General features: G+C 69.9%; 106 protein-coding genes, 1 tRNA gene and 1 pseudogene (2 of these 108 only partly in view). 40 read left to right on the top strand and 68 right to left on the bottom strand.

Going from position 1 to position 110,454, the window contains the following annotated elements; all coding sequences use genetic code 11:
* A protein-coding gene (locus tag ACGGCP_RS18510; protein ID WP_392967667.1) for a P-loop domain-containing protein crosses the window boundary here: on the top strand, nt 1–1,573 show its 3' portion. It extends 164 nt beyond the left edge of the window; the window shows 1,573 of its 1,737 coding nt (coding positions 165–1,737); its start codon lies off the left edge, out of view; it ends in the stop codon at nt 1,571–1,573.
* Between the two features lie 294 nt (nt 1,574–1,867).
* Here ACGGCP_RS18510 and groL read toward each other — a convergent pair whose 3' ends face one another.
* Both groL and groES read right to left on the bottom strand, forming a co-directional pair.
* Nucleotides 1,868–3,505, bottom strand: a complete 1,638-nt coding sequence (gene groL / locus ACGGCP_RS18505) for a chaperonin GroEL (protein ID WP_392967665.1) — start codon at nt 3,503–3,505, stop codon at nt 1,868–1,870.
* 54 nt (nt 3,506–3,559) lie between these two features.
* A complete protein-coding gene (gene groES / locus ACGGCP_RS18500) occupies nt 3,560–3,859 on the bottom strand; it encodes a co-chaperone GroES (RefSeq protein ID WP_270118789.1) in 300 nt (99 codons plus the stop codon).
* A 228-nt stretch (nt 3,860–4,087) separates the two neighbouring features.
* Here groES and ACGGCP_RS18495 point away from each other — a divergent pair, with 228 nt between their 5' ends.
* Nucleotides 4,088–5,242, top strand: coding sequence for a methyltransferase domain-containing protein (locus ACGGCP_RS18495; protein ID WP_392967663.1), 1,155 nt, complete (start codon nt 4,088–4,090; stop codon nt 5,240–5,242).
* On the opposite strand, the gene ACGGCP_RS18490 is transcribed toward ACGGCP_RS18495, so the two are convergent.
* From ACGGCP_RS18490 to ACGGCP_RS18475, 4 genes are read right to left on the bottom strand one after another with little or no spacing between them, the layout of a single operon-like run.
* Entirely contained in the window at nt 5,239–5,523 is a 285-nt protein-coding gene (locus tag ACGGCP_RS18490; RefSeq protein WP_392967662.1) for a HigA family addiction module antitoxin, read from the bottom strand. The two genes, ACGGCP_RS18495 and ACGGCP_RS18490, sit on opposite strands and share 4 nt — an antisense overlap.
* A gap of 1 nt (nt 5,524) precedes the next feature.
* Nucleotides 5,525–5,728 carry a type II toxin-antitoxin system HicB family antitoxin gene (locus ACGGCP_RS18485; protein WP_392967660.1) on the bottom strand — a complete coding sequence of 68 codons (204 nt, stop codon included), beginning with the start codon at nt 5,726–5,728 and terminating at the stop codon, nt 5,525–5,527.
* 1 nt (nt 5,729) lies between these two features.
* Nucleotides 5,730–5,978 carry a type II toxin-antitoxin system HicA family toxin gene (locus ACGGCP_RS18480; RefSeq protein WP_392967658.1) on the bottom strand — a complete coding sequence of 83 codons (249 nt, stop codon included), beginning with the start codon at nt 5,976–5,978 and terminating at the stop codon, nt 5,730–5,732.
* 39 nt (nt 5,979–6,017) lie between these two features.
* A complete protein-coding gene (locus ACGGCP_RS18475; RefSeq protein WP_392967656.1) occupies nt 6,018–6,539 on the bottom strand; it encodes a CGNR zinc finger domain-containing protein in 522 nt (173 codons plus the stop codon).
* A 108-nt stretch (nt 6,540–6,647) separates the two neighbouring features.
* On the opposite strand from ACGGCP_RS18475, the gene ACGGCP_RS18470 reads away from it, so the two are divergent.
* Both ACGGCP_RS18470 and ACGGCP_RS18465 read left to right on the top strand, forming a co-directional pair.
* A complete protein-coding gene (locus ACGGCP_RS18470) occupies nt 6,648–7,145 on the top strand; it encodes an HPP family protein (RefSeq protein ID WP_392967654.1) in 498 nt (165 codons plus the stop codon).
* 42 nt (nt 7,146–7,187) lie between these two features.
* Complete coding sequence (locus ACGGCP_RS18465; RefSeq protein WP_392967652.1) at nt 7,188–7,628, top strand: DUF1348 family protein; 441 nt, start codon at nt 7,188–7,190, stop codon at nt 7,626–7,628.
* 44 nt (nt 7,629–7,672) lie between these two features.
* On the opposite strand, the gene ACGGCP_RS18460 is transcribed toward ACGGCP_RS18465, so the two are convergent.
* The 3 genes from ACGGCP_RS18460 to ACGGCP_RS18450 are packed head-to-tail and all read right to left on the bottom strand — an operon-like array spanning nt 7,673 to nt 9,758.
* Nucleotides 7,673–8,062, bottom strand: coding sequence for a RidA family protein (locus ACGGCP_RS18460; protein WP_392967650.1), 390 nt, complete (start codon nt 8,060–8,062; stop codon nt 7,673–7,675).
* Nucleotides 8,063–8,112: 50 nt separating this feature from the next.
* On the bottom strand, nt 8,113–8,625 hold the full coding sequence (gene purE, locus ACGGCP_RS18455; RefSeq protein ID WP_392967648.1) for a 5-(carboxyamino)imidazole ribonucleotide mutase: 513 nt from the start codon (nt 8,623–8,625) through the stop codon (nt 8,113–8,115).
* Nucleotides 8,625–9,758, bottom strand: a complete 1,134-nt coding sequence (locus tag ACGGCP_RS18450) for a 5-(carboxyamino)imidazole ribonucleotide synthase (protein WP_392967647.1) — start codon at nt 9,756–9,758, stop codon at nt 8,625–8,627. Before ACGGCP_RS18450 ends, purE begins: the two co-directional genes overlap by 1 nt.
* 182 nt (nt 9,759–9,940) lie before the next feature.
* Between ACGGCP_RS18450 and map the strand changes: the two genes are divergently transcribed.
* A complete protein-coding gene (map, locus tag ACGGCP_RS18445) occupies nt 9,941–10,708 on the top strand; it encodes a type I methionyl aminopeptidase (protein WP_392967645.1) in 768 nt (255 codons plus the stop codon).
* Here the strand turns inward: map and ACGGCP_RS18440 are convergent.
* From ACGGCP_RS18440 to ACGGCP_RS18425, 4 genes are read right to left on the bottom strand one after another with little or no spacing between them, the layout of a single operon-like run.
* On the bottom strand, nt 10,705–11,334 hold the full coding sequence (locus ACGGCP_RS18440) for a GNAT family N-acetyltransferase (RefSeq protein ID WP_392967643.1): 630 nt from the start codon (nt 11,332–11,334) through the stop codon (nt 10,705–10,707). The genes map and ACGGCP_RS18440 overlap by 4 nt on opposite strands.
* 19 nt (nt 11,335–11,353) lie before the next feature.
* Nucleotides 11,354–12,589 carry a gephyrin-like molybdotransferase Glp gene (gene glp / locus ACGGCP_RS18435; protein WP_392967641.1) on the bottom strand — a complete coding sequence of 412 codons (1,236 nt, stop codon included), beginning with the start codon at nt 12,587–12,589 and terminating at the stop codon, nt 11,354–11,356.
* A gap of 54 nt (nt 12,590–12,643) precedes the next feature.
* Nucleotides 12,644–13,573 (bottom strand): UTP--glucose-1-phosphate uridylyltransferase, encoded by a 930-nt coding sequence (locus ACGGCP_RS18430; protein ID WP_392968039.1) that lies wholly within the window; start codon nt 13,571–13,573, stop codon nt 12,644–12,646.
* 48 nt (nt 13,574–13,621) lie between these two features.
* Nucleotides 13,622–15,655: a diguanylate cyclase gene (locus ACGGCP_RS18425; protein WP_392967639.1), complete on the bottom strand. Its 2,034-nt coding sequence runs from the start codon at nt 15,653–15,655 to the stop codon at nt 13,622–13,624.
* A 158-nt stretch (nt 15,656–15,813) separates the two neighbouring features.
* Here ACGGCP_RS18425 and ACGGCP_RS18420 point away from each other — a divergent pair, with 158 nt between their 5' ends.
* The 4 genes from ACGGCP_RS18420 to ACGGCP_RS18405 all read left to right on the top strand — a co-directional run bounded on the left by ACGGCP_RS18420 (nt 15,814) and on the right by ACGGCP_RS18405 (nt 17,623).
* On the top strand, nt 15,814–16,416 hold the full coding sequence (locus tag ACGGCP_RS18420) for a 5-formyltetrahydrofolate cyclo-ligase (RefSeq protein ID WP_392967637.1): 603 nt from the start codon (nt 15,814–15,816) through the stop codon (nt 16,414–16,416).
* Between the two features lie 91 nt (nt 16,417–16,507).
* Nucleotides 16,508–16,828, top strand: a complete 321-nt coding sequence (locus ACGGCP_RS18415; RefSeq protein WP_392967635.1) for an FmdB family zinc ribbon protein — start codon at nt 16,508–16,510, stop codon at nt 16,826–16,828.
* A gap of 97 nt (nt 16,829–16,925) precedes the next feature.
* Nucleotides 16,926–17,189, top strand: coding sequence for a CopG family transcriptional regulator (locus ACGGCP_RS18410; protein ID WP_392967633.1), 264 nt, complete (start codon nt 16,926–16,928; stop codon nt 17,187–17,189).
* Complete coding sequence (locus ACGGCP_RS18405; RefSeq protein ID WP_392967632.1) at nt 17,186–17,623, top strand: PIN domain-containing protein; 438 nt, start codon at nt 17,186–17,188, stop codon at nt 17,621–17,623. Before ACGGCP_RS18410 ends, ACGGCP_RS18405 begins: the two co-directional genes overlap by 4 nt.
* 78 nt (nt 17,624–17,701) lie before the next feature.
* Here the strand turns inward: ACGGCP_RS18405 and ACGGCP_RS18400 are convergent, their stop codons facing one another.
* The 5 genes and pseudogenes from ACGGCP_RS18400 to ACGGCP_RS18380 form a co-directional block, all read right to left on the bottom strand.
* Entirely contained in the window at nt 17,702–19,903 is a 2,202-nt protein-coding gene (locus ACGGCP_RS18400; RefSeq protein WP_392967630.1) for a transglycosylase domain-containing protein, read from the bottom strand.
* Nucleotides 19,904–19,965: 62 nt separating this feature from the next.
* Complete coding sequence (locus ACGGCP_RS18395; protein ID WP_392967628.1) at nt 19,966–20,919, bottom strand: NADH-quinone oxidoreductase subunit H; 954 nt, start codon at nt 20,917–20,919, stop codon at nt 19,966–19,968.
* Nucleotides 20,909–21,505 (bottom strand): NADH-quinone oxidoreductase subunit C, encoded by a 597-nt coding sequence (locus ACGGCP_RS18390; protein ID WP_392967626.1) that lies wholly within the window; start codon nt 21,503–21,505, stop codon nt 20,909–20,911. The genes ACGGCP_RS18395 and ACGGCP_RS18390 overlap by 11 nt, the downstream gene beginning before the upstream one ends.
* Nucleotides 21,445–22,001, bottom strand: a pseudogene (locus ACGGCP_RS18385) (NADH-quinone oxidoreductase subunit B); the annotation flags it as partial. The gene ACGGCP_RS18390 and the pseudogene ACGGCP_RS18385, both read right to left, overlap by 61 nt.
* Nucleotides 22,002–22,036: 35 nt before the next feature.
* Nucleotides 22,037–22,405, bottom strand: a complete 369-nt coding sequence (locus ACGGCP_RS18380; RefSeq protein ID WP_392967624.1) for an NADH-quinone oxidoreductase subunit A — start codon at nt 22,403–22,405, stop codon at nt 22,037–22,039.
* A gap of 464 nt (nt 22,406–22,869) precedes the next feature.
* Here ACGGCP_RS18380 and ACGGCP_RS18375 point away from each other — a divergent pair, with 464 nt between their 5' ends.
* The 4 genes from ACGGCP_RS18375 to ACGGCP_RS18360 all read left to right on the top strand — a co-directional run bounded on the left by ACGGCP_RS18375 (nt 22,870) and on the right by ACGGCP_RS18360 (nt 27,633).
* The gene (locus ACGGCP_RS18375; RefSeq protein WP_392967622.1) at nt 22,870–23,490 is read left to right on the top strand and encodes an RNA polymerase sigma factor; all 621 of its coding nucleotides are present in this window, start codon (nt 22,870–22,872) and stop codon (nt 23,488–23,490) included.
* On the top strand, nt 23,487–24,437 hold the full coding sequence (locus ACGGCP_RS18370; RefSeq protein ID WP_392967620.1) for a hypothetical protein: 951 nt from the start codon (nt 23,487–23,489) through the stop codon (nt 24,435–24,437). Before ACGGCP_RS18375 ends, ACGGCP_RS18370 begins: the two co-directional genes overlap by 4 nt.
* Nucleotides 24,438–24,827: 390 nt before the next feature.
* The gene (locus ACGGCP_RS18365; RefSeq protein ID WP_392968037.1) at nt 24,828–26,621 is read left to right on the top strand and encodes a 2-oxoacid:acceptor oxidoreductase subunit alpha; all 1,794 of its coding nucleotides are present in this window, start codon (nt 24,828–24,830) and stop codon (nt 26,619–26,621) included.
* Nucleotides 26,614–27,633, top strand: a complete 1,020-nt coding sequence (locus tag ACGGCP_RS18360; RefSeq protein WP_392967618.1) for a 2-oxoacid:ferredoxin oxidoreductase subunit beta — start codon at nt 26,614–26,616, stop codon at nt 27,631–27,633. The genes ACGGCP_RS18365 and ACGGCP_RS18360 overlap by 8 nt, the downstream gene beginning before the upstream one ends.
* A 61-nt stretch (nt 27,634–27,694) precedes the next feature.
* On the opposite strand, the gene ACGGCP_RS18355 is transcribed toward ACGGCP_RS18360, so the two are convergent.
* Nucleotides 27,695–28,603, bottom strand: coding sequence for an IclR family transcriptional regulator (locus ACGGCP_RS18355; protein ID WP_392967616.1), 909 nt, complete (start codon nt 28,601–28,603; stop codon nt 27,695–27,697).
* A gap of 465 nt (nt 28,604–29,068) precedes the next feature.
* On the opposite strand from ACGGCP_RS18355, the gene ACGGCP_RS18350 reads away from it, so the two are divergent.
* Nucleotides 29,069–30,235 (top strand): MFS transporter, encoded by a 1,167-nt coding sequence (locus ACGGCP_RS18350; protein WP_392967614.1) that lies wholly within the window; start codon nt 29,069–29,071, stop codon nt 30,233–30,235.
* Between the two features lie 80 nt (nt 30,236–30,315).
* Nucleotides 30,316–31,308 carry a polyprenyl synthetase family protein gene (locus ACGGCP_RS18345; protein ID WP_392967612.1) on the top strand — a complete coding sequence of 331 codons (993 nt, stop codon included), beginning with the start codon at nt 30,316–30,318 and terminating at the stop codon, nt 31,306–31,308.
* Here the strand turns inward: ACGGCP_RS18345 and ACGGCP_RS18340 are convergent.
* Genes ACGGCP_RS18340 through ACGGCP_RS18325 form a run of 4 tightly spaced genes read right to left on the bottom strand, consistent with a single transcriptional unit; the run spans nt 31,305 to nt 34,109 of the window.
* Entirely contained in the window at nt 31,305–31,709 is a 405-nt protein-coding gene (locus ACGGCP_RS18340; protein ID WP_392967610.1) for a type II toxin-antitoxin system VapC family toxin, read from the bottom strand. The genes ACGGCP_RS18345 and ACGGCP_RS18340 overlap by 4 nt on opposite strands.
* Entirely contained in the window at nt 31,702–31,977 is a 276-nt protein-coding gene (locus ACGGCP_RS18335; protein ID WP_392967608.1) for a type II toxin-antitoxin system Phd/YefM family antitoxin, read from the bottom strand. Before ACGGCP_RS18335 ends, ACGGCP_RS18340 begins: the two co-directional genes overlap by 8 nt.
* A gap of 37 nt (nt 31,978–32,014) precedes the next feature.
* Nucleotides 32,015–32,605, bottom strand: coding sequence for a TetR/AcrR family transcriptional regulator (locus tag ACGGCP_RS18330; RefSeq protein WP_392967606.1), 591 nt, complete (start codon nt 32,603–32,605; stop codon nt 32,015–32,017).
* Entirely contained in the window at nt 32,583–34,109 is a 1,527-nt protein-coding gene (locus ACGGCP_RS18325) for a DHA2 family efflux MFS transporter permease subunit (protein WP_392967604.1), read from the bottom strand. The genes ACGGCP_RS18330 and ACGGCP_RS18325 overlap by 23 nt, the downstream gene beginning before the upstream one ends.
* A 281-nt stretch (nt 34,110–34,390) precedes the next feature.
* On the opposite strand from ACGGCP_RS18325, the gene ACGGCP_RS18320 reads away from it, so the two are divergent.
* Complete coding sequence (locus ACGGCP_RS18320; RefSeq protein ID WP_392967602.1) at nt 34,391–34,936, top strand: hypothetical protein; 546 nt, start codon at nt 34,391–34,393, stop codon at nt 34,934–34,936.
* A gap of 55 nt (nt 34,937–34,991) precedes the next feature.
* Here the strand turns inward: ACGGCP_RS18320 and ACGGCP_RS18315 are convergent, their stop codons facing one another.
* Nucleotides 34,992–35,903, bottom strand: coding sequence for a peptidase inhibitor family I36 protein (locus ACGGCP_RS18315; protein ID WP_392967601.1), 912 nt, complete (start codon nt 35,901–35,903; stop codon nt 34,992–34,994).
* A 114-nt stretch (nt 35,904–36,017) separates the two neighbouring features.
* Nucleotides 36,018–36,605, bottom strand: coding sequence for a TetR family transcriptional regulator (locus ACGGCP_RS18310; protein WP_392967599.1), 588 nt, complete (start codon nt 36,603–36,605; stop codon nt 36,018–36,020).
* Between the two features lie 88 nt (nt 36,606–36,693).
* On the opposite strand from ACGGCP_RS18310, the gene ACGGCP_RS18305 reads away from it, so the two are divergent.
* Nucleotides 36,694–37,407, top strand: coding sequence for a hypothetical protein (locus tag ACGGCP_RS18305; RefSeq protein WP_392967597.1), 714 nt, complete (start codon nt 36,694–36,696; stop codon nt 37,405–37,407).
* 228 nt (nt 37,408–37,635) lie between these two features.
* On the opposite strand, the gene nuoN is transcribed toward ACGGCP_RS18305, so the two are convergent.
* The 15 genes from nuoN to ACGGCP_RS18230 form a co-directional block, all read right to left on the bottom strand.
* Nucleotides 37,636–39,189 (bottom strand): NADH-quinone oxidoreductase subunit NuoN, encoded by a 1,554-nt coding sequence (gene nuoN / locus ACGGCP_RS18300; protein ID WP_392967595.1) that lies wholly within the window; start codon nt 39,187–39,189, stop codon nt 37,636–37,638.
* A complete protein-coding gene (locus ACGGCP_RS18295) occupies nt 39,182–40,726 on the bottom strand; it encodes an NADH-quinone oxidoreductase subunit M (protein ID WP_392967593.1) in 1,545 nt (514 codons plus the stop codon). The genes nuoN and ACGGCP_RS18295 overlap by 8 nt, the downstream gene beginning before the upstream one ends.
* Nucleotides 40,723–42,624 (bottom strand): NADH-quinone oxidoreductase subunit L, encoded by a 1,902-nt coding sequence (gene nuoL / locus ACGGCP_RS18290; RefSeq protein WP_392967591.1) that lies wholly within the window; start codon nt 42,622–42,624, stop codon nt 40,723–40,725. Before nuoL ends, ACGGCP_RS18295 begins: the two co-directional genes overlap by 4 nt.
* 10 nt (nt 42,625–42,634) lie before the next feature.
* Nucleotides 42,635–42,934, bottom strand: a complete 300-nt coding sequence (gene nuoK / locus ACGGCP_RS18285; protein ID WP_392967589.1) for an NADH-quinone oxidoreductase subunit NuoK — start codon at nt 42,932–42,934, stop codon at nt 42,635–42,637.
* A complete protein-coding gene (locus ACGGCP_RS18280) occupies nt 42,934–43,710 on the bottom strand; it encodes an NADH-quinone oxidoreductase subunit J (RefSeq protein ID WP_392967587.1) in 777 nt (258 codons plus the stop codon). The genes nuoK and ACGGCP_RS18280 overlap by 1 nt, the downstream gene beginning before the upstream one ends.
* The gene (gene nuoI / locus ACGGCP_RS18275) at nt 43,707–44,273 is read right to left on the bottom strand and encodes an NADH-quinone oxidoreductase subunit NuoI (RefSeq protein ID WP_392967585.1); all 567 of its coding nucleotides are present in this window, start codon (nt 44,271–44,273) and stop codon (nt 43,707–43,709) included. The genes ACGGCP_RS18280 and nuoI overlap by 4 nt, the downstream gene beginning before the upstream one ends.
* Nucleotides 44,274–45,557, bottom strand: coding sequence for an NADH-quinone oxidoreductase subunit NuoH (gene nuoH / locus ACGGCP_RS18270; RefSeq protein ID WP_392967583.1), 1,284 nt, complete (start codon nt 45,555–45,557; stop codon nt 44,274–44,276).
* Complete coding sequence (locus ACGGCP_RS18265; protein ID WP_392967581.1) at nt 45,557–48,001, bottom strand: NADH-quinone oxidoreductase subunit G; 2,445 nt, start codon at nt 47,999–48,001, stop codon at nt 45,557–45,559. Before ACGGCP_RS18265 ends, nuoH begins: the two co-directional genes overlap by 1 nt.
* A 2-nt stretch (nt 48,002–48,003) precedes the next feature.
* The gene (gene nuoF / locus ACGGCP_RS18260) at nt 48,004–49,254 is read right to left on the bottom strand and encodes an NADH-quinone oxidoreductase subunit NuoF (protein WP_392968035.1); all 1,251 of its coding nucleotides are present in this window, start codon (nt 49,252–49,254) and stop codon (nt 48,004–48,006) included.
* Between the two features lie 77 nt (nt 49,255–49,331).
* Complete coding sequence (gene nuoE, locus ACGGCP_RS18255) at nt 49,332–50,030, bottom strand: NADH-quinone oxidoreductase subunit NuoE (protein ID WP_392967579.1); 699 nt, start codon at nt 50,028–50,030, stop codon at nt 49,332–49,334.
* Nucleotides 50,027–51,361: an NADH-quinone oxidoreductase subunit D gene (locus ACGGCP_RS18250; RefSeq protein WP_392967577.1), complete on the bottom strand. Its 1,335-nt coding sequence runs from the start codon at nt 51,359–51,361 to the stop codon at nt 50,027–50,029. The genes nuoE and ACGGCP_RS18250 overlap by 4 nt, the downstream gene beginning before the upstream one ends.
* Nucleotides 51,358–52,053: an NADH-quinone oxidoreductase subunit C gene (locus ACGGCP_RS18245; protein WP_392967575.1), complete on the bottom strand. Its 696-nt coding sequence runs from the start codon at nt 52,051–52,053 to the stop codon at nt 51,358–51,360. Before ACGGCP_RS18245 ends, ACGGCP_RS18250 begins: the two co-directional genes overlap by 4 nt.
* The gene (locus ACGGCP_RS18240; protein ID WP_392967573.1) at nt 52,050–52,685 is read right to left on the bottom strand and encodes a NuoB/complex I 20 kDa subunit family protein; all 636 of its coding nucleotides are present in this window, start codon (nt 52,683–52,685) and stop codon (nt 52,050–52,052) included. Before ACGGCP_RS18240 ends, ACGGCP_RS18245 begins: the two co-directional genes overlap by 4 nt.
* A gap of 10 nt (nt 52,686–52,695) precedes the next feature.
* Nucleotides 52,696–53,055: an NADH-quinone oxidoreductase subunit A gene (locus ACGGCP_RS18235; RefSeq protein ID WP_270117280.1), complete on the bottom strand. Its 360-nt coding sequence runs from the start codon at nt 53,053–53,055 to the stop codon at nt 52,696–52,698.
* 5 nt (nt 53,056–53,060) lie between these two features.
* Complete coding sequence (locus ACGGCP_RS18230) at nt 53,061–54,347, bottom strand: geranylgeranyl reductase family protein (RefSeq protein WP_392967571.1); 1,287 nt, start codon at nt 54,345–54,347, stop codon at nt 53,061–53,063.
* 450 nt (nt 54,348–54,797) lie between these two features.
* On the opposite strand from ACGGCP_RS18230, the gene wrbA reads away from it, so the two are divergent.
* Nucleotides 54,798–55,421 (top strand): NAD(P)H:quinone oxidoreductase, encoded by a 624-nt coding sequence (gene wrbA / locus ACGGCP_RS18225; RefSeq protein WP_392967569.1) that lies wholly within the window; start codon nt 54,798–54,800, stop codon nt 55,419–55,421.
* 547 nt (nt 55,422–55,968) lie between these two features.
* Here the strand turns inward: wrbA and ACGGCP_RS18220 are convergent.
* The 5 genes from ACGGCP_RS18220 to ACGGCP_RS18200 form a co-directional block, all read right to left on the bottom strand.
* Nucleotides 55,969–56,580 (bottom strand): hypothetical protein, encoded by a 612-nt coding sequence (locus ACGGCP_RS18220; protein ID WP_392967567.1) that lies wholly within the window; start codon nt 56,578–56,580, stop codon nt 55,969–55,971.
* Nucleotides 56,577–57,176 carry a hypothetical protein gene (locus ACGGCP_RS18215; protein WP_392967565.1) on the bottom strand — a complete coding sequence of 200 codons (600 nt, stop codon included), beginning with the start codon at nt 57,174–57,176 and terminating at the stop codon, nt 56,577–56,579. Before ACGGCP_RS18215 ends, ACGGCP_RS18220 begins: the two co-directional genes overlap by 4 nt.
* On the bottom strand, nt 57,173–59,014 hold the full coding sequence (locus ACGGCP_RS18210) for an alpha/beta hydrolase (protein WP_392967564.1): 1,842 nt from the start codon (nt 59,012–59,014) through the stop codon (nt 57,173–57,175). Before ACGGCP_RS18210 ends, ACGGCP_RS18215 begins: the two co-directional genes overlap by 4 nt.
* A 6-nt stretch (nt 59,015–59,020) precedes the next feature.
* A complete protein-coding gene (locus tag ACGGCP_RS18205) occupies nt 59,021–59,392 on the bottom strand; it encodes a hypothetical protein (RefSeq protein ID WP_392967562.1) in 372 nt (123 codons plus the stop codon).
* A gap of 129 nt (nt 59,393–59,521) precedes the next feature.
* Nucleotides 59,522–59,980 carry a MarR family winged helix-turn-helix transcriptional regulator gene (locus tag ACGGCP_RS18200; RefSeq protein ID WP_392967560.1) on the bottom strand — a complete coding sequence of 153 codons (459 nt, stop codon included), beginning with the start codon at nt 59,978–59,980 and terminating at the stop codon, nt 59,522–59,524.
* 82 nt (nt 59,981–60,062) lie between these two features.
* Between ACGGCP_RS18200 and ACGGCP_RS18195 the strand changes: the two genes are divergently transcribed.
* Nucleotides 60,063–60,923 carry a dioxygenase gene (locus tag ACGGCP_RS18195; protein WP_392967558.1) on the top strand — a complete coding sequence of 287 codons (861 nt, stop codon included), beginning with the start codon at nt 60,063–60,065 and terminating at the stop codon, nt 60,921–60,923.
* A 167-nt stretch (nt 60,924–61,090) separates the two neighbouring features.
* Here the strand turns inward: ACGGCP_RS18195 and ACGGCP_RS18190 are convergent, their stop codons facing one another.
* The 4 genes from ACGGCP_RS18190 to ACGGCP_RS18175 all read right to left on the bottom strand — a co-directional run bounded on the left by ACGGCP_RS18190 (nt 61,091) and on the right by ACGGCP_RS18175 (nt 65,461).
* Nucleotides 61,091–61,729, bottom strand: a complete 639-nt coding sequence (locus ACGGCP_RS18190; protein ID WP_392968033.1) for a class I SAM-dependent methyltransferase — start codon at nt 61,727–61,729, stop codon at nt 61,091–61,093.
* Nucleotides 61,730–62,457: 728 nt separating this feature from the next.
* On the bottom strand, nt 62,458–63,696 hold the full coding sequence (locus ACGGCP_RS18185) for an amidohydrolase family protein (protein WP_392967556.1): 1,239 nt from the start codon (nt 63,694–63,696) through the stop codon (nt 62,458–62,460).
* A 10-nt stretch (nt 63,697–63,706) separates the two neighbouring features.
* Nucleotides 63,707–64,804 carry an adenosine deaminase gene (locus ACGGCP_RS18180; RefSeq protein ID WP_392967555.1) on the bottom strand — a complete coding sequence of 366 codons (1,098 nt, stop codon included), beginning with the start codon at nt 64,802–64,804 and terminating at the stop codon, nt 63,707–63,709.
* A gap of 36 nt (nt 64,805–64,840) precedes the next feature.
* Nucleotides 64,841–65,461: a DUF4272 domain-containing protein gene (locus tag ACGGCP_RS18175; protein ID WP_392967553.1), complete on the bottom strand. Its 621-nt coding sequence runs from the start codon at nt 65,459–65,461 to the stop codon at nt 64,841–64,843.
* A gap of 411 nt (nt 65,462–65,872) precedes the next feature.
* Here ACGGCP_RS18175 and ACGGCP_RS18170 point away from each other — a divergent pair, with 411 nt between their 5' ends.
* Nucleotides 65,873–67,333: a protein kinase gene (locus tag ACGGCP_RS18170; protein ID WP_392967551.1), complete on the top strand. Its 1,461-nt coding sequence runs from the start codon at nt 65,873–65,875 to the stop codon at nt 67,331–67,333.
* Nucleotides 67,330–68,040, top strand: coding sequence for a helix-hairpin-helix domain-containing protein (locus tag ACGGCP_RS18165; protein ID WP_392967550.1), 711 nt, complete (start codon nt 67,330–67,332; stop codon nt 68,038–68,040). The genes ACGGCP_RS18170 and ACGGCP_RS18165 overlap by 4 nt, the downstream gene beginning before the upstream one ends.
* A 98-nt stretch (nt 68,041–68,138) precedes the next feature.
* Here ACGGCP_RS18165 and ACGGCP_RS18160 read toward each other — a convergent pair whose 3' ends face one another.
* Nucleotides 68,139–68,858: a hypothetical protein gene (locus tag ACGGCP_RS18160; protein ID WP_392967548.1), complete on the bottom strand. Its 720-nt coding sequence runs from the start codon at nt 68,856–68,858 to the stop codon at nt 68,139–68,141.
* 298 nt (nt 68,859–69,156) lie between these two features.
* Nucleotides 69,157–69,765: a hypothetical protein gene (locus tag ACGGCP_RS18155; protein ID WP_392967546.1), complete on the bottom strand. Its 609-nt coding sequence runs from the start codon at nt 69,763–69,765 to the stop codon at nt 69,157–69,159.
* A gap of 130 nt (nt 69,766–69,895) precedes the next feature.
* Here ACGGCP_RS18155 and ACGGCP_RS18150 point away from each other — a divergent pair, with 130 nt between their 5' ends.
* Together ACGGCP_RS18150 and ACGGCP_RS18145 are read left to right on the top strand one after the other, a co-directional pair.
* Nucleotides 69,896–71,632 carry an N-6 DNA methylase gene (locus ACGGCP_RS18150; RefSeq protein WP_392967544.1) on the top strand — a complete coding sequence of 579 codons (1,737 nt, stop codon included), beginning with the start codon at nt 69,896–69,898 and terminating at the stop codon, nt 71,630–71,632.
* Nucleotides 71,633–71,869: 237 nt separating this feature from the next.
* Nucleotides 71,870–72,751, top strand: coding sequence for a hypothetical protein (locus tag ACGGCP_RS18145; protein WP_392967542.1), 882 nt, complete (start codon nt 71,870–71,872; stop codon nt 72,749–72,751).
* A gap of 1 nt (nt 72,752) precedes the next feature.
* Here the strand turns inward: ACGGCP_RS18145 and ACGGCP_RS18140 are convergent.
* From ACGGCP_RS18140 to cysS, 4 genes are all read right to left on the bottom strand, one after another.
* Nucleotides 72,753–72,829 (bottom strand) — tRNA-Thr (locus tag ACGGCP_RS18140).
* Between the two features lie 269 nt (nt 72,830–73,098).
* Nucleotides 73,099–75,687, bottom strand: coding sequence for an Hsp70 family protein (locus ACGGCP_RS18135; RefSeq protein WP_392967540.1), 2,589 nt, complete (start codon nt 75,685–75,687; stop codon nt 73,099–73,101).
* 615 nt (nt 75,688–76,302) lie between these two features.
* Nucleotides 76,303–77,316 carry a 23S rRNA (guanosine(2251)-2'-O)-methyltransferase RlmB gene (gene rlmB / locus ACGGCP_RS18130; RefSeq protein ID WP_392967538.1) on the bottom strand — a complete coding sequence of 338 codons (1,014 nt, stop codon included), beginning with the start codon at nt 77,314–77,316 and terminating at the stop codon, nt 76,303–76,305.
* Nucleotides 77,317–77,374: 58 nt separating this feature from the next.
* Entirely contained in the window at nt 77,375–78,772 is a 1,398-nt protein-coding gene (gene cysS / locus ACGGCP_RS18125) for a cysteine--tRNA ligase (RefSeq protein WP_392967536.1), read from the bottom strand.
* Between the two features lie 229 nt (nt 78,773–79,001).
* Between cysS and ACGGCP_RS18120 the strand changes: the two genes are divergently transcribed.
* Together ACGGCP_RS18120 and ACGGCP_RS18115 are read left to right on the top strand one after the other, a co-directional pair.
* Nucleotides 79,002–79,961, top strand: a complete 960-nt coding sequence (locus ACGGCP_RS18120; protein ID WP_392967534.1) for an ATP-binding cassette domain-containing protein — start codon at nt 79,002–79,004, stop codon at nt 79,959–79,961.
* Entirely contained in the window at nt 79,954–80,742 is a 789-nt protein-coding gene (locus tag ACGGCP_RS18115) for a hypothetical protein (RefSeq protein ID WP_392967532.1), read from the top strand. The genes ACGGCP_RS18120 and ACGGCP_RS18115 overlap by 8 nt, the downstream gene beginning before the upstream one ends.
* A 56-nt stretch (nt 80,743–80,798) precedes the next feature.
* Here the strand turns inward: ACGGCP_RS18115 and ACGGCP_RS18110 are convergent, their stop codons facing one another.
* Nucleotides 80,799–81,866 carry an aspartate-semialdehyde dehydrogenase gene (locus ACGGCP_RS18110; RefSeq protein ID WP_392967530.1) on the bottom strand — a complete coding sequence of 356 codons (1,068 nt, stop codon included), beginning with the start codon at nt 81,864–81,866 and terminating at the stop codon, nt 80,799–80,801.
* A gap of 2 nt (nt 81,867–81,868) precedes the next feature.
* Entirely contained in the window at nt 81,869–83,134 is a 1,266-nt protein-coding gene (locus ACGGCP_RS18105; RefSeq protein ID WP_392967528.1) for an aspartate kinase, read from the bottom strand.
* A 129-nt stretch (nt 83,135–83,263) separates the two neighbouring features.
* Between ACGGCP_RS18105 and ACGGCP_RS18100 the strand changes: the two genes are divergently transcribed.
* The 3 genes from ACGGCP_RS18100 to leuA all read left to right on the top strand — a co-directional run bounded on the left by ACGGCP_RS18100 (nt 83,264) and on the right by leuA (nt 86,674).
* Nucleotides 83,264–84,007 carry a hypothetical protein gene (locus ACGGCP_RS18100; protein WP_392967526.1) on the top strand — a complete coding sequence of 248 codons (744 nt, stop codon included), beginning with the start codon at nt 83,264–83,266 and terminating at the stop codon, nt 84,005–84,007.
* 155 nt (nt 84,008–84,162) lie between these two features.
* Entirely contained in the window at nt 84,163–84,741 is a 579-nt protein-coding gene (locus ACGGCP_RS18095; RefSeq protein ID WP_392967524.1) for a nitroreductase family protein, read from the top strand.
* Nucleotides 84,742–84,970: 229 nt separating this feature from the next.
* Complete coding sequence (gene leuA, locus ACGGCP_RS18090) at nt 84,971–86,674, top strand: 2-isopropylmalate synthase (protein WP_392967522.1); 1,704 nt, start codon at nt 84,971–84,973, stop codon at nt 86,672–86,674.
* A 47-nt stretch (nt 86,675–86,721) separates the two neighbouring features.
* On the opposite strand, the gene ACGGCP_RS18085 is transcribed toward leuA, so the two are convergent.
* Entirely contained in the window at nt 86,722–87,678 is a 957-nt protein-coding gene (locus tag ACGGCP_RS18085; RefSeq protein WP_392967520.1) for a hypothetical protein, read from the bottom strand.
* A gap of 146 nt (nt 87,679–87,824) precedes the next feature.
* On the opposite strand from ACGGCP_RS18085, the gene ACGGCP_RS18080 reads away from it, so the two are divergent.
* Nucleotides 87,825–89,003 (top strand): pentapeptide repeat-containing protein, encoded by a 1,179-nt coding sequence (locus ACGGCP_RS18080; protein ID WP_392967518.1) that lies wholly within the window; start codon nt 87,825–87,827, stop codon nt 89,001–89,003.
* Between the two features lie 178 nt (nt 89,004–89,181).
* On the opposite strand, the gene ACGGCP_RS18075 is transcribed toward ACGGCP_RS18080, so the two are convergent.
* The 5 genes from ACGGCP_RS18075 to ACGGCP_RS18055 form a co-directional block, all read right to left on the bottom strand.
* Nucleotides 89,182–89,571, bottom strand: coding sequence for a VOC family protein (locus tag ACGGCP_RS18075; protein WP_392967516.1), 390 nt, complete (start codon nt 89,569–89,571; stop codon nt 89,182–89,184).
* A 53-nt stretch (nt 89,572–89,624) separates the two neighbouring features.
* Nucleotides 89,625–90,266, bottom strand: coding sequence for a hypothetical protein (locus ACGGCP_RS18070; RefSeq protein ID WP_392967514.1), 642 nt, complete (start codon nt 90,264–90,266; stop codon nt 89,625–89,627).
* A gap of 123 nt (nt 90,267–90,389) precedes the next feature.
* Nucleotides 90,390–91,544, bottom strand: coding sequence for a hypothetical protein (locus ACGGCP_RS18065; protein ID WP_392967512.1), 1,155 nt, complete (start codon nt 91,542–91,544; stop codon nt 90,390–90,392).
* Nucleotides 91,545–91,630: 86 nt separating this feature from the next.
* Nucleotides 91,631–93,424, bottom strand: a complete 1,794-nt coding sequence (locus ACGGCP_RS18060) for an ABC transporter ATP-binding protein (protein ID WP_392967510.1) — start codon at nt 93,422–93,424, stop codon at nt 91,631–91,633.
* 8 nt (nt 93,425–93,432) lie between these two features.
* Nucleotides 93,433–95,274 carry an ABC transporter ATP-binding protein gene (locus ACGGCP_RS18055; RefSeq protein WP_392967508.1) on the bottom strand — a complete coding sequence of 614 codons (1,842 nt, stop codon included), beginning with the start codon at nt 95,272–95,274 and terminating at the stop codon, nt 93,433–93,435.
* Between the two features lie 135 nt (nt 95,275–95,409).
* Between ACGGCP_RS18055 and ACGGCP_RS18050 the strand changes: the two genes are divergently transcribed.
* From ACGGCP_RS18050 to ACGGCP_RS18030, 5 genes are all read left to right on the top strand, one after another.
* Nucleotides 95,410–97,194, top strand: a complete 1,785-nt coding sequence (locus ACGGCP_RS18050; RefSeq protein WP_392967506.1) for an ABC-F family ATP-binding cassette domain-containing protein — start codon at nt 95,410–95,412, stop codon at nt 97,192–97,194.
* A 333-nt stretch (nt 97,195–97,527) separates the two neighbouring features.
* Complete coding sequence (locus ACGGCP_RS18045) at nt 97,528–99,078, top strand: S8 family serine peptidase (RefSeq protein ID WP_392967504.1); 1,551 nt, start codon at nt 97,528–97,530, stop codon at nt 99,076–99,078.
* 221 nt (nt 99,079–99,299) lie between these two features.
* Nucleotides 99,300–100,475, top strand: coding sequence for a S8 family peptidase (locus ACGGCP_RS18040; RefSeq protein ID WP_392967502.1), 1,176 nt, complete (start codon nt 99,300–99,302; stop codon nt 100,473–100,475).
* 307 nt (nt 100,476–100,782) lie between these two features.
* Complete coding sequence (locus ACGGCP_RS18035; protein WP_392967500.1) at nt 100,783–102,018, top strand: S8 family serine peptidase; 1,236 nt, start codon at nt 100,783–100,785, stop codon at nt 102,016–102,018.
* Between the two features lie 530 nt (nt 102,019–102,548).
* Nucleotides 102,549–102,926 (top strand): lactococcin 972 family bacteriocin, encoded by a 378-nt coding sequence (locus tag ACGGCP_RS18030; protein ID WP_392967498.1) that lies wholly within the window; start codon nt 102,549–102,551, stop codon nt 102,924–102,926.
* Between the two features lie 49 nt (nt 102,927–102,975).
* Here ACGGCP_RS18030 and ACGGCP_RS18025 read toward each other — a convergent pair whose 3' ends face one another.
* Nucleotides 102,976–103,581 (bottom strand): TetR/AcrR family transcriptional regulator, encoded by a 606-nt coding sequence (locus tag ACGGCP_RS18025; RefSeq protein WP_392967496.1) that lies wholly within the window; start codon nt 103,579–103,581, stop codon nt 102,976–102,978.
* Between the two features lie 89 nt (nt 103,582–103,670).
* Between ACGGCP_RS18025 and ACGGCP_RS18020 the strand changes: the two genes are divergently transcribed.
* Both ACGGCP_RS18020 and ACGGCP_RS18015 read left to right on the top strand, forming a co-directional pair.
* A complete protein-coding gene (locus ACGGCP_RS18020) occupies nt 103,671–105,047 on the top strand; it encodes an MFS transporter (RefSeq protein ID WP_392967494.1) in 1,377 nt (458 codons plus the stop codon).
* Between the two features lie 103 nt (nt 105,048–105,150).
* A complete protein-coding gene (locus ACGGCP_RS18015; protein WP_392967492.1) occupies nt 105,151–105,879 on the top strand; it encodes a hypothetical protein in 729 nt (242 codons plus the stop codon).
* A 166-nt stretch (nt 105,880–106,045) separates the two neighbouring features.
* Here the strand turns inward: ACGGCP_RS18015 and ACGGCP_RS18010 are convergent, their stop codons facing one another.
* Nucleotides 106,046–106,390: a hypothetical protein gene (locus tag ACGGCP_RS18010; RefSeq protein ID WP_392967490.1), complete on the bottom strand. Its 345-nt coding sequence runs from the start codon at nt 106,388–106,390 to the stop codon at nt 106,046–106,048.
* Complete coding sequence (locus ACGGCP_RS18005; RefSeq protein WP_392967488.1) at nt 106,383–106,709, bottom strand: hypothetical protein; 327 nt, start codon at nt 106,707–106,709, stop codon at nt 106,383–106,385. Before ACGGCP_RS18005 ends, ACGGCP_RS18010 begins: the two co-directional genes overlap by 8 nt.
* Before the next feature lie 331 nt (nt 106,710–107,040).
* On the opposite strand from ACGGCP_RS18005, the gene ACGGCP_RS18000 reads away from it, so the two are divergent.
* Together ACGGCP_RS18000 and ACGGCP_RS17995 are read left to right on the top strand one after the other, a co-directional pair.
* Nucleotides 107,041–107,877: a Scr1 family TA system antitoxin-like transcriptional regulator gene (locus ACGGCP_RS18000; RefSeq protein WP_392967486.1), complete on the top strand. Its 837-nt coding sequence runs from the start codon at nt 107,041–107,043 to the stop codon at nt 107,875–107,877.
* Complete coding sequence (locus tag ACGGCP_RS17995) at nt 107,861–108,103, top strand: DUF397 domain-containing protein (protein ID WP_392967484.1); 243 nt, start codon at nt 107,861–107,863, stop codon at nt 108,101–108,103. The genes ACGGCP_RS18000 and ACGGCP_RS17995 overlap by 17 nt, the downstream gene beginning before the upstream one ends.
* Nucleotides 108,104–108,169: 66 nt before the next feature.
* Here the strand turns inward: ACGGCP_RS17995 and ACGGCP_RS17990 are convergent, their stop codons facing one another.
* Nucleotides 108,170–108,976, bottom strand: a complete 807-nt coding sequence (locus ACGGCP_RS17990; protein WP_392967482.1) for a type II CAAX prenyl endopeptidase Rce1 family protein — start codon at nt 108,974–108,976, stop codon at nt 108,170–108,172.
* Nucleotides 108,977–109,346: 370 nt separating this feature from the next.
* On the opposite strand from ACGGCP_RS17990, the gene ACGGCP_RS17985 reads away from it, so the two are divergent.
* Both ACGGCP_RS17985 and ACGGCP_RS17980 read left to right on the top strand, forming a co-directional pair.
* Entirely contained in the window at nt 109,347–109,841 is a 495-nt protein-coding gene (locus ACGGCP_RS17985; RefSeq protein ID WP_392967480.1) for a GNAT family N-acetyltransferase, read from the top strand.
* Entirely contained in the window at nt 109,825–110,010 is a 186-nt protein-coding gene (locus ACGGCP_RS17980; protein ID WP_392967479.1) for a DUF1737 domain-containing protein, read from the top strand. Before ACGGCP_RS17985 ends, ACGGCP_RS17980 begins: the two co-directional genes overlap by 17 nt.
* Nucleotides 110,011–110,069: 59 nt before the next feature.
* On the opposite strand, the gene ACGGCP_RS17975 is transcribed toward ACGGCP_RS17980, so the two are convergent.
* Nucleotides 110,070–110,454 carry the 3' portion of an NADPH-dependent F420 reductase gene (locus ACGGCP_RS17975; protein WP_392967477.1) on the bottom strand. Its footprint extends 311 nt past the window's final position, so the window shows 385 of its 696 coding nt (coding positions 312–696); its start codon lies beyond the right edge, outside the window; the stop codon is at nt 110,070–110,072.

The following is a 110,454-nucleotide window of genomic DNA, read 5'->3' as shown; positions in this document are numbered from 1 at the left end:
GGCGATTCTGGACATTTCGCGGGTCCAGTCGGACCCGTACGCGCCCCCGAGCCGCGTCGCGCTCGAGTTCGACGCCGAGGCCGCCGACCTGGTCGAAGACTGGTACGCGACCCCGGAGCGGCGGCGGGCGGTGGCGGTGCTCCTCGCGAAGCGGTTCCGGAAGGCTTGCACCACAAGGGACCTGAGGATCGACGGCGGCGGTCAGGAGATCCTGCGGCGGGCCTCGTGCACGGTGGGCGCGGACGGGTCGGTGGTGTTCCGGCTCGGCGCGCAGTTCCCGGGGCACGGGCGGCGCATCGCGGGGCGCCAGGCGGCGCGGCTGCTGTGCGAGGTCCTGCCCGATGCGGGCGACGACGCGCTGTCGGTGAGCGAGGAGGACGTCCTGGTGTGGACGCGCCACGCCGACGATGTCAAGGCGCTCAGGGAGTCCGTGAAGGCCGCGGGGCTCGTGGCGTTCGTGGCGGACGGCTCGATGCTCGCCAGGCGATCGGGGGTGGACGACAGGCCGCTGGAGCAGGGCGTGCCGTTCGCGTCGCCGGAGTCGATGGCGGTGGAGTTCGAACTGCCGCACGCGGGCACCGTGCGGGGTATGGGGATCGGTCCGGGCGTGACGTTGATCGTCGGCGGCGGGTTCCACGGGAAGTCGACCCTGTTGCGGGCCTTGGAGGCCGGGGTGTGGGACCACGTGCCCGGGGACGGGCGGGACTTCGTGGTCGCGGACCCGTCGGCGGTGAAGATCCGGGCCGAGGACGGGCGCGCGGTCACGGGCGTGGACGTGCACGCGTTCGTGGACCATCTGCCGAGCGGGGACGACACGCGGCATTTCACGACCGAGAACGCGTCGGGCTCGACCTCGCAGGCCGCCGCGATCGTCGAAGCCCTTGAGGCGGGCGCGAAGGCGCTGCTCATCGACGAGGACACGGCCGCGACGAACCTGATGATCCGGGACGCGCGGATGCAGGAGCTCGTGGCGAAGGACCGGGAGCCGCTGACGCCGCTGGTGGACCTGGTGCGGTCGATGGCCGACGAGCACGCGGTGGCGACGATCCTCGTCATGGGCGGCTCGGGCGACTACATGGACGTCGCGGACCGGGTGATCCTGATGGACGCGTACCGGCCCGAGGACGTGACGGAGCGGGCGAAGGCGTTGGCGGCCAAGCCGACCGGGCGTCAGGTGGAGGCCGAGGGGTTCCGGATGCCGCGGGCGCGGGTGATCGATCCGCGGTCGGTGTCGTCGGAGTCGCGGGGGAAGCAGAAGATCAAGGCCGGGGGCACGGACGGGCTGCGCTTCGGTGAGTCTGATGTGGACGTCCGATCGGTGGAGCAGATCACGGACCCTGCGATGACCACCGGGATCGGGCTCGCGATCGAGGCGGCCGTGCAGCACGGCTGGATCGACGGCGCGGCCACGGTCGCGGAGGCGTTGGACCGCATGGACGAGGCGTTGGAGGCCGAGGGCGAGTCGGCGCTGCTGCGGATCAGGGACATCGACCTGGCGGTGCCGCGGCGCTACGAGGTGGCCGCGACGCTCAACCGGATGCGGGAGCTGCGGGTGCGGCAGAGCGGCGAGTGAGGTTGGGGCCCTTGTGGAACCGGCCGGGGAAGGCGGGTCCGGGCGGAGGCGCGGAACGCCTGTTCAGGGGTTGGCGAACCACCTGAATCTCGGCAAAAAAGCGCCTTCGCGGCTCCGATCCCCAAAGGCCGCGAAGGCACTTGAACTCTATCGGTTTCCCGACAGTAGTGCGACTAACTGTCGGGATGTTGACACTTGCGGTTCCGACCCCCCGCGCGACCAGCGGTTAAACCAAGGGCCGGAAACGTGGCAGGGCCGCCGACGCGGAGTCGGCGGCCCTGCTGTCGCTCAGTGCTAGTGCGAGTGGCCGTGCCCGCCGTGGGAGTGCGAGTGGCCGTGACCGGCCTCCTCTTCCTCTTCCTCGGGCTTGTCCACGATCGTCACCTCGGTCGTCAGCAGCATGCCGACGATCGAACCGGCGTTGAGCAGCGCGTTGCGGGTGACCTTCACCGGGTCGAGGATGCCGGCCGCGACCAGGTCCTCGTACTCGCCGGTGGCGGCGTTCCAGCCCTCGCGCCAGCCCTTGCCCTGGACCGAGTTCACGATCACGTCGCCCGACTCGCCCGCGTTGACCGCGATGCGGCGCAGCGGCTCGGACAGCGCCTCCTCGACGATCTTGAGGCCCACGCGGGCCTCGGCGTCGTCGAGCTCGATCTTCTCGAGCACGGAGATCGCGTGCACCAGGGCCGCGCCGCCGCCGGCGACGATGCCCTCCTCGACCGCGGCCTTGGTCGCGTTGACCGCGTCCTCGATCCGGTGCTTGCGCTCCTTCAGCTCGACCTCGGTGGCCGCGCCGACCTGGATCACGGCCACGCCGCCCGAGAGCTTCGCGAGGCGCTCCTCGAGCTTCTCGCGGTCCCAGGACGACTCGGTCGTGGAGGCCTGCTGCTTGATCTGCGCGATGCGGGCGTCGACGGTCTCCTTCTCCCCGGCGCCGTCCACGATCGTGGTGGCGTCCTTGGAGACGGTGACGCGGCGGGCCCGGCCCAGGTGCGACAGGTCGGCGGCCTTGAGCTCGAGGCCCACCTCGGAGGAGATGACCTCGGCGCCCGTGAGGGCCGCGATGTCGCCCAGGATGGCCTTGCGGCGGTCGCCGAAGGCCGGGGCCTTGACGGCGCACACGCGCAGGGTGCCGCGCAGGGCGTTCACCGTCAGGGTCGCGAGGGCCTGGCCCTCGACGTCCTCGGCGATGATCAGCAGCGGCTTCGAGGTCTCGACGACCCGCTCCAGCACCGGCAGCAGCTCCTCGATGGAGCCGACCTTGGCGTTGGTGATGAGGATGTACGGGTCCTCGAAGACCGTCTGGCGCGAGTCCTGGTCGGTGATGAAGTTCGGCGAGATGAAGCCCTTGTCGAACTGCATGCCCTCGGTGACCTCGAGGACCGTCTCCAGGCTGGAGCCGTCCTCGACCGAGATGACGCCCTCGGCGCCGACCACGTCCATCGCCTTCGCGATGAGCTCGCCGATCTCCGGGTCCTGCGCCGAGACGGCCGCGACCTGCGCGATGTGCTCGTGCGAGTCGATCTGGATGGCCTGGGCCAGCAGCTCGTCGGACACGGCGTTCGCCGCGGCCTCGATGCCCCTGCGGATCGCGATCGGGTTCGCCCCGGCCGTGACGGCCTTGATGCCCGCGCGGCTCATCTTCTGCGCCAGCACCGTGGCGGTGGTGGTGCCGTCGCCCGCGACGTCGTTCGTCTTGGTCGCGACTTCCTTGACCAGCTGCGCGCCGAGGTTGGCGTACGGGTCGGCGAGCTCGATCTCCTTGGCGATCGTCACGCCGTCGTTGGTGATCAGCGGCGCGCCAAAGGAGCGCTGGAGGACCACGTTGCGGCCCTTCGGGCCCAGCGTGACCTTGACGGTGTCGGCGAGGTGGTCGATGCCGTGCAGCAGGTTGTGCCGCGCGTCCTCGGCGAAGTTGAGAATCTTCGGCATGGTTTCCCTTCCTAAGACACGAAAGGGCCCTTCAGGTGAAGGGCCCGATGCGTGCTAGTTCTCGACGACCGCGAGGACGTCGCGCGAGGACAGGACCAGGTACTCCTCGCCGTTGTACTTGACCTCGGTGCCGCCGTACTTGGAGTAGATGACCACGTCGCCGACCTTGACGTCGATCGGGAGGCGGTTGCCCTTGTCGTCGAAGGCGCCCGGGCCGACGGCCAGGACGGTGCCCTCCTGGGGCTTCTCCTTGGCGGTGTCCGGGATGACCAGACCGGAGGCGGTGGTGGTCTCGGCCTCGTTGGCCTGGACAACGATGCGGTCGCCCAGCGGCTTGATGGCAGCCTTGCTCACTTGGTTTCTCCAAACCTTCGTGTTCAATACGGATGTGCGCCACGACGGCGCGGGTCTCGTCGTCGCGGGTGCCGAGGCACCGGCCCGTGGCTGTTGGCACTCTCGCATCGAGAGTGCCAAGCCGATCATAGCGCTTAGCAATCTCGCCCTGCGAGTGCTAAGACGTAAGTTAGTTCGCCCAGGTGGGGACCGTCAACACCGGGTTCCGAAGGTCATACCATGAGGCACGTGGACACCAGCCTGCTCGCCGCCCTCAGGGCCCGCCCCGAGCTCCAGACCCAGGCCGCCGACGCCCTGCGCAGCGACGGCGACCGGGCGCCGCTGACGCTGCGGAAAGCGGGCGTGGAACCCGGTCTCGCGGCGGCGGCGCTCACGCTCGCCGATCTGCGGGAGAAGGCCCGGGGAAAGTTCGGCGAACGCGCGGCGAACCTGTACTTCACGCGGGCGGGACTGGAGCAGGCCACGCGGTGGGTCGTCGCAGAGCGGCGGGCGGCCCGGTTCGCGCGGCACGCCGGGGCGGTGACGGACCTGTGCTGCGGGCTCGGGACGGAGGCCCTGGCGTTCGCCGAGGCGGGCCTGCGCGTCGAGGCGGTGGACATGAGCGAGACGACGGCTGAGTACGCGCGGGCGAACGCCGAGGCTGCGGGCGTTCAGGTCGCGGTCGAGGTTGGCGACGCCCTGAAGACGCCTTTGGCCGAGTCGGCTTTCGCCGACCCTGCGCGGCGATCCGGCTCGACCAGGAACTTCAACCCGGCCGACTACTCCCCGCCGCTCGGCGCGCTCCTGAAGCACATGGCCGGGGCCCGGTACGCGGCCGTCAAGCTCGGACCGGGCATCGACCACGCGTGGATCCCCGAAGGGGCCGAAGCGGAGTGGGTCTCGGTCGACCGGGACGTGGTCGAGGCGTGCCTGTGGCTGGGCGAGGCGGCCGAGGTGACTCGTCGAGCGAGCCTGTGCAAGGCGGGCGAGTGGCACGAGCTGACCGGCAGCGGCGAGGAGAAAGCACCGGTCGGCGAAGTAGCGGCGTACCTCTACGAGCCGGACGGCGCGGTGATCCGGGCCGGTCTGGTGGCCGAACTGGCGGAGCAGTTGGAAGCCCACACCGCGAACGAGACGATCGCCTACCTCTACAGCGACCGGCTCATCGAGACCCCGTTCGCCAGGGCCTGGAAGGTCGAGGAGGTCTGGCCGCTGCACCCGAAGAAGCTCAAGGCGCTGCTAGCGGAGCGAGGCATCGGCCGCCTCACGATCAAGCAGCGCGGAACGGGCATCGACCCGGCTGCGCTGAGAAAGCAACTGAAGCTGAAGGGCCCCAACGAAGCAACCCTGGTAGCGACCCGCATAGGCGAATCCCACACGGCGCTGCTCTGCCAAGAGGCCTAAGCGGCCGCGTACGGCTTGATCTGGAGTAGGTCGTTAGCCACGCGGTCGCGCTCGATCTCAAGGTCGTAGCGGTTCTGGAGGTTCATCCAGAACCAGTCCGAGGTGCCGAAGTACCGCGCGAGCCGCAGCGCGGTGTCGGCACTGATGCGCCGTTTGCCGTGCACGATCTCGTTGATCCTGCGCGGCGGGACCGCGATCGCCTGCGCGAGCCGGTACTGCGAGATACCCAAGGGCTCAAGGAACTCGTCGGCCAGGATCTCGCCTGGATGGAGCCCGGTCAACCTATGCGGCCTGGTAGCGGTGGTCTTCGATGCGGATCGCGATGTCACCGACCGGGATGTCGATCATGAGCGAGATCGCCTCCCGCGCCATCTCCTCGACTTCCACGAGGTCGCGACCCTGCGTGAACACGCCGGGCACTTCGGGTACCTCGACGGGGAACCATTCGCCGTCCTTCGGCCCGACAATCGCGGTGTAAGCCCTCACCTCAGGCTCCCTTCGCCGTTCGAATGATGCCCCGAGCGGTGTACTCCGGTATCTCCCGATGTCTCGGCACGATCAGCCTGGTCCCAAGGATCTCGTAGTGATCGTGGCCGCCACCGTGCCTCACGAAGTCCAGCGTAGCGCCCTTTTCCTTGGCGATCGCCCGTAGCTCGTCCAGCAGATGCCCCTGCTTCATGTTCTTTGCTTCCCGGTCGGCGGCGGTGTCACCCGATAGAACGAGGTGAGGACTCATCAGTCGCGGGGGTGTTGCGGAGACAATAGCGCCCGTCCATCAGGCGTGGCGGTCTTGGAAGCGTTTGGCTTTGGCGCGGTTGCCGCAGGTCTCCATGGAGTGCCAGCGGCGGGAGCCGTTGCGGGTGGTGTCGAGGTACCAGAGGATGCAGTTCGGGTTGGCGCACTTGCGGATGCGGTCGGGGCGGGTGTCGAGGAGGTCGAGGAGCGTGGCGGCGGCGCGCCAGCCGGGGAAGCGGGCGGGGTCGTCGACTTCGTAGGTGATGGTGGGGCGGCCGTCGACCAGGCGGAGACGGCGGACGCCGTGGGCGAGGACCGCATTGATCGCCGCCTCGGCGCCCTCGGCCCCCGACACCACGGCCCGGATGGCTTCTCGGGCTTCCACGAGGAAGGCCGTGGTCTCGGCATCCGGAGCGTCCTGCGGGAGGTCGTGGGCCGCGAGCCAGTCGCCTAGGGCGCCTGGGGTGTCGAACATGTCGCGGCGCGCGCCCTGCTCCATCCAGGTGGTGTTGAGGAGGTCGAGCGGGAGCGGTTCGCCGGTGAGCGGTCGCGTGATGGCCATCTCCGAAGTATAACCGGTAAAAGTCTTGTAGTCGGTTAGGAAGGAGCGCTAGAGTTCTCGACATGAACCGGCTAAATGAAGTTAGCTGGTTAGGAAACGGAGAACCCCATGACCACGCTCCAACACCCCGAGACCAAGCAGCAGCCCGCCTGGGCCAGAGTCGCCGTCCCCACCGTCGCGGGCCTGGCCGGACTCCTCGCGCTCGCCGCGCTCCAGCAGACCACCGGTGCCGCGCTGTTCGCGCTGCCGTGGGTCGCCGCAGTCGGCATCATCGCCGTCGCCCCGCAGGCCCCGTTCGCGCAGCCCAGGAACATGTTCATCGGCCAGATCAGCGCCGGAGTCGTCGGCCTCGCGGTAGTCGCGGCCATGGGCGGCCCGTCGATCTGGGCCGCCGCCGTCGCGGCAGGCCTCGCCACCGCGCCGATGGTCGCCCTGAAGGCGCCGCACCCGCCCGCGACCGCCACCGCAGCGGTCATCGGCGCGACCGGCCCCTCGTTGCTGTTCCTCGTCGACCCGATCCTGCTCGCCAGCGCCGCGACGGTGCTCGTCGGGTGGCTGATCGGCAAGGTCCTGCCGGGGCACAAGTACCCGGCCCGCTGGTGGTAGTCCACCGATCCCGAAAGCCTGAACTCCCGAAAGGAACCCGTCATGTCTGCGTCCCGTCCCCCTTTGCCCCCGTTCACCGCCGAGTCCGCCGCCGCCAAGGTGCAGGCCGCCGAGGACGGCTGGAACACCCGTGATCCTGAGCGCGTGGCGCTGGCGTACACGCCGGATTCGGTGTGGCGCAACCGTTCGGAGTTCTTGACCGGCCGCGAGGAGATCAAGCGGTTCCTGGCGGCGAAGTGGGCCAGGGAGCACGAGTACGCGCTGCGGAAGCAGCTGTGGTCGTTCACGGAGAACCGGATCGCCGTGAAGTTCCAGTACGAGTGGCACGACGACGAGGGCCAGTGGTGGCGCTCGTACGGCAACGAGCTGTGGGAGTTCGACGAGCACGGGCTGATGCGCCGACGCGAGGCGAGCATCAACGACGTGGAGATCGAGGAGGCGGACCGGTCGATCTTCGGGCCGCGTCCTGACAGCGAGCGGTGACAAGGGGAGAGCCGGGCACGGACAGTGCCCGGCTTTCTGCGTTTCTACGGCAGGCGCGCGGTGAGGTCGACTTCGACGAGCTGGCCGGGGTAGCCGAGGGCGGTGACGCCGACGACGGTGCTGGCGGCCTTGAAGGCGGGGCCGAGGTCGGTCTGCTCGGAGAAGCGGTGCCAGGCGGCGCCGACGACGGCGCTGTCGGCGCTCACGACGTAGACGACGGAGCGGACGACGTCGTCGGCGGCCGCGCCGACCGAGGCGAGGGCGGCGAGGCTGTTCGCTGCGGTCTGGTCGATCTGGGCGTCGAGGTCGCCGATGCCGACGACCTGCTGGTCGGCGTCGACGGGGCACTGCCCGGCGAGCATCGCCAGGCGTCCGGCCTCGACCACGGTCACGTGCTCATAGCCCCCGGTGGGGTGCAGCTCGGTGTCAGACACACCGCGAGTCTATGGCCGGAGCCCCCCGGCCGAAATCGGTTTTCCGGGACCTACTCGGGGTGGGCGAGGCGGTAGCGGAGGTTGGCGTCCTTCTCGGTGACCATGCGTTCGAGGTCGACCTGGTAGTTCGCGAGCTTGTCGCGCAGGGGCTCGTCGCTCGCGCCGAGGATGCGGAGGGCGAGGAGGCCGGCGTTCTTGGCTCCGGCGATGGAGACGGTGGCGACCGGGATCCCGGCGGGCATCTGGACGATGGACATGAGGGAGTCCATGCCGTCGAGGTACTTGAGGGGGACGGGGACGCCGATGACGGGCAGGGGCGTCGCGGAGGCGACCATGCCGGGCAGGTGGGCGGCGCCGCCCGCTCCGGCGATGATGACCTGGAGGCCGCGGGAGGCGGCGGAGTCGGCGTAGCTGAGCATGCCGTGGGGGGTGCGGTGGGCGGAGACGACGCGGACCTCGAAGGGGACGCCGAAGTCGGTGAGGACTTCGGTGGCCGGTTCCATTGTGGGCCAGTCCGAGTCGGAGCCCATGATGACGCCGACGCGGGGTTTCTGCTCTGCCATTACTCGCCTTCCTGGAGCCATTTGGCGGCCCGCAGGGCGCGGCGCCTGAGTACGTCGGGGTCGTCGCCGCAGACGGTGACGTGGCCGATCTTGCGGCCGGGGCGCACGGCCTTGCCGTAGAGGTGGACGTGGGCGCCGGGGTCTTCGGCGAGGAGGTGCTGGAGGCGTTCGTCGAGGCGCTTGCCGCCGGGCGCGCCGCCGAGGACGTTCGCCATGACGGTGTAGGGCGCGGCGGTCTCGGTGGAGCCGAGGGGGTAGTCGAGGACGGCGCGCAGGTGCTGCTCGAACTGGCTGGTGCGGGCGCCCTCGATGGTCCAGTGGCCGGAGTTGTGGGCGCGCATGGCGAGTTCGTTGACGAAGAGGCCCTTGGAGGTCTGGAAGAGTTCGACGGCGAGCATGCCGCAGACGCCGAGTTCGGCCGCGACGGTCTCGACGATGCGGCGGGCTTCGGCGGCGGTCGCGTCGGTGAGGCGGGGCGCGGGGGCGATGACCTCGGTGCAGATGCCGCCGGTCTGGACGGTCTCGACGACGGGGTAGACGGCGGTCTCGCCGCGCGGGGAGCGGGCGATCTGGATCGCGAGTTCGCGCTGGAGGGGCATGCGTTCTTCGGCGATGAGGCGGATGCCGGAGGCGAGGACGGCCTGGGCGTCGGCGGGCGTGTCGATCATCCAGACGCCTTTGCCGTCGTAGCCGCCGGTGGCGGCCTTGAGGACGCAGGGGAGGCCGAAGGCCTCGACGTCGGAGATGGAGTCGACGGGGGCCCAGCGGGGCTGGGGGAGGCCGAGCTCGGTGAGGCGGGCGCGCATGGCCTGCTTGTCCTGGGCGTACAGGAGCGCTTCGGGGCGGGGCTGGACTTCGACGCCTTCGGCGACGAGGGCCTTGAGGGCGTCCTGGGGGACGTGCTCGTGGTCGAAGGTGAGCACGGTGCAGCCCTTGGCAAAGGAGCGGAGGTCGTCGGTGCTGCGGTAGTCGCCGAGGGTCGTCGCCGGGGTGACGACGGCGGCGCTCTCGGCGGGGTCGCCCGCGAGCACTTTGAGGCTCTGGCCGAGGGCGATGGCGGCCTGGTGGGTCATGCGGGCGAGCTGACCGGCGCCGATCATGCCCACCGTCGGAAGTTGCGTCGCGGCGTCCACGGCCAGAGCTTAACGTGGGCTCCGACCTCGGGTTCGGCGTTCGGGACGTGGCGTGACCTGCGTCGTTACGGGATGATGGGATGTCTCGGCGGTCGCAGTTTGCGGGGCCTGCGGGCGGCGGCGGCCGGGAGCGGTGATGATGGAGGGGTCACCGCTTTGCCGAGTTCCGAAGGGCCGCCGCCATGATCGAGTACTACTCCCCCGCCGAGATCGAGGCGATGCGCCCGGCAGGGCGGTTCGTCGCGGGCATCCTCAAGGAGCTGTCGGAGACAGCCGAGGTGGGCATGAACCTGCTTGAGCTGGACGACCTCGTGGCGCGGCGCATCAAGGAGGCCGGGGCGGTCTCCTGCTATGTGGACTACCACCCGTCGTTCGGCGGGAGCCCGTTCGGGAAGGTGCTGTGCACGTCGGTGAACGACGCGGTGCTGCACGGCCTGCCGTTCGACTACAAGCTCAAGGACGGCGACCTGGTGAGCTTCGACTTCGCGGCCGAAGTGGACGGCTGGGTCGCGGACTCGGCGCTGTCGGTCGTGGTCGGGAACGCGAGCGAGCAGGACCTGCACCTCATCGACACGACGGCGCGGGCGCTGGAGGCGGGCATCGCGGCGGCGACCGTGGGGAACAAGCTCGGCGACATCGGGCACGCGATCGCGACGGTGGCGCGCGGCGACGGGCTCGGCGTGAACACGCAGTTCGGCGGGCACGGCGTGGGCCGGACGATGCACGGCGACCCGCACGTCCCCAACGACGGGCGCCCGGGCCGGGGTATGAAGCTCAAGCCGGGCCTGGTGATCGCGATCGAGCCGTGGTTCCTGCAGACGACCGACGAGATCGTCTACGACCCCGACGGGTGGACGCTGCGCAGCGCGGACGGTTCGCGGGGGGCGCACATGGAGCACACGGTCGCGATCACGGAGGACGGGCCGATCATCCTGACCGCAAGGAGCTAGTGGTCCGCTTCGGTCCTCGCGAGGCGGGCCATGCGGTCGATCATGCGCTCGGTGGCGATCTCCTCGGCGGTGACGGCGTACCCGTAGTGGTCGCGCCAGTCGCCGTCGATGTAGAGGTAGCGCTTGTGCAGGCCCTCGCGGCGCAGGCCGAGCTTCTCGGCGACCCGGTTCGACGGGCCGTTCTCGGGCCGGATGTTCACCTCGATGCGGTGGAGGCGGCCGACGGTGAGCGCGTGGTCGACCACGAGCGCCAGCGCGGTCGCGGTGATGCCCTTCCCGGCGTGGCCCCGGTCGATCCAGTAGCCCGCGTACGCGGAGCCGAAGGCGCGGCGCACGATGTTGCCCACGGTGAGCCCGCCGCAGAGCTGGCCCTGCCAGCAGACGGCGAGCGGCCAGCTCGTGCCGTCCTTGATGGAGCGTTTGAGGCCGCGGACCATGGCGCGGAACGCGGCGGGCGAGTGCGCCTCGTGCCAGGTCGTGCCGGTGCCGGGTTCCCAAGGGGCGAGCCAGGCTTCGTTGGCGCGGCGCAGCTCGGACCAGCGGGCGGCGTCGGCCCGCCGGAAGGGGCGGACGCTGACGTCGCCGTGGTGCAGGTGCACGGGCCAACCGGGGTTGGAGAGGGTCATTCGGTGTCCAAGGTGAGGATCATCGGTTCCGGTCCAGGAGCAGCACGTCTACGGTCGAGCCGGCGGGCACCCGGGTCGCGTTCTCGCCGATCGTCATGAGGCCGGTCGCCTCGGCGAGTCCGGAGAGCGTGTAGGACGTGGCTCCCAGCGGGGCGACGGTGTAGCCGCCGCCGCGCCGCTCGGCGACGCGGACGGGCCGGAACTCGCGCAGCCCGCTCGGTGAGGATACGGGTTCAGTCAGGTTGGCGCGCACGCTGGGCCGGAAAACGGGCTCGGCCCCGGCGAGGCGCTGGATGAGCGGGCGGGCGATCACCTCGAACGCGATCGTGGCCGCGACGGGGTCGCCGGGGAGGCACACGACGGGGACCTCCTCGGGGCCGATCGTGCCGAAGCCCATGGTCTCGCAGAGGTAGACGGCGACGTGGTTGAAGTCGACGGCGCCGTCGCGGGAGAAGGTGCGGCGCACCATGTCCCCGGGGCCGAGGCCGGTGCCGCCGGTGGTGATGACGAGGTCGGCGCGGAGGATCTGGTCGTCGAGGACGGACCGGAGGGCGTCGGGCTCGTCGTCGCAGATGCCGACGCGGTACGCGTGCGCGCCCGCTTCGGAGGCGGCGGCGGTGACGAGGTGGGAGTTGACGTCGATGAGCTGGCCGGGCTGCGAGGGGCGGCCGGTGTCGACGAGCTCGTCGCCGGTGGCGATGACGACGACGCGGGGCGTGGGGCGCACGACGACGTCGGCGATCCCGGCGGCGGCGAGGAGCCCGATGAGGTTGGGGGTGACGCGGCGGCCCTCGTGGGCGAGGATCTCGCCCGAGGGGCGCTCGGATCCCATGCGGCGCACGCCGTGTCCGCGGCGCGGCACCTGCCGGACGTCGACGGTGGCCATGCCCTCGTCGGTCCACGCGAGCGGCACGACCATGTCGGCGCCCACGGGCAGGGCCGCGCCCGCGGCCACGGAGAAGCAGGTGCCCGAGACCAGGCGCACGGGGCGCCAGGAGGAGGCGGCGAGGTCGCCGAGGACTTTGAGGCCGACGCCGCGTTCGGGGCTGGCTCCGGCGATGTCGTCGCCGTTGCACGCGTAGCCGTCGATCGCGGCGTAGTCGAAGGCGGGGAGCGGACCGGGGTTGACGGCGTTCTCGGCCAGGACCGCGCCCGTCGACTGGGTCATGTCGATGTCGACCGGGGGCAGGGGTCGCACCAAGGCCAGCGCCTTCGCCAGGAAGTCGGCCAGTGGTGTCGCCTCAGTCCCCTTCACTCCTCATCCCCCCGTCGGTCAAGTTCCTCTCAGCGCCGCCTCGCGGTCGCCGGGTCAGTCAAGTGTCGCACTGAATTCGCGCAGCCAGGCGTTGAAGCCGGGCAAGTCGTCCCGCTGGGTTGCGAGCTCGACCAGGGTCTGGAGGTACGCGACGGGCTCGCCGGTGTCGTAGCGGCGGCCGCGGAAGACGACGGCGTGGACCGGGGTCCCCTTGGCGCGCATGGCCTCCATGGCGTCGGTGAGTTGGATCTCGCCGCCGCTGCCGGGCTCGGTCTGCTCCAGGACGGGGAAGATCGAGCCGGGGAGGACGTAGCGTCCGATGAGGATGAGGTTGGAGGGGGCGTCCTCGCGGGCGGGCTTCTCGACGAGGCCGGTCACTTCGACGACGTCTTCGGCGTCGGTGGGCTGGACGGCGGCGACGCCGTAGCGGGAGACCTGGTCCTCGGGGACCTCGATGAGGGCCAGGACTATGCCGCCGGTCTCGGCCTGGAGGTCGATCATGCGCGGGAGGAGCTTGTCGTCGAGGTGGCACCACTCGTCGCCGAGGAGGACCGCGAAGGGCTCGTCGCCGACGTGGCCGGAGGCGCGGCCGACGGCGTGGCCGAGGCCTTTCGCGCCGCCTTGGCGGATGGCGGTGATCTCGGCGATGTCCTCGGGGGCCTTGACCTTCGCGAGCATCGCGTCCTTGTGCTTGGCCTTCAGGGCGTTGTCGAGGTCGGCGCGGGCGTCGAAGTAGTCGATCATGGCGTCCTTGCCGGGGGCGGTGACGAGGGTGACGTCATAGGCTCCGGCGGCGGCGGCTTCCTCCACGATGTACTGGAGTACCGGCTTGTCGACGATCGGCAGGAGTTCCTTGGGGATCGCCTTGGTGACCGGCAGGAAGCGGGTGGCGAATCCGGCCGCGGGGATGACGGCTTTCGTGGCGCGGGGCGCGGTTGCTGACATACCGCGAGGGTAGCGTGCACACGCGGCGTGGGCGGTCAGCGACCCTGTCGAACAGCGGGTGAACGTTCATGTCGGGTGGTCCGCCCGCTAGGCGGCGACGCGCCAGGTGTCGCGGCCTGCTGCCTTGGCGGCGTAGAGGGCTTCGTCGGCTGCGGCGAGGACGCCTGTGGCCGTTTCGGAGTGCTCGCCGAGGACGGCGATGCCGATCGAGACGGTGATGTTGAGTTCGCGTCCGCCGGAGGCGTCGTTGACCTTGAACTTGCGGGCGTTGACGGCTCGGCCGAGGCGTTCGGCGACGACGGCCGCGCCGCTCGCGTCGGTCTCGGGCAGCAGGACCATGAACTCCTCGCCGCCGTGGCGGAACGCGAGGTCGACTTCGCGGATCTGGGCGGTGATGCGGCGGGCGAGCTCGGTGAGGACCTGGTCGCCGACGGGGTGGCCGTAGGTGTCGTTGACGGTCTTGAAGCGGTCGAGGTCGATCGCCAGGAGCGCGGAGGGCCGCTGGTAGCGGCGGGAGCGCTCGGCCTCGCGGCGCAGCGAGGTCTGCATGAACCGGTAGTTCCACAGGCCGGTGAGCGGGTCGGTGAGGCTGAGGCGTTCGGCGTGGCGGTGGAGGAGGACGTTCTCGACGGCGACGGAGGCCTGCCCGGCGAAGGTCTTGAGCGTGTCGACGTCGCCGGACTCGAACTCGCCGCCGCCGATGCGGTTGTAGAGGACGAGGACGCCGAGGACGCCGCCGTCGGTGCGGGGCGCGCCGCCGTACTCGGATTCGCGGCCGGTGCGCTCGGGGTCGGTGCTCTGGCGGCCGGTGCCGTGGTCGTGTTCGACGGGCTGGCGGCCGGTGCTGTGCTCATGTTCGACGGGCTGACGCCCGCTGAAGGGGACGGCGACGATCGTGCTCGCGTTCGGTTCCGTGGCGGCGCGGAGGCGGTCCTCGAAGCGGCCGTCGACGATGCGGCCGTGGGCGGGGACGCCGCTGGCGGCGATCGCGCCGACGATGCCCTCGCCGATGCGGATGGTCGCGGGCTCGGTGATGCCGAGGTCGCCTTCGCCGGCGCGTTCGCGGAGCTGGTCGGCGTCGTCCACGTCGACGAGCATGATCGCCCCGGCCTCGGCCCCGGCGGTGACCATGGCGGTGTCGAGGATGACCTCCAGGATGCGGTCGAGGTCGAGGGTCGCGGTGAGGGTCTGGCCGAGGCGGCCGAGCTGGCCGCGCATCTGGTCGCGGGAGGCGGTGAGGGCGTTGACGTAGGACTGGGTCTGGGCGGTCATGCGGTTGAACGCGAAGGCGAGCTGGGCGACCTCGTCGCGGCCGTGGACGGGGACGCGCACGTTCAGGTCCCCTCGGGCGACGCGTTCGGCGGCGGCCGAGAGCTCCGCGAGCGGACGCGTGGTCGAGCGGGCGAGCCAGGCCGCGAGGCCGACCGCGCAGATCGCGGAGGCGGCGACCATCGCGGCGAGGGTCCAGTACATGGGGATGACGTCGGTGGCGACCGTGCCGATGCTCAACGGCAGGAACGAGTCGGTGAAGTCCCAGCGTCCGGCGTCGGCGCTGCCGACCTCGAGGGGGGTGGGGCGGGCGTCCTGGAGGATGACGTCGGCGTCGGCGACGCGGGCGAGCCGGGCCAGGAACTCCTGGTCGACCTCGCGGAAGGCGCTGAACACGGCCTTCGTGCCGTCGGCGGTCTGGACCTCGGCCTGCGCGCCGAGCGCCACGATCGGGCCCGAGTGCTCGTAGGCGGCGGCCTCGCCGCAGTCGACCCAGGAGCCGGTCGGGGCCTCGGCGCCGATGTCGGTGCCCGTGTCGGTGCTGGCGGAGGCGAGGGAGGAGAAGACGACGCCGTCGACGACCGCCCGGTCGACGAGGAGTTGCGCCATTTCGACCGCGTTCTCCTGATCGCCGTTACGGTAGTTCAATGCCACCGCGGCGGCCGACGCCTGGATGCGCTCGCAGATGGTGCCGAGGGTCGAGTCGACCATCGTCACCGCCGAGTTCGCCAGCGCCTCCCCGCGGGAGTCCGCCAGATGGGACATGACGGCAGCGACGAAGACGGCCCCCACCAGGACCGGCCCGAGCACGACGACGAGGAACGCCGTGGTGAGCCGTGAGCGCAGCGACACCGAATCCCCCTCAAGTTCACTACTAAGAAGACTACCTAGAGCTACCGACTCGACACGACGCGGCAGGGCTATGTAAACGGGACTAACCGAAAGGGTGAGTGGGGTCGGCCATTCAGGGGAATCATCCCAGTTGAAAGCTTCGAGAGGAAGGAAACACCATGCAAGAGGCGAAGACTGCGGCGCGTCGGCAGCTGCTCGCGGCCCGGAACGCGATGCCCGGGGAGCAGCGCGGTTACGCCGATCTGGCGACATGGAAGGCCTTGCGGGACTTCTTGATCGAAGTCGTGGACGAAGGGGCCGTCGTGGCCGCGTACCGGCCGTTCGGCTCGGAACCGGGCGCGGCGCTCGAACCCGAACTGCCCGAACGGCTCGCGGTCGTCTACAAGGTCCTCGAGCCGGTGCTGCTGCCGGACAAGGACCTCGCCTGGAAGGAGGTCGGAGGCCCTGGGGGGCAGGGGGAACCGGACGCGAACTCGGCGGGCGGGGACGGGCCGAACCCGGGCGGGAAGACGCTCGGGCCGGACGCGATCAAGGGGGCCGCGGCGGTCATCGTCCCCGGCCTCGCCGTCTCAGATGACGGGATGCGGCTCGGTCGGGGCGGCGGCTCGTACGACCGGGCGCTGGCCCGGGTCGGACCGGAGGTGCCGGTCGTGGCGCTGCTGCGCGACGGCGAGGCCGGGTTCATGGTCCCGGCCGAGCCGCACGACCGGCCGGTGACGGGTGTGATCACCCCGGCCACGGGGTTCACCTCGCTGAGATAGGCCACACCCCTCAGGCGGATGGGATTAGCACTCTTCGGCGTTGACTGCTAATGTCGATCGGGATTTGTGTTGACTGCTGGAGGTCCGTGAAGTGCCTGTCTACGAATACCGCTGCAAGGAGTGCGGTTACGAGTTCGACAAACACCAGTCGTTCTCCGAAGCACGCCTCACCGACTGCCCGAACTGCGAGGCCAAGGGCGCGCTGCGCAAGGTCTTCGGCAACGTCGGGGTGACCTTCAAGGGGTCGGGCTTCTACCGGACCGACTCGCGGTCGACCGACTCCAGCTCCCTCAGCTCGAACGGCTCCAAGAACGGGGCGAAGAAGAGCGAGGCCAAGTCGGAGGCGAAGTCCGAGTCCAAGGCCGCTCCGAGCGCCAAGTCGGACTCCAAGAGCGCCGCCAAGGCCGCCTAGGCGCCCATTGATTTCAGCCGGTTCCCGCATCGCGGGGACCGGTTTTTTCGCGTCTCGAGTGAGGTTTTCCCACATATGCCGGTGGTAGCATATGCATATGGCTAAGAAGCGCACGATGGTTTACGCGAACGAGGAAGACCTCGCCCTCATCAAAGAGGCCGCGAAGCGGAACGGCGTGTCCGAGGCTGAGATCATCCGGGACGCGATCCACCGGGCGGCCATGTCGAGCCGCATCTGGGACGAGCCCTTCTTCAGGAAGACCTACAAGCGGACCCGCGACGAGAGCTACCAGGAGGCGAAGGACGCCGTCTGGGAGGAGAAGCTGGACCGCTACCACCAGTCGAAGGACGAACGCGAGTGATCGTGATCGTGGCCGATACCTCCGGCCTGCTGGCGGCGCTCGATGAGGACCACCCGGACAGCGAAGGCGCCCGCACCGTGTTGAACACGGCCGGGATGCTGGTGGTCTGCCCGGTGCTGTTCTCCGAACTCGACCACATGGTCACCAGGGACTTCGGGCGGGACGCCTCCTTCGAAGCGCTCGACGACCTGCGAGTTCGAGTCGACGAAGGACGGGCGGTGATCCCCATCGTCACCTCCCGCACGCTGAGCCTGGCTCAGGACATCCGGAGGCAGTACCGCGACCTCGACCTCGACTTGACCGATGCGGTCAATGTCGTGATCGCCGCCGAATACGAGACCGACACGATCCTGACCCTCGACCGCCGCGACTTCCGAGCGATCAAGCCACTGGCGCAGTTTCAAGCGTTCCGGCTGCTCCCCGACGACTTGTAGCCGGAACGTAGTCGGCCGCCTGATCCGAAGTCTTCCCGCGGGGCCCTGTCGCGCATCGCGACCGGGCCCCGCTGCTCGCTACCCCCAGATCCAGTCGTCGGTGGCGGGTTCGCCCTCCGGTTCGGCGCTGGTCGCGGGCTTGTCCGTCGGGGTCTGCTCGGCGGGCGCGTCTTGCGAGGCCTTGTCGTCCGCTTCTCCTTCGGCCTGGCCGCCGTCCTCGGCTCCGTCGTCCTGGGCTTCGTCGGGCGGCGGGACCTCGGAGTAGGTGTTCTCGAGGTCCTCGGCGGTCTCGTCCTTGTCGGGGTCCCAGCGGTACCGGTCGGACCGCTCCTTCATCACGTGCCACCAGACGCCCTCGGCGACCGTGCCCTCGTGGTCGCTGCCGTCGCCTTCGCGCGTCTCGTCGCCCGCCCAGACCGCGAGGGCCAGGTTCGGGGCGAACCCGGCGTGCCAGGTCGAGGAGGCGTTCACGCCCAGCTGCTCGTCGCCGTTCTCGAATCCGTTCATGTAGAGCGGGAGCGCCGCGTCGGCCGCGATGTGCGGTCCGGGCATGGTCTCCGAGCCCGGGTCGGCCTCGTAGCGCTCGCCGTCGGGGCCGTCGACGCGCTCCACGACGTAGGGCTCGACGACCTCGCCGCCGGTGGCGAGCGTCGCGTGCAGGACCGCCGCGTCGAGGACCGTGACCGGGTAGGCGCCGATGCCGACGTCCGGCTGGAAGCCCGTGGCCTCGGCGGGGTCGATCGCGGCGGCCACGCCGTGCTCGTCGAGGTCGTGCGGGTCCCACATGCGCTCGATGCCGAGCGCGGCGGCGGTACGGGCGACCGCGTCGCCGCCGACGGACTCGGCGACCTGGTAGACCGGCGTGTCGAGCTTCGCGATGACGGCGTCGTAGAGGCTGGTCTCGGCGTCCTGGGCGCCACCGATGTTCACCAGGTCGGTCTCGTTGCCTTCCTCGTCGAGGTAGGTCTTGAACCGGCGGGGCGAGGAGCCGTCGAGGATCGGCGACCAGGCGTCGAACCCGGCCTCGACGGCGGCGGCCATGACGACCGAGTTGAACATGGTGCCCGGCCGGTGGCCGACGTCCGCGGCCAGGTCGAGGCCCGCGCCGTTCTCGCCGCCGTAGTAGGCGAGGACGCGGCCGGTGCCCGGCTCGACGGCGGCGAGCGCGGCGGCCATGTGCTCGTCCTTCGCGGTGACCTCGCGGATGCCGCTGCGTTCGACGGCGAGCTCCTGGAGTTCGGGGTCGAGGGTGGTCACGATGTCGAAGCCGCCGCGCAGCACCTCGTCGGTGCCGATCCCGGCGTCGGCGAGCTCTTGGAGGACGAAGCCGTTCGTGACGAAGCCTTCCGGGCCCAGGCCCTCGGCGTCGTCCGTGGGGTCGAGGGTCTCCGGGAGGCCCGTGATCGAGTCGCGCTTGACCTGCTCGAGTCTGCCCGTGGCGACCATCTGGTCGAGCACGTACTCCCAGCGCTCGGTCGCGGCCTCGGTGTTCCCGCCCTTGCCGTAGGGGTCGCGCGGGTCGTACGGGCCGTCCGGGGACTTGATCTGCGCGACCAGCAGCGCGGACTGGGACGTGGAGAGCTCGGCGGCCGGGGCGCCGAAGAACGCCTGCGCGGCGGCCTCGACCCCGTACGCGCCGCGTCCGAAGTAGACGATGTTGAGGTAGTGGTTGAGGATCTCGTCCTTCGTGAACTCCTCCTCCATCTTCATCGCCATGGCCGCCTCGCGGGCCTTGCGGAGGTAGGAGCCGTCGCCGCGGATGTCGGCGACGTAGCCGACGTACTGCTGCGTGAGCGTCGAGGCGCCTTGCTGGTCGCCGCCTTTGAGGTTGTTGACGAGCGCGCGGAGCACGCCCTTGGCGTCGACGCCGGGGTGCTCGTAGAAGTTCGCGTCCTCGGCCGCGACCACGGCGTTCTCGACGTCGTCGGCGATCTCGTCGAGGTCCACGGAGGTGCGCTGCTCGGCGGCGAGCTCGCCCATGACCGTGGTGCCGTCGCTGTAGTAGACCGTGGAGCCCTGGCTGAGCGCGTCGTCGAGCGCCTCGGGGAGGTCGACGCTGGCGTAGAAGACCGAGCCGACCACGGAGACCGTGGTGGCGAGGACGAGGACCGCGAGCCCGAGGGCGGCGACCGTGCGCTTCTTGCGGCGGTGCTTCGGCTTGGCGCCCTTGGGCCGGCTCGGAGGTTCCTCGGGAGCGATGTGCCGTCGTCTCCTGAAGGGCCGCAAGCTGATCGTGCGGCCGGGATCTTCGGTCTCGGTTGCGTCTCGACCTGATTCCATACCGGGGAATACGCGCGAGTGCCGCCGAAGGGTTGCGCCGGTGCGAAAGGGACGTAAGTGGCTCAGAGGGCCAGTGCGACGGCTGTGGTCAGCACGAGCTGCGCCAGGGAGATCGGGACGAGGACCTTCCAGCACAGGGCCTGGATCTGGTCGACGCGCAGGCGCGGCCAGGCGACCCGGAGCCAGATGACGACGGCCGCGAGCGCGCCGGTCTTGGCGAGCGTCCAGACCGGGCCGAGGTACTCGGGCCCGGGGCCCTTCCAGCCGCCGAGGAACAGCACGGCGGTGAGGGCCGAGATGACGACGATGCCGACGTACTCGGCGAGGAGCAGCAGCGCGAACCGCAGCCCGGCGTACTCGGTGAGGTAGCCGAAGACGAGCTCGGAGTCGGCGACGGGCGCGTCGAACGGCGGGCGGCGGATCTCGGCGAGCCCGGCGGTGAAGAACACGAGCGCGGCCGGGGCCTGCCACAGGATCCACCAGGGGTTCCAGGCCTCGACGATCTGCGGGAGGCTCAGCGTCCCGGCCGCGACGGCGACCGAGGCGGCGGCGAGCACGAGCGGCAGTTCGTAGGCCATGAGCTGCGCCGCGCCGCGCAGGGCGCCGACGAGCGTGTACTTGTTCGCCGAGGACCAGCCCGCCATGAGCACCGCGAGGACGCCGACGCCGACGAGCGCGACGACGACGAACAGGCCCATGTCGAGGTCCGCGCCGACGAGGTCGCCGGGGCCGAGCGGGATGAAGAGGATGACCAGGAGGTACGGCAGGAGCGCGACGGCGGGCGCGAGCTTGAAGACCGGCTTATCCGCGTCGTCGGGGACGAGGTCCTCCTTCTGCGCGAACTTGACGCCGTCGGCGATGAGCTGGGCCCAGCCGTGGAAGCGCCCGGCGTGCATCGGGCCGAGGCGGCCCTGCATGTGGGCCATGAGCTTGTGCTCGGTCTGGCCGACCACCAAGGGCAGCACCAGGAACGCGGCGAGCACGGCGGCGAGCTTCACCGCGACCTCAAGAAGCATCGGGCCGCCTCAGGCGCGGGTCCGGCTCGATCCAGTCGTCGGGGACGCCCGGCGGCTTCTTCGGCGCGCGCTTGCGGACCGTACCGTGCCCTTCGCCGGGCTCCTTCGCTCCGGGCCAGGGCTTGACGACGCGGGACGCGAGGATGAAGTCCTTGCGGAGCGGGTGGCCCTCGAACTCGGGGGCGAGGAGCAGCGGCTGGAGGTCGGGGTGGCCGGGGAAGTCGACGCCGAACATCTCGTGGGTCTCGCGCTCGTGCCAGTCCGCGCCCGGATAGAGGTCGACGACGGAGGCGACCGCGCCTTCGGTGAGCATGGCGCGCAACAGGACGCCGCGCTTCTCGGCGACGGACCAGAGGTGGGCGATGATCCTGAAGCGGATCGCGGGGCTGTCGTCGGAGTCCTCGTCGGGGCCCTCTCCTGGGCCCTCGCCGGGGCCCTCGTCGACGGCCGAGAGCCAGTCGAAGAAGTCGCAGCCGAGGTCGTCGCGGCAGATGCGGACGGCCTCGTGCCAGTCCTTCGCGTCCACGTCGGCGACGGCGCGCGGGCCGTCCGCGCCGGTCTCGTCGAGGCCGAGGGCGGCCCGCACGCGGGCGTCCCACTCAGGCATCGGGCCTCCTCACGAGCGGGCCGAGGTTCGGCTTCCGCAGCGGTTCCTTCGCGATCTTCTTCTGGAGTTCGCCGATGCCGTAGAGGAGCGCCTCGGGACGCGGCGGGCAGCCGGGGACGTACACGTCGACCGGGATGATCTGGTCGACGCCCTTGGTGACGCAGTACGAGTCCCAGTAGGGCCCGCCGGAGTTGGAGCAGGCGCCGAAGGAGATGACGTACTTCGGCTCGGGCATCTGCTCGTAGAGGCGCTTGATCGCCGGTGCCATCTTGTCCGTCACGGTGCCCGAGACGACCATGAGGTCCGCCTGGCGCGGCGAGTGCGCGAACGGGATGACGCCCAGGCGCATGAAGTCGTGGCGGCTCATCGAGGCGGCGATGAACTCGATGGCGCAGCACGCGAGCCCGAAGTTGAAGACCCACAGCGAATAGCGCCGGCCCCAGTTCAGGACGAACCGGATCGGCTCGCCGAGCATGCTCGTCTCGGTCGGGCGCGCGGGGAACGGGAGTCTCACCGCCACCGCAGGACCCCCTTCCTCCAGGCGTAGGCGAGGCCGAGGGCGAGCACGCCCACGAACACGCCCATCTCGACCGCCGCCGCGGGCCCGAACGCCCGGAACACGGCGGCCCACGGGAACAGGAACACCGCCTCGACCGCGAAGAGCACGAACAGGAACGCGTAGACGTAGTAGCGGATCTGGACCTGCGCCCAGTCCCTGCCTACGGGATCGACGCCGCACTCGTACGTCAGGCCCTTCTCCTTCGAGGGGGCGCTGGGACGCAGCAGCCGGTTGGCGGTCATCGCGGCCGCGACGAACGCGAAGCCGGCGAGCAGGAGCACCCCGAAGACGGCGTAATCGCTCAACCGATCGGTGTCCATGACCACACCTTAGTGCCGCACAGCGGCTCGCGATACCCGTGCGCGCGCGGGAATCGGCGCGATTCCGAGCGGACTTTGAGGAAGTTCGGCGCACCGGGCGCAACCGGTCGGCACGCAGGGGCGTGTTGTTGTACGAAGAGGATTCACCGAACGCCGCGAAGTCCCAGGAAACGGACCGAGCGGACGGACGCACAGGCAACAGAATGGGATCACCGCACATGACCGCCGCCGGCGCACCGACGCTGCTCCGGGCCGACGCCGGGTACGCCACGATGCTGCTCGACCGGCCCGTGGACCTCGGCTGCGCCGACGGAAGCGCGGCCGCTCCGGTCGTTGAGAGGATTGTCGACATAACGACCCCGCCTCGCATCTCCCCCTTCGCTGACGCGACAATGGTTGCCGCCGGACACGAACTCGATGATCCGGACGATTCCCTTGTCCCACCGACCTGCGCTGGAGCGGATGTGCGAACGGAGGCGGACTTCGCCGACCTCTACGAGAAGCATTTCTCGGAGCTCGCGGCCCAGGTATGCGCCTACCTCGGGGACGCCACCGAAGCCCAGGACCTCGTGCAGGAGGCCTTTCTCCGCGCCTGGCAGCGCTGGGAGAAGGTCGGCGGCTACGAGGAGCCCGTCGCGTGGGTCCGCCGCGTCGCGTGGAACCTCGCCACGAGCAGGCACCGCCGCAACCAGGTCGCGCGCAAGTTCCTCCAGAAGTCGTCCGCGCCCGAGCTCGCCCCGGCCGCCAGCCCCGACCACGTCGCGCTCGTCGCCGCCCTGAAGCAGGTCCCGGCCAAGCGGCGCCAGGCGCTCGTCATGCACTACATGGCCGACATGACGGTGGCCGCGATCGCCGAGGCGACCGGCGCGAAAGAGGGCACCGTGAAGTCCTGGCTGCACCGCGGCCGCAAGGAACTCGCCGCGCTGCTCACCGACCCCGCCGAGGCGAGGCCCGCGAAGGCCGCCAAGGCTGCCCCCGAGTCCGACCCCGACACCATGCCGATCCGCATCAAGCGCGCCCTGCCCGGCGCGCAGCGCACCGCGCGCGCGAACCGCCGACCTTCCGTGAAGGAGGACCGCTCATGACCGTCGACCCTGAGGACGACAAGGTCGCAGCGGCGTTCGCGAGCTTCCGGGCGGAGTCCGCCGCGCAGTTCCCGCCGCCGCCGGTCAACGAGCTGCTGGGCCGCGCCCCCGCCGCGCAGCGCCGCCGCCGCCTCGTGTCGCTCGCCGCCGTCGTCGGCGCGTGCACCGCGGTGACCGCGGGCGGCTTCGCCGTGGCCTCAACGATCGGCCCGATCGCGTTCGGCCCCCAGCCCGCCGACGAGACGACCACGATCGCCGAGACCTCCGCGTCCGAGGAGGCCCCGACCCTGTCGATCGGCGACCCGGCCAGCCCGCAGTCCGCGGGCGACGAGGGCGAGACGCCGACGACCGCGCCGCTGAGCGAGTCGTTCATCGTCATCCCCGAGAACGCCGAGTGGGACGCGGCGCCCGACGAGTGGAGCCAGGACTGCGGCACCGGCCCGCAGGAGGCCGACCTCGAGACGTGGACGATCACCGCCGACACCGGTTGGCGCATCAACGACTCCGCGCAGGACCCCGGCACCGCCGCGGGCGACTACCAGTACGAGTACGGGACCCTTCTCGACCTCGACGCCGACGGCGCCCACGACGATGTGCTCCTCGAGCTCGCGTGCGGCGACACCGCCTCCGGCGTCGGCGCGTTCACCTGGGTCGAGTCGGAGTCGACGCTCGAGCTCATCGCCTGGGTGTGGGAGCCCGAGGGCTCGGACACCACGGTCGACATCCAGTCCGTCGAGGACGGCGTCATCGGGCTCGGCGGCTACGAGAGCCACCCGGAGACGTGGTCGGCCGAGTACGTGTGGGACCCGGCCGCCGAGGACTTCGTCGTCGTCGAGGACGAGGCGACCTCCGAGCCGACGCCGACCGAGAGCGCCACCAGCTCGGCCCCGTCCGAGACGCCGACCGCCGACGAGAGCACCGCCGCGGCGTCCTCCAGCGGGTCCTGATTGGAGACACGAACCGGGGTCGGATTCACGACTCCGGCGTGTCGCCGCACCCCGCCGCCGTCCAGTATCCGGGACGGAAGCGCGCTGCAGATCAGGCCTCGGAGAAGCCGAAACGAGAGGTCCAGGTCACTGCGGGCCCGTCTTCGTCTCAGCATGTGAGCCATATCGCGGAAAGTGGTGTCGCCTACATCGCGCCCGGGTCGCAGGGTTGGCATCGCGACGTGACTCCCGCGTAGCATCGCAAGTAGCAGACACGGCGGAGCCCCGCTCCCCCGACCGAAACGCCGCAGTCCTTGCGTGCCCCAGAACCCGCATGAGGAGAACTAGGTGAATACCGTCCGGCAGCTCGACCGGGTCGTCATCCGCTTCGCAGGGGACTCCGGCGACGGGATGCAGCTCACGGGTGACCGCTTCACTGCGGAGACCGCAAAGCTCGGCAACGACTTGTCGACCCTCCCGAACTACCCCGCCGAGATCCGGGCGCCCGCCGGAACGCTCCCGGGCGTGTCGAGCTTCCAGATCCACTTCGCGGACACCGACATCCTCACCCCGGGCGACCAGCCCGAGGTGCTCATCGCGATGAACCCGGCGGCGCTCAAGGCGAACCTGCGCGACCTCAAGGCGGGCGGCACCATCGTCGTCAACACCGACGAGTTCACCAAGCGCAACCTCACCAAGGTCGGCTACGACGCGAACCCGCTCGAGGACGGCACGCTCGAGGACTACCAGGTCCACGCCGTCGCCCTCGCGACCCTCACCATCGAGGCGCTGAAGGACTTCGACGTCTCGAAGAAGGACGCCGAGCGCTCGAAGAACATGTTCGCGCTCGGCCTCGTCTCGTGGATGTACTCGCGCCCGATCGAGGCCAGCGAGGAGTTCCTGCGCGGCAAGTTCAAGTCCAAGCCCGCCATCGCGGAGGCGAACATCGCCGCGCTCAAGGCCGGGTGGAACTACGGCGACACCACCGAGGCGTTCGCCGTGCGCTTCGAGATCCCGCCGGCCAAGCTCAACTCCGGGACCTACCGGAACATCACCGGCAACCAGGCCCTGGCCTGGGGCATCACCGCCGCCGGCGTGGCGTCGGGCCTGCCGGTGTTCCTCGGCGCGTACCCGATCACCCCGGCCAGCGACATCCTGCACGAGCTGTCGAAGCACAAGCGCTTCGGCGTCACCACCGTGCAGGCCGAAGACGAGATCGCGGCCGTCGGCGCGGCCCTCGGCGCCTCCTGGGGCGGGGCGCTCGGCGTCACCACCTCCTCGGGCCCGGGCATCGCGCTCAAGTCCGAGACCATCTCGCTCGCCGTCTCGCTGGAGCTGCCGCTCCTCGTCGTCGACGTGCAGCGCGCCGGACCCTCGACGGGCCTGCCGACCAAGACCGAGCAGGCCGACCTCGTGATGGCCATGTTCGGCCGCCACGGCGAGGCCCCGATCGCGGTCCTCGCGCCGCAGTCCCCTTCGGACTGCTTCGACATCATGATCGACGCCGCGCGCATCGCGCTCGCCTACCGGACCCCGGTCATGGTCCTCTCGGACGGGTACATCGCCAACGGCGCCGAGCCGTGGCGCCTGCCCGAGACCGCCGCGCTGCCCGACATCTCCGTCGCGTTCGCGACCGAGCCGAACGGCACCGACAAGGCCGGCGAGCCGGTCTTCCTGCCCTACCAGCGCGACCCGGAGACGCTCGCGCGCCCGTGGGCCGTGCCCGGCACGCCCGGCCTGCAGCACCGCATCGGCGGCATCGAGAAGGCCGACAAGACCGGCGACATCTCGTACGACCCGGCCAACCACGACTTCATGGTGCGCACCCGCGCGGCGAAGATCGCCGGGATCGACGTGCCCGACCTCGAGCTGGACGACCCGAACGGCGACGCCGACGTGCTCGTCCTCGGGTGGGGCTCGACGTGGGGCCCGATCGGCGCGGCCGTGCGCGGCCTGCGCGAGAAGGGCGTCCCGGTCGCCCGCGCGCACCTGCGCCACCTCAACCCGATGCCGAAGAACACCGCCGAGGTCCTCGCGCGCTACGACCGCGTCGTCGTCCCCGAGATGAACCTCGGGCAGCTCACCATGCTGCTGCGCGCGAACTTCCCGGGCACCGAAGTGGTCCCCTACAACCAGGTGCGCGGCCTGCCGTTCACCTCCAACGAACTCCAGGACGCCATCGAGGAGGTCATCAAGAATGGCTGACGTCAAGCTCGACGCCCCCAAGCTGAAGGCCAAGGACTTCAAGTCGAGCCAGGAGGTGCGCTGGTGCCCCGGCTGCGGCGACTACGCCATCCTCGCCGCCGTCCAGTCGTTCCTGCCCGAGCTGGGCCTCGAACGCGAGAAGATCGCGTTCATCTCCGGCATCGGCTGCTCCTCGCGGTTCCCGTACTACCTCAACACGTACGGCCTGCACTCGATCCACGGCCGCGCCCCGGCCATCGCCACGGGCCTGGCGACCTCCCGCCCCGACCTGTCGGTGTGGGTCGTCACCGGCGACGGCGACGCGCTGTCGATCGGCGGCAACCACCTCATCCACGCGCTGCGCCGCAACGTGAACCTGAAGATCCTGCTGTTCAACAACCGGATCTACGGCCTCACCAAGGGCCAGTACTCCCCCACCTCCGGGCCGGGCACGCTCACCAAGTCGAGCCCGATGGGCTCGGTCGACGCGCCGTTCAACCCGCTGTCGCTCGCGCTGGGCTCCGAGGCCACGTTCGTGGCCCGCACGCTCGACTCCGACCGCGCGCACCTGCACGAGGTGCTGCGGGCCGCCGCCGAGCACGAGGGCTCCGCGTTCGTCGAGATCTACCAGAACTGCCCGATCTTCAACGACGGCGCGTTCGAGGTCCTGAAGAACCCCGACACCCGCGACGAGTCCATCATCCGGCTCCAGGACGGCGAGCCGATCGCCTTCGGCGACAAGGTCGTCGTGCAGTCCGGTTACGGGCTCCAGGTCAAGGACGCCTCGGAGGTGGACGCCGCCGACGTGGTCGTCCACAAGTCCGACGTGGACGACCCGGCTTACGCGTTCGCGCTGTCGCGCCTGTCGGGCATCGCGCTCGACCACACCCCGATCGGCGTGTTCCGCAGCGTCAAGCGGCCCACGTACGACGCGGGCGTGCGCCAGCAGGTCGACGAGGCCGCCGCCGGAGTCGACCGCAAGGAGGCCCTCGACCGGCTCCTGCACTCGGGCGACACCTGGACCGTGCTCTAAGCAGACTGAACGAGAGCGCCGGCCGGACCTTCGGGCCCGGCCGGCGCTCTCGTCTTGTCGTCTAGAGGAGCGGTTCGAGCTCCAGGGCGGCGACGCGCAGGCGCTGGGTGAGCTCCGGCCACGAAGTGCGGATCTCCTCGAGCGGCAGCGCGACCGCGAAGACGATCCGCTCGGACGGCGTGTCCCCCACGCGCACCACGACTCCGGCGCAGCCGACGCCTTCGCGGAACTGGCCCATCTCGGCGTACACCCCGGACTCGCCGTAGACGGCCAGGTCGTATTCGAGCGCGTCCGGTTCGACGAGGGTGCGCCGCGTGAACGGGCGCATCCCGGCGGACTTGAGGAAGCGGTCGCGCTCGTGCGGCTCGAGCGTGGCCAGGAGGGCCTTGCCGAGCGCGGTCGCGTGCGCGCCGTCGTCGAAGCCGACGATGAGCTCCTCGACGTGCGGGCTGCGGTTCCCTTCGATGACGTCCGTGACGGCCGGGCGGCCCTCCACGAAGCGGGCGATGAAGGTCGAGTAGCCGGTCTCTGTGGACATGCGGCGCATGAACTCGCCGCACGTGCTCGGCCCGGCGATGGCGCGGGTCAGCTCGGAGTAGCGGTCGGAGACCTCGAGGCCGAGCGTGTAGCGGCCGTTCTCGTCGCGGCGCAGGTAGTGCTCGTAGACGAGCGTGCGCAGGAGGTTGTAGGCGGTGGCGCGGTTGAGGCCGCACTCGAACGCGATGCGCGGGGCCGTGACGCCCGCGGGGTGGTTGCCCACGAGCTCCATGATGCGCAGCGCCCGCTGGACGCTCTGGATCATCTTGGTCGGCTCGCTCTGCGCGCTCGGGAAGGCGCTGGCCGCCGATGCCTTGGCGGGCTTGTGGTCCGGCGCCGCGGGCCGGTTCCCGGCCACCCGCTTGCGGGGCGCGCCCTTGTAGTACGGGACGCCGCCTTGCGGTTCGTCCCCTGGTCGCCGCTGCTCCACCATGCCGCCGCTCCAATTTGCACCAGTTGGTCCGACTGGGGTGCCAGGGCGGCACCGGTCGGGCCGGTCGTGTTCTAACTATATAAACAAGGGCCTGTTGCGTCACAGTCACGGAGAGGGCAATATCTAAGTGTCAGCACCGTTCGCGGTCCGGCTCACGCCGGTCGCGGACAACCCGCGGCGGCGGCGTCGAGTCCCCACCAAACTTCCTCGTCGCCGCCGCGGAACATTCGAATAACCGAAACGCGGCGGCTCCCTCCCACCAGGGCCGCCGCGTTTCGTTCGTGCCGTAGGGCTTCGAACGAGGCGCTCCGGTCCGTCGTTAGCGAACGCTGTCGTACAAACGCAACAGTCGCACACGCTGTGTGTCCACGTCAAGACAGATCACGCGAACGAGCGACGCACGTTCACGATTCGGCGTTGTGCGGACGGAACGGGTTATCAGATAAGCGGAGTACGGTTGCCGTCGTGTCCACCTCCGCACCACCTCGCCCCAGAACGTCCACCACCGTCACCGCCGCCATGACCGTCCAGGTCGCCGCCGTCCTCCCGCTCTTCCTCTTCGGCGGCCTCGCCGTGCAGATCGCCGACGAGCTCGGCATGGGCCTCAGCGCGATCGGCTGGATCTCCGGCGCGTACTTCACCGTCACCGCCGCGACCACCGTGCCCTCGGGGCGGCTCGTCGACCGCTTCGGCGCGCTCGTCACCGCCCGGACCGCCATCGGCATGTCCGCCGCCGGGCTCCTCGGCGTCGCCGCCTTCGCGCACGACCCGGTCGTGCTCACCGTGTTCATGGTCCTGTGCGCCCCCGCGAACGGCCTCGGGCAGCTCGCGTCCAACACCGTGCTCAGCGAATGGGCGCCGCACGGCCGCCGCGGCCTCCTCTTCGGCGCCAAGCAGGCCTCGGTGCCGCTGTGCACCATGCTCGGCGGGCTCAGCGTCCCGCTCGTCGCGCTCACGCTCGGGTGGCGCTGGGCGTTCGTCATCGGCGCCGGACTCGTCCTCCTCGCGCTGGTCCCCCTCGCCGGGCTCGGGCGTCCCGCCGTGCGCCCCAAGAACAAGGGCGCGCGGTCCTTCGACACGCAGCTGGGGCTGTTCGCCGTCGCCACGTTCCTCGGCGCGCTCGCCGCGACCCCGATCGGGACCTTCGCGACCACGTTCACCGTCGACATCGGCGGCTCCGAGAGCTACGCCGGGCTCGTCCTCATGATCGGCGGCATCGCGGGCGTCATCGGCCGCACCGGCTTCGGCGCGCTCGCCGACGTGCGCCGCGGCGGCGAGTTCCAGATCATCGCCCTCATGCTCACCGCCGGGGCAGCCGGACTCGCGACGTACCTGTTCGAGCTGCCGTGGCTCCTGCCGATCGGCACCGCCGCCGCGTACGGGCTCGGCTGGGCCTGGCCGGGGCTCATGAACCACGCGGTCGTCCAGCGGTACGCGGACGCCCCGGCGCTGGCGACCTCGGTGACGCAGACCGGGATCTTCCTCGGCGGCGCGGTCGGCCCGATCTGCTTCGGGCTCATCGTTGACCACTACGGCTGGGGCACCGGCTGGACCGCAGCGGTGGCGGCCATGGCGGCGTCCGCCCTGTTCATCGTCGCGGGCAGCACGGTCGGCAAACGCCTCGCGCATTGACGTTCCTCGTTGCGGCGCGCACGACTCCCGGATCCCGTGCCGAACGGTCCGGGGTGCGAACACGATAAGGTGAGGCTGTGGTGACCACCCGACGCGCCCAGACCGCGCTGACCTTCTCCGACGAGGCCTTCGCCGAAGCGATCCGAGCCTCGCTCGATCTCGTCGAGGAACGGCTGCTCAAAGCGGTCGACACCGACCAGCCGCTGCTGCGCCAGTCCGGGTCCCACCTCATCCGCGCCGGCGGGAAGCGCTTCCGCCCGATGCTCACGCTCGCGTGCGCGCACCTGGGCGACCCGAACCGCCCCGGCATCCTCGACGCCGCCGTCGCGCTCGAGCTGACGCACCTGGCGACGCTCTACCACGACGACGTCATGGACGAGGCGCTCGTGCGCCGCGGCGCCCCGAGCGCGAACGCCCGCTGGGACAACTCGGTCGCGATCCTCACCGGCGACTACCTGTTCAGCCAGGCCGCGCAGATGATGGCCGACCTCGGCATCGAGGCCGTGCGCCTCCAGGCGGCCACGTTCGCGCGGCTCGTGCGCGGGCAGATCAACGAGACCATGCCGCAGCCCGAGGGCGCCGACCCCGTCGAGTGGCACCTGGAGATCCTCTCCGAGAAGACCGGCTCGCTCATCGCCACGTGCGCCAAGTTCGGCGCGTGGTTCGCGGGCGCCTCGGAGGCGACCATCGCGACCGCCGAGGAGTTCGGCGAGGTCATCGGCGTGGCGTTCCAGATCGCCGACGACATCATCGACATCGCCTCGGACTCTTCGGGCAAGACCCCCGGCACCGACCTCCTCGAAGGCGTCCCGACCCTCCCGGTCATCTACGCCCTCGGCGGCGACGACCCGTCCGAAACCCGGCTCAGGGAACTCGTCGCGGGCCCGGTCCCCGAGGCGGACCTGCCTGAGGCCCTGGAGCTCCTGCGCGCCTCGAAGGCCCTGGACCAGGCGAAGGCCACGCTCCTGCAGTACCAGGAGCGGGCGCGGACGCTCGCGAAGGCCCTCCCCGAAGGCCCCGCGCAGAAGGCCCTGGTCGACATCTGCGACTACATGATCGAACGCGACGCTTAGACCGCGATGACCCTCACCAAGGATTCAAGCCCTTTGAAGTCGTCCGGATTGCGCGTATAGAGCGGCAGTTCGTGGACCGAGGCGATCGCCGCGATCATCAAGTCCATTCGTCGCGGCTTCGGGGAACGGCCCTGTTCAACCGTCAGCGCAGCGAGAGTGCCGTACCGGCTCGCCGCTTCGCCGTCGTAGGGAAGCGGGTCGAACTCATCGATCGCCGCGTTGAGGACTTCCAGCCGAACGGCGCGCTTACCGACTGTCGGAGCCATGGCGATGCCCTGATGCAGCTCTGTCAGCGTGATCGCAGTGAGCTCCGGAATCTCCGGGAGCCGGTCGGCCGTGAGTCGCTTCAGATCGATCACAACGCAGGTGTCAAGGACCCCGCGGGGTTCGACTTCAGGCACCGGCTCGCTCCCACGGGTCGTCGTCTCCAAGGCGATCCTCGCCGAAGAACTCGTCGGCTTCGGCGCGCATCTCCGCGTAGTCGATGCTCGGCAGTCTCCGATGACGCTCGATCAATTCGGCGGAGGTGAGCTTGTGGCGGCGGCTGCGCGGGCGCACCTCGGCGACTTCGACTCCGTTGCGGGTGATGATGAAGCTCCGGCCATGTTCGACCGCATCCATGATCGCGGCGGAGTTGTTCCGAAACTCGCGCTGCGTGATTGTCTCCATACTCTGACTGTAGCATTATGAGACACACTGCGCTACATCAGAGCGGGGCGCCTGCTTCGAGGTGGGTGAGGCAGCGGTTCATCGTCGCTTCGAGGTCGTGCTTGGTGCCCTCGGTGGCGGCCCAGGCGCTGATCGCGACGGTCCAGGAGGTGACGACGAGGGCCGTGAAGTGGCGGACCTCGAGCTCTTCGGGTGAGCGGCCGGTGCGGGCGGCGACCATGCGGGCGAGCAGTTCCTCCGTCGCGGCCGTCTGCTGGACCTGCTTGGCGCGCAGGGCGGGGACGGCGAAGATCATGCGGACCCGGCGGCGGACCCGGGTGATGTCCGCTTCGGTGAACTCGGCGAAGAGGGTCGCGAGGACCGCCCGGAGGGCGGTGAGCGGCGGGTCGTCCTGCGACTGGCTCTCGAAGACGTTGACGATGAGCGGGTCGTACTCGTCCTGGACGACCACGTCCTCCTTCGTCGGGAAGTAGCGGTAGAAGGTCGAGGGGGAGACCCCTGCGGCCGCGGCGATCTGCTCGATCGTCGTCGCTTCATAGCCTTGCTCGTCGAAGAGCCGCAGGGCCTCCTCCTGCAACCGGTGCAGGGTCTCGATCTTCTTGCGCTCACGCAGCCCGGGAGGGTTCATGCTGCGATTGTGCCTCTTCGGCGCCCGGGCGTTTCGGGAACCTCGGGCCCGCCGCGCACGCGACGACGACCGCGAGGACCGCGCAGACCAGGAACACCGCGCCCATGCCGTCGGTGAACGCCGCGAACGCGGTGCTCGCGGTCTCCGGTGAGCCGAGCGCGTCAGCGACGGCGGCCGCGCCCGCGACGGAGTCCTCTGCAGCGGTCGCGGCCTCGGAAGGGAGCGGCGGGAGGTCGAGTTCGGCCCGGTAGACGCTGGAGGCGACCGACCCGAACACGGCCACGCCGATCGCGCCGCCGGTCTGGCGCAGGGTCTGCATGAGCGCGGAGCCGATCGCGGCGCGGTCGGCCGGGAGCGATGCGAGGACCGCGTCCGTGGCGGGGACGAGCGACATGCCGAAGCCCGCGCCGAGGACGGCGAGCCAGGTCGCGACGAGTCCGAAGCCGGTGCCCGGGTCGGTGGCCGTGGCGAGGGCGCACCCGGCGGCGGAGAGCGCGAGGCCCGCGATGACGGTGAACCGGTACCCGAAGCGGGCGGCGAGGCGTTCGGCGCCGAGGCCGCCGACCATGAGCCCGCCGATCATCGGCAGCAGCCGCAGGCCCGTGCCGAACGCGGAGTGGCCCTCGACGATCTGCAGGTACTGCGGCACGAGGAACAGCGCGCCCATCATGAGCATCGACGCTGCCGTGGCGATCATGGAGCCCCAGAGGAAGGCGCGGTCGCGGAAGAGCCCGAGGTCGACCATCGGCGACGCCGACCGGGCCTGCGAGACGACGAAGCCGGTGATGAGGGCGAGCCCGCCGATGCCGCCGACAAGCGTCGCGGTCGAGAGCCACCCGTCCACGGGCGCCTCGATGACGCCGTAGACGAGCGCGGCCAGGCCGACCACGGCCGCGAGCGTCGCCAACGGCTGCAGCTTCGGCGCGTTGCGGTCGGTGGACTCCGGGAGCAGGAACGCGATGGCGAAGAACCCGATCACGATGAGCGGCAGGTTGATGAGGAAGACCGAGCCCCACCAGTAGTGCTCCAGGAGCCAGCCTCCCAGGAGCGGGCCGAGCGGGAGCCCGATCGCCATGCCCGCGGTGAGCAGGGCGACCGCCCGGGTGCGTTCGGCGCCGCTGAACATGCTGGGCACGACCGCGATCGAGACGGGCATGACCACGGCCGCGCCGACGCCCATGAGGGCGCGGGCGGCGACGAGCACGCCGACCGAGTCGGCGATCGTGGCGAGGCCGCAGGCGACGCCGAAGATCGCGAGCCCGGCGAGGAGGACCTTCTTGCGGCCGAGCCGGTCGCCGAGCAGTCCCGCGGGGAGCAGCAGGGCGGCCAGCGCGACGATGAAGGCGTCGACGATCCACTGGAGGTCGGCCGTCGAGGCGTCGAGGTCGACGGCGAGGGTCGGGAGGGCGACGTTGAGGATCGTGACGTCGAGGCCGACGACGAGCAGGCCGAACAGGAGCGAGAGGAGGGCCCACCAGCGACGGCGGGCGGATACGGGTGCCATGGCGCCTCAATTCGGGAAGTTACTGTCATTTGACAGTAGCTATCAGAATTTTGGCTGTCAAGGTTCCCGAACTGTGTCCGGATTGTTCGTGTTCTGGATCGCACCGGGTCCCTGGCGGTGGCCGGGGTTCGCTATCGTTCAAAGGTCGCTTTCCCCAGGAAGCGGCGCCCCCGCCGCGGCGAAGCTTGCGAGCCGCGCATGAGCTCAGCCGATCCGGCGTGGATCTCGCCGATCCGCCGGTCGATCCTTCGGCGCACTGCTGCCGCCGAGAAGGGAGCGCAGTGCGACCCCGACACCACGGGCCCTCTGCCAAGCCGAAGTCCGTCCTCGCCGCGCAAGGCGTCATCTGGATCCAGTTCGCGGCGATCGTGCTGCTCTACTCGATCGGCGTGCGGTTCCTCTTCGACGCGACCCGGTCGTCCTCCAGCCACGACACGATGCTCGACGTGATCGGCTCGATCGACCTCGAGCGCCTGGCCACGATCCTCCTGAGCGTCGCCGTCACGGTCTCGATGCCGTTCATCGCCACCCGCCTGGGCCGCCGCCGCGCGCACGCGGTCAAGGCCGCGTGGTGGGCGCTCGCGATCGTCCCGGGCGCGATGTTCCTGTGGATCCTCGGCCGCGCGTACTTCGCGACGTTCCCGGACGAGGCCCCCTTCTTCGTGAGCGCCGCCGCCATGCTGGTGGTGTGCGGCTCCTTCCCGACCGCGACGCTGCTCCTCCTGCGCTCCAAGGCCTCCAAGGCCTGGTTCGCCGCCGAGGAGCTGTTCGAGGAGATCGACCGCGAGCTCGCCGAGACCGGGGAGCTGGAGACGGTCAAGGCCTAGCAGGCAGACGAAAAGCCGCGGAGGGGATCGCCCTCCGCGGCTTTCGCTTTATGCGCTAACCGAACTGGCAGCAGATGTTGTAGCCGCGGGCCGTCCAGAAGCTGGACGGGTTGGGGTTGGACAGGGTCGGGTCGCCGACGCTCGGGGCGGCGGCGGTCTGGCGGCCGTTGCGCATCTCGACGTGCGTGTGCGCGCCGCCGGAGGAGCTGACGCCGCGCCAGTCCTCGACGCCGATCTGCTCGCCGACGGAGATGGTCGCCCCGACGCCTTGGGACGGGTTCAGGTGCAGGTAGACGACGGTCTTGTCGAGGCTCGAGTTGTAGACGGCGAGGGTCGAGAGGCCGCCGGAGCCCCGGGCGCCCTCGGTCATGCGGACGACGGTGCCGGAGACGGGCGCGTAGACCGCGGCGCCGACGGCGTGCGCGATGTCGACGCCCTCGTGGCGTCCGGAGGTGGTGGTGTAGCCGTCGAAGTAGGCGGTGATGTTCGCCGAGGACGAGTGGTAGACGGCGTACTCGAGGTTGTCGGAGGCGGTGCCGCTGACGCCGACGAGGTGCCCGGCGTTCTGGTTCTTCAGGTAGGCGCGGAGGTTCGCGTCGGCGCCGGGGCTGAAGTTGTCGATCGGGCCGGAGTAGCCGCTGTTGTAGAAGACGGTGACGTAGCGCCCGGTCAGGTTCTTGGCCGAGGCGGCGTTGTTCTTGACGCACTGGCCTTGGCCCGCACCGGCGCTGATGAACTTGTAGCAGCCGGTGCTGGGGGTGTAGTTGCTGATGGACCCCGCGAAGTCGCTGAGGGACCCGGAGGTGTCGCTGTTGTAGTAGAGGCAGAACTCGCCGGTCTCGCACACGCCGTTGCGGGGCGTCGCGGCCTGCGCGGGTGCGACCAGGGCGAGCGCCGTCACCGCGCCCGTCAGGGCCGCGGCGATCAGGGCGAGCAGCGCGCGCCGCTTCGTTCGGATCCATCTCATGACTGCTCCTAGGGGAGGAAGGGAAGTCGATCGAATCCAGTCCAGAATGTGGCACGAATCTCCATGAGTCAAGCGTCAGATGAAGAAATTCTTCGTTGACTCGGAGCGCCGGGGCTATGTCGCGGGGGTGGCGAGGGCGGTTGCGGCGCTTCGCAGGGCGTCCCGGGGGGCGGCCGCGGCGGGGGCGTCGGCGTGCATCATGCGGGCCATCTGGGGGACGGCGTACCACCACCCGGCGAGGGCGAGGACGAGGAAGGCGAGGTCGGCGGGGGCGAGGGCGTCGCTGATGCGGCGCTCGCGCTGGGCGCGGGCGAAGACGGCGACCTTGGCGCGGTAGTAGTCGGTGCGGGCCTCCTCGTCGGGGACCTCGGGGAGGTTCGCGAGGCCCTCCCACAGGAGCAGCCGGGTGAGCGCGGGGTGCTGGGAGTGGTAGTCGAAGACGTCGGCCGCGTAGGCGCCGACCGCTTCGGGCCCTTCGAGTCCGGTGAGGGGGACGGCGGCGGCGACCTTGTTGAGCTCGTCGGCGAGGACGGTGGCGAACAGCTGGGACTTGTCGCCGAAGTAGCTGTAGAGGCGCTCCTTGTTGACCCCGGCGCGGCGGGCGACGCGCTCCATCGTGGTGCCGCCGGGACCGTGCTCGGCGAACTCCGCGACGGCGGCTTCCTTGAGCTTGCGCTTGGTCTCAGCGGTGTTCCAGGCCATCCGGGAATCATATCCAACGGTTGCGTTGAAATCCATCGCCGCTGTGCCTATACTCAATTCCAACGTTTCCGTTGGAAGGAGCAGACCGATGGGCCGCATAGCCACCGCCGTCGCGGCGGGCGCCGTCCTTGTCACCGTCGGCACCGCAGCGGCGGTCTACGCCGCCAATGACACCGAACCCGAACCCGACCTGCCGGAGCCGGACATGCAGACAGCACAGGAGATGGAGGCCGCCGCGCTGGAAGGCACCGGCCTGGAGATCCCGGACGGCTGGGAGATCGTCGACGTGCGTACCGAGCACCACGACGAGCGCGCGGTCACCGTGATCCGCCACCAGCCCGGGGAGTACCGCCTCGGCGGCCCGCACGCCACCGTGGTGCTCGACCAGGAGGGCACCGTCCTCGGTTTCACCAGGCTCGCAACCGAAGGCGCCGGGGCGGCGCTGCTCGACGCGGAGGAGGCCGAGAAGCGGGCGTTCGACTTCCTGCACACCGTCGCGCCCGACTACCTCGCCGGGCTCTCGGTGAACTTCGTGCAGCAGCACGACGAGACGGTCACGGCCGACGACGGGACCGAAGTCGAGATCTCGGGCATGAAGGTCAAGATGCACCACGAAGGAGGCCTGTACGCGTGGGTCATCGTCGGCCCCGACGGGGGCGTGCTGACCTACGAGCGCGACATCGCGTGGGACTCCAGCGAAGGCCGCCGGGGCACGCACATGTGGCTCCACGACTCGTGGATCGCGGCCTATGAGGGCACCGGGCCGCAGCCCGCCGCGCCGTACGCGGTCGCGGAGCCCTAGGGGGTGCCTGGTGATTCCGGGCGAGGCTGCATCCGAGTCCGTTTGTTCGCTCGCAAGGCGGAAGGCCCTCCGAATACCGGTGTTGTATTCGGAGGGCCGACAACGCAGCGAGCGGGCGAACGGGCCGGATGCAGACCGTTCGGGATCACCAGGCACCCCCTAAAGACCTGCCAGGGGGTAGGAAAAGGCCGCGGGGAGCATCGCTCCCCGCGGCCCCTTTTGTGCGCCTTAGGTGTTCAGGAACGTACTGGCCTGGTCGACGATGTCGAGGAGGAAGCCGGGCACGACGCCGAGGAGGATCGTGGCGGCCACGCCCGCGGCGACCACGGTGCCCGCCATCGGGCTCGGCAGGTTCACGGTGGGGGCGTCCGGCGCGGGCTCGTTGAGCCACAGCAGGACGACCACCTTCAGGTAAGGGAACGCCAGGATCGCCGAGGAGACGACGCCGACGATCACGAGCCCCAGTTCGTCGGCCTGGAGGGCCGCGGTGAACAGGCTGAACTTCGCGGTGAAGCCGCTCGTGAACGGCAGGCCCGCCAAGGCGAGCATGAGGATCGTGACGACCACGGCGGTCCCCGGCGAGTTCTTGCCGAGCCCGGCCCAGCGCGCCAGGTGGGTCGCCTCCTCGTCGCCGTCGCGCACCAGCGAGACGACCGCGAACGCCGCGATCACGGTGAAGCCGTACGCGGCCAGGTAGAACATGGTCTGGCCGACCGCCTCGCCGAGGGCGATGACGCCGATGAGGAGGTACCCCGCGTTCGCGATGGAGCTGTACGCCAAGAGCCGCTTGATGTTCCGCTGGGTCACGGCGAAGATCGCGCCGCCGAGCATCGTCGCCACCGCGATCACGGTGAGGATCAGGTGCCAGTCCCACGCCGAGGACGCGAGGCCCACGTTGAACACGCGCAGCAGGCCGCCGAAGGCCGCGACCTTGACGCAGGCCGCCATCAGCGCGGTCACCGGCGTCGGCGCGCCCGTGTAGACGTCAGGCGTCCACATGTGGAACGGGACTGCCGCGGCCTTGAAGAGCATCGCCACCGCGATCATCGCGACGCCGATGTACAGGAACAGGCGCGGCTGGCCCGAGTCGATCCCCGCCTGGTTGATCCCCGCGAGGTCCACGGTCCCGGCGAAGCCGAACAGCATCGCCATGCCGTACACGTAGAACGCCGAGGCGAACGCGCCCAAGAGGAAGTACTTGAGCGCGGCCTCCTGGCTGATGAGGCGGCGGCGCTTCGCGAGGCCGCACAGGAGGTACAGCGGGAGGCTGAGCATCTCCAAGGCGACGAACATGGTGAGCAGGTCGCCCGCGGTCACGAACATCATCATGCCGCCGACCGCGAAGAGCGTCAGCGGGAAGATCTCCGTCGCGCCGTCCTCGCGCCGCTGCGCCCTGTCCGCCGCCGAGTCGGCGACCACGGCGGCCTCGGCCACGAAGTCGCCGCCCTTGGTCGTGCGCCGCTCGGCGAGCAGCAGGACCGCGACGATCGCGAGCATCGCCAGCGTGCCCTGCAGGAACAGGCCGGGGCCGTCCAGGACCACCGAGCCGATGCCGACGCCTTCGAGGGAGAACGCGGTGCCGTTCTTGCCCGCGTTCAGGACCACGGCGACGAACGCGGCGGCCAGCGCCAGGACGGCGAGGCCGACCTGGACGACCAGCCTGCGCGCCTTCGGCACGGTGGCCTCCACGAGCAGGCCGCCGAACGCCGCCACGAACACGATGACCATGGGGGCCAGTCCGGCCCAGTCGATCTCGAGCCCCGCTTGCTGGGCCTCATTCATTGGTGACTCCTTCGGCGGCGGGCAGGTCCTCCGGGGTGCCGGAGATGAAGAGGAGCGTGTTGTCGACGGCCGGCTCGACCGTGTCGATCAGGGGCTGCGGGAAGAACCCGAAGCCGAGGATCGCGATCACCAGCGGCGCGACGAGCGCCTTCTCGCGCAGCGTGAGGTCGCGCTTCATCGCGGGCACCTCGTCGAGCGCCGGGTTCCGGGTGCCCTGCATGGTGCGCTGGTACATCCAGATCACGTACGCGGCGGCGAGGATGATGCCCAAGGTGGCGACGACCGCGACCGGCTCGTTGCCGGTGAAGGCGCCGAACAGGACCAGGAACTCGGAGATGAACGGCGCGGTGCCCGGCAGCGACAGCGACGCGAGGCCGGCGAACAGGAAGATCCCGGCGAGCACCGGCAGGGTCTTGGCGGCCCCGCCGTAGTCGTTGATCTGCGCCGAGCCGCGGCGGATCGCGAGGAAGCCCACGACGATGAACAAGAGGCCCGTGGCGAGCCCGTGGTTGAACATGTAGAGGACCGCACCCGTCGCGGAGGCCTGCGTGAACGCGAAGATCCCGAGGCCGATGAACCCGAAGTGCGCGATCGAGGTGTACGCGACGAGGCGCTTGAGGTCGGTCTGGCCGATCGCGACGAACGCCGCGTAGACCACGCCGATGACGCTCATGCCGATGATCCACGGCGCGAACGTCTGCGTCGCCTCGGGGAACAGCGGGATGCAGTAGCGCAGGATCGCGAACGTCCCGATCTTGTCCATGACGCCGACCAGGAGCGCCGCGACGGCGGCCGGGGCCGCACCGCCCGCGTCCGGGAGCCACGTGTGGAACGGGAAGAACGGGGCCTTGATCGCGAACGCGAGGAAGAAGCCCAGGAACAGCCAGTTCTGCAGCGTCCCCGAGGCCATCGGCTCACTGTCCACAAGGGTCTGCCAGTCGAAGACCCCGCCGTTGTTCACCCACAGGGCGATGACGGCGACGAGCATGAACAGGCCGCCCAGCAGCGAGTACAGGAAGAACTTGACCGCCGCGTACTGCTTCTTCGGGCCGGTGCCGTAGGAGCCGATGAGGAAGTACATCGGGACGAGCATCGCTTCGAAGAAGAAGTAGAAGAGGAGGACGTTGGAGGCCAGGAAGGTCGCCAGCATCGCCGCTTCGAGCGCGAGGATCAGCGCGAAGAACGCCGGTACGGAGCGCTTCACCGCGTCCAGGTCGCGCCAGGCCGCGAGCATCGCGATCGGCGTCAGGCCCGCCGTGAGGATCACCATGAGCAGCGCGATGCCGTCCACGCCCCACGACAGGTTCAGGTCCCAGGCCTCGATCCACGTGTAGGACTCGGTGAACTGGAGCCACGGCGCGTCCGCCGAGTAGTCGAAGCCGAGCGCCACCAGAGCGGCGAGCACGGCGACCACGCCGGAGACGCCGAGGGCGGTCCAGCGGGCCGCGTCGGCGTTCTCGCGCTTGATCGACGCGACGACCACCGCCCCGATCAGGGGCACGGCGACCAGCGCCGACAGCAACGGGAGTTCGTTCATTGGACGACCACCACCATGAGCGCGGCCACCACGATGACAGCGCCGGACAGAATGGACAGGGCATAGGAGCGGACGAAGCCGGTCTGCAGCACGAGCAGGCGGCGCGACGTGCCGCCGATCGCGGCCGACAGGCCGTTCACCGCGCCGTCGACGACGCGGCCGTCCATGGCGACCGAGGCGCTGGCGGCCAGGCGGCTCGGGCGTTCGAACACGCCGCGGTTGACGGCCTCGCCGCCGAGGTCGGCGCGGGCGGCCCGCACCGGCCAGGAGGCGGCGCGCGGCACTTCGTCGGTGCCGCCCCGGAACAGGAGCCAGCCGAGACCCGCGCCGAGGACCACCACGATGGTGGTGGCGATGGTGACCTGCATGTGGGTCAGGTGGCCGTGGACCTCGTGCGGCTCGCCGAAGACGGGCACGAGCCAGTCGGCGACGCCGGTGGCCATGAGGCCGCCCGCGCCGAGCGAGCCGAGGCCGAGCAGCACCAGCGGCACGGTCATGATCGCCGGGGACTCGTGCGGGTGCACGTCGTCGGTCCAGCGCTTGGGGCCGTGGAAGGTGAGCACGAACAGGCGGGTCATGTAGAACGCGGTGAGCGCGGCGCCCAGGAGCGCGGCGCCGCCGACGACCCAGCCCTGCCAGCCTTCGCGGGCGAACGCGGAGGCGATGATCGGGTCCTTGGTCCAGAAGCCGGAGAACGGGAACAGGCCGATGATGGCCAGCCATCCGGCGGCGAACGTCGCGTACGTGAGCGGCATCTTCCGCCAGAGGCCGCCGAAGCGGCGGATGTCGGTCTGGTCGTTCATGGCGTGCATGACCGAGCCGGAGCCGAGGAACAGCCCGGCTTTGAAGAAGCCGTGCGCGAGCAGGTGGATGATGCCGAGCGCGAACGCGCCGCCGCCGAGGCCGACCGCGAGGAACATGTAGCCGATCTGGGAGACCGTGGACCAGGCGAGGACCCGCTTGATGTCGTCCTTCGCGCAGCCCACGACCGCTCCGAAGAGGAGGGTGAGCGCGCCGACGACGACGACGGCGGTCTGCACGTCGGCGTTGAGGCTGAAGATGACGTGCGAGCGGGCGATCAAGTACACGCCCGCGGTGACCATGGTGGCCGCGTGGATGAGCGCCGACACCGGGGTCGGGCCCTCCATGGCGTCCGGGAGCCAGGTCTGGAACGGGAACTGACCGGACTTGCCGCAGGCGGCCGCCAGGAGCAGCAGCCCGATCGCGAGGCTCGTCTCCGTGGAGAGGGACTCGGCCCCGTTGAAGACGCCCGCGAAGTCGACGGTGCCGAGCGCGCCGATCATGGTGAACATGGCGAGCAGGAAGCCGACGTCGGCGACGCGGTTGGTCAGGAACGCCTTCTTGCCCGCCGTGGCGGCGGCGGGCTTCATCTGCCAGAACGAGATGAGGAGGTAGGAGGCGAGACCCACGCCCTCCCAGCCGATGAAGGTCATGAAGTAGTTGCCGCCGAGGACGAGCACGAGCATCGCGGCGGCGAACAGGTTGAAGTAGGCGAAGAACTTCCGGCGTCCTTCGTCGTGCGACATGTAGCCGACGGCGTAGACGTGGATGAGGAAGCCGACGCCGGTGATGAGCAGGCAGAAGACCGCGCTCAGCGGGTCGAACAGGAGGTTCGCCTCGACTTCGAGGTCACCGACCGAGAGGATCGTGAACAGGTCGAGGTTCGCGCTCTTGTTCTCAAGGCCCGCAAGGGAGCTGAACATGGCGAGGGCGAGCGCGAAGGCGCCGCCGATGGTGGCGACGCCGAGCCAGTGGCCCCACTTGTCGGTGCGGCGGCCTCCGAGGAGGAGGACCGCGGCGCCGATCGCGGGCAGGGCGATGAGCAGCCACGCCAGCGAGAGGAGCCCTTCGGCCGGTGCGTACGAGATGTCGTCCACTGTGTCCCCTCTAGGCCTTCAGCAGGTTGGCGTCGTCGACGGAGGCGGAGCGCCGGGACCGGTAGATCGCCATGATGATCGCCAGGCCGACGACGACCTCGGCGGCGGCCACGGCCATCACGAAGAACGCCATCACCTGCCCGTCGATGTTGCCGCTCGTGCGGGCGAACGTGACCAGCGTCAGGTTCCCGGCGTTGAGCATGAGCTCCACGCACATGAACACGACGATCGAGTTGCGGCGCACCAGGACGCCGACCGCGCCGATCGTGAACAGCGCGGCGGCCAGGATCAGGTAGTACTCGGGGCCCATCAGTCCCGCCCTTCCGTGTGCTTCGGGGCCGCCTCGGCGGCCGTGAGCTGGCGCGGCGGGACATACTCCGACAGCGACGCGGGCTCGACCGAGCCGTCGGGCCGCAGCGCGGGCGTCGCGGTCGAGTCGGAGGTCGCGAACACGCCGGGGCCGGGCTTGGGGCCCGGGTAGTTCCCGGGGGCGAACCGCTCGCGGCTGTGCTCCTTCTGCCCGCGGTGGCCGCCCTTCTTGGCGACGTGCGCGAACATGAGGGCGCCGACGGCGGCGACGGTGAGCGCGCCCGCCATGACCTCGAACGGGAACAGGTACGTCGAGAACAGCGCCTCGGCGATCGCCTCGACGTTCGACTGCTCGCCGGTGGCCCAGCGCGGGTCGGCCGCCATGGTCATGCCCGAGACCGCGCGCGCGAGGCCTGAGGACAGGAGCGCCGCCAGGCCGATGCCGAGCAGCACCGCGAACAGGCGCTGCCCCCGCAGCGTCTCGAACATCGAGTCCTTCGAGTCGCGCCCGAACAGCATGAGCACGAACAGGAACAGCATCATGATCGCGCCCGTGTAGACCATGATCTGCACGAACCCGAGGAACGGGGCGGCCTGCATGATGTAGAAGACCGCCAGGCACAGCATGGTGATCGCGAGCATCAGCGCCGCGTGGATCGCCGAGCGCGCCAGCACGAGGCCCATGGCCCCGCCGAGCGCGATCGGCGCGAGGATCCAGAAGAAGACCGACTCGCCCATCGAGGCGTTCTGCGCGACGGTCTGCGCGAGGTCGATCACTGCTCACCCCTCCGGTTCTGCGCGAGCATCTCCGTGAGCGAGAACTCCGCGCCCTCGCTCGCGCCGGGGTTCTGCGGACCGGACGCGTAGTACGCCTTCTCGCTGTCGCCCAGGCGCATCGGGTGCGGCGGCTGCTCCATGCCCTCGATGAGCGGGGCGAGCAGCTCCTCCTTCGTGAAGATGAGGTCCCGGCGGTCGTCGCGGGCCAGCTCGTACTCGTTGCTCATCGTGAGCGAACGGGTCGGGCAGGCCTCGATGCACAGGCCGCAGAAGATGCAGCGCGCGTAGTTGATCTGGTAGGTCTTGGCGTACCGCTCGCCGGGCGAGAACCGCTCGGCCTCGGTGTTCTCCGCGCCCTCGACGTAGATCGCGTCGGCCGGGCAGGCCCACGCGCACAGCTCGCAGCCGATGCACTTCTCCAGCCCGTCGGGGTGGCGGTTGAGCACGTGGCGGCCGTGGTACCGCGGCTCGAGCTTCGAAGGCTCCTCCGGGTAGTCCACGGTGACCTTCGGCTTGAACATGTGCGAGAAGGTGACGCCGAAGCCCTTCGCGAAACCGGACATCTACTCCTCCTCTCCCTTAGAAGTCTTTGCGGGTTCGAGCTCGGTGAGCGAACGGGGGCTCGGCGGGACCACCAGGTCCAGCGGCGGGACGGGGAACCCGCCCAGGCCCGTGTCCGCCTCAGCGGGCTCTTCGTACTGCTTCCGGTTGGGCCAGAAGAAGATCAGGGCCATCACGACGATCGCCGCACCGCCCGCGAACGCGATCCGGGTCGGCAGCTCGTTCTCGGTGTCCAGGCCGATGTTCATGGCCGCCAGGACCATGAGCCACACGAGGGAGACCGGGACGAGGACCTTCCAGCCCAGGCGCATGAACTGGTCGTAGCGCAGACGCGGCAGCGTGCCGCGCAGCCACACGTAGAAGAACAGGAACGCCAGGACCTTCCCGAAGAACCACACCAGCGGCATGAAGCCCTCGTTCGCTCCCGGCCACCACGAGGCGGGGAACGGCGCGGCCCAGCCGCCCAGGAACAGCGTCACGCACAGGGCCGACATCGTCACCATGTTGACGTACTCGGCCAGGAAGAACGACGCGTACTTCAAGCTGGAGTACTCGGTCGCGAAGCCCGCCACCAGCTCCGACTCCGCCTCAGGCAGGTCGAATGGGGCGCGGTTCGTCTCGCCGACCATCGAGATCACGAAGATCACGAAGCTCGGCGCGAGGATCAGGAAGTACCAGCCCGGCAGCGTGATCTCCGTGCCGCCGAAGTTCATCGGCAGGCCCTGCGCCTGCGCCTCCACGATCGCGCCCGTCGACATCAGCTGCGACTGGAAGAACACCGTCAGCACCGCCAGGCCCAGCGCGATCTCGTACGAGATCACCTGCGCCGCAGCGCGCAGCGCGCCCAGCAGCGAATACGTCGAACCGGAGGACCAGCCCGCCAGCACGATGCCGTACACGCCGACCGCCGAGCACGCCAGGATCAGGAGCACGCTCACCTCGAAGTCGGTGAGCTGCAGCTCCGTCTCCAGGCCGAAGACGTTCACCTCGGGCCCGAACGGGATCACCGCGAACGCCGTGAACGCGCACGCCACCGCGATGACCGGGGCCGCGATGAACACGACCTTGTCAGCGGTGCGCGGCATCACGTCCTCTTTGAACGCGAGCTTCAGGCCGTCCGCGAGCGACTGCAGCAGACCGAAGGGCCCGTTGCGGTTCGGCCCCGGCCGCACCTGCATGATCGCCACCACGCGCCGCTCGTACCAGATCGTGAACAGCACCAGGAGCACCAGCACCACGAAGACGAGCACGCCCTTGACGAGCATGAGCCAGATCGGATCGTTCATCACTTGACCGCCTCTACAGATTCGGCCTCAGCGGCCGGGCGAGGGACGTTCGGGTAGGCGCGGATCTGGACCACGTCGCCGGAGCCGGCGCCCAGGTGGCGGTAGATCCCGCGACCGGGCGCGTTCTGCGGCAGCCACACCACGCCCTCGGGCATGTCGGTCACCCGCAGCGGCAGCGTGATCCCGCCGATCGAGGTCGCCACGGTCACACCGTTGCCCTCGCTCGCGCCGATCGCCTTCGCCGTCGCCGCGCTGAGCCGCACCACCGGGTCCGGCGCGCAGCCCGCCAGATGCGGGTTGTTCTCCTGCATGGAACCGCCGTCGAGCAGCTGACGCCACGTCGCCAGGACCGCCTTGCCGTCCTCGTGCACATGGGCGGGCTTGTCCGAGGCCCAGTCCGGGGCGGGCTGGCGCGTGATCGGATCCGGGAGCCCAGCGAGCTCCGCACGGACCGTGCGGGTCTCGGCGGTCCCGAGCTCGACGCCCATCGCCGCCGCCAGGGTGTCCAGCACCGCGTGGTCCGACATGAGATCCGAAGGGATCACCGTGTCGAACGTCCGCAGGCGCCCCTCCCAGTCGAAGTACGCGCCGGGCTTGCCCGTCACGGGGGCCACCGGCAGGATCACGTCCGCCACGCGCGTCACCGCGGAGTGCCGGATCTCAAGGGAGACCACGAAACGCGACGCGTACAGCGCCGCCTCCACCGCCGGTCCGTCCGCGAAGTCGTACGGGTCCACGCCGCCGATGAGCAGCGCGTCCAGCTCGCCGTCCGCGGCGGCCTGCAGGATGTCCCACGCGCCGCGACCGTCGTTGCCCGGCAGGGACTCCACGCCCCAGTACTCGGCCAGCTGCTCCCGGTCCGCCGCATAGGAGGCGAGACCGCCGCCCGGCAGCAGACCCGGAAGGCACCCGGACTCCACCGCGCCGCGGTCGCCCGCGCGCCGGGGGATCCACGCCAGCCGCGCGCCCGTGGCCTTCGCCAAACGGACCGCCGCCGAGAACGCGCCCTCCACCGTCGCGAGCCGCTCGCCGAGGAGCACGACCGCGCCCGCTTCGCTGAGCGCGTCGCGCACGAAACCGCCGCGCCTCCAGCCGTCGAGGAGTTCGGCCTCCTCGCCCGGCAGGGCCTCGATCAGGTTCGCGTTCAGCTTCGCCGTGCCGCGCGTCGCGAACGGCGCGACCACGTGCACGCGCTGGCCGCGCTGGCGCACCGCCTTGCGCAGGCGCAGGAACGCGATCGGGCATTCCTCTTCGACTTCGAGGCCGACGGTGACGACCACGGGGGCCTTCTCCAGGTCCTCGTAGGTGACCGCGCCGCTGGAGGGGAAGACCCCGGCCACGGCGTGCGCCAGGAACTCCGACTCCTCAGTGGAGTGCGGGCGGGAGCGGAAGTCGATGTCGTTGGTGCCGAGGGCGACCCGCGCGAACTTCGCGTACGCGTAGGAGTCCTCGACGGTGAGCCGCCCGCCCGGCAGGACGCCGACGCGGCCCGCGGCCTCCTTGAGACCGGCCGCCGCGCGGCGCAGGGCCTCGGGCCAGGACGCCTCGCGCAGCGACCCGTCCTCGTCGCGGACCAGCGGCTTCGTGATGCGGTCGGCCGCCTCGATGTAGGAGGAGCCCCAGCGGCCCTTGTCGCAGTTCCACTCCTCGTTCACCGCCGGGTCCTCCCCCGCGAGGCGGCGGAGCACCTTGCCGCGGCGGTGGTCCGAGCGCTGCGAGCAGCCCGCCGAGCAGTGCTCGCACACGCTGGGCGTCGACACGAGGTCGAAAGGCCTTGAGCGGAACCGGTACTGCGTGCCGGTGAGCGCGCCGACCGGGCAGATCTGGACGGTGTTGCCCGAGAAGTACGACTCGAACGGCTCGTCCTCGTACACGCCCACCTGCTCGAGCGCGGAGCGCTCCATGAGCTCGATGAACGGGTCGCCCGCGACCTGGTCGGAGAAGCGGGTGCAGCGCGCGCACAGCACGCAGCGCTCGCGGTCGAGCAGCACCTGCGAGGAGATCGGCAGCGCCTTCTTGTAGCGGCGCTTGTCCTTCGGCTCCATGCGCGTCTCGGTGCGGCCGGTGCTCATGGCCTGGTTCTGCAGCGGGCACTCGCCGCCCTTGTCGCAGACCGGGCAGTCCAGGGGGTGGTTGATCAGGAGGAACTCCATGATCCCCTCCTGGGCCTCCTTGGCGACCTCGCTGGTGTGCTGGGTCTTGACGACCATGCCCTCCATGGCGGTGGTCGTGCAGGACGCGGCGGGCTTGGGCATGCCGCGCCCGTTGCCCATGTCGGGGACGTCCACGAGGCACTGGCGGCAGGCCCCGGCGGGCTCCAGCAGCGGGTGGTCGCAGAAGCGGGGGATCTCGATGCCCAGCTGCTCGGCGGCGCGGATGATCAAGGTGCCCTTGGGGACCGTGACCTCGACGCCGTCGATGGTGAAGGTGACTTGATCGGTCATGTCTAGTGGGCTCCGATCTTCTCGGCATCGAAGAGGGGGGTCTTGTGCCCTTCGATGTAGTCGAGGTAGTCCTGCCGGAAGTACTTCAGCGACGAGGTGACACAGGAGGTCGCGCCGTCGCCGAGGCCGCAGAAGGAGCGGCCCAGGAGGTTCTTGCACGCGCTCTCGAGGAGCTTGAGGTCGCCGAGGGAGCCCTGGCCGGAGAGGATGCGCTCGTAGACGCGCACCATCCAGTAGTTGCCCTCGCGGCACGGCGTGCACTTGCCGCAGGATTCGTGCTGGTAGAACTTCAGCCAGCGCCAGCAGGAGACCACCGGGCAGTCCTGGTCGGAGAAGATCATGACCGCGGTGGTGCCGAGGATCGAGCCGGCCTTGGCGACGTTGTCGAAGTCGAGCGGGACGTCGATCGAGTCGGCCGCGAGCATCGGGGTCGAGGAGCCGCCGGGGGTGAAGAACTTGAGCTCGTGCCCGTCCTCCATGCCTCCGGCGAGCTCGATGAGCTCGCGGAGCGTGGTGCCCAGCGAGCACTCGTACTGGCCGGGGCGCTTGACGCGGCCCGACAGCGAGTAGATCATCGTGCCCGCGGCGTTCTCGGAGCCGAGGTCCTTCCACCACTGGGCGCCGCCGAGCACGATGTGCGGGACGGCGGCGATGGAGCCGACGTTGTTGATGCAGGTGGGCTTGTTGTAGAGCCCGTGCGTGGCGGGGAACGGCGGGCGCAGGCGCGGCTGGCCGCGCTTGCCCTCCAGGGAGTCCAGGAGGGCGGTCTCCTCGCCGCAGATGTAGGCGCCTGCGCCGGAGTGGATCACGACTTCGAGGTCGAACCCGGAGCCGAGGATGTCCTTGCCGAGGTACCCGGCCTCCTTCGCTTCGCGGACGGCGTTGCGCAGCCGCCGGGCGGCGTGGATGGCCTCGCCGCGGACGTAGACGAACGCGCGGGAGGCCTTGATGGCGTAGGAGGCGATGACGATGCCCTCGATGAGCGAGTGCGGGTCGTTCATCATGAGCGGCAGGTCCTTGCAGGTGCCCGGCTCGCCTTCGTCGGCGTTGACGACCAGGTAGTGGTCCTGGCCGTCGTCGGGCACGAACTGCCACTTCATGCCGACGGGGAACCCGGCGCCGCCGCGTCCGCGGTGGCCGGAGTCCTTCATGAAGGAGATGAGGTCGCCCTCGGAGTACTTGAGGGCCTTGCGGAGCGCCTTGTAGCCATCGAGCTGCTCGTAGACGTCGAGCTTCCACGCGCCCGGGGACATCCAGCGCTTGGTGACGACGGGCTTGAGCTTGTTGAGGGCGTCCTCGCGGGGCCGCCTGGGACCGGGCACGGTTACGCTCACTTCGCTTCCTCAGGTTCCTTGGCCAGCAACGGGGCTGTGGCGTCGAAGGCGGGGGCCGTGATCCCGGCCTCGGCCGCGAGGCGGGCCCCGGCGAGCGTGGCGTCGCCCTGGGCGTTGCCTTCGAGCCCGGCGGTGCGCTCCTCGTCGAACCCGGCCAGCTGGACCGAGATCTCGCGGAGGGTGCACAGCGGCGCGCCGCGGCTGGGGATCGGGCGGCGGCCCTCCTTGAGCTCGCGCACGAGGTCGAGGGACTTGGCCTCGTCCATGTCGTCGTAGAACTCGTAGTTGACGGTGACGACGGGCGCGTAGTCGCACGCGGCGAGGCACTCGGCGTGCTCCAGCGTGATCTTGCCGTCCACAGTGGTCTCGTCGTGGCCGACGTCGAGTTCGTCGCTGAGCGCGTCGAAGACCTTCTGCCCGCCCTTGGCCTGGCAGAGGGTGTTGGTGCACACCGAGACGAGCCAGTCGCCGGCCGGTTCGCGCTTGTACATGGTGTAGAAGGTCGAGACCGCCTGCACCTGGGCCTTGGTAATGTCCAGGATCTCGGCGCAGAACGCGATGCCGTCGTCCGAGACGTAGCCGTCGTGCGACTGCACCAGGTGCAGCAGCGGCAGGAGCGCCGAGCGCTCGCGGCCCTCGGGGTAGCGGACGAGGATGGCCTCGGCCTGCTCGCGGATCTTCTCCGGGTAGTTCACCTGTCGCAACCTCCCATGACCGGGTCGAGCGAGGCCCCGCCCGCGATGACGTCCGCGAGCAGGCCGCCTTCGGCGAGCGCGGGGATCGACTGCAGGTTGATGAAGGAGGGCTCTCGCATGTGGACGCGGAACGGCCTCGTGCCGCCGTCGGAGACGGCGTGGATGCCGAGTTCCCCGCGTGGGGCCTCGATGGCGGTGTACACCTGCCCGGCCGGGACCCGGAAGCCCTCGGTGACGAGCTTGAAGTGGTGGATCAGCGCCTCCATCGACTGGCTCATGATGTGCCGGATGTGGTTGAGGCTGTTGCCCATGCCGTCGGCGCCGAGGGCGAGCTGGGCGGGCCAGGCGATCTTCTTGTCCTCGACCATGACCGGGCCGGGCTCGAGCTTGTCGAGGCCCTGGCTGATGATGCGCAGGCTCTGGCGGATCTCCTCGAGCCGGACCACGTACCGGGCCCACGCGTCGGCGCCGTTGTGGGTCGGGACTTCGAAGTCGTACTCCTCGTAGCCGCAGTACGGCATGGTCTTGCGCAGGTCCCAGGCGAGGCCGGCGGAGCGGAGCACGGGACCGGTGACGCCGAGGGCGAGGCAGCCGGAGACGTCGAGGTAGCCGACGCCCTGGGTGCGCTCCTGCCAGATGGCGTTGCCGGTGAGCAGGCCCTCGTAGTCGTCCAGGCCCTGCGGCATGTAGTCGACGAACTCCCGGATCATCTTGACGCCGTCGCGCGGGAGGTCCTGGGCGACGCCGCCGGGGCGGACGTACGCCATGTTCATGCGCAGGCCGCACACGGCCTCGAAGATGTCGAGGATCTTCTCGCGGTCGCGGAAGCCGTAGATCATCATCGAGAGCGCGCCGAGCTCCATGCCCGTAGTCGCGAGGGCCACGAGGTGGGAGCTGATGCGGTTGAGCTCCATCATGATCACGCGGATCACGTCGGCCCGTCTGGGGACGGTGATCCCGAGCAGCTTCTCCACCGCGAGGCAGTAGGCGGTCTCGTTGAAGATCGGCGCGAGGTAGTCGGCGCGGGTCACGAAGGTCGTGCCCTGGGTCCAGTTGCGGTACTCGAGGTTCTTCTCGATGCCGGTGTGGAGGTAGCCGACGATGGGCCGCACGGAGCGGACGGTCTCGCCTTCGAGCTCGCAGACCAGGCGGAGCACGCCGTGCGTGGACGGGTGCTGCGGGCCGAGGTTGACGATGAGGCGCTCTTCGCTGACCGGGTCGACCGAGGCGACGAGCTCGTCCCAGTCGCCGCCGGTGACGGTGTAGACGCGGCCTTCGGTGGTGTCCCGTTCTGCGGCGTAAGCGTCTTGAGCGTTGTCGGTGGCGGTCACTTGTAGGCCCTCCGTTCGTCCGGCGGCGGGATGTGCGCGCCCTTGTATTCGACGGCGATGCCCCCGAGCGGGTAGTCCTTCCGCTGCGGGAAGCCCTCCCAGTCGTCGGGCATGAGGATGCGGGTGAGGTGCGGGTGGCCCTCGAAGACGACGCCGAACATGTCGTAGGCCTCCCGCTCCTGCCAGTCGGCGGTCGGGTAGACGGCGGTCACCGAGGCCACGGTGGGGTTCTCAAGGCCCACAGCGGTTTCGAGCCGCACGCGGCGCCGGTAGGTCATCGACGTCAGGTGGTAGACGACGTGGAGCCGGTTGCGCTGGTCCGGGTAGTCCACACCGGACACCGAGTTGCAGAGCTCGAAGCGCAGGCCCTCGTCGTCGCGCATGGTCTTGCAGACGTCGGCGACGCGGTCGGGCGCGACGTGGATCGTCAGCTCCCCTCGGTCCACGATCACCGCACGGGTGATCTCGTCGCCGTGCGCCTCGCGAAGCGCGGCGACGACCTCGTCGAAGTACTCGCCGAGCGGCTCGGACGTGGAGACGAGGTCCCCCGCGGTCGGCTGGGCCTGCACGAGGCCGCCGAAGCCGGAGGTGTCGCCGGTGTCGGAGACGCCGAAGAGTCCCTTGCGCTGCATGCCGACAGGCTGCACGTCGTCGGGCCCGGAGGCGCCGGTCCCGGTCGGATCGGAGCTCATCGCTTGGCCACCGCCTTCCGGATGCGCAGCTGCTCTTCCGTCCCGGCCTCCACGGCCTCGGTCCACTCCTTCTTGCGCTGCTTGTTGAAGCGGTAGGAGGAGGGCATCGCGCCGGGCTTGACCACGGGCTCGGGGAGGTCGGCGAGGGCCTGGCGGCGCTTCTCGCCGAGCGGCTCGGCCTGGACCTTCTCGTGGAGCTTGAGGATCGCGTCGAGCAGCATCTCCGGGCGCGGGGGGCAGCCGGGGAGGTACATGTCGACGGGCACGACGTGGTCGACGCCCTGCACGATCGCGTAGTTGTTGAACATGCCGCCGGAGGTGGCGCACACGCCCATCGAGAGGACCCACTTCGGCTCGGGCATCTGGTCGTAGATCTGGCGCAGGACGGGGGCCATCTTCTGGCTCACGCGTCCGGCCACGATCATCAGGTCCGCCTGGCGCGGGGAGGCGCGGAAGACCTCCATGCCGAAGCGGCCGGTGTCGTAGCGGGCGGCGCCCGTGGCCATCATCTCGATGGCGCAGCAGGCGAGCCCGAACGTGGCGGGCCACATCGAGGCCCTGCGGGTCCAGTTCACCAGGGCCTCGACGGAGGTGAGGATGATGCCCTGCGGGAGTTTCTCTTCTACACCCATTTTCGGAACCTCAGTCCCAGTCCAGTCCGCCGCGACGCCACTCGTAGGCGTAGGCGACGAACAGCGCGGCGATGAACATGAAGACGGCCCAGAACCCGAAGATCCCGAGGACGTCGTGGTGGACCGCCCACGGCACGAGGAAGATGATCTCGATGTCGAAGACGATGAACAGCATCGCGGTGAGGTAGAACTTCACCGGGAACTTCGTGGGCCCCGAGGTCGTGGGGGCCGGTTCGATGCCGCATTCGTAAGGGTCGTACTTGGCGCGGTTCTTCCGGTGCGGGCCGGTGATGCGCGAGGCGACCACCGAGACGATGCCGAACCCGGCGCCGATCGCGAACATGATGACGACCGGCACGTAGACTTCCATCCCCATTAGACCCTCCTTCCAAGTCCTGGAGTGACGATCCGCATCCCGTTGACGATCCGGTCGGCGGCGTCGCGCCCGGGTCGGTCGGTGAGGTTCGCCAGCAGTTTCAACACGACGCGCATGAGCGCGGGACGCTTCAGGCCGTGCTCGGTGCACAGCTTCATGACGGTGGGCTTGCCGATGAGGTGCGAGAAGATCCCGCCCATGCGGTAGTAGGAGCCCCAGAGGTCGTCCATCCGGTCGGCGTAGGTGCGCAGGACCGCTTCGCGGCGCGGCACGCTGGGGGCCCGGAACGCCTCGGCGACAACGGCTCCGGCGACCTCTCCGGCCTCGATCGCGTACGCGATGCCCTCGCCGTTGAACGGGTTGACCATGCCGCCGGAGTCGCCGACGAGCATGAGCCCGCGGCTGTAGTGCGGGGTCCGGTTGAAGCCCATGGGAAGCGCGGCGCCGCGCACGGGGCCGTCGGCGTTCGCCTCGTCGGCGAGGCCCCACTCCTCGGGGGTGTTCGCGAGCCAGTCGCGAAGCAGCGCACGGTAGTCGGTCTTGCCGTAGCCCTCGGAGGAGTTGAGCACCCCGAGCCCGACGTTGACGCGGCCGTCGCCGAGCCCGAAGATCCAGCCGTAGCCGGGCTGGAGGACGTCCGGCTCGGCGGCGGTACGCAGGGCCAGCCAGGACTCCAGGTAGTCGTCGTCATGCTTGGCGGCCGACTTGTAGTACTGCCGGACGGCCACGCCCATGGGTCGCGATTCATCCCGCTTGAGCCCCAGGGCGAGCGCGAGACGACCCGAGACCCCGTCCGCGGCGATGACCAGCGGCGCACGGTAGGTGACCTGCTCGCCGTCCTTGACCGCGGTGACGCCGCAGACGCGCCCGGCGAGGTCGAAGACCGGTGCGGTGACCTTGACGCCGCACTGGAGCGAGGCTCCGGCGGCGACGGCGCGGTCGGCGAGGATCTGGTCGAAGTCGAGGCGGGTGCGGGTGAGGCCGTAGTCCGGGAAGTCCTGGAGCGCGGGCCAGTCCAGTTCGATGGCGATGTCGTCGGCGACGACGCGGAGGCCCCGGTTGCGGATCCAACCGGCGGACTCGGACGTGTCGACGCCCATCTTGAGCAGCTGCGCGACGGCGCGGGGGGTGAGGCCGTCGCCGCAGACCTTCTCGCGGGGGAAATGCGTCTTCTCCAGCAGGAGAACATCGAGTCCCCGGGAGGCCAGGTGGTAGGCCGCGGCCGAACCACCGGGTCCCGCGCCGACGACGACGACGTCGGCCTCCGGGGCTGCGTGAGTGGTCACGGGCGTCCTCTCAGGCGTACGGGGCGGTGATCCTTGTAACGACCATCCGGCTTGTGAAGATCTTCACAAGCGTTTGCCGCAAGTCTAGAACTCCGCTATCTACGCCCTGTCACTTAGGTCCGCCTAAGTTGTCATTATTCGAGGTCACGAGGCATACAGGCGTACCTGAACCAGAGTTGCGGGAGCGAGGGGAGCGCCTGAGGTGACGCAAGAATGGAGAGTGATAAAGCCGACAGTCGAATACCCTTGCAACACGTATCCCCTTGAAACACTCTCGTAACAAGTGCCGTGGATGAAATCGCCGCTCCCCGTAGAGGAACCGGGCGATCGAGGCAACGTGGCCAGCGACACATCGTTCAAATTTGAAACTTCTCCCGGGACACCGTATGGTCGATGGGTAATTCAAATCTGAACTATTCAGTCCGCTCTCGCTATCGAAGAGGTAGGAACATGTCTGCTGTCGAGCCCGTCAAGGTCTCCGTCATCTTCTACTCGGCCACCGGCAACGTCACCGCCCTGGCCCGCCAGATCGCCGCCGCCGCGGAGAAGCAGGGCGCCGAGGTGCGCCTGCGCCGCATCGCCGAGCTCGCCCCGCGCGAGGCCATCGACTCGAACCCGGCCTGGGCCGCCAACCACGACGCGATCGCCGAGATCCCCGTCGCCACCGCCGACGACGTCGACTGGGCGGACGCCGTGCTCGTCGGCTCCCCCACCCGCTTCGGCAACATCGCCTCGCAGGCCAAGCAGTTCCTCGACACCCTCGGCGGCCTCTGGTTCCAGGGCAAGCTCGCGGGCAAGGTCTACTCCGGCTTCGCCTCGGCCTCCGGCAAGCACGGCGGCAACGAGTCCACGCTGCTCGCGCTCTACAACTCGTTCCACCACTTCGGCGGCATCGTCGTGGCCCCCGGCTACTCGAACGAGATCCTGTTCGCGAACGCCTCGCCTTACGGTGTCTCCCACTGGAACGGCTCCGACATCGACGAGACGACCCTCGCCGCCGCCGGCGCCCAGGCCGAGCGCGTCGTCGAGACCGCCGCGGCCCTCAAGGCCGGCCGCGCCGCCCTCGCCGCCTAACAGCAGCACCAAGAGCAAGAACTGAGCGCCCGCCCGGGTCCCCTGGGCGGGCGCTTCGCCGTGTGCGCCAAGGTCTTGCGGCGGTCAAGGCGGGGCTTCGGCTCACGGAGGCAGAACATGAAACTCTTCTCGTCTTGTGGGTGATGACGACCCGGGGCTGCGCGAGGGATCATTGAGATACGCACAGGGATACGGAAAACGTACAGGTGGCGAGTAGGTGCAAGCAGACTACGCCAAGCCTCTGGCCGAAACCCAAACCGGACGGTTCTCCGAGACCGATGCCTTACGAGGCATGGGATCTCAGTCCCCGCGTGCTATCGGGTTCCACAGCAGACCACGGCCCTCCACGGGGCGTGCCGGGTGGGAGATCGACGGTCGGGATCACCTCGACCGGAGGCGGTGTCCAGAACGAGGCACACGAAGACGACTGGTGTGACCGCGAGGCCTGCAAGGCCTGAGCGAGGCCTTATGAGGCCTGCACGGGAGACCAGCCGGGCGCGGTCCCGCCCCCAAGCCAGGACCGTGCGCCAACGGCATCGCCGTGTCGCTACGCGGGGATGCCGTCGGGGAAGAAGTCGCCCACGTTGTCGTGCTCGCCGCCGGGCTCGACGCCACCGAGAGGAGGGACATAAGTGAAGTCGGCGGGTTCGCTGACGGGCATACATCCCGATGTGACAACCAGCGTGACCGTGTATGCGACGCGGTAGAGGTACTCGAGTTCGCGTTTTTCGTCGTAAGCGATGATCGAGCGGTCGGTGCGTTCAGAGCTGACCCTCTCATCGTCGAGCAAGATCTCGTACCCGGCCGCCTCCCATTGTTCGAGAAGCGCATCCGCGTACTGCTCGCGGACCAGTGGTGTCTGCGCATCGGCTTCCGAGAACGCGTACTCGAGCTCGACACTCACGTAGTCGGGATCTTCGACGCCGTCGTGGCTGCACGGGTGGTCGAGCCAGAGCCGGCCTTCGAAACCCGGGAAGTCAGGAAGGGTCCCGGCGGTCTCCGCCGCCGCAGCTTCCATCGCCTCGTAGGCTTCGGCCTGCGTGTAGATAGACTCCGGCGGTTCCTCCCCGCCACCGAGGCCTTCCGCGATCGAGCAGCTGGAAGCAAAGGCCAGCAACGCGATCGCCGTTGCGGCTGTCCAGGCACGCGCGGCTGTCACAGCGAGTCCTCGTAGGAGTCGGGAGAGTCGAACGGGTTGACGGCGTCGCCGGAGGGGATGCCGTCCGGGAAGTAGCGCTGCACCCGGTCGTTCCGGCCGCCGGGCACGATGCCGCCCGAGGGCGGGACGTACTCGATCTCGCCGAGGTCGCTGACCGGGACGCAGCCCGACCGGATCCGCACGACCGTGTAGAACGCGGCCGAGTACCAGAGCTTCACGCGGTCGTCGGGGCGGAAGGCGATGAGCTCGCGGTCGATCCGGTCGCGCGCTTCGAGGGTGCGGTCGGCGATGATGCGGTAGCCGAGCGCGGTCCAATGCTCGCGCAGGATGTCGACATAGCGCTCGCGCACCAGCGGCGTCTGCGACTGCTCCTTGGTGAACCGGTACTCGATCTCGACGTTCGTGTAGTCGGGGTCCTGGACGCCGTCGTGGCTGCAGGGCGTCTTGCCCCAGACTCGGCGCTCGAACCCGGGGAAGTCCGGGAGGACGGCGACAATGTCGGCGACCGCGGCCTCCATGGGCGCGTAGGCCTCGGCCTGGGTGTAGGCGGGGGTCGGCGGTTGCTCGCTCATGGCCTCTTCCAGTGTCGGGCTCATCGGACCAGCTCCTCGTTGCCGGTGACGATGTTGGCCTGGTTCGTGCGGCTGATCTCGTTGTTCGGCTCGCCTCTGTCGCTGCCGTCATCCCAGTATGAGCTGTGGTTCTCGGTCGCGCCCTCCCAGAACTTCCACCACTCGCTCGGCTCCCGCGGGGAGTCGCTGGTGAAGGTGTTCGCGCCGAACTCCTCGTTGACGGGCGCTTCGCCGTGGACGGGGCCGTACTGGATGACGTCCTCGTCGTTCGTGGAAGCCCACACGTTGTTCTCGTCGACGCCGAGTGCGGAGGCGGTGTCGACGCTGACGCCCGGGGAGGCGATGAGCACGAGATTGTCAGCCTCGACGCCTTCCTGCGCGGCGGCGGTGCCGACCATGGTGGTGCCGTAGGAGTGCCCGGTGAGCGTCAGGTTCGACGGCTCGCCTTCGGCGGTCGCGCGGATGCCCTTGGTGAAGTCCTCCAGGTCCGCGGCGCCGTCCTGCGCCCACTTGTCCTGCATCGCTTCGGGAACGATCGAGTCGGGGGCGTCGTAGCCGAGCCACAGGACCGTCGCGGTCTCGTCGCCGCTGGCGGCCTCGGCGTCGCGGGCCATCGTCTCGGTGCGGTCCATGTCGCCGCCGCTCGCTCCGGCGAGGTTGCTGGTCGTGCCTGGCACGTAGGCGTTGACGTTGTCGGCGGTGTCGGGGTTGCCGATGGAGACGATGGCCTGGCCGCTGCCTTCGGTGCCGAAACCGAGCAGGTAGTACTGCTGGTCGGTGCCTTCGTAGATCTTGGGGGTGCCGTCCTCGTTGGTGATGTGCTCCTGGAGGTTGGAGAGGTCGGTCCGGTCCTGCTTGAGGTCGTCGAGTTCGGCCTTGGCCTTCTCGTACTCCTCGGACTCGGGGTCGAGGCCGGCGAGTTCCTGCTCCTTGGCGGTGATCCGGGTGCCGAGGCTGTCGATCTCGTCGTCGATCAGGGTCCGGTTCGCGGTGTCCCTCGATGCGACGGGGATGCCGTCGACCGGGCCGACCCACTCCGGGTGCTCCTCGATGAGGGCCTGGCGCTCGGATTCGCTGAGTCCCTCCCACCACTGGTTGACCTGCTCGGGCGACATGCCGGAGGTGCCTTCGGCGATGGCCTTGGCCTCGTTGGCGACCTCTTCAGAGACGCTCTCCTTGTAGTCGTCGACGAGGTCGTCGTAGGTGGCGCCGAGGTGGGGCGGGAGCTCGGTCGGGTTCTCGCTCATCTCCGAGAGCGCCGCGGCCGCCTCGTCGTCGGCGTCGTGGGCGCGGGACATGACCGACCGGAGCCAGTCCTGGTACTGCCCGGCGAGGCCGATGGCGGTGCCGTAGAGGTCGACGGAGTCGAAGAGGACCTTGAGGGTGTCGATGTCCCAGAAGCCGTCGGGCTTCTTGACGCCGCACATGTCGCAGAGCCACTGCGGCGGATTCAGGGTGAGGATCGCCCGGTGGAGGTCGCCGGAGAGGTTGACGTCGTACTCGCTGTGGGGCCCTTCGATGCCGAAGTCGTGCTGCTCGATGAGCGGGATGAGCTCCTTGAGCTCGTTCTGCTCCTTCTCGAACGAGTCGGCGGCCTCGAAGAGGGTGGTGGCGATGCGGGTGCTGGCGTAGTCGGATAGGTCGTCCTCGTACCGGTCGGCGGTCATGCCGATCTGGTCGCGCACCTGCGTGGCGGTGTCGGACTCGTAGTGCTCGGTGCTGAGGTGGCCCTCGATCACGTCGCTGCGGAGCCGCTCGGTGTGGGCGAGCTGCTGGTCGACGTAGGTCTTCCAGGAGTCGCCGAGGGAGCGGACGGCGCCGCAGTCGAGGTCGCGGAGGTGCTCCCAGGTCATCTCGCTCATGGGGGCCTACCAGTCCGGCCTGGAGGAGGCGTTCGCGTTGGGGCGCTCGGGGTAGAGGTCGCCCGCGACGGACGCGAAGGTCCCGGCGTTGTAGTCGTCGACCTCGACGGCCTCCTCGGCGCAGACGGCGAGGTACTCGCCGGTGTTGCCGACGAGTCCGCAGAAGCCGCCCGCGCGGTGGACCTTCCACCATTCGCCCGCCGCTTCGAGGGCGGGGCCGAGCGCGGTGGCGGCGTCCTTGAGGGGCCCGGCGGCTTCGGCGTTGGCGGTGGCCATGGCCTGAGCCTGGGTGGTGACCTCTTCCTCGATCTCGAAGAGGATGTCGACGGATTTGCGGACCTCGTCGGGGTCCATGGCGAAGACGTCAGCGCCCGCCATGGGCGTCCTTCGGGTACGACGGAGTCAGATGGGGCGCAAGGGGCATGGTTCGAGTCCTCGGAGGTTAGGAACGAAACTTCCGTTCACTATATGTGCCGAGGACCACTCGGGCCAGGCCCGAAGAACGGGTCAGGCCTGGATGCGGGCGAGGACGCGCTTGGCGAGGTCGCCGAGCTGGCGCATCTCGGCGTCGTCGAGCTCGTCGAAGACGAGGTCGCGGACGCGCCTGACGTGGCCGGGGGCGGCCTGGGCGAGGCGTTCGCGTCCGGCGGGGGTGAGGCGGGCGAGGGTCGAGCGGCCGTCGTCGGGGCAGGCGAAGCGCTCGATGAGGCCCTCGCTCTCGAGGCGGCGGGCGACGTGGGAGAGGCGGGAGAGGGAGCCGTTGCAGAGGAACGCGAGGTCGCTCATGCGCATCTCGCCGGATTCGGCGTGCTCGAGGCCGACGAGGACGCAGTACTCGAAGTGGTTGAGGTCGGCGTCGCGCCGCAGCTGCACTTCGAGGGCTCCGGGGAGCCGCATGACCACGCCGATGAGCGCCAGCCAGGTCGTCATCTCCGCTTCGTCGAGCCAGGGCGCTTCATCACTCATGCAACAAGCTTAACTGGACTACTTGATACATCAAGAAACCCGAGCTAGATTTATTGAAGGTTCAAATAAACTGGAGTGACTGATGTCCGGCCGACCCGGCGCCGCGTTCGACGCCTTCCTGGAGACCACCGCGCCCGCCGCCGCGAGCCGGCGCGACTGGACGCCCGAGGACGGCGCGCTGCCCTCGCTGTACCTGAGCCACGGCGCGCCGCCGCTGTTCGACGAGGCCGCGTGGATGGGCCAGCTCTTCGACTGGGCGCAGGGACTGCCGAAACCCAAGGGCATCCTCATCGTCTCGGCCCACTGGGAGGCCGCGCCGCTCATGATCTCCAGCCCCGCGCCGGGCACCCCGCTCGTCTACGACTTCGGGGGCTTCCCTGAGCGCTACTTCAAGATGAAGTACGAGACCCCGAACGCGACCGCGATGGCGCTCCGGGTCGCCGCCGCCATGCCCGACACCGAACCGCTGCACCAGCACCAGAGCCGCGGGCTCGACCACGGCGCGTGGGTGCCGCTCAAGGTCATGTACCCGGACGCGGACGTGCCAGTGCTGCAGATGTCGATCCCGACTCACGACCCCGACCGGCTCATGGCCATCGGCGCGCGGCTGCGGCCGCTGCGCGAGGAGGGGTACCTCGTGGTCGGCTCGGGGTTCATGACGCACGGGCTGCCGTTCGTGGACTTCCACCACCCCGAGAACGTTCCCGGCTGGTCGGCGGAGTTCGACGTGTGGGCTTCGGAGGCGCTGGCGCGCGGCGACATCGAGGAGCTGGCGCGCTACCGCTCGCAGGCGCCGGGGATGCCGTACGCGCACCCGACGGTGGACCACTACGTGCCGCTGTTCGTGACCTACGGGGCCGCGAGCGAGCAGGAGCAGGCCGCGACCACCGTCATCGACGGGTACTGGTTCGGCCTGTCGAAGCGGTCGTTCCAGCTGAACTAGACGTTTGGGCCCGGCCACGGGGCGGGCCCGAAAGCCGCGGGCAGGTGATCGTCATAAGTCCCCGCCCGCACGCGCCGTCCGCGCCGCCCCCACCAGGCGGCCGGACGGCGCTCCTGCTTTCCCTTGCCGTGCTGCCTACTTGCTGTGCCGCTTATTTGCTGTGCCGCTTACTTGAAGCCGCGGTGCATGGCGACGGCGCCGCCGGCGAGGTTGCGCCAGGCGACCTTCCGGAAGCCCGCCTTGACGATGCGGTCGGCGAACTCGGCCTGGTCGGGCCAGGCCATCGTCGACTCCGAGAGGTACCGGTACGCCTCGGGGTCGGAGGCGACGCGGGAGGCGACCTTCGGCAGGACGTGCTTGACGAAGACGCCGTGCGCCTTGCGGTAGGGCTTCCACACCGGCTTGGAGACCTCGCACAGGACCATGCGGCCTCCCGGGGCGAGGACGCGGCGGATCTCGTGGAGGCACGCGTCGAGGTCGACGACGTTGCGGATGAAGAAGGAGCCGGTGACGGCGTTGAACGCGTCGTCGGCGAACGGCAGCCGCAGCGCGTCCGCGTTCACGAGCGGGACCTGCCGGTCCTGGTGGTGCTTGAGCATCTCCAGGGAGAAGTCGACGCCGATGACGTCGGCGCCGGACTTGGCGAGCTCGGCGGTGGAGACGCCCGTGCCCGCGCCGAGGTCGAGGCAGCGCTCCCCCGGCTGGAGGCTCAGGGCCTCGCGGACGGCCTTGCGCCACCGCTTGTCCTGCCCGGCGACCATCACGGTGTTGGTGCGGTCGTATCCCGGCGCGACCCGGTCGAACATCGCGGCGATGCGGCCGGGTTCTTTACGCGGGGTATTCGCTTCGTTCGACTCGATCACTCGCACAGCCTTGCACACGGGAAACAGAAAATCCGCCGGAGCCCTGTCGGTGTGGGCCCCGGCGGATCAAGGGGTTATATCGGGCGCGCGCGGGGTAACGCGGCGCGTGCGGCCATGAGGGAGCAAGATGCGGCCGAACGCTCGCCCGGAAGGGAGACTGGGGATTGAACCTGGGGCGCAACGGAAGACGCGGAGCGGGTCGCGGGTGAGCGGTGCATCCTTGCCTCCTGGTCGTCTTCGGTTCGCGGGTGGGCGGACCGGCTGGGATGACGCTGAGAGATCCCCCGAGTGCGGTCTGCGCTACAGCACCACATTGACGCATGGAAGCTGTGATGTCGATCTATGAAACCGAACCGTTATCCCGTGTAACCCTTCCGATAGCAATGAGGTGCCGGTTGTCACAGGGAGCGACGCAGTCGTATGCGTTCGTCGGAAAACCGCTGGTTCCACCGGTTTCGGCGCCCGTGTCCGGGATGATGCGGCGCACAAAAAACGGCGGGGCGCGCATGCGCGCCCCGCCTTCTCCAGGGGATACACAGAGAGGCGGACCTCTCCGGTGCAGAAAGTCGTTCAGCCTGCGTTCAGGCCCTATTCAGCATCGCGGACGCAGCGCCGATCGACAAGTGCCGAGATCGAAGCGTTATTCAGGGGCTTCCGTTCAGTGGGACGCCCTACCGCTGGATGAGACGGCCCTTGAGCACCGTCGCGGTGCACTTCCCGGCCGCGCCGTTCACCAGCGCCGCGTACGGGTCGCCCTCGGTGTCGACGTCGAAGACCGCGAGGTCGGCGCGGTTGCCGACCTTGATCGCGCCGATGTCGTCCCGGCCCAGCGCCTTCGCGCCGCCCTCGGTCGCAGCGCGCACGAGCCATTCGTTCAGGCCCTCGCCGCCGTCGCCTTGGGCCAGCGCGAGCTTGCGCAGCAGCGGCCATTCGGCGGCCACGTCCAGGTCCGGGCTCGACGCCCGCGAGTCGGTGCCGATCGCGACCGTGTTGCCTTCGGCGCGGTAGGCCGCCACAGGCGGTTCACCGGCTTCGAGGCGCGCGTTCGACCGCGCGCACAGCGCGACCGCGGTACCCAGGGTCCGCAGCAGCTCCCGGTCGGTCTTGTCCAGGTGGACGCCGTGCGCCACATGGGAATCGGCGCCGAGCCAGCCGACCTTCTCCATCTGCGCGGCCGGGGAGTGCCCCGCACCGCCGTCGGCGATCTCCAGTTCGAGACCGGCGCGGCGGTTCATGAACGCGAACGGCCCCGAGCCGCGGCGCACGAACATGTCCTCGTGCATCGTCTCCGCCAGATGCGGGTGGAGCCGGATGTCGAGCGTCCGCGCCAGCTCGGCGAGGCTCTTGCCGACCTCAGTACCGAGGGTGTACAGCGTGTGCGGGCTGATCCCCACCGCCACGTCGGAGTTGTTCACCGCGCGGGAGTCGGTGACGACCTCGCGCCACGCCGCCCGGCGGACCTCCCACGCCGGCCCGTCGATGAAGCACGCCTCCCAGTACGCCACGCCCGCGAGGTCGGAGGCGAACAGCGGCCCGAAACCCGCTGCGGGCGTGACGATGTCGGCCACCGCCGTCACGCCGTGCCCGATCGACTCGTCGATCCCGGCCTGCACCGACGCCTTCCAGGCCTCGTCCGCGGTCGCGGGGTTGCGGCGCGCGAAGTCCTGGATCCACTCGAAGAACTCCTTCTCGTTGCCGTACATATCGGCGAACGCGGAGTAGCACAAGTGCGTGTGGGCGTTGACGAGCCCGGGGGTGAGCACGCCGTCGAAGGCGGTGGTCTCGTCGGCCTCGGGGGCGTCGGCGGCGGGGCCGACGTAGGCGATCCGCCCGTCGTCGACCCCGACCGCGCCCTCGCGAACCGGCTCGTCCGCGATCGGGACGACGACAGGAGCGGTGTAAACGTGCATGGAACCGAGCTTACTCAGCGTCGGCGGACTCCAGCGCGGCGTACGCGGGCCGGATCACTTCCTCGATGACGCGGCGGCGCTCCGGGTGGTGCAGGAACGACGCCTTCATCGCGTTCTCCGTGCAGCGCTTGACCTCCGCCCAGCCCCACCCGAACGTCTCCGACAGGATCTGGAACTCCCGCGAGGTGCTCGTGCGGCTCTGGAGGCGGTTGTCGTTGTTCACCGTGACCCGGAAACCGAGGTCGTACAGGGCCTTGATCGGGTGCGTCTCAATGGATTCGGCGCCCTCGGTCTGCAGGTTCGACGACGGCGCGACCTCGAGCGCGATGCGGCGGTCGCGGATGTAGTGCGCGAGGTTCGACAGCTTCGCCTCGTCCCCGGACAGGTCGATGTCCTTGATCAGCTGCACGCCGTGGCCGATGCGGTTCGCGCCGCACACCGCGACCGCGCCCCAGATCGACTCCGGGCCCACGGACTCGCCCGCGTGGATCGTGAACGGCATGTTCTCCCGGCGCAGGTAGTCGAACGCCTCGACGTGCCGCTCCGCCGGGTTGCCGATCTCCCCGCCCGCGATGTCGTAGCCGACGACGCCCTTGTCGCGGAAGGCGACCGCGAGCTTCGCGATCTCCAGCGTCCGGTCGGCGTGGCGCATCCCGCACAGGAGCGTGCGCACCGTGATCGGGTTCCCGGCCGCGGCGGCGAGGCGCTGGCCCTCCTCGAATCCGGCGAGGGTGGCCTCGACGACCTCTTCGAGGGCGAGGCCCGCGAGGAGCTGCTGCTCGGGGGCGTAGCGCAGTTCGGCGTAGACGACGCCGTCGGCGGCGAGGTCCTGGGCGGCCTCGGAGGCGACGCGGAAGCAGTCGTCGGAGCGCTGCATGACGGCGACGGTGTGCGCGAAGGTCTCGAGGTAGCGCTCGAGGGTGCCGGAGTCGGCGGCGTCGAAGAACCAGTTCTTCAGTGCCTCGGGTTCGTCGGCGGGCAGCGTGTGGCCGATCTCGTCGGCGATCTCGATGATCGTCTGGGGGCGCAGGCCGCCGTCGAGGTGCTCGTGGAGCACGGCCTTGGGGGCCTGGCGGATCGCGTCGATGTCAAGCGGCTTCGGATTCATCCCATGAATATAGCCAGCCGCAATCGCGGGCCTGCCTCACAGCCGCACTTCGTCCCAGTGGACGGGCCGCTCGTCGGCGAAGACCACGGCCCACTCCAGGGCCCAGCGGCGGTGCCACACCAGGTTGTCGTCGACGCCGCGCGGCGGGGCCTGCCCGGCGCGGCGGGCCTGGTCGCAGACCCAGTCGAGGCAGTAGTAGAGGTCGAGCATCTCGGCGATCACGCCCGGGTCGCGGGTCGGCGTGAGCTGGCGGTCCCGCCAGGCGCCGAAGGACTCCGGGCGGCGCAGGTCCGGCAACAGCTCGGGGAGCTCCTCGCTGCACGGCACCGCCGGGTCGAGGTGGTCGACGAGGCCGAGCAGCCACGAGACCGTGTACAGGCTCTCGAGCTGGTCGGCGTAGCGGGCGCGCTCGCCGCGGCCGCAGGCGATGAAGCCCCACTCGTCAGGGGAGAGGTGGTCGAGGACGTGCGCGTCGAGGAGCCAGCGCATCGCCAGCTCCTCAGGCATGTCGAAGACGCGGGCCTGGACGATGTTGAGGATCGCGGCGCGGGCCTCGACGTGGCCGCGGGGGCGCATGCGCGGGAGCTGCCCGGCCGGGAACGGGAGGGGGAACTGCGCGGGGGGCGCCGGTATGCCGAGCGCGCTGAAACCGTCCACTGTGCGCAGTCGAACGCTTCGCTGGTCTGAGATCGCCGTCGGCATAGGGCTCCCTACCACTTGGGGTTCACCGGTGGGGGTGAGTGCGCGTTCACTAGGAAGGGTGATTGTGAAGAACTGTAGCGTCCACCACAGGCCGGAGTCAACGCGGGCAGAGGAAATCTTTAAGGTTCTATCTACGTGTTACGCAGGTGTTTCACTCCTACCGCGCGTGAGTCGCAAGTGTCCCCGGGGACGAATCGAACCCACCGGTAACCACGCCCGTTCGACACCCTTCGACAGCGTTCGCACCCGCCCGGCACGATCCGGCGGAAGCACGGGCAACTCCGGTCACATCGGACGGCGTTCCGGAGGCGGGCCACCCGAGGGTCCGGCCTCCGTCCGCCGCGACGCGCCGGGCATGCTTGTACCGTGAGCACTCCCCAGGTCTTCGGCGACCGGTACCGGCTCGTCCGGCCCGTCGGCGCCGGCGGCATGGGCCGCGTCTGGCAGGGCCTCGACCTCCACCTCGAACGCGAAGTCGCCGTCAAGGTCGTCAAACCCGACCTCCTCGACGGCCCCCAGAAGCACGAGGCCGCCGCCCGCTTCCGCCGCGAGGCCCGCGTCACCGCCCAGATCCAGCACCCCGGCGTCCCCGCCATCTTCGACGCCGGACTCGACGACGCCACGGGCGAGCTCTACCTCGTCATGGCCTACCTCCCCGGCCTCAACCTCCGCGACCTCCTCGACGAGACCGGCGCCCTCCCCGGCGACTGGACCCTCGCCATCGGCGCGCAGCTCGCCTCCGTCCTCGCCGCCGCCCACACCCGCCAGGTCGTCCACCGGGACCTCAAGCCCGCCAACATCATCGTCGGCCCCGAAGGCCTCGTCCACGTCGTCGACTTCGGCATCGCCGCCGTCCTCGAACCCGACACCTCGCGCCTCACCATGACCGGCGACAAGCCCGGCACCCTCAACTACATGGCCCCCGAGCAGATCCGCGCCCAGCCCGCCGGGCCCGCCGCCGACCTCTACGCCCTCGGCGCGCTCCTCTACGAGATGGCCACCGGCGAACGCCTCTTCGCCGACCGCGGCTCCGCCTACGAGGTCCAGACCGCCCACCTCAAGGAACTCCCCGACCCCGTCCGCCGCCGCCGCCCCGACCTCCCCGCCGAACTCGACGGCCTCGTCTCGCGCCTCCTCTCCAAGGAACCCGCCGAACGCGGCTCCGACGCCGCCGCCGTCCACCTCCGCCTCGCCGCGCTCCTCGCCGCCGCACCCGCCTCCCTTGCGCCCGTGCACGACTGCGGCGACCCGACCTGGCCGTTCCGCGCCCCCCTCGCACCCGCCCGCGTCGCCGCCCTCGCCGCCGCCCAAGGCGCCCAGGCCGCCGCACCCGACCGCCGCGAACGCATCGCCGAAGCCGACCGGGCCTTCGGCGCCGGCGACTACAACGGCGCACTGAGCGCGTTCCGGTCCCTCGCCAAGGACTTCGAGAGCCCCGACCCCGCCCTCGCCCTCCACTGCCAGATGCGGGCCGCGCAATGCCTTGCCGCCCTAGGGAACGCGGCGAGCGCCCTCACCGGGCTCATCCGCGTCATCGAACGCCAGCGGCGCCTCGAAGGCGAACGCGCCCGCTCCACCCTGCGGTCGCGCCGCGTCGCGGCCGACCTGCTCGCCGTCCTCGGCCGCGCCCCCGAAGCCCACCACGAACTGTCCACAGTGGTTCAAGAGATGGCCGCGGCGCTCGGCCCCGCCGATGCCGATACGATCGAAGCCGAACGGCTGCTGCGGACCTGGTCCACCGCGCCCCAGGGCCTTCCGGCCGGGCCCCGGGCGGGATCCGCGTGGCCCGCGCCGCCCCCCGCCACGCCTGGGAGTCCTCCTCGATGACCGCCCTCGGTCCCTACGTTCCACCGCTCGACCACGACAAGAACCGCACGCGCAACGGCTGGGCCCGCTTCGGCACCTACATGTGGGCGTTCATGCCACTGCTCACCTGCGGCTTCGGCGCCCCGATCGCGTTCGCGACCGCGCTCGCCCGGCGCCGCGACAACCTGACGGTGACCGCGCTGGTGGTCCACTCGGCGCTGATGCTCGCGGGCTGCACCGCGATCGGCGTGTACGGGGAGTACCCGCCGCTGTGGGCCGACGTGCTCTTCTACTGCACTGTCGGCATCACGTCGCTCGTGTCGACCGCGCACCTGCTCCTGATCCGCTCGGCGGTCTGGGCGCCGCCCGAGCGCGTGCACGTCCCCGTCGCGCGGCTGTCGAGCATGGAGGTCGTGGACCGGGCGCGCCGCCTGCGCGACCAGGCCCGCCGCACCGCCGAGGCGGATCCCATGCTGGCCAAGCGGCTCGGCATCGGGCGGCCGGACCTGCCGCGCCAGTTCGACGACGGCGGCCTCGTCGACCTGAACCACGCGCCGCTGCCCGTGCTCATGTCCCTGCCGGGCGTCACCGAGCGCAGCGCACGCCAGATCCAGGACTGGGTCGAGCAGTCCGGGCCGTTCGGCAGTCTCGGCGAGGTGATGCTCGTGATCGAGATCAGCCCGACCTTCGAGCACCACCTGCGCGAGTACTGCGTCTTCATCCCCTAACGGGGGCAAGCGAGAAGGCCCCGAGACCAGGTCTCGGGGCCGTGCTGTTCGCGCGCGCTACGAGCGCGCGCTATGCCCGGCCTACACCGGGCGGGGTCCTACTCGAGGCAGAAGACCGAAGCGGTGCGGCCGAACTGGTCCTCGGCCGGGTAGTACGAGGAGCCGGTGCACTCCATGGCGAGCGCGTCGGCGTCGACGGTCGTCCACTCGGCCTGCGGGACCTCGATGACGCTGGTGATCGTCGCGTCGCCCGCGGCGCAGTCGATGGTGCCGAAGTTCCACTGCGTGGTGGCGGTCAGGGTGCACTCGCCGGGGTTGGCGGGCACGGTCGGGGTGACGCCCTCGGAGCTGGGGATGCCGTTGGCCTCGACGCAGAAGACGTAGTCGACCGCGTACGTGGTCTGGTCGTAGATCATGGACCAGTCGGTCCAGGTCGCGCCGGGGACCTGCGCGCCGACGGTCTCGCCGCAGAGGTCGTAGATCGGCTGCGGGTCCTCGACGCCGGTGCCGTCCGCGGTGGCGGTGACGGCCGGGTCGGCCTCGATCGCGGTGATGGTCCAGAACGCGGCCGGGTCGGAGCAGTCGACGGCGAAGACCGACGGGTCGTCGGAGATCATCTCTTCGGGGAGACAGTCGCCGGCCTTGGCCTCGGCCACGGCGTCGACCTGGTCGGAGCTGACCTCGGTGTCGCTGCCGGAGTCGGAGGCGGCCTCTTCGAGGATGCCGCAGCCGGAGAGGGCGACGCTGCCCGCGAGGGCGACGCCGCCGACGGCGAGGAGTCGGCGGATGGGACCGAAGGTCTCGGAGTTGAGGTTCATGAGCTGCTTTCTGTGGGTCACCGCCGATCGGGCGACGGTGCTAGGGAATTCAGCGCGACGATATGGGAGAGACTCAACTACTGAGACGGCAGGGATCGCTACGACGCCGCTCGTCACGCGCTTGACCTGGGATTTCTCGCTGTTCACTTGACGACCGGCCCGCTTGCATGGCGAGGATCACAATGGTTGCAATTCGGTCAAGCCGCAAGGAAACTCAACTGTTTCTCCGGTTTCCTTGCGGCGCAAAGGAGGACGCGGGTTCCGCCCAATGGTCGCCGCGCCCTCCGGCTCTGGGTACTCAGCCGATCTCGACGAAGTACTGGGTGCCGTCCAGGCTCAGGATGTCCTCGAAGTAGAGGAGGTACTGGTCGGCTCCGGCGGGGACCTCGACGCAGGCCGAGCCCGAGGAGGTGCCGCCGGCGGAGACGTCGGGGACGAGGGTGATCTGGTTCTCGACGGTGTTCATGCAGTCGATGCTGTCGTAGAAGGTGCCGTCGGCCCAGACGCCGAAGGTCACGTCGAGCCACAGCGAGCCGGTCTCGGTGCCGTTGTAAGTGCCGTCGAGGGTGACGAGGCTCTGCTGGAAGCCCTCGGCCGGGGCCGAGTTGAACTCGTCGGCCGCGACGACCGCGTCGGTCGCGTCGAGCGTCGCCTCGGAGGCGGTGACGGTCCAGTCGCCGACCTCGAGGGTCGAGCCGGCGGCGAGCGGGGCGTCGGGGCTGGTGCCGTCGCCGCCCGCGGGGGCCTCTTCTTCGGCGGCCGCGTCGGCCTCGGTCTCGGCGGCGTTCGTGGTGTCACCCGAGCCCGTGTCCTCGGTGCCGCAGGCGGAGAGGGCCGCGAGGGCGATGAGGCCGGCACCGGAGGCGGCGAGGAGGCGCTTCGAGATCTCGGGGAATTCGATGTTCATGATCAACCTTCTGTGGAGTGGTGTTCGTAGTTCAGATCTTGTGAACTCACTTCACGAGATTAGTAGACTGTGTCGAGCCTCCGCAACGCGGGGTGGGTTACGATTCGATAAATCCAGACAGGGGAGCCCCATGACCACCCGTGACGCCGGTTCCGGCGAGACCATCACGCTGACCGACCTCGCCCGACTCGCGGGCGTCGGCCGCAACGCCGTCAGCAACTGGCGCCGCCGCGAGTCCGACTTCCCCGCTCCCGTCGACGCATCGGCCCGGCGTTCACGGTTCTCGCTGCACGAGCTGGAGCAGTGGGCGCAGCGGCACGGCCGGGCGCTGCACGTCACCGGCGCCGACCGGCTCTGGTTCGCCCTCGCCGGGTCCCACCCCACCGCCGAGGCCGCGCTCGGCGCGGTCGCGGCCGCCTTCGGGGGCGGCGGCGAGCCCGCGATCGCCAAGGAGCTCAAGGACCTGCGGCGCGAGACGCCCGCCTCGGCGCTGTTCGAGTTCTTCATCGAACGCGCCCGCGAGGCCTCCGGGACCGGCGTGCCGCCGGGCATCGCGCCGCTGGCGGACATCGCCGCGGTCGTCGCCGAAGGCACCGCGAACCCTTCGGTCCACGACCCGGCCTGCGACGAAGGCGACCTGCTCGCCGAGACGGCCCGCCGCACCGGCCCCTGCCGCGTCCTCAGCGGACAGGACCTCTCCGCGTCGCGCGCCGCCATCGCCGAGCAGCGCCTGCGCCTCCTCGACGAGGACGCCGAAGTGACTGCGCGCGTGGGCGACTCACTCGTCCAGCCCGTCCCTGCCGAACGGTACGACCTGGTCGTGTGCGACCCGCCGTTCAACGTCAAGGACGGCGGCGTGAACCAGTACGTCATCGGGGACGACCCGCGCCTGGCGTACGGGACCCCGCCGCGCACCGAACCCGAGCTCGCGTGGGCGCTGCACTGCGTCGCGCTGCTGGCGCCGGGCGGCCATGCCGTCGTCCGCATGCCCGCGCAGGTCGCGCACCGCCGCACGGGGCGGCGCATCCGCTCGGAGCTGCTCAGGTGGGGTGCGCTGCGCGCGGTCGTCGACTCTCCGGAGGCCAAGGCGCACATCTGGATCCTCACGCCGCGCGGCGAGACGACGCAGCTGCTCGTGTCGGGCGGCGGCGACTTCGCCGAGGCGTGGCGGTCGTTCACGGCCGTGCCCGACGCGCCGCTCGCGACGGCCGATTCGACCACGGTGCCGCTCATGCGCCTGTGGGACGAGGACGTCGACATCTCCCCCGCGGTCTACCTCGCGAGCGCCGCCGCGGACGCCGCGAGCCTCGCCGAGGCCGTGTCGGGCCTGGGCGGGACCCTGGAGTCGCTCGCGCGGCACCCGTTGCCGCGCTTCGGGACCGGCACGGAGGAGAGCGTCCCGGAGACAAGCCTGGCCGACCTCGAACGGGACGGGCACCTCGTCATCGTCCCGGGCGGCAGTGCCGAATCGACGGCTCCGTACGCCGGGGCGGGCGGCGACGCCAGGTGCGTGATCGTCGACCCGGTGGGCGAGCCGCAGGTGCGCCTCGGCGTGCGCAACGAAGCGACAGAAACACAGTGGACAGTGACATGCGAGCCTACGGTCGACCTCGGCTGGATCGCCGCCGCGCTCACGGCGCGGCTCCCGACCGCGACCAAGCGCACCGCGACCGGCGCGAAGCGGCGCCTGCTCTCGGTGAAGATCCCGCGCCTCGCCCTCGCCGACCAGCAGCGCCGCGGCGCGGCGTTCACCGCCCTCGAAGACCTCCGCGCGTCCCTCGCACGCGCCGGATCCGAAGCGGAAGCCCTCGCAGCAGAGGCGGCAGCGGGCCTGGTCGCGGGCACGGCCACCGTGGAAGAACACTGAGCCCAACCCATACGGGCGGCCCCGGGTACCCTCCCGATCCCACCTTCACCACTACCAGTGAAAAGGACACCCTCCCATACGGGTACGACAAACCCCTATGACCTGCGAAAACGAAAGCCAGCCCGACAGGCGGGCGCGGGCGGTGTCACCCGAAAGCAGCCCGCTCGTGCAGGTGGTGCGGGCGGGCCGGATGCCATAACGTCGGAAGTGTCCCCGTCGCCCGCCGAAAGCCGCAGCATGGACCACGCCGAACCGCCCGAACCCGAGCCGCCGGCACCGGCTCCGAAACCCCGTGCACCCGTCACGGTCATCATCGCGATCGCACTGCTGTGGGCGCTCACCGCCGCAGCCGCCTGGGTCGCCCTCATCTCCGCAGTGGCGACCAGCTTCGAGGTGAGCGTCCGCTTCGCAGGTCCCTGGAGCCCACTGGAATTCATCGAACCGGCACTCATCGCGGCCGTCGCCGTCCTCTGCGGACTCCTCGCCGCGAAACTCCGCAGCGGCCGCGACTGGGCCCGCCGCGTCACCGTCATCGCGACCGCGATCGCCCTCGCCGCCGCGATCCTCACCGGAGCAGGACTCCGCGCCGGAACCGGCGCCGCAGGCACCGTCCTGCTCGCCGCGCTCCTCGTCCTCCTGGTCCTGCGCCCCGCCCGCGACTGGTGCGACTGCGACGCACCCCGCCACAGCCCCAAAGCCGACAGCGCCGCACAGCCGCCCCACCAGGTGGTCGCCTCGCTCCTGCTCCTCTGGACCGCCGCCGCGGTCGCCCTCTACGCGGGCGCGCAGGCGCTCCTCACCCTCGGAGGCGACGAAGCGGACCTCTCCGAGGAGAACACAGCATGGACGGCAGGACTGGTCATCGCACTCGCGATCGTCCACGCCGCCTTGAACATCGGATTCTCATTCCACCGCAACTGGGCCCGCTGGTCCACCCTCGCCCTCGTCGCGGCCTACGCAGCCTGGCTCCTCATCGCCGCAGCATGCGACCTCATCGACGACGGCACCGGCCCCTGGCCGATGCTCGCACTGCTCTGCCTGATCCCGCTCGCCCTAGTCGGCTCGCTGGCGGGCACGGACGCCCGGGAATGGTGCCGCCCCGAGGCGACCCAGAAGTAAATGGAGCCGGTGACAGGACTCGAACCCGCAACCTACGCATTACAAGTGCGTTGCTCTACCAATTAAAGCTACACCGGCTGGTCAGCACCGCTTTCACAGCGCGACGGGACGATTCTATCCGACCCAGGCGCGAACGGCGTCGTGGCCCGAAGCGGGCTGCGGGTCGTCTTGTAGCGGAATAGTGGCGCTGGGTTGCGAGCCTGAGGTCATGGAGGCGTCGAACGTAAAGACGAATGTCGAGCGGTACGGGCCCGCCGCGTCGATCGCGGTGTGGGCGGCGGCTCCGGTCGTGTGGCTTGTGGTCTTCCTGGTATGGCTGTTCACCGCGCCGTCCGAGCCGGGGTCCGCTAGGCGTCCCTGAACGAGAAGACCTGCATGCCTTCGAGGGTGAAGCAGGCGAGGCGGGTGTCGCTCGCGTCGCACGTGTAGACCTCGAGGTCGGTGCGCAGCGAGGTCCGGTCGCCGTCGCGGCCGAGGCCGATGACGTTGCCGGTGTTCGTGCTGAAGGCCGAGGCGGACGGCCAGGTGAGGGCACTGCCGCCGTCGATGGCGGTGAAGTCCTGGTCGTCGACGTCGTTGCCGACCGCGTCGAAGCCCTTGTCGTAGATCTGGGTGCGGACGTCGTCGCCTTCGTAGTGCTCGACCATCATGCGGTCGCCGAGCGGCGCGATGTAGCGGTACTCGCGCTCGTCGAAGGTGTGGACGATCTTCTCCTTGTCGGCGTTGTAGACCTGCCAGGTGAAGACGTCCGTGGCGCCCTCGACGGGTTCGCGCACGCACACGACCTTCTCGCCGCAGGCGGTGAGCTGGTCGGGCGCGGGCGTCTCGGACTCGACGTTCTCTTCGTCGAGGTCGGAGAGGCCGTCGTCGATGTCGTAGACGTTGAGGTCGTACCCGGTCTCCTTGTCGACGGCGACGTACAGGAGGTTGTCCCAGCCGAAGTAGAGGTCGTCGACGGTGTTGACCTCTTTCTCGGCCACGGTCTCGCCGGTCTCGACGTCGTAGACGTGCGCGACGTTGTCGCTGGTGACCGCCCACACGCGGCCGTTGCCGTTGGCGCGCAGGGAGGGCTCCTTCAGGTCATCCGGGGTGCCGACGAGGTTCCAGTTGGCGACGGTGACGCCCTCTTCGACGTTGCCGAGCTCCCAGCTGGAGACGGTCTCGCCGTTGCCGTCGTAGACGGTGAAGGCGTTGCCGCCCAGAGGGGCGACCACGAGGTTGTCGCCGGAGCGGACGGCGGTGCGGTCGACGCTGTCGACCGTGTTGCGGGTGTCGCCGTTCTTCCAGTCAAGGAAGTAGTAGCGGTAGGGCTTGTCGGCGCTGAGGTCGACCTCCTGGGAGAAGGCGATGAGGTCCTCGGAGACGTAGAAGTTCCCGTCCCAGCCGCTGCCCGGGATGACGACGTCCTCGTCCCACAGCGGGTCGCCCGTGCCGGTGTCGACGGCGCGCAGGTGGAGCTCTTCGCCGCTGGCGTCGCTGGAGGCGGTCGTGTACGCGTACAGGGCCTTGTCGTCCCAGACGCGCACCTGGAAGACGGTGTCGTTCGCTTCGGCCGCAAAGGGGACGACGTCGCCGACGGGGGCCAGCTCCTCGTCGAACGGCTTCTGCTTGTAGGGGTTGGTGAGCCAGAACCAGCCGATCGGCAGCACGATCGCGAGAACCACCACCGCCGCCGCGATCGCGATCCACTTCGGAGGGATCTTCCGCTTGGGCGCCTCGGTCTCGCCGCGGCGCAGGGTGATCGTCTCGTCGGTGCGCGGCGTGACCGGCGGCAGGCTCGCGCCGGTCTGCGGCGACAGGTGCGGGGCCGTGAGGTTCTGCGGCGGGGTCGGCGGGACCTGGACCGGCGGGGTCACGGGCGCGGGGCTCGCGAACGCCAGGGCCGCGCCCTCGCTGACGGGCAGTTCGGGCTGCTCGAGGACCGTGGGCGCGATGCCGAGTCCTTCATGGAGCATCTTGGACACCATGGGCATGCGGCTGGAGCCGCCCACGAGGAACAGGCCCGCGAGGTGCTCGGGGCGGCGGCCGGTGAGGCCGAAGACCCGCTGCGTCTCGGCGACGGCTCGGGCGAGGAGCGGGCGGGAGATCTGGTCGAGCTCGCCGCGCGTCAGGTGCAGCGACTGGGCCATGTCGGGCACGGTGACGGGTGCGACGGAGGACCGCGACAGCATCTCCTTGGCGGCGCGCACCTCTTCCCACAGTTCGCGCCGGTTGCGCAGTTCCGATGCGCCGCTGGGGTTCTCGAGTCGCTTCCAGATGTCGGGCTCGCGCTGGCGCACCGTGGCGCCGATGTGGGCGACGAGCGCGGCGTCGAAGTCGAGGCCGCCGAGGTCGGGCAGGCCGCCGTCGGCGAGGACCCCGAAGGAGCCGTCCGGGCGGCGTTCGAGGACGGCGATGTCGAGGGTGCCGCCGCCGAAGTCGAAGACCGCGAGGGCCTGGCCCGGGCGCAGCGGGTGCGACAGGCGCGAGGTGTAGTAGTGAGCGGCCGCAACGGGTTCGGTGAGGATCTTGACGGGCCGGTACCCGGCTTTGGCGGCCGCGTCGTGGAGGGTCGCGCGCCGCTGCTCGCTCCAGGCGGCCGGGCAGGTGAGGACCGTGTTCGGCAGGTGCCCGACTGATTCGACGGCGGTGCGGGCGACGCGGGAGAGGATCGCGGCGAGCGCGGCGGCGACGGGGATCTCGCGGTCGCCCAGGAGGATCGTGCCGTCGCCGATGCGCTGCTTGGGGTTCGGCTCGAACCGCTCGGGGGCGGTGAGCGCGAGCCGCTCGGCGTCGCGTCCGGTGTGGATGGTTCCGGCGGGGTCGAGGAACACGGCCGAGGGCATGACCGGGGAGCCGTCGAACAGGAGCGGCCGGGTGCGGCCGTCGGGCCACACCAGCATCGCCACGGTGTGGGAGGTGCCGAGGTCGACGCTCAGGAGGTAATCAGCCGGCATGTGGTCGCAGCTCCGGGGCTAGGGGGCGTGCAGGGTCGTTCCAGGTTAGTCCGGCGGGGCGAATCGCGCGGTCACGGGATGACCGTTTGTGGTCGGTAGCGGCGCGGGCGTTCGGGTTTCGGCGGGCACCACGGACACCGGTCGTCCTGCGGATTTCGCGCCCAGTCTCGGCGAAGCTTGCGAGCCGTCAATTTGCACAGGCGACAACCCTGCCTCGGGAGTACGACAGTTTCGGACCGCAGGGCGGGGGGTGCGTGACGGACGACACGGAGGTGTGTCCGGGCGGGCCCCGCCAGCGCCGGACGCCCACGCCGCAATCGATGCGCGTCGCGGTGGTCGATGCGGCGGCGTGCCTGGGCTGTGCCGCGTGTCGCGGCGGCGGCTGCGATTGCGCGTTCGAGCGGGTCGTCGGCGGTGCCAAGCGTCCACGCGTGCGGCGGTGCGTTGAGCTGCGTCGCGGGCGGTCCTGGCGACGGCGCGTCCGGGTGCGCGCCGCCGCGTTGATCAGCGGCGGCGGGCAAGGAGCGTCGGGTGATGCCGCGAGCGGCTCGCGGCGGCGTCCAAGGCGCGTCGCATGGTGCCGGGCGGCTCGCTCTGCACCGGGCGTTTGCGTGCTTAGCGGCGCTGACGTTGGACCTCGGCGAGGGCGATGGAGGCGGCGACTGAGGCGTTGAGGGATTCGACCTCGGAGGAGATCGGGATGCCCGCGCGGTGGTCGCAGGTCTCGGCGACGAGCCGGGAGACGCCCTTGCCTTCGTCGCCGACGACGATGAGCAGCGGGTCGTTGGCGACGGGGAGGTCGAAGACGTCGACGTCGCCGCCGCCGTCGAGGGCGACGGTCATGAACCCGGCCTGCTGGCAGGCCTGGATGGTGCGGGTGAGGTTGACGACCTTGGCGACGGGCAGGCGGGCGGCGGCGCCGGCGCTGGTGCGCCAGGCGACGGCCGTCACGGAGGCGGCGCGCTTGGACGGGATGATGAGTCCGTGGCCGCCGAACGCGGCGGCGGAGCGGATGATCGCGCCGAGGTTGCGCGGGTCGGTGACGCCGTCGAGGGCGACGAGGAGCGGCGCGGTGCCGGAGGTCTGGCTGATGCGCAGGAGGTCCTCGAACTCGGCGTACTGGTAGGGCTCGATCTGGAGGCCGATGCCCTGGTGGAGGGCGTTGTTGGTGCGGCGGTCGAGGTCGCGGCGGGCGAGTTCCTTGATGGGGAGGTCGCGGTTGCCGGCGAGGCGCACGGACTCGGCGACGCGGTCGTCGAGCTCGGTGCCGAACGCCACGTAGAGGGCGGTGGCGGGGACCTTCGCGCGCAGTGCCTCGAGGACGGGGTTGCGGCCGAGGATGAGCTCGGGCTCGTCGTCGCGGCGGCGGGTCTGGGCGCGGTTGGTGGGGCGGGCCTTGCCGATGTTGGTGGTGCGGCCCTCGGCGGCGGCCTTGGCGCGCTCCTTGGACTGCTTCCACTGGGTCTTGCGGGGCTTGTCGTCGCCCTGGTACTCCTTGTGCCAGGGGCGGTCCTCGGCCTTGAGGGTGCGCCCCTTGCCGGCCAGGCCCTTCTTGCCGCCGCCGGAGCCGATCTTCGGTCCGGCTTTGGAAGTCTTGCGGCGGTTCGGGTGTCCACCCTTGGTGCTCATCGGTCTCGGTTCCCCAGGTCTCGGTCGTGGTCGGCGGCTTCGCCTCGATGCGGACGCGCTAGTTCACTGTCCACACGGGACCGCGAGGGGTGTCCTTGACGGTGATGCCGGCATCGCTGAGTTCGTCGCGGATGCGGTCGGCAGCCGCGTAGTCCTTGCGGGCCCTGGCCTCGGCGCGCTGTTCGAGCGCGAGCTTCACGAGCGCGTCGACGGCGCCGTGCAGCTTCGCGTCCCCCGGGTCGTCCCAGTGCGGGTCGAGCGGGTCGAGGCCGAGCTGGTCGAGCATAGCTCGGACGGCGGCCGCGTGGCGGGCCGCGGCGGCGTCGTCACCCGCGTCAAGTGCGGCGTTGCCCTCGCGGGCGGAGTCGTGGATCACGGCGACGGCCGCCGGAGTGTTCAGGTCGTCGTCCATCGCGGCGGTGAACTCGGCGGCGAGCGAGCCGCCGATGGTGGCCTCGGCACCGAGCGCCTCGGCGGCGCGGTGCACGAAGTTCGACAGGCGCTCCCACGCGGAGCGGGCCTCGCCGAGGGCGTCCTCGGAGAAGTCGACGGCGGAGCGGTACTGGACGCCGGTCAGGTAGTACCGGATGGCGGCCGTGTTGAAGCCCTTCTCGCCGAGCGCGGCGACGGACAGCGTGTTGCCCAGGGACTTCGACATCTTGGTGCCCGAGAGATTGAGCATCCCGTTGTGCACCCAGTACTTGGCGAACGGGAGCCCGGCGGCGGTCGACTGGGCGAGCTCGTTCTCGTGGTGGGGGAACATGATGTCGGTGCCGCCGCCGTGGATGTCGAAGCCGTCGCCGAGGTAGCGGCGGGCCATCGCGGAGCACTCGATGTGCCAGCCGGGGCGGCCGGGGCCCCACGGGGAGGTCCAGGCGGCGTCGGCGGGCTCGCCGGGCTTGTGGGCCTTCCAGAGGCCGAAGTCGCGGGAGTCGCGCTTCGCGCCGGCCTCGGGGCTGGAGAGCATGTCCTCGGGGCGGCGGTGCGAGAGCGCGCCGTACTCGGGCCAGGAGGAGACGTCGAACCAGACGTCCCCGGCGCCGGTGACGTACGCGTGGCCGCGTTCGATGAGCTCGGTGATGAGGTCGATCATCTGGGTGATGTGCCCGGTCGCGCGCGGCTCGTACGTGGGCGGCTCGCAGCCGAGGGCCGCGTAGGCGTCGCCGAGGACGCATTCGTTGGCGTAGGCGATGGACCACCACGGGCGGCCCTGCTCCTCACCGCGCACGAGGATCTTGTCGTCGATGTCGGTGACGTTGCGCACGTACGTGACCTTGTAGCCGCTGCGGCGCAGCCAGCGGATGAGCACGTCGTAGGAGACGCCGGAGCGGAGGTGCCCGATGTGCGGCGGCCCTTGGACGGTGAGGCCGCACAGGTACACGCCGACTTCGCCGGGCTTCCGGGGCTGGAAGTCGATGACGGATCGGGTGCCGGTGTCGTACAGTCGCAGGCTCACCCGACAAGTCTAAACAACGCAGGCCCCCGCCTAGCGCGCCTGGCCCCGTGTGTCAACCCCGTGTGAACGGGAGTTCGAGGGCCGGGGCGGCGGTAGTACCCCGGTACCGCCCGGCCCTGGTGGCTCCTCCCGGGGCATGAGCCGGAAATCCGCCTGGAAGCAGACGCGCGGCAGGCGCGGTCCGCTTAGGCTGATGCCGTCCCCAACCCCGCTCAGATCGGAGCCACATGTGATCACCGCGAAGGGCCTGTTCAAGCGCTATCGCAAGACCGTGGCCGTCAACCAGCTCTCCTTCGAGGTGCGGCCGGGCGTCGTCACCGGTTTCCTGGGGCCCAACGGCTCCGGGAAGTCGACGACGATGCGCCTGATGCTCGGCCTCGACCACGGCGAAGGCGAGACCCTCTTCGACGGCGAGTCGTTCACCGACATCCGCCGCCCCATGAACAAGGTCGGCACCCTCCTGGAGGCCAAGCCGTTCCACCCCACCCGCTCGGCCCGCAACCACCTGCGGATGCTCGCCAGCGCCAACGGCATCGGCGACAAGCGCGTCGACGAGGTGATGGAGCTGGTCGGGCTCGGCAGTGTGAAGCGGAAGAAGCCGAAGGGCTATTCGCTGGGCATGGCGCAGCGCCTCGGCCTGGCGCAGGCGCTGCTGGGCGACCCCGGCATCCTGCTGCTGGACGAGCCGACGAACGGCCTGGACCCGCACGGCATCCACTGGATGCGCGACATGCTGAAGCATCTGGCGTCGCAGGGCCGCACGATCTTCGTCTCCAGCCACCTGTTGTCGGAGATGCAGTTGATGGCCGACGAGCTGGTGGTGATCGGCCGGGGCACGATGATCTTCAACGGCGACGTGGACCAGTTCGTGCGCGAGTTCACGCAGTCGACAGTGATCGTCCGCAGTCCGAGCGCGGACGGTTTCGCGACGGCCCTGGAGGGCGCGGGTGCGGGCGTCGTGAGGGGCAAGGACGGCGAGCTCGTGGTCTCCGGGTTGGAGATCGGCGCGGTCGGGCATCTGGCGTTCACGGAGAACGTCGAGCTGTCGGAGCTGTCGACGCGCAGTGCCTCCCTGGAGGAGGCGTTCATGTCCGCGACGGGCGCCTCCGAGGAGTTCGTCGCCGCCGAGCCGCTCGGCGGGACTGCCCAGACCCCTGCTACCCAGACCGGTGGTGCCCAGAATGCTTGACGCCCTTCGTTACGAGTGGACGCGCCTGACGACGCTGCGGTCCACGTACTGGCTGGCCGGTATCGGTGTGCTGGCGGCGCTGGCGATTCCGGTGATCGCGGGGATCGCGGTGTCGGATCAGCCTTTGGACCAGGTGACGGCGGCTGCCGGGTTGAACGGCGGTGCGGCGTTCGGGATCCCGTTCCTGGCGGTGTTCATGGCGATCATCGGGATCTTCGCGACCGGGCACGAGTACCGGCACGGGACGATCCAGCCGACGTTGACGGCGCTGCCGCAGCGTTCGAGGCTGATCCTGGCGAAGATCCTGGTCGTGTCGGGTGTGACGGTGGCGGTGACGGTGTTCTCGCTGGCGTTGAACGCGTTGACGCTGCTGATCTTCTGGGGCGACGTGCCGGGCCTGTTCGAGGACCCGCTGCGGTCGGCGCTGATCGGGTACGTCGTGTACACGCTGATCTACACGCTGACGGGCCTGGGCCTGGGGCTGCTGTTCCGCGGCGTGCCGTCGGCGCTGGTGGTGATCTTCTTGGCGCCGTTGATCATCGAAAACCTGATCTTCGGCCTGTCGTTCCTGCCGGCGGCGGACTGGCTGGTGCCGGTGGTGAAGTTCCTGCCGTTCTCGTCGGGCGCCCGTCTGATGGCGGTGGACCTGACGGAGATGACGGGTGAGGGGATGCCTGACTTCGACTACTTCGGGCGTTGGGGTTCGGGCGCGGTGTTCGCGGTGTTCGCTGCGGTGATCATCGCGGCGGCGTGGACGCTGTTCAAGAAGCGCGACGCGTAAGACGACGCAAGAGCGGCCCGGGGCTCACCGCCCCGGGCCGCTGCTGCTTGCCTCGCTTACGCGTTGGCTTCGAGTTCGCGGCGCACGAGGTCCGCGGTCTCGATGGAGTTGAGGGCGGCGCCCTTCATGAGGTTGTCGGCGACGACGAAGAACTCCAGGGAGTTCGGGAAGTCGATCGACTGGCGGATGCGCCCGACCTGGGTGCCGCCCTTGCCGACCGAGTCGATCGGCATGGGGAACACCATGTTGGCCGGGTCGTCGACGAGGTCGACGCCGTCGGCGGCGCCGAGCACGCGGTGCGCGTCGGCGACGGTGACCTCGCGTTCGAAGGTGGCGTGGACGACCTGGGAGTGGCCGACGGCCACGGGGACGCGCACGCACGTGGAGGCGACCTTGAGGTCGGGCAGGCCGAGGATCTTGCGGGACTCGTTGCGGACCTTGAGTTCCTCGGAGGTCCAGCCGTCGTCCTTCCAGCCGCCGACCTTGGGGACGACGTTGAGGGCGAGCGGCGCGCCGAACGGCGCGTTGAAGTCGTCGCCGAGGACGGCGCGGATGTCGCCGAGCTCGGTGCCGATCCTGTCGATCCCGGCGAGCTTCTGGATCTGCGCGTAGAGCGCCTCCAGGCCTTCCTTGCCGGAGCCGGACGCGGCCTGGTAGGACGCGACGGACATCGAGACGAGCCCGAATTCGGCGTTCAGGGCCGCGAGCGAGGGGATGAGCGCGAGCGTCGTGCAGTTGGCGTTGGCGATGATGCCCTTGGGGCGCACGGCGGCGGCCTCGGGGTTCGCCTCGCGGCACACGAGCGGCACGTCCGGGTCCATGCGGAAGTACCCGGACTTGTCGATGACGACGACGCCCTTGGCGGCGGCGACGGGCACCCATTCGGCGCTGACCTCGTCGGGCAGGTCGAAGTGGGCGATGTCGACGCCGTCGAACACGTCCGCGGCGAGCGCCTGGACCTCGATCTGCTCGTCCCCGACCTCGAGGACCTTCCCGGCGGAGCGGGCGGAGGCGACCAGTCGGATCTCGCCCCAGTTGCCGCGCTCCTCGGCGATGAGCCGCCGCATGATGGAGCCGACGACGCCGGTGGCGCCGACGATCGCGACGTTCAGCTTGCGCGCCATGCCTATCGCCCCGTTCCGGCGTAGACGACGGCCTCTTCGGCGCCGCCGAGCTCGAACTTGTCGTGGACGGCGCGGACGGCCGCGTCGAGGTCGGTGTCGCGGCAGACCACGCTGATGCGGATCTCCGAGGTCGAGATGATCTCGATGTTGACGCCCGCGTCGGCCAGCGCCTGGCAGAAGTTCGCGGTCACGCCCGGGTGCGAGCGCATCCCGGCGCCGATGAGCGAGATCTTGCCGATGTTCTCGTCGTAGATGAGCTTCTCGAACCCGATCGAGGCCTGGTGCTTCTTGAGCGCCTCGGTCGCCTTCGGCCCGGCCTCCTTGGGGAGGGTGAACGAGATGTCGGTGTGGCCGTTCCCGGCGGTCGACACGTTCTGGACGATCATGTCGATGTCGATCTCGGCGTCGGCGATCACCTGGAAGATCGAGGCGGCGGCGCCGGGCTTGTCCGGGACGCTGGTGACGGTGATCTTGGCCTCGGAGCGGTCGTGCGCGACGCCGCTGATGAGTGCTTGCTCCACGGGCAGCTCCTCCATGTAACCCGACACCATCGTGCCGGTCTTGGTCGAGTACGACGAACGGACGTGCAGCGGGAGCCCGTAGCGGCGGGCGTACTCCACTGCGCGCAGGTGCAGGATCTTGGCGCCCGAGGCGGCCATCTCCAGCATCTCCTCGAAGGTGATCGTGTCGAGCTTCTGGGCGTTCGGCACGATCCGCGGGTCGGCGGTGAAGACGCCGTCGACATCGGAGTAGATCTCGCAGACGTCCGCTTCCAGCGCCGCGGCGAGCGCGACGGCGGTCGTGTCGGAGCCGCCGCGGCCGAGCGTGGTGATGTCCTTGGTGTCCTGGCTGACGCCCTGGAACCCGGCGACGATCGTGATGAAGCCCTCGTCGAGCGAGGAGCGGATGCGTCCGGGGGTGACGTCGATGATGCGGGCGACGCCGTGCGCGGCGGTGGTGATCATCCCGGCCTGGGAGCCGGTGAAGGACCGGGCCTGGAAGCCGAGGTTGTTGATCGCCATCGCCAGGAGCGCCATGGAGATGCGCTCGCCGGCGGTCAGCAGCATGTCGAGTTCCCGGGGCTCCGGTACCGGCGACACCTGGGCCGCGAGGTCCAGGAGCTCGTCGGTGGTGTCACCCATGGCGGAGACGACGACGACCACGTCGTCGCCGCGCTTTCGCGTCGCGACCACTCGTTCGGCGACGCGCTTGACGCGTTCGGCATTCTCCACCGATGAACCGCCGTACTTCTGCACGACTAGCGCCACGGATTTCACCTCACTCGCTCGTGTCTCAGGTCACTCGACGCCGCCCGGTCGGGGGCGGCCACCTCACCTTAGCTGCGCATACCGGTGTGTCGCCAGGTCGTTCTGGGTGGTGGGACAGAGAATCGGGCGGTGGCATGGAAACGCACCGGCAAGACAGTGGCAGCGCTCACGTTCGTGTTGGCGCTGGCGGGCTGCGGGACGGCGACGGCCGTGGACCCGCCCGAGGACGCGCCGCGCCGCCCCAGCGCCCGGCAGACCCTGATCGGGCGGGCGAGTCTCGCCCTCGACCGGACGTTCACCGCCGAGTACGAGTGGTCCGAGGGCGGCACCGTGACGGTGTGGGCCGCCGAGGACGGGACGTGGCGGGTCGACGTGCCCAGCTGGGCGCACGGCGGCACCGTCGACGTGTCGGTGGCGTGGACGACCGGCGGGTTCTTCCAGTGCGCGGCGGGCCGGTGCGTGCGCCTGGCCGGGATCACCGGTGAGATCCCGAAGGACTTCGACCCGAAGGTGCAGCTGCCGTTCGTCGAATGGCTGCCGCGGCTGCTCGACCGGCACCTGCCGTTCGCGATCGCCCAGGACGGCGACTGCTTCACGCTCACCCCGAACACCGTGGTCGTCGACCCGCCGATCCCGCCCGGCGAATGGTGCCTCGACGACGCCGGGACGATCCGGTCGGTCGAGTCGGGCGCGTTCGGGACCCTCGAGCTCGCCGCCGAACCGGCCGAGGCCGTCGCCACGGTGGAACTCCCCGGCGACCTCTCCGACGCCGAGCCGATGGGCCGCAAGGCGCCCCCGGAGCCGACCCCGACACCGGACCCGTCCGCCGCGCCGTCGGCGACACCGTCACCTTCGCCGACACCGGCCGAGTAAGGAAGCCGACACGAGCAGGCGTCCCGCCCCCTGCCCGTGGCACCATGAACGATGGCGAGCGACGACGCCGCTACGCGACGGCACCTTGTGCCGCGACCACTGCAGAAGCGCCCCGCCGGGGACACCGGCGGGACCCGCGACCCGAAGGAACGCGCATGACCGCACCGATCGACCGCCACGCCCAGACCGCGGTCCCGATCCACCCGCTGCTCGCCGCCCGCCACTCCACGCGCGCCTTCGCCCCCGGCAACGACCTCACCGAAGCCCAGGTCACCGCCCTCCTCGAAGCCGCCCGCTGGGCCCCCAGCGCCGGCAACACCCAGCCGTGGCGGTTCCTCCTCGCCCGCCGCGACACCGGCGAGTTCAAACGCGTCCTCGAGACCCTCAACCCCGGCAACCGCGACTGGGCCGCCAACGCCTCCGCGCTGCTCGTCGCCGTCCGCACCGACGCCAACGCCAAGGGCCCGCTCTCGCACGCCGCCTACGACCTCGGCCAGGCCGTCGCGCACCTGACGTTCCAGGCCGCCGCCGAAGGCCTCACCGTCCGCCAGATGGGCGGCTTCGACGCGGCCGCGCTGGCCGCCGAGTTCGAGCTCGCCGCGCCGCTCGTGCCGACCACCGTCGTCGCGATCGGCCTGCCCGGCGACCCGGCCGACCTCGACGACGCGCTCGCGGGCCCCGACCGCACGGTGCGTGCCCGCATCGCCGTCGACGACCTGCTCATCCACCCGTAATGCGGCCGGGGCGGTGCCGCATCGCGGCGGTTCCGTCCCAATATGCGGGCGTCGAAGTCGACCGGAGTCACCGCGCAGGTGTACGCTCTCGGGGTCATGCGGTACTCGATGCTCCTTAGCTGCCGCGGCGGGGCCAACTAGGTCGGCTCCTCGTCGCGGGTTTTCGCATGCCGGCTGGCTCAAAGCAATCAACGGCTCAGACCACCAGCGACATCTCACAGGAGCATCAATGTCTTCCTCTTTTGCGGACCGCGCCAAGCGCTACCAGCCTTACCACTCGCAGTTCAAGGTCGACCTGCCCGACCGCACCTGGCCGGACAAGATCACCGAGACCGCGCCGATCTGGTGCGCGGTGGACCTGCGCGACGGCAACCAGGCCCTGATCGACCCCATGACCCCCGACCGCAAGAAGAAGATGTTCCAGCTGCTGGTCGACATGGGCTACAAGGAGATCGAGGTCGGCTTCCCCTCCGCGTCGCAGACCGACTTCGACTTCGTGCGGCAGCTGATCGAGCAGGACCTCATCCCCGACGACGTCACCATCCAGGTCCTGACCCAGTGCCGCGAGCACCTGATCGAGCGGACCTTCGAGAGCCTGCGCGGCGCCAAGCAGGCCATCGTCCACTTCTACAACTCGACGTCGACCCTGCAGCGCCGCGTCGTGTTCGGCCTGGACAAGGACGGCATCACCGACATCGCCACGCAGGGCGCGCGGCTGTGCCTGAAGTACCAGGAGATCCACACCCCCGACACGGCGATCCGCTACGAGTACTCCCCCGAGTCGTACACCGGCACCGAACTGGACTACGCGGTCGAGGTGTGCGCCAAGGTCGCCGAGGTCATCCAGCCCACCCCCGAGTGGCCCCTGATCGTCAACCTGCCCGCCACCGTCGAGATGGCCACCCCGAACGTGTACGCCGACTCGATCGAGTGGATGCACCGCAACCTGCCGAACCGCGAGTCCCTGATCCTGTCGGTCCACCCCCACAACGACCGCGGCACCGGCGTCGCCGCCGCCGAACTGGCCGTCCAGGCCGGCGCCGACCGCGTCGAGGGCTGCCTGTTCGGCAACGGCGAGCGCACCGGCAACGTGTGCCTGGTGACGCTGGGCCTCAACCTGTTCAGCCAGGGCGTCGACCCGGGCGTCGACTTCTCCAACATCGACGAGATCAAGCGCGCCGTCGAGTACTGCAACCAGCTGCCCGTGCACGAACGCCACCCGTACGCCGGGGACCTGGTGTACACGGCGTTCTCCGGCTCGCACCAGGACGCCATCAAGAAGGGCTTCACGCACCTGGAGGCCGACGCCGCCGCCGCGGGCGTCCCCGTCGACGAGTTCACCTGGGGCGTACCGTACCTGCCGATCGACCCCAAGGACGTCGGCCGCAACTACGAGGCCGTCATCCGCGTCAACTCCCAGTCCGGCAAGGGCGGCGTCGCGTACGTCATGCAGAGCGAGTACGGCTTCGACCTGCCGCGCCGCATGCAGATCGAGTTCTCCGGCGCGATCCAGCGGCACACCGACGCCTCCGGCAAAGAGGTCTCGACGCAGGAGATCCACGAGATCTTCCGCCGCGAGTACCACCCCGAGTACCAGCCCACGCCGCGCCTGGTCGTCGAGGACCACACGACCGTCTACACCGGAGAGACGCTGACCCTGGAGGCGTCGATCGTCCTGGACGGCGTCGAGCAGAAGGTCGCCGGCACCGGCAACGGCCCGCTGTCGGCGTTCACCGACGCCCTGGCCTCCGTCGGCGTCCACGTCGAGGTCCTGGACTACGCCGAGCACGCCCTGTCGGCGGGCCAGCACGCCCAGGCCGCCTCCTATGTGGAGACCGCCATCGACGGCCGCACCGTCTGGGGCGCGGGCGTCCACCCGAACATCGTCCTGGCCACGATGCGCGCCGTCGCCAGCGCCTACAACCGCGCCTAGACGCAAAACGCTAGGGCCGCAGACAGTATCGTCTGCGGCCCTTCGCGCTACCTCCGGTAGGCCCGGAGCAGGATCGACATCATCGCCAGGCCCGCCGCCATCGAGAGCACATGCTCGACGCCCGCGACCCACGGCGATTTCAACGGCTCCAGGTCGGTGATCGGGAGCAGCAGCCAGAGGATCCGCCAAGCGTTCCAAGCGAACAGCGAACCCGACGCCACGAACCCGAGCGTCATCGGCAGCCACATCGGCAGCCTTCCGCGGCCCAGTGCGCAGACGCTCCACGCGCCGAGCACGGCCCATGCCGCGCTCGTGCCGACCAGCAGGCGCGAGTCGCGGTTCCACAAGTCGAGCGCGTCCGGATTGAGGCCCGCCGTCCCACCTGCGGCCCAATAGGTCCACAGCGCAACCGGGACAGCGGTCGCCGCCAGCGCGAAACCGAGCCGCGCCCCGGAGGCGGCCCTCGCATCGCGTGATCGGCCGGTGAACGCGGCGGGCCAACGCTCCCGCATGTAGACGGGGACCGCGACGATCAACCCGAGCGCCATGCCGGTGAACCCGACCCCGATGAACGCCAGGTCCCAGGCCGGGAACGGCTCGCTGACCGGATCGCCTCCCGAGCCGCCGCCCGCCGCGCCCAGCAGCGCCGACAGCACCGAATAAGGCAGCAGCGAGACCAAGAACCCGCTCGCGGCCCAAGCGAAGAGGATCACGATCCACGCCGGGATCCGCTTCCCCCACTCCTGCGCCAGCGCCAGCCCGAGGGCCACCCCGAGCCCGGCCATGCCGATCGTGACGACGTTCAGCGCGATCCACTCCGGCATGTTCGCGCCGAACTCCTGCGGCACCGCCCCGATGAACGCCCCGATCACCCACACGATCTTGACCACCAGGTACAGGGACATCGTCCCCGCCGCCACGAACCCCGCGACCCGGCGGGCCCGCACCCAGCCAGATGCGAGCGGCCGGTCCTCAGCCGCCATGACTTGCTGCTTGTCGCTCATACCAACGAGTCTCATGCCATTACCGACGCCTGGCCTCACTCCCGCGCGGGACCGGCCTCCCCCACCCGGGTGACCGCCGCGGTACGAAGCCGGACAGCTCGATCACGAGGGCCGCTGTGCGGCAGGAACTCTGATACAACAAGTCCATGGCCGACCCCCTCGCCCGCATCCGTGCTGCCCTCAGCGCGTTGACACACCGCCCTCGCAAGATGCGCCACGCCCCGCGCCGAACGGTGCCGCTGCCGGTACATGTGCTGATCATGGTGCTCGCCGCGCTCAGTGTGTTGGCGGTCCTGCTCTGGCTGCTCACCGACGACCGAACCTCCCCGCTCAGCGCCGTGCCCACCGACCAGACGATTCTGGAGGTCATCCGGCTGGCCTTCTACGCGGTGGCCGGAATCGGCGGCGTGATCGCCTTGACCGTCGCCTACCGGAAGCAACGCCTCAGCGAAGCCGAGGTGGCACGCGAGGACGCGAAGCTCTTCAACGAGCGCTTCGCCGCAGCGGCCGAACAGCTCTCCTCTGAACGCACCGCCAACCGACTCGCCGGGGTCTACGCCATGGCGGCGCTCGCCGACGAATGGGATACAGGACGGCAGACTTGCGTCAACGTCCTGTGCGCGTATCTGCGAATGCCGTATGAGCCGCCTGTCGAAAGCGCAGCGAAGGATGCCGACCAGTACCGCGCCGCTGTGGAAGAGCGATTGGTCAGGCATGCGGTCACCGATGTCATCCGAGAGCGCGTCCGGGCGCCGCTCGTGCGGGGAAAGACCTGGCACACGTGCGACTTCGTGTTCGACGGCGCCACGCTCGACAGCGCCGACTTCAGCAAGGCGTCGTTCCTGGGCCGGGTCTCGTTCTTCAATGCCCGCTTCCCGACCGGAGCCGTCAACTTCTCGGGCGCTTACTTCCGCGGCGACTTGAACTTCCGCCAGGCAACGGTTTCGGGCGGCATACTCTCCTTCACCCTTGCCGACTTCGGGGGATCGGCGATGTTCGCGGAAATCGAGGTTACGGGCGGTCGCGTGGACTTCCAGAAGGCCCGGTTCCCGACTTTCTCCACCTGGTTCTTCAGGTCGAAGTTCTCCGGCGGCACCGTCGATTTCGACGGGGCGTACTTCCAAGGCCATCAAAACGCAATACAACCTGACCTGCGCTTCACCGACGCCGAGTTCAGCGGCGCGGCGGTGTCATTCCGGCAGGTCACCGTCTCTGACGGTGCCCTCGACTTCACGGGAGTCAAGAGCTGGACGCACCCGCCGATCTGCAGCCTCCACCACCAGAGCGACAAGCCGGGCCTGCTGCTCCCAGAGAACACAGCCTGAACGCAGAGCAGGTGTGGAGGCCGCCGGTCGCGAAGACGTGGGCGATCTGGGTCCGGACGAAGCCGGGCGCGCTGGCAGGCCAAGTGCCGTGGAGGCCGTCGCCCGGGCTGCACGGGTCGGCCATTTCAGCGTGCTGAGCGTGCGTCCCGCCTCGTGATGTCGGCGGCGGCGCCCGGTCTCAATCGGTCGGTTTCGCCTGCTTCTCGAACCAGCACAGGCAGAACGGGTGTCCGGCGGGATCGGCGTAGACCTGGAAGCCCTCGGGGGTCTCAAGGTCGGCGGCGGCCTGAAGCACCTTCGCGCCGAGCGACATCACCGTCTCGTTCGCTGACGCGAAGTCGGGGACCCAGAGGTCGAGGTGGATCTGCTGCGGCGGCTCGCCGTCGGGCCAGTCGGGCGGGACGTGGTCCGGCGCGAGCTGGACGCCGATGCGCGGCGCGCCGTCGACCATGACCGTGTACCAGTCGTCTTCGGCGTCAACCGAACCGCCGAGGACGCCGGCCCAGAAGCCGCTCTCGGCGGACAGGTCGGCGGCGTCGAACACGACCACTTGGTGCGTGATGTCCATCAATCGATCGTGCCAGAATGATCCGGCTCGGGGAACCCGTTCCAGGGTTCGCCTCATCGGCGGCCGATCCCGGTCATCCGCAGGAGATCCGACGGGAGCCACGGATAGTCCGCGCAGGTCTCCCGGGGGTGCAGCACCGCGCGGAAGTACCAGAGCACGATCATCGGCCCCACCGGCGGCGCGACGAGGAGCATCAGCCACGGCTGCCCGCCCCCGAACGCCAGGAGCGCCACGAACACGAGGATGAGCGGCGGCGCGGCCGTGCTCGACACGCAGACGGCGAGACCGGGCCGGTGCAGGCCGCGCCAGACGCGGACGCAGACGACCGCGCCGAACAGGAGCACCGCGGCGAGGAACGCCATGACCGCGCCGACGACGATCATCGTCGCATCCGGGCCGTCGACGCCCATCCCGACCATCACGCCACCGAACAGCAAGCTGCCCAACGACATCAGCGCCGACCCGAACACCGGCACCGCCGCCAGGACGAACGCGATCTGCGTGGGACCCTGCAGGTCCCGCACCCTGACCCGATGCGGGCACTCCCCGGGCGCGACGACCAGACGCGAAGGGGCCCGGAATTCGGCCGCACGCCGCCCGCGGATCCACCCCGCGTCCTCACCGGCATCCGGCGGCGCCGCTTCGACGGTGATCAGCGGATCCGGACGGGCCGCTTCGAGGGGATCGCGATCCATTGCGGGGCTTTCAAGAACGAGGGCGAAGCCCGGATATCGAGGCCGGGAGTGCCCACATCCTAACGCCGCGTCGCGACCCGTGCGGGTCCGCGAAACCGCCCGCCGCGAGCCGGATCCGACCGCTCACGTCTGCAGCATCTTCTGCAGGAACGGCGGCGGCCCTTCCAGTGTCCTGCACTCGGAACGGGGCGGGAAACGGACCAGAGCGAAGCCCGCCGAGACCGCCCAGTAGGCCGCCAACGGCGCCACCGCCAGCGCCGAGGGCTCGTCCAAGACGACCGCCGCCCAGACGCTCAGGCAGATGACCAGGCCGTACCCGCAGAACGCGGCCACGAACAGCAGCACCGGCGCCCGGTGGTACCGCCTCGATCGCTCGCCCAGCTCGAGGACACCGGCGAGGGTGACGAGCGCCAGTGCAAGAACCGAGAATGCGTGAGCCAAGTCCGTTCCGGGCCCGGACAGGTCCACATCCGGACGCGGGTTCAGCACGAACACCAGCCATATGACCGCGCCGATGTACAGGTACAGCAGGACCGTGTTCGCGATCGCCATCGCCTGGTAACGGCGGTGCAGGTCGCCGAACCTGATGCGGTGCGGGCAGTCCCGGGCGCTGAACCGCTCCGCCACGGGCATCGCCGCGAACGACCCCGGGTCATGCCGCAGCAGCGCCCGGATCGCGGGAGCGTGCCCGGGGTGGGCTTGGCAGGTGTCGCGGCCGTAGAGCCTCGACCGGAACCAGAACAGCTGCCAGACGACGACCGCGAACGGCAACGCGAACAGCGGCGCGATCCGGATCTCGGCGAGCGCGACGATCGCTCCCATCGCGGCCAGGAACACCAGGAACCCGACGGCGGCGAACGGGATCGCCGCCTCACCGGGACGATGCAGCCGCCTCCAGGACCTGGTCAACGCCGCTGCCCCGAACGACTGCAGCACCGACCCGCACACCAGCAGCAGGCCGATGAGCGCGAGACGCAGATCGTCGTCGCCGAAGCCGACGACCGCCAGCCCCAGACCGACGAGGAGACCGAAGACGATCACCGCCCAGCTCAGCCCGACAACAGCCACACCACCGACGGCCGCCATGCGGCCCTTCGCGTTCAGGTCGGCGAACCGCAACCAGTGCGGGCACCGGTGGTATTCCGGCCCGGTCGGGACCGGCTCGGCCCAGCCCGAGTCCGGCGCATCGGGATCGGCCTCGACGGTGATCTGCGGGTCGACCGGGAACAGCTCAGCGGAGCGGCCGGAGAACGGGGGTTCGAGGGATTCGTATTCCATTGCGGGGCTTTCGATCCGGCAAGAGGCGAGGTCCCGGCCGTGCTCGGCGGGGACCTCGCGAATTGTAGGGAACGGACCAGGCCCGGTCAGCGGTAGGCGGCGCTCTGCAGGGAGTACAGCTCCGCGTAAGCGCCCCGGCGGGCCATCAGCTCGTCGTGCGTTCCGGACTCGGCGACCCGGCCCTCCTCCAGGACGATGATGAGGTCGGCCATCGACACCGTCGAGAAGCGGTGCGAGACAAGCACGGTCACCGTCCCGCGCTGGCGGCCCGCGTGGACCTCCTCGGCGAAGCGCTCGAAGAGGGCGTGCTCGGTCTGCGGGTCGAGGGCGGCCGTGGGTTCGTCGAAGAGGACGAGGAGCGGGTCCTTGCGCATGCGGCCGCGGCCGATCGCGAGTTTCTGCCACTGGCCGCCGGAGAGGTCGGTGCCGTCGTCCCAGCGGGCGCCGAGGCGGGTGTCGAGCCCGGCGGGGAGGTCGTCGAGGACGTCGTCGGCTCCGGCGCGTTCCATCGCGGCGCGGACGCGGTCGTCGTCGTAGCCGCCGCCGAGGTCGCCGATGCCGACGGTCTCGCGGGCGGTGAACTCGAACCGGGTGAAGTCCTGGAACGTCGCGCCGATGCGCTCACGCCACGCGTCCACATCGAAATCGGTCAGGGCGTGGTCGTCGATGTTGATCCGGCCGGAGGTCGGCTGGTAGAAACCGGACAGGAGCTTGACGAGGGTGGTCTTGCCCGCGCCGTTCTCGCCGACGAGCGCGACGACTTTCCCGGCGGGGAGGTGGAGGTGGATGTCGTCGAGGGACTTGCGTTCGGACTCCGGGTAGGAGAAGGAGACGCCGTCGAGGGTGATCCCTTCGGTGAGGCGCGCGGGCACGGGGGCGGGCTCGGCCGGGCCGCCCGACTTCGCGGCGTACTCGCGCAGCCAGGTGATGCGCTCACCGAGCCGTGCGGTGCGCGTGAGCATCATGGACCCGAACGCGACGTTCGCGGCGGCCCCGGCGACCATGCCGATGAGGCCGACGAGGAGGACGACGTCGCCCGCCGTCGCCTGGCCGCGGACGGCGAGGAAGAGGACGACGCCGATCCCGGCGGCCATGCCGAGCGCGGAGATGAGGCCCTCGACCATGGCGAGGCGCCCGGCCCGCCACTGGCCCTTGTTGCGTTCGGCGACAACGGTCTCGCCGACCTCGTGGTGGCGGGCGGCGACCGCCGCGGCGGACCCGAAGATGCGCAGTTCCTTGCCCGACTCGGAGAGGGTCGCGACCTCGAAGAGGTGGCGGCGCTTGCGTTCGGGCTCGGCGGTCGCGGCGTACACGTCGTCGACGATCGTCCCGGCCTTGTTGGAGACCGCCATGGCGACCAGCGCGAGCAGCGGGAAGACGAGCAGCAGCGGGTGGACCTGGAGGAGCAGCGCGCCGCCGACGAGGATGGTGACGACCGCGCGCAGCCACTGGACGAGCTGGTTGACGCCGCCGGAGAGGAGCCAGCTGTCCTCGCGGATGCGCTGGACCTCGTCGAGGTACTCGGGCCGCTCGTGGTGGTCGAGGCCGGGCGGGGTGCCCATGAGGACCATGAGCTCCCGGTCCCCGGCGCGGGCGGTGTGGTCGAGGACGAGGAACACGAACTTGACGTAGACGAAGACGACGGTCCAGATGAGGGCGACGCTGAGGGCGAGCCCGGCGGCGGCGAGCCAGGCGGCCCGGGCGTCGCCCTGCTGGACGGCGTCGATGACGAGCTTGGTGAGGTACACGCCCGCCGGCATCAGGACCGCTTGCGCGACACCGAGGAGCTGGAGGGAGACGATGGCCTTGGGGTTGGCCCGGTAGCCGACGGCGAGGCCGGTCTTCAAGCCGCGCAGGCGTTTCAGGATCTTCTCGGTCACTGGGGTTCCTAGGAGGTGCGGGCGAGGCGGTTGGCCTGCAGGGTGAAGGCTTCGGCGTAGCGTCCGCCGAGGTCCATGAGCTCTGGGTGGGAGCCGTCCTCGACGACCTTGCCGCCGTCGAGGACGACGATGCGGTCGGCGCGGCGCACCGTCGAGAAGCGGTGCGAGATGACGATGGTGGTGAGTCCGGCGGTGATGTCGAGGAACTGCTCGTAGAGCTCGGCTTCGGCGCGCACGTCGAGCGCGGCGGCGGGCTCGTCGAGGATGAGGATCTTCGCGCCCGCCTGGACGGCGAAGAGCGCGCGGGCCAGGGCGATCCGCTGCCACTGGCCGCCGGAGAGGTCGGTGCCGCCGTCGTACTCGCTCGACAGGACCGTGTCGAGTCCATTGGGGAGCGATTCGACGAGTTCGCGGATGCCCATGGGCTCGCAGGCCTTCCAGATCCTTTCGGTGTCGCCTGCGAGGTGCGGGGCGCCGAGGACGATGTTCTCGCGCACCGTGAGCTGGTAGCGCGTGAAGTCCTGGAAGAGCGCGGAGAGGCGGGTGCGCCAGACGGCCGGGTCGACCCCGGCGAGGTCGGTGCCGTCGGCGGTGATCCGGCCGCCGGTGGGCGCGTATAGCCCGGCGAGGAGCTTGACGAGGCTGGTCTTGCCCGCCCCGTTGTGGCCGACGACCGCGAGGGACGTGCCCGCCCGGATCTCGAGGTCGAGGCCTTCGATGACGGGCCGGTCCGATCCGGGGTAGGCGAAGGCGACCTGCTCGAACCTCACGGACTGCGCGGGTGCGGCGTCGGGGAGGGCGGCGGTGACCGGGCGCTCCTCGACGGCGAGGTCCGATTCGAGGGCGAGGACCTTGGGCACCGGCAGCGCGCCGAGCGCGAGGAACGCGGCCTTGTCGTCGAACGCGGAGAAGTTGAACATCGAGGTCAGGGCGACGAGGTAGACCGAGAGGGCGGCGAAGCCGACGGCCCCGTCGATCCCGGCCTGCGCGAGCGGGATCGCGGTGGCGGCGGTGAGGACGAGGAGGCCGCCGATGACGGCGACGGCGACGCGGCCGCTGAGGCGCTGGTAGCGGCCGGAGTAGGCCATGCGCTCGGTCCACTGACGGTCGTAGCGGTCGAGGAGCCAGCCGAGGAGGCCCCAGACGCGGATCTCCTTGGCGGGCTCGGCGTTCATGGCGAGGTCGCGCAGGTACTCGCTCTCGCGCATCTCGGTGGAGCGCAGGTAGGTGGTCTTGCCGATGCGCGTGTACTCGTTCTGCATGGCGATGAAGATGGCGGGCCAGGCGACGAGCCAGGCGAGGCCGACCCAGATGTTGAAGGTGCACAGCACGATCGAGGCCCCGGCGGCGGCGAGGAACTCGGGGCCGATGGTGGCGAGGCCCTGGACGGCGCGCTCGGGGCGGATGAAGTCGGCGCCGAGCTGGCGGGTCACGCGCAGGAGCGCGAGGATCCCGGCGTCCTCGAGGTGCGCGATCCCGGCGGGGCGGGCGACGGCGGCGACGAGGCGGTCCTGGAGGAGCAGTTCGAGTTCGCGGCCGAGGTTGTGGGCGACGGCGCGGTGGAGGATCTCGACCAGGCGTCCCAGGAGCATCGCGGCGACGCCCGCGCCGAGCAGGAGGTACGCGTACCGGGCCTCGGGCGAGCCGGGCCCGGCCTGGGCGGCGGCCGGGACGGCGCCGATGAGCAGGCCCGTGGAGACGGTCATCGCCAGCGGGAGGGCGGCGACGAGGACGGTGGTCGCGGCGAAGAGGGCGGTGCGCGGGCGGCTGATCTGCGGCAGCAGCCGTACGACGGCGAGCACGGCCCGGCCCGCCTCGAAACGCGGTGGCTTGACATTCGGGGGTGTCATGCGAATCCATTCATGATGTCAATATGACGTTTGCATGACACCATAACGGAAGCCGTGAGCGTTCACCATCCCCGGTTCCACACTGCGAGCAAGCGCTTCGGCCCCATCGCGCGAGCGCGGGTAGTGTTGTCCCTCGTGTCAGCGCCCAATCTCGTCAACCTCGAAACCGTCTCCAAGGCCTACCCCGACCAGGTGGTCCTCGACGCGGTCTCCCTCGGCATCGCCGCAGGCCAGCGCGTCGGCGTCGTCGGCCGCAACGGCGACGGGAAGTCGACGCTGCTCAAGCTCATCGCCCGCGCCGACGAGCCCGACTCGGGCCGCGTCGTGCACACCGGCGGCACCCGCATCGCCGTGCTCGGCCAGACCGACAGCCTCCGGGACGACGCCACCGTGCGCGCCGAGCTGTTCGGCGGCATGGACGCGCACGAGTGGGCCTCCGACCCGCGCGTCCGCGAGATCCTCACCGGCCTCTTCGGCGGCCTCGACGCGCCCGTCCTCCCCGAGGGCCTCGACTCGGTGATCGGCGTGCTCTCTGGCGGCGAGCGCCGCCGCGTCGACCTCGCCCGGGTCCTCTCCGCCGACGCCGACCTGCTGCTGCTCGACGAGCCGACGAACCACCTCGACATCGAGGGCATCGCGTGGCTCGCGGCGTACCTGAACGCGACGCGCGCGGCGATCATCACCGTCACCCACGACCGGTGGTTCCTCGACGAGATCTGCGACCGGATCTGGGACGTGCAGCGCGGCAACGTGTTCGAGTACGACGGCGGCTACTCGGCGTACGTGCTCGCCCGCGCCGAGCGCGAGCGCCAGGCGAACGTGGCCGAGGAGAAGCGCCAGAACCTCATGCGCAAGGAGCTGGCGTGGCTGCGCCGGGGCGCCAAGGCGCGCACCGGGAAGGCGAAGTTCCGCGTCGACGCCGCGAACGAGCTCATCGCGAACGAGCCGCCGCCGCGCGACACCGCGGAGCTGGTGAGCTTCGCGACCGGGCGCCTGGGCAAGACCGTGTTCGAGGCCGAGAACGTCACGGTGCAGGCCGGGGAGCAGACGCTCCTGGAGGGCCTGGACTGGATCCTGGGCCCGGGCAAGCGGGTCGGCCTGCTCGGCGTGAACGGCGCGGGCAAGACCTCGCTGCTGCGCACGCTCGCGAACGCCCTGGACGACGTGCAGCCCGCGAAGGGCCGCGTCAAGGTCGGGCGCACCGTCAAGCTCGCGTGGCTGACGCAGCACATGGAGGACCTGGACGGGTCGTGGCGCGTGCTCGAGGCGATCGAGAACGTCGCGAAGCGGGTCCAGTTGGGCAAGAAGGAGATGTCGGCCGGGCAGCTCGGCGAGCGGCTCGGGTTCGTCGGCGGGCGGCAGCGCACCTTCGTGCGCGACCTGTCGGGCGGGCAGCGGCGGCGGCTGCAGCTGGCGCGGCTGCTCATGGCCGAGCCGAACGTGCTGTTCCTCGACGAGCCGACGAACGACCTCGACATCGAGACGCTGACGCAGCTCGAAGACCTGCTCGACGACTGGGCGGGGACGATGGTCGTGGTCAGCCACGACCGGTACTTCACCGAGCGGGTCTCGGACGAGACGTGGGCGCTGCTGGGCGACCGGCGGCTGCGGCACCTGCCGCGCGGGATCGAGGAGTACCTGGAGCGCCGCGCGGACAAGTCCGCTGCGCCGCAGGCGAAGAGCGGCGGCGCTGCGAACGCGCCGAAGTCGTCGGCGGCCGACGACCGGGCCGTGCAGAAGGAGCTGTCGAAGCTCGAGCGGCGGCTGGCGAAGGTCGAGGAGAAGATCGCGGGGCTGTACGCCGACATGGCCGAGCACGCGACCGACCCGGGGAAGCTCGGGGAGCTGCAGGACCAGGTGACGGCGTTCGAGACCGAGCGCGACGCGATCGAGGAGCGCTGGATGGAGCTCGCCGACTAGGGCCCGTCCCGGGTCGTCGTGCAGGCTCTCGCCAAGGGCCGCTTGGGTTCGCGCGCCGGTGACGGACGGCGCGCGACAGGCCTTCCCGGTCGCGTTTCGATAACGGAGCCGAATAGTCTAGCGGGTCCGAACGCTCCCATACCGGTTGGTAACCGACTCTTCATTCACTGATTTATGGGCCTCTGCCAGGGGGTTCACAATTCACTGTGATTTCCCTAACCTCAGGTTGAAAGCCCGAAAGGACCGGTTCCACCGAACCGCGCCCTACGGGCGGTGCGCCCCCATCGATCCCTTGCGCACCAACCCGTCTGAACCGAGAGGGAGTACCCCCCTATGACCGTCTCGTACCGATCACTTCGCCGCGCCGCGGCCGCGTCCCTCGCGGGCGCGGCCGCGCTCGGCTCGATCACCTTCGGCGGCCTCGCCGCACACGCCGAACCGGCGGCGCAGATCGTCGGCGCCGCTTCCCCCTCCGCCATCGACGGCGAGTACCTCGTCGTCATGGAGGACGGCTCCGCCTACCGCGAGGCCGACGAGATCGCCAGCGACGCAGGCGCTTCCGTCGCCAGCGGCTACGCCGAAGTGGACACCGTCCTCGTCGAGGCCACCGAGGCCGAGGCGCTGGAGATCGCCGCCGCCGACGGCGTGGCGTTCGTCGAGCAGAACGCGGTCGTCTCGATCGACGCCGTGCAGTCCCCCGCGACCTGGGGCCTGGACCGCATCGACCAGTCGAACCTGCCGCTGACCAACAGCTACGAGTACCTCGGCACCGGCTCGGGCGTCCACGCGTACATCGTGGACACCGGCATCAACGCCTCGCACTCCGAGTTCACCGGGCGCGTGGGCGCGGGCTACGACTTCATCCAGAACGACGCGACCCCGCAGGACGGCAACGGGCACGGCACCCACGTCGCGGGCACCGTCGGCGGCACCACCTACGGTGTGGCCAAGCAGGTCACGCTCCACGGCGTGCGCGTCCTCGACAACGCCGGATCGGGCACCACCGCGGGCGTCGTCAACGGCATCAACTGGGTCGCGAGCAACGCGATCAAGCCCGCCGTGGCGAACATGAGCCTCGGCGGCGGCTACTCCGCGTCCCTCAACAACGCGGTCACCGCCGCGGTCAACTCGGGCGTGACCTTCGCGGTCGCGGCGGGCAACGAGGACCAGGACGCCTGCAACGTCTCCCCGGCCTCGGCCCCGGCCGCGATCACCGTGGCCGCCAGCGACAACACCGACACCCGCGCCTACTTCTCCAACTTCGGATCCTGTGTGGACGTCTTCGCGCCGGGCGTGGACATCACCTCCGCGTGGCACTCCTCCAACAGCGCCACGAACACCATCTCGGGCACCTCGATGGCCTCCCCGCACGTCGCCGGGGCCGTCGCGGTCTACCTGGGGCTCAACCCGAACGCCTCCACCAGCGCCGTCGCCTCCTGGGTGACCGGCAACGCCGGCACCGGCAAGATCTCGGACGTCCAGGGCAGCCCGAACCTGCTGCTGTACACCGGGACCGGCGGCGGCACCGACCCCGACCCGAGCGACTGCACCGCCACCAAGTCGACCGCGACAGCGCTTCCCGACCGCGCCACCGTCAACTCGACCCTGGCCCTCACCTGCGACGGCAACGCGCGCAGCAACAGCAGCGTGGCCGTCAACATCACCCACACCTGGCGCGGGGACCTCGCGATCTACCTGATCGCCCCCGACGGCACGAGCTACACGCTGAAGACCTCCTCCAGCGGCGACTCGGCCGACAACGTCATCGCCACCTACCCGGTCAACCTGTCCAGCGAGACCGCAACGGGCACTTGGACACTGCGCGTCGTGGACGCCTACTCCGGGGACACCGGGACGCTCAACTCCTGGACTCTGGAGCTCTGACCCCCCGAACAACTGAATAGCGGGTGACCGCGGGCGGGCCCTCCCCGTCGACCGCTGCACCCGGCGCCGCGACCTGGAGCCGTCGCCGCCGGGAGCCGCGCCAGGGCCCGCACCGCGGCCCCGCGCCCTCCCGAACGTCGGCGCGAGCCGATCCGATCCCCGCACCCATCCCGCATCCCGTCCCGGCCACTGGACCGGCCCGGACCACCCGAAGGGACCCAATGTCCATGTCGCACAAGAAGAGAACTAGCGCGGCCGCCGCCGTCGGCGTCGCCGCCTTCACCGCGCTCGCCTTCACCGCCACCGCCGCCGAGGCGAAACCGGCCATGGGCCAGATCGTCGGCGAGGACGCCGCGGGCGCCATCGCGGGCGAGTACATCGTCGTCCTCGAAGAGGGCACCTCCGTCTCCACCGCCGTCAAGAGCGTCGAAGGCGAGGAGGTCGTCGAGACCTTCGAGGAGATCGACGCGTTCCTCATGGAGTCCAGCGAATCCGAGGCGAAGGAGCTCGCCGCGAAGGACGGCGTGGCCTTCGTCGAGCAGAACGCCGTCGTCTCCATCGACGCCACCCAGACGCCCGCCACTTGGGGCATCGACCGCATCGACCAGCGGAACCTGCCGCTGTCGGGCAGCTACACCTACAACTACACCGGTGAGGGCGTCCACGCCTACATCGTGGACACCGGCATCAACGCCACCCACACCGAGTTCACCGGCCGCGTCGGCAACGGCTACGACTTCGTGTCCAACGACTCGACGCCGCAGGACGGCAACGGCCACGGCACGCACGTCGCCGGGACCATCGGCGGCACGATCTACGGTGTGGCCAAGCAGGTCACGCTCCACGGCGTGCGCGTGCTCAACAACTCCGGCTCCGGCACCACCGCCGGGGTCGTCAACGGCATCAACTGGGTCGCCGCCAACGCCATCAAACCCGCCGTCGCGAACATGAGCCTCGGCGGCGGCTACTCGGCGGCCCTGAACAACGCGGTCGCCAACGCCGTCGCCTCCGGCGTCACCTTCGCGGTGGCTGCGGGCAACGAGAACCAGAACGCCTGCAACGTCTCCCCGGCCTCCACGCCGTCGGCGATCACCGTGGGCGCGACGACCTCGACCGACGCGCGCGCCAGCTACTCCAACTACGGGTCCTGCCTCGACGTGTTCGCGCCGGGCTCGAGCATCACCTCCGCGTGGCGCACGAGCAACACCTCCACGAACACCATCTCCGGCACCTCGATGGCCACCCCGCACGTCGCGGGCGCCGTCGCGCTCTACCTGGACGCCAACCCGGGCGCGTCGACCTCCGCGGTGACCTCGTGGGTCACCGGGAACGCGACCACCGGCAAGGTGACCGGGGCGGGCACCGGCAGCCCGAACCGGCTGCTGTACAGCCTGTAACCGCTGATCCCGGACGGGACCTTGCACTCAGTGAGCGCAAGGTCCCGTTCTGTTTATCCCTTTTAGACCAAGCGCCGCATTTGCTAATTCACTGATCTCCTGACGCACTTCGGGGGGTTTACACAGTTTGTTCTAAGCCTTAGGCTCACCACCAGGGTCTGACGGCCCGTCGCAGAGCCGTGGGGCCCGGACGGGTGAAGCGGACCGGGCGGGAGCCCGGTCCGCGCCGCCCGACCCTCCACCCTCCCCCCCGGGGACGGCCGCCCCCAAGCAGGCGGCTCCCCCGCACAACCGAAGGAGTTCCGTCTTGTCAACGGCAGGAACGAAACGGCGCATCCGAACTACCGTCGCCATCGGCATCGCCGCAGCGGCGGCCGGAGGCTCGCTCGCAGCGGCCTCCGCGTTCGCCAACGCGGCCGAGACCCCGGCACCCGACGCCGCCGACCTCATCATCGGCGCCGACTCCCCCGACGCGATCGCCGGCGAGTACATCGTCGTCATGGAAGACCAGGCCGCCAGCGCCACCAGCGGACTGGACGCGCTCGCCGACGACCTCGGCGTCTCGGTCGACGTCGAGGACACCCTCGGCATCGTCGACGGCTACGTCGCCGAGATGAGCGAGAGCGAAGCCCTCGAACTCGCCGCCGACGACGCTGTCGCCTACGTCGAGCAGAACCAGCGCGCCTACGCCTCCGAGGTGCAGGCCGACCCGCCGTCGTGGGGCCTCGACCGCGTCGACCAGGACGCGCTCCCCCTCGACCAGTCCTATGAGTACACCCAGTCCGGCACGGGAGTCGAGGCGTTCGTGCTCGACACCGGCGTGAACCTCACGCACCAGGAGTTCGAGGGCCGCATCGGCGAAGGCTACGACTTCATCGACGACGACGCCGACCCGAGCGACTGCCACGGCCACGGCACGCACGTCGCCGGGACCATCGGCGGCTCGACGTACGGCCTCGCGAAGGACGTCACGATCCGCCCCGTCCGCGTCCTCGACTGCGAGGGCTCCGGCTCCTACGCGGCGATCATCGGCGGTATCGACTGGGTCGCGGCGAACGCCGGCGAGTCGGCCGTCGCCAACATGAGCCTCGGCGGCTCCTTCAGCCAGGCCCTGAACGACGCGATCGCCGCCGCGGTCGAGTCGGGCGTGACCTTCGCGATCGCCGCGGGCAACGAGGGCCAGGACGCGTGCAACGTCTCCCCGGGCTCCGAGCCGAGCGCGATCACCGTGGGCGCCACCGATGAGGACGACGCGGCCGCGTCGTTCTCGAACTTCGGCGAGTGCGTCGACATCCTCGCCCCGGGCGTCGGCATCACCTCCGCGTGGATCGACGCCGATGACGCCGAGAACACCATCTCGGGTACCTCGATGGCCACCCCGCACGTCGCGGGCGTCGCCGCCCTGTTCCTCGAGGCGAACCCGGGTGCGACTCCCGACGAGGTCGCGACCGCCCTCACCGGAGGCGCCCTCCCGGACGTCGTCGCCGACCCCAACGGCAGCCCCAACCTGCTGCTGAACACCGCTTTCCTGGCCAGCGCTTAGGGATGAGGAGATGAAGGGGGCCGGAGCAGCGCGCCGCTCCGGCCCCCTTCGCCGTGCCCTCGGAGTGGTGAGGGCCCGGCGCGGTTCTCGTAGGAGCCGCGGGCGGGTGCACCCGCCCGCGGACTTTCTCTGGCGGCTCGATCGATCCCACTGTGCCGCCTCCTACGAGAACCAGGGGGTAAGTCCTGGGTCGAATGAAGTCGTTTTTGCTATCTACTACAACACTTGCGGTAGTCAAGTGGCAACAGAAACTTTTGCGCCTGTGGATAACTCATGGTTCTGGCGCGTTCCGCCAGGTAGATCGCCTGTGGATAACTTTGGCGGATTCTGTCGGCCCGCTGCACGCTCGTCGAGAGGGTCGCTGCGAGGGCTCCGAGGGTGTCGGCGGCAACGGTTGCACCGGCTCTCTTCGCCGTGTCGGATACCGGACAGAGAGTCGGAAACGCCTGAGGCGCAACAGTTCCAGTGGTGTCATGGATGCGGGAGCCGCTCAAGACTCCCAGCATCTCAACCACCAGGGGGAACGTGCGATGAAGCGCGTGAAGCAAGCGAGCGCGGCGGCCGTCATGGCGGCCGCCCTGCTGTTCGTCGGCACCGGGGCAGCCCAGGCCGGGACCGAGGCCGGTGACGCGGAGGAGAGCCGCGTGATCACCAGAGAGGTCACCGAGGACGACAAGTGCGAGGACGTCGGCGGCGGCACCTGGTGCTACGGCTGGGGTCTCGACAGCAGCGGGCTGAAGAGCTGCTACTCGAACTACTTCCACCCGACGAACCGGCACAGCGCCTGGGCCTCCATCGGCAGCGACCAGAGCCGCGACGTCCAGGACGCCGGGCTGACCGCGCGGGCCTACGCCGTCGCGGGCCACGCCTTCACCTGCAACGTCAAGTACAACCCGGACGCCAGCTAGTCCGCGCGCCCGCGGCCCCGGCAGCCCCGCTGCCGGGGCCGCGGCGCGCTCAGGGGGCGAGGAAGGTTCGGCGGAGGAGGAAGCCCAGGCGGGCGGCGACCCGGTCGGCGTCCCAGCCGCAGTCGTCGGCGAGGGACTCCATCATGTCGGTGGCGATGAGCGCCCAGAACATGTCGACCGCTTCCTCAGTGCCCCACTGCGGGTCGAGCCGTCCGGCACGCTCCAGGCGCTCGACGACGACGCGGCAGTTCTGGCGCTGCCGCTCGGCGACGCCGCGCTGGTAGTCGGCGACCGCGGGGTCGCTGTGCCGGGTGTTCCTGATGGCCCGGTGGACGCCCTTGGCGCGCAGGTTGACCCGGGTCAGGTGCCGGGCCCATTCGTCGAGGACCGCCTCAGGGGTCTCCTGCTCCCAGATGCGCTCGAGCGAGTCGACGAGGCCGAGGTGCTCGACCGCGTAGTCGTGCAGGGCCGGGATCAGGTCGGCCCGCGACCGGAAGTGCAGGTAGATCGCGCGGCGCGAGACGCCGGCGCGGTCGGCGACGGCGTTCATGGTCAGGCCCTCGAACCCCTGCGACTCGACGATCGCGAAGATCGCCTCCAGCAGCGCGGCCCGCGTGCGGCGGCCGCGCGCGTTCTGCGGCTCGGCGGGCGTCATTGTGACCCCCGAGTCAGACCGTTGCAACTTCTCATGGTGTGTAGTTTACTAACTTCACACCTAGTGAAGTTACAGAAGGAACCCTCCCGATGAACGCCGCGCCTGCCACAAGCTCCGCCGTTGCGCCCCAGACGAACCGCTGGTCGATGGTCGTCGCCGCCGGGCTCATCCTCTTCATGGTCAACATCGACGTCTTCACCGTCGCCACCGTCATCCCCGCCATCACCGAGGACTTCCGCGTCTCGCCCGCCGCCGCGCAATGGGCGGTCCTCGGGTTCACCCTCCCCGCGATCGCCCTGGTCATCCCGGCCGGAACCTGGCTCGCGAACGTCGGCCGCCGCCCGGCCCTGCTGCTCTCGGTCGGCGGCTTCGCGGCCCTCGGCGCCGCCGTGGCCCTCGCGCCCGGCATCGGCTGGCTCATCGCAGCCCGCTTCCTCCAGGGCGCCTTCGCGGCGGTCACCTTCGTCCTCCTCCCGCTCATCGCCGCCGAATCCGTCGCCCCGGCCCTGCGCGGCCGCGCCATGGGCCTGGTCTTCGCGATCGGACCGGTCGGCGGCGTCGCCGGACCGGTCCTCGCCGGTCTCCTCGCCGACCAGTTCGGCTGGCGCGCAGCGTTTCTCCTCAACCTCCCCGTAGCGGTCGCGATCCTCGCGATCGCCGCCCGGCAGCCGCGCACCGCCCCGCTCCGCGCCCCCGACCGCAGCGCCCTCCCCCAGACCGCCTACCTCCTCACCGCCGCCGCCGCGACCCTCCTCGCCACGACCCTCGCCGTCGAAGCCGACCCGGTCTGGCTGGCGCTCTCGGCCATCGCGGTCCCACCGGTCATCGCCTGGCTCCGCACCGGCCCGGGACGCGATGTCCGCCAACTCTTCACCGCCGCACGCGCCCCGCTCCTCTCCCTCGCCGCGCAGTCCTCCGTGCAGCTCGTCATCATGCTCATGCTCCCGTTCTTCCTCACCCGCGAACTGCACGCCGACGAAACCCAAGTCGGCCTCCCCGGCATGGTCCTCGCCGCCACCATGGCCGCGACCAGCCTCGCCGCCGGATGGCTCACCGACACCTGGGGCGCCCGCCCCACAGCGGCACTCGGCACGGCCGTGATGACCGCAGGAGCCGCAGCCCTCGCCTTCCTCGATCCTGAGTGGACACTCACTGACATCCTCTGGCGCATAGCGATAGTCGGCATCGGCATCGGCCTCTACGCCAGCGCCCAGACCGCGATGACCCTCGCCGCTACCCCGCCGCATCTCGTCTCGACCGCCTCCGGGACGCTCAGCCTCGTCCGCCAGAGCGCCGTCGCCGCCGCCCCGTCCCTCGCGACCCTCGCCTGGGGCCTCGCGGGCTACTCCCTCACCGGCATGCGCGGCGTCCTCGCAGGCGCCGCCGCGATCGGCCTCCTCGGCTGCCTCGCACTCGCGGCCGCTCGCCGCCCACACCGCGCTCATTCACGCCTCAGCATCCACTGATATGCCCGTTTACCTGCGCGGCCAGTCCCCCGCGACTACCTTCCCTTTCGGACCGTGCATCGCCGGTACCCGGCGCTGCGACCACTCGAACGAGAGGGACGCCATGCGAACGACTCGAACGATCCGCAAACACACCGTGAAATGGACCGGCGGCCTCGCCGCCGCAGGCATGCTCGTCACCCTCGCGGCCTCCGGCCCGGCCACCGCCGCGCCCGACCAGCACGAACCGCCCGAACAGCCGACAAATGCCAAACTCCCCCAAGGCATCCCGATCACCTTCGACCTCATCGAAGGCGAAGGGAAGCTGACCATCGACGGCAAGTCGTACTCCACCGGCCAGATGGAAGGCGCCATGAGCATCGTCCCCGCCGCAGGCGCCTGCCACAGCGGCGACGCCAATGCAGACACCGGTGGCGAGTGCCCGACCGAGCTGCTGGTGGCCGACGTGCACTTCGCTTCCGCCATCGGCCAGAAGACCGGCGGCCTCGGTCAGCTCCGCATGGCGGGCTACGGCTACAGCGACGCCGAGCACGCCCTGGTCGACGCCGGAATCGACCAGACCGGCGACTTCACGACCCGCGCCCACGGACTCTGGATCACCGCTGAACGCGGCCCCGACTCGCAGGCGATCGCCCTCCGCTCGAACAAGCCGGTGGCGCTCGTCCCCGACGAAGACCAGCCGACCACCGAGCACGACGACGCCACCACCTTCCCGCCGCAAGGCACCACGTACGCCCTCGACCACCCGGTCGAACTCGTCGACCCCGAGAACCCTGAAGCGGGCGTGGTCGCCGTCCTCGAAAGCTTCAACGCCATCGCCAGTCACCAATAGCGCCAAAGTCTTCGTCGCGCCCGCTCGTCACGGGCCCGGCGACGACATGAAGCAGGCCGGTCGAGGCTCCACCTGACCTCGACCGGCCTTCTCAATGCTCCGCGATCCTCCCGGGGCAGGTTTGACAGATCGCGGAGCGGTCCATGCGCCGCCTCGCGGGCGGTGGCTACCGCTTCGCGTCGGCGATCTCAGCGCGGGCGCGCTCCAGAATGCCGCCGCACCACGGGTCGTTGTTCCACGCGCCGTTCCACACGACCGCCGCATCCAACGCGTCCGGCTCAACTGCCGCGACGTTGAAGCGGCAGCACTCCCGCGCCCCCACCCCGTCATCGACGTCGATCAGGTAATAGCCCGGCTCGTTCGGGTACACGCTCTGGTCCGGCGGGACCAGGTACACGCTGAACAGCGCTGGGCCCCTGACGAAGTCGCCGATGAAGCCTTCGGCGCACGAGCGACCGTCCGAGCGGAACCGGTGCCCGCCTTCATCCGCCGCGCTGATCGTCTTACCCATCACAGAACCGCACCCCGCTCGGCACTGACGCGATCGGCGTCCGCGCCCGATGGAACACCCGGAACGCCGACTCCTCCACCCAGATCTTCCACGCGGGCTTGAAGGACCGCCAGAACGGACCCCATGTCGCTTTCAGCTCACCGGAATTGATCCCGGACACCAGCAGCACGAGGTCCGCGCCGTCGCCCGTCACCACCTCGAACGAATCCGGCGCGTCGGCGCTCGGCACGCGCACCCGGTAGGACCGGAAGTCGTCATGGAACGACCCCCGTTCCACGGCCGCAACATGGTTCGCGCCGCCTTGGATCGGACTGCTCATCGCCTCTCCTCCACTTTCGGGTATCGCACTTCCGACAGAACGGGCGTCCCGAACCGCCGCCAGCGGGGGGCATACAGCGGCCCTGGACCACCCGAACATCGCGAACCGCAAGCTACGGAACCCGACACCCAAGAATTTAGGTGATGTTTCTGCAGTTCACAAGATGCAAATCGTTGCGGCGCAATGAGACCGTGCAAATTTTGCCGTCGCTTCAGAGCCGTATCTTTTCCACGGTTGTACTCTCACACCGCGATTCTCACAGGAGCCAAATCGGTGTGGACTGTGCGATAGTGAGGGTTCGATTGCAGGATCGCGAACGTGGGGGGCACGTATGGCGAGGACCGAACTCGGCGCCTGGTTCATCCAAATGATGATGAGGAGAGGTCGCCTCAAGCTCGGCCTGACGCAGAGAGAAATCGCAGAGCGAGTGCACATCGCGACCGACACCTACCGTGCCTATGAAGCCGGGCGCAGCTGCCCGACTCCCGCAAGTATCAAGGAGCTTGCGAAAGCCTGCGGCATCAGCGACGAGATCGCCGACTACATGGTGCAAGTTGCGGTCGCCCGCCGGAAGGGCCACGCGATCGAAGCCGGAACCCGATTCAACGCCCTGTTCATTGCACTTGCCGAGGCTCATTACGGCTTCATCTTCAAGTTCGACTCCTCCATGATCCCGGGGCCGCTGCAGCTTCAGGAGTACCACTACATCGTTGTGCGCCTGGCTGAACCACTTGCCACTGAGCAGTTCATCGATGGCGGCTGGGAATTCAAAGATGAACGTCAGCGGGCTATTGAGGCCCGCACCGATCGGCCGACCATACAGTTCCTCATCGGCGAGACCGCGCTCCACCAGCTTCGCGAGATTTCTGAGAACCTATACCAAGATCAGATCGCCCACCTGCGACGATGGGCTCGACGCCCGGGTGTCTTCATCCGAATACTTCGCGGCCCTGTGCCTGCGCAGCGAAGTAACTTCAGCATCTATACCGAGGGTGGCAGCGAGCTTGCGGGCCCTCCCATCGCCTACACCGAGACCATCGACTCCAGCTGGGTGATCGACGGCTCGGTCCGAATCGCGGGTTACGATGACTTCCGCAAGGCCCTTTGGAAAAAGGCGATCCGGATCGAGGTCTACCCAGATGACGACAGGCGTGTCCGATTGGCGTAAGAGCACCCGCAGCGCTGGCGGCAACAACTCAGACTGCGTCGAGGTTCGCCGCGCCTGGCGCAAGAGCACCCGTAGCGGTGGAGGGAACAACACCGACTGCGTCGAGGTCGCGTTCTGCTCTGACGACGACGGCTTCCACCTCCGGGACTCGAAGCTCGACACCGCATCCCCGGTGTTCGACCTGTCCCCCAAGGACTTCAGTGCGCTGATCAGCGCGGCAGGCTGACAAGACACACAGACATAGCGAAGGGGCGCCGTCCTTGCGGACGGCGCCCCTTCGTCGTTTCCTGTGTTACATGGCTCCGGTGAGGTAGAGGGTGGTGCCGATGACGGTCATGAGGAGTGCGGATCCGGGGTGCATCCAGATGGAGGCGCGGATGTCGTGTTTGCCCCAGACGAACCAGATGCCCGGGAGCAGGAAGATGATCTTCGAGGGGACGGTCCAGATCGCCCAGAAGTGGTAGATGGAGAACAGGACCGTGTTGAACAGGGGCGCCCAGCGGCCCAGCTGCGGGAGCCTGGGGAGCAGGAAGCCGCGGAAGTAGTACTCCTCGATGAGGGGGAGCAGGAATCCGGTGAAGGCGCCGAAGATGAGCATCGTGGTGACGATGGTTTCCTTGCTGTAGGCGTCGAGGTAGGTGGTGCCGGAGGAGCCGGAGCCTTCGAAGGTGACCCAGGTGAAGAAGGTGTCGTAGGTCCAGGTGTCCAGCGGGGCGAGGGAGAGCGACACGATCGCCATGTACAGCAGGAAGCCGATGCCGATGAGGGTGATCTTGCCGCGGGTGAACGGCTTGTCCCTGTAGCGGACGACGCCGCCGCCCATCGTGTACTTGCCGGTGGCCTGTTTGCCGAGCCAGAACAGGCCGAACCAGAGCGGGAAGAGGACGACCATGAGGCCGATGGCCCAGGCGGCGAAGATCGGGGCGCCGATGGCGCGCGAGATCGGCGCACCGATCCAGGCGTAAGCGGCGACGATCAACGCGCCGGGGACGAGGTGGAGGGCGATGGACAGCGGGATCGAATGCTTGTCAGCGAGCAGTTTCGCTGCGAATCGGTTGGTGGGGCGGGCCTTCGGGGCCTCGAGCTGCGTTTCGTTCATGTCCGAAAGCATCGTCGGCCGCGCTGTCGCAGCCCTGTCTCCGGACTGACACCTCACCTGACACGGGAAAGGGCCGACGCGAAACGCGTCTGTCAGCGGTCGGTTCTTGCGGAGCAGGTCGAATAGCGCCGGGACTCGCTTGTCAGGTTTCGCTGAAGGTCCGCCGGTACGCGCTGGGTGTGGTGCCGAGGCGTGCCCGGAAGCGGCGCACGTCCGCATACCCGACGCGGGACACATCCCGATGGAGAACGCTCCCGACGGAGAACGCTCCCGACCAGGTCGCCCGCGCGCTCGCCGACTTCTTCACCGCATAGATGCTCGAATATGATCCGTGTGCGGCGGCGGTCCCGCGCCGCGAGAGGAGGCGGCTATGACGGTTCGCGTTGCGGCGCATGAGGATGCGGCGGACATCTACCGTCTGCTCTGCGGCTTCGCCACCAGCTACCGGCCTGAGCGGGCGATCTTCGAGGACCGCACGTTCCCCAGCGTCATGGAGGCCGCCGCGGCCGGCTCCGCCGAGTTCCTGGTCGCCGAGCGGGATGGAGCGGTGGCGGGGTACCTCCTGGCCGCGCGGGCGCCGACGCTGTTCGCCGGCGGCACCGTCCTGGAGATCCTGGAGCTCGCCGTCGACGAGGCCGATCGGGGCCGCGGGATCGGGTCGCTCCTGGTCCGCGCCGCTGTCGACAAGGCAGGACAGGCCGGTGACGTCGAGGTGACGGTGCCCACCCGCCGCGCGGCCCGGTTCTACGACCGGCTGGGGTTCACCGAAACCGCGGCCTATTTCAAGTACAACCTGGGCCGCGCCGCTGCCGACGCGGGTGGCGGCTCAGGAAGCGAGGAGGGTTTCGATGAGCGCGCCACCTGACGGACTGCCCGTCTACCGGGTCCTGACCGGCCCGGACGACGAGACGTTCTGCCGACGCGTGAGCGAGGCGCTCAGCCTCGGTTACGAGCTGCACGAGGGCCCTGCCGTGACGTTCAACGGCGAACGGGTCGTCGTCGCTCAGGCACTGGTCTGGCCGACGGACCGGTAACGGTCCGTCGGCCGATCGTGGAGGACGTGACACGCGTCGGCCCTGCTGTTCGCCTGCGCCTACAGGTCGCGGTATCGCTTGGCGGCCTTGAGGGCCGGTTCGAAGTCGGCTGCGGTGGCCTGCTTGGGCGGGACGTCGAAGCTGCCGCCGGACGGCTTCTCCGCGAAGTACGGGATGCCGTAAGCCGGGAGGTCGCGCTGGAAGCGCCAGCCCTCGGCGAGCGGGCCGACATCGTAAGCGTCCCAGCCGATCGAGTCGAGGAAGACGGTGGCGGTCTTCTTCGCGTTCGCGTCGTCCCCGGCGATCAGCATGACCGACCGTTCATCGCTGTTCTCACGGGCGAGATCCGCGATGTGCTTGAAGAAGATGTTGTTGAAGCCCTTGACGACGAACGACTCCGGCAGGTGGGCCTGGAGCAGCTCGCTCGTGGTGGTGGACTCGTCG

This window comes from Glycomyces sp. NPDC048151 (genome assembly GCF_043202775.1).
In the GTDB taxonomy this organism is placed as follows: Bacteria; Actinomycetota; Actinomycetes; order Mycobacteriales; family Micromonosporaceae; genus Glycomyces.
The sequence above is the reverse complement of the archived record's forward strand: the minus strand, read 5'-3'. Positions and strand labels throughout refer to the sequence as shown.

Bases quoted from the DNA above. Each gene is read 5' to 3' on its own strand.
- ACGGCP_RS18360 (WP_392967618.1), top strand. From the start codon at position 26,614: ATGGCTGACGTCAAGCTCGACGCCCCCAAGCTGAAGGCCAAGGACTTC.
- ACGGCP_RS18145 (WP_392967542.1), top strand. From the start codon at position 71,870: ATGGACCACGCCGAACCGCCCGAACCCGAGCCGCCGGCACCGGCTCCG.
- ACGGCP_RS18080 (WP_392967518.1), top strand. From the start codon at position 87,825: ATGGCCGACCCCCTCGCCCGCATCCGTGCTGCCCTCAGCGCGTTGACA.
- ACGGCP_RS18000 (WP_392967486.1), top strand. From the start codon at position 107,041: ATGGCGAGGACCGAACTCGGCGCCTGGTTCATCCAAATGATGATGAGG.
- ACGGCP_RS18395 (WP_392967628.1), bottom strand. From the start codon at position 20,919: ATGCTTCTTGAGGTCGCGGTGAAGCTCGCCGCCGTGCTCGCCGCGTTC.
- ACGGCP_RS18335 (WP_392967608.1), bottom strand. From the start codon at position 31,977: ATGGAGACAATCACGCAGCGCGAGTTTCGGAACAACTCCGCCGCGATC.
- nuoK (WP_392967589.1), bottom strand. From the start codon at position 42,934: ATGGGCCCCGAGTACTACCTGATCCTGGCCGCCGCGCTGTTCACGATC.
- ACGGCP_RS18315 (WP_392967601.1), bottom strand. From the start codon at position 35,903: ATGAGATGGATCCGAACGAAGCGGCGCGCGCTGCTCGCCCTGATCGCC.
- ACGGCP_RS18265 (WP_392967581.1), bottom strand. From the start codon at position 48,001: ATGACCGATCAAGTCACCTTCACCATCGACGGCGTCGAGGTCACGGTC.
- ACGGCP_RS18210 (WP_392967564.1), bottom strand. From the start codon at position 59,014: ATGAGCGAGATGACCTGGGAGCACCTCCGCGACCTCGACTGCGGCGCC.
- ACGGCP_RS18215 (WP_392967565.1), bottom strand. From the start codon at position 57,176: ATGAGCCCGACACTGGAAGAGGCCATGAGCGAGCAACCGCCGACCCCC.
- ACGGCP_RS18410 (WP_392967633.1), top strand. From the start codon at position 16,926: ATGGCTAAGAAGCGCACGATGGTTTACGCGAACGAGGAAGACCTCGCC.
- ACGGCP_RS17990 (WP_392967482.1), bottom strand. From the start codon at position 108,976: ATGAACGAAACGCAGCTCGAGGCCCCGAAGGCCCGCCCCACCAACCGA.
- ACGGCP_RS18380 (WP_392967624.1), bottom strand. From the start codon at position 22,405: ATGGACACCGATCGGTTGAGCGATTACGCCGTCTTCGGGGTGCTCCTG.
- ACGGCP_RS18150 (WP_392967544.1), top strand. From the start codon at position 69,896: ATGACCACCCGTGACGCCGGTTCCGGCGAGACCATCACGCTGACCGAC.
- ACGGCP_RS17985 (WP_392967480.1), top strand. From the start codon at position 109,347: ATGACGGTTCGCGTTGCGGCGCATGAGGATGCGGCGGACATCTACCGT.
- ACGGCP_RS18365 (WP_392968037.1), top strand. From the start codon at position 24,828: ATGCAGCTCACGGGTGACCGCTTCACTGCGGAGACCGCAAAGCTCGGC.
- groL (WP_392967665.1), bottom strand. From the start codon at position 3,505: ATGCCGAAGATTCTCAACTTCGCCGAGGACGCGCGGCACAACCTGCTG.
- ACGGCP_RS18305 (WP_392967597.1), top strand. From the start codon at position 36,694: ATGGGCCGCATAGCCACCGCCGTCGCGGCGGGCGCCGTCCTTGTCACC.
- purE (WP_392967648.1), bottom strand. From the start codon at position 8,625: ATGGCAGAGCAGAAACCCCGCGTCGGCGTCATCATGGGCTCCGACTCG.
- ACGGCP_RS18245 (WP_392967575.1), bottom strand. From the start codon at position 52,053: ATGAGCTCCGATCCGACCGGGACCGGCGCCTCCGGGCCCGACGACGTG.
- nuoF (WP_392968035.1), bottom strand. From the start codon at position 49,254: ATGTCCCCGGGCGCGTGGAAGCTCGACGTCTACGAGCAGCTCGATGGC.
- leuA (WP_392967522.1), top strand. From the start codon at position 84,971: ATGTCTTCCTCTTTTGCGGACCGCGCCAAGCGCTACCAGCCTTACCAC.
- ACGGCP_RS17980 (WP_392967479.1), top strand. From the start codon at position 109,825: ATGAGCGCGCCACCTGACGGACTGCCCGTCTACCGGGTCCTGACCGGC.
- ACGGCP_RS18180 (WP_392967555.1), bottom strand. From the start codon at position 64,804: ATGAATCCGAAGCCGCTTGACATCGACGCGATCCGCCAGGCCCCCAAG.
- ACGGCP_RS18310 (WP_392967599.1), bottom strand. From the start codon at position 36,605: ATGGCCTGGAACACCGCTGAGACCAAGCGCAAGCTCAAGGAAGCCGCC.
- nuoI (WP_392967585.1), bottom strand. From the start codon at position 44,273: ATGTCCGGTTTCGCGAAGGGCTTCGGCGTCACCTTCTCGCACATGTTC.
- ACGGCP_RS18110 (WP_392967530.1), bottom strand. From the start codon at position 81,866: ATGGCGCGCAAGCTGAACGTCGCGATCGTCGGCGCCACCGGCGTCGTC.
- nuoH (WP_392967583.1), bottom strand. From the start codon at position 45,557: ATGAACGATCCGATCTGGCTCATGCTCGTCAAGGGCGTGCTCGTCTTC.
- ACGGCP_RS18480 (WP_392967658.1), bottom strand. From the start codon at position 5,978: ATGAGTCCTCACCTCGTTCTATCGGGTGACACCGCCGCCGACCGGGAA.
- ACGGCP_RS18195 (WP_392967558.1), top strand. From the start codon at position 60,063: ATGTCCGGCCGACCCGGCGCCGCGTTCGACGCCTTCCTGGAGACCACC.
- ACGGCP_RS18015 (WP_392967492.1), top strand. From the start codon at position 105,151: ATGCGAACGACTCGAACGATCCGCAAACACACCGTGAAATGGACCGGC.
- ACGGCP_RS18330 (WP_392967606.1), bottom strand. From the start codon at position 32,605: ATGAACCCTCCCGGGCTGCGTGAGCGCAAGAAGATCGAGACCCTGCAC.
- ACGGCP_RS18075 (WP_392967516.1), bottom strand. From the start codon at position 89,571: ATGGACATCACGCACCAAGTGGTCGTGTTCGACGCCGCCGACCTGTCC.
- ACGGCP_RS18325 (WP_392967604.1), bottom strand. From the start codon at position 34,109: ATGGCACCCGTATCCGCCCGCCGTCGCTGGTGGGCCCTCCTCTCGCTC.
- ACGGCP_RS18420 (WP_392967637.1), top strand. From the start codon at position 15,814: ATGCAAGAGGCGAAGACTGCGGCGCGTCGGCAGCTGCTCGCGGCCCGG.
- ACGGCP_RS18135 (WP_392967540.1), bottom strand. From the start codon at position 75,687: ATGCCGGCTGATTACCTCCTGAGCGTCGACCTCGGCACCTCCCACACC.
- ACGGCP_RS18200 (WP_392967560.1), bottom strand. From the start codon at position 59,980: ATGAGTGATGAAGCGCCCTGGCTCGACGAAGCGGAGATGACGACCTGG.
- ACGGCP_RS18005 (WP_392967488.1), bottom strand. From the start codon at position 106,709: ATGAGCAGTCCGATCCAAGGCGGCGCGAACCATGTTGCGGCCGTGGAA.
- nuoN (WP_392967595.1), bottom strand. From the start codon at position 39,189: ATGAATGAGGCCCAGCAAGCGGGGCTCGAGATCGACTGGGCCGGACTG.
- ACGGCP_RS18190 (WP_392968033.1), bottom strand. From the start codon at position 61,729: ATGTTCGACCGGGTCGCGCCGGGATACGACCGCACCAACACCGTGATG.
- wrbA (WP_392967569.1), top strand. From the start codon at position 54,798: ATGTCTGCTGTCGAGCCCGTCAAGGTCTCCGTCATCTTCTACTCGGCC.
- ACGGCP_RS18070 (WP_392967514.1), bottom strand. From the start codon at position 90,266: ATGGATCGCGATCCCCTCGAAGCGGCCCGTCCGGATCCGCTGATCACC.
- ACGGCP_RS18045 (WP_392967504.1), top strand. From the start codon at position 97,528: ATGACCGTCTCGTACCGATCACTTCGCCGCGCCGCGGCCGCGTCCCTC.
- rlmB (WP_392967538.1), bottom strand. From the start codon at position 77,316: ATGAGCACCAAGGGTGGACACCCGAACCGCCGCAAGACTTCCAAAGCC.
- ACGGCP_RS18185 (WP_392967556.1), bottom strand. From the start codon at position 63,696: ATGCACGTTTACACCGCTCCTGTCGTCGTCCCGATCGCGGACGAGCCG.
- ACGGCP_RS18155 (WP_392967546.1), bottom strand. From the start codon at position 69,765: ATGAACATCGAATTCCCCGAGATCTCGAAGCGCCTCCTCGCCGCCTCC.
- ACGGCP_RS18115 (WP_392967532.1), top strand. From the start codon at position 79,954: ATGCTTGACGCCCTTCGTTACGAGTGGACGCGCCTGACGACGCTGCGG.
- ACGGCP_RS18065 (WP_392967512.1), bottom strand. From the start codon at position 91,544: ATGGAATACGAATCCCTCGAACCCCCGTTCTCCGGCCGCTCCGCTGAG.
- ACGGCP_RS18205 (WP_392967562.1), bottom strand. From the start codon at position 59,392: ATGGCGGGCGCTGACGTCTTCGCCATGGACCCCGACGAGGTCCGCAAA.
- ACGGCP_RS18020 (WP_392967494.1), top strand. From the start codon at position 103,671: ATGAACGCCGCGCCTGCCACAAGCTCCGCCGTTGCGCCCCAGACGAAC.
- ACGGCP_RS18475 (WP_392967656.1), bottom strand. From the start codon at position 6,539: ATGGCCATCACGCGACCGCTCACCGGCGAACCGCTCCCGCTCGACCTC.
- ACGGCP_RS18440 (WP_392967643.1), bottom strand. From the start codon at position 11,334: ATGACCCTCTCCAACCCCGGTTGGCCCGTGCACCTGCACCACGGCGAC.
- ACGGCP_RS18055 (WP_392967508.1), bottom strand. From the start codon at position 95,274: ATGACACCCCCGAATGTCAAGCCACCGCGTTTCGAGGCGGGCCGGGCC.
- ACGGCP_RS18095 (WP_392967524.1), top strand. From the start codon at position 84,163: ATGACCGCACCGATCGACCGCCACGCCCAGACCGCGGTCCCGATCCAC.
- ACGGCP_RS18160 (WP_392967548.1), bottom strand. From the start codon at position 68,858: ATGAACCTCAACTCCGAGACCTTCGGTCCCATCCGCCGACTCCTCGCC.
- map (WP_392967645.1), top strand. From the start codon at position 9,941: ATGATCGAGTACTACTCCCCCGCCGAGATCGAGGCGATGCGCCCGGCA.
- ACGGCP_RS18040 (WP_392967502.1), top strand. From the start codon at position 99,300: ATGTCCATGTCGCACAAGAAGAGAACTAGCGCGGCCGCCGCCGTCGGC.
- ACGGCP_RS18465 (WP_392967652.1), top strand. From the start codon at position 7,188: ATGTCTGCGTCCCGTCCCCCTTTGCCCCCGTTCACCGCCGAGTCCGCC.
- ACGGCP_RS18165 (WP_392967550.1), top strand. From the start codon at position 67,330: ATGACCGCCCTCGGTCCCTACGTTCCACCGCTCGACCACGACAAGAAC.
- ACGGCP_RS18470 (WP_392967654.1), top strand. From the start codon at position 6,648: ATGACCACGCTCCAACACCCCGAGACCAAGCAGCAGCCCGCCTGGGCC.
- ACGGCP_RS18085 (WP_392967520.1), bottom strand. From the start codon at position 87,678: ATGAGCGACAAGCAGCAAGTCATGGCGGCTGAGGACCGGCCGCTCGCA.
- ACGGCP_RS18355 (WP_392967616.1), bottom strand. From the start codon at position 28,603: ATGGTGGAGCAGCGGCGACCAGGGGACGAACCGCAAGGCGGCGTCCCG.
- ACGGCP_RS18240 (WP_392967573.1), bottom strand. From the start codon at position 52,685: ATGGGTGTAGAAGAGAAACTCCCGCAGGGCATCATCCTCACCTCCGTC.
- ACGGCP_RS18010 (WP_392967490.1), bottom strand. From the start codon at position 106,390: ATGGGTAAGACGATCAGCGCGGCGGATGAAGGCGGGCACCGGTTCCGC.
- ACGGCP_RS18025 (WP_392967496.1), bottom strand. From the start codon at position 103,581: ATGACGCCCGCCGAGCCGCAGAACGCGCGCGGCCGCCGCACGCGGGCC.
- ACGGCP_RS18235 (WP_270117280.1), bottom strand. From the start codon at position 53,055: ATGGAAGTCTACGTGCCGGTCGTCATCATGTTCGCGATCGGCGCCGGG.
- ACGGCP_RS18400 (WP_392967630.1), bottom strand. From the start codon at position 19,903: ATGGAATCAGGTCGAGACGCAACCGAGACCGAAGATCCCGGCCGCACG.
- ACGGCP_RS18370 (WP_392967620.1), top strand. From the start codon at position 23,487: ATGACCGTCGACCCTGAGGACGACAAGGTCGCAGCGGCGTTCGCGAGC.
- ACGGCP_RS18295 (WP_392967593.1), bottom strand. From the start codon at position 40,726: ATGAACGAACTCCCGTTGCTGTCGGCGCTGGTCGCCGTGCCCCTGATC.
- ACGGCP_RS18030 (WP_392967498.1), top strand. From the start codon at position 102,549: ATGAAGCGCGTGAAGCAAGCGAGCGCGGCGGCCGTCATGGCGGCCGCC.